Below are 113,666 nucleotides of genomic sequence, written 5' to 3'. Positions count from 1 at the left end.
TCGCGAGCAGGCTCGTTCCCACATGGGTTCTGTGGTGTACATAAATCCCCTGTGGGAGCGAGCCTGCTCGCGATGGGGCCAATCGCTACACCGCCAATAAAAGGTAAAACACGATGTTGCAACTAATCCTCGGCGGTGCCCGCTCCGGCAAGAGTCGCCTGGCTGAAAGGCTAGCGGCAGACAGCCAATTGCCGGTGACTTACATCGCCACCAGCCAACCTCTGGACGGCGAGATGGACGAGCGGGTCGCCCAACACCGCGCTCGGCGTCCGGCCGAATGGGCGCTGGTGGAAGAGCCGTTGGCCTTGGCGCGGGTGCTCCAGGAAAACGCAGGTTTAGGGCAATGCCTGTTGGTGGATTGCCTGACCCTTTGGCTGACCAATCTGCTGATGCTTGACGACCCCGATCAACTGACCGAGGAGCGCGACGCACTGCTGGGCTGCCTTGCCTCGCTGCCCGGTGAAATTATTTTTGTCAGCAACGAGACCGGAATGGGTGTCGTGCCGCTGGGCGAGTTGACTCGCCGTTACGTCGATGAAGCCGGTTGGCTGCATCAAGCCCTGGCCGAACGTTGTCAGCGCGTCGTGCTGACCGTTGCCGGCCTGCCCCTGATCCTCAAAGGTACTGCGTTATGACTCACCGCTGGTGGCTGGACCCGTGCAAGCCCCTCGACACCCAGGTTCTGGAACAGGCCGAGGCCCGTCAGCAACAGCTGACCAAACCGGCCGGCTCCCTGGGCCGGCTCGAATCGGTGGCGGTGCAGTTGGCGGGCCTGCAAGGGCAGGTCAAGCCGAACCTGGATCAGCTGTGGATCGCGATTTTTGCTGGTGATCATGGCGTGGTGGCTGAAGGCGTATCGGCCTATCCCCAGGAAGTGACCGGGCAGATGCTGCTCAACTTCGTCAGCGGCGGCGCGGCCATCAGCGTCTTGGCGCGGCAACTGGGCGCTTCGCTGGAAGTGGTGGATCTGGGCACCGTGACGCCTTCGCTGGACCTGCCGGGTGTGCGGCACTTGAACGTCGGGCCTGGCACCGCGAATTTCGTCCAGGGCCCGGCAATGACCGTGACTCAGGGCGAGCAGGCCTTGCAAGCGGGGCGCGACAGCGTCGTACGTGCCGTCGCCGCCGGGGCTCAGCTGTTCATCGGCGGCGAGATGGGCATCGGCAACACCACGGCGGCCAGCGCCCTGGCCTGTGCCTTGCTCGATTGCCCGGTGGCGCATCTGGTCGGGCCGGGCACCGGGTTGGACGCGGCGGGTGTCAGCCGCAAGGCCCAGGTCATCGAGCGCGCGCTGGCGCTGCACGGTGCCCAGAGCAACGACCCGTTGCAAACACTGTTCAACCTGGGCGGCTTTGAAGTCGCCGCGCTGGCCGGCGCTTATCTGGCCTGTGCCCAGCAGGGCGTCGCCGTGCTGGTGGATGGTTTTATCTGCAGCGTCGCGGCGCTGGTGGCGGTGCGCCTCAATCCAGCCTGTAGGCCGTGGTTGCTGTTCGGTCATCGCGGCGCCGAGCCGGGGCATCGCCACGTTCTGGAAGCCCTCGGTGCCGAACCGCTGCTCGACCTGGGTTTGCGCCTGGGTGAGGGCAGTGGCGCGGCGCTGGCGGTGCCGCTGTTGCGCCTGGCTTGTGACCTCCACGGGCAAATGGCGACGTTTGCCGAAGCGGCCGTGGCGGATCGTCCGGCATGACCTTGCGCCTGGACCTGCTGCGTCACGGCGAAACCGAGCTGGGTGGCGGGCTGCGCGGTAGCCTCGACGATGCCTTGACGGCCAGGGGCTGGGAACAGATGCACGCGGCTGTCGCGGCGGGTGGGCCCTGGGATCGTCTGGTGAGTTCGCCGTTGCAACGTTGTGCTCGTTTCGCTGAACAACTCGGTGCCCGACTCGATCTGCCGGTGCACCTGGACAAGGATCTGCAAGAACTGCATTTCGGCGCCTGGGAAGGCCGCAGCGCGGCGGCGTTGATGGACACCGACGCCCAGGCCCTGGGCCAGTTCTGGGCCGACCCCTACGCCTTCACGCCACCCGACGGCGAGCCGGTGCTTGAGTTTTCGAGGCGAGTCCTGGCAGCGGTCGAGCGCTTGCACGTTGCCTATGCAGGTCAACGCGTTTTGCTGGTCAGCCATGGCGGCGTGATGCGCTTGCTGCTGGCCCGGGCCCGAGGCCTGCCTCGGGAGCAGTTGCTCAATGTCGAAGTGGGCCATGGCGCGTTGTTTTCTCTTTGGGTGTCGTCCGGTTCAGTCCTGAAAGAGGAGGGCTGAAGATGTTGTCGTTCTGGATCGCCCTGCAATTTCTGAGCAGCCTGCCGGTTCGTTTGCCGGGCATGCCTGAGCCCGCGCAGCTTGGTCGTTCGCTGCTGTTCTATCCGCTGGTGGGGCTGTTGTTCGGTGGGTTGCTGTGGGGGCTCGATGCCGTGTTGCTCGGCGCGCCGCTGTTGCTTCATGCCGCGCTGTTGCTGACGGCGTGGGTGCTGCTCAGCGGCGGCCTGCATCTGGACGGCCTGGCCGACAGCGCCGATGCCTGGCTCGGCGGCTTTGGTGATCGGGAGCGCACGCTGCTGATCATGAAAGACCCCCGCAGCGGACCGATCGCCGTCATTACGTTGGTGTTGGTGTTGCTGCTCAAGTTCGCCGCGCTGCTGGCGCTGATCGAGCAGCGCCAGACCCTGGCGTTGCTCATCGTGCCGATGCTGGGGCGTGGCGCATTGCTGGGGTTGTTCCTGACCACGCCTTATGTGCGTGCTGGCGGGTTGGGACAGGCGCTTGCCGACCACTTGCCGCGCCGCGCGGGCTGGCAGGTGTTGCTGGTCAGTGCGCTGGGGTGCGTGCTGGTGGCGGGTTGGGCGGGCGTATGGGCGCTGGCGATTGCCGCGACGGTATTTGTCGGGTTGCGACAGATGATGTTGCGCAGGCTCGCCGGATGCACCGGAGATACGGCCGGAGCTTTGCTGGAACTGCTTGAGATGGCGGTGTTGGTGGGGTTGGTGTTGGTTTTAAGATGACCCCCGCTACAGTCAGGTCGGAAGGAAACATCAACGCAGCATTAATCAATCACTAACGGCAGCGTCACCACGAATTCGCTCCCCTTACCATCCCCCGCACTCTTGCCGGTCACTGTGCCGCCGTGGGCTTCGGTCAACTCGCGCACTACCGTCAAACCAATGCCCAGGCCTGCCCCATTGAAACCGACTGCGTTAACGTCCTGCATAAAGGGTTCAAAGATGAACGGCAGTGCCTTTGCGGTAATACCGATGCCGGTATCGCGGATGCTTACGTGCAGCAGATCGGCTTCGGCGGTGGCTGTAAATATGACCGTGCCGCCCGACGGCGTGTATTTGGCCGCGTTGTCCAGCAGGTTGCCGAGAATTTGCGTGAGCCGTACCGGATCGCCGTTTACCGTCAACGCACACTCGGGCAGTTGTGCGCTGAAATGCAAGTTGTGGGCGATCATGACCGGGGTACAGTTTTCTATCACCCGATGGATGATCTGAACCATGTCGACAATACGGCAATCAAGGCGAAACTTGCCTGTGCTGGCGCGGGCGACGTCGAGCAAGTCTTCCACCAATCGAGACATGTGGCGCACCTGACCCTCGATCAACTGCTGCATGCGTGGCAATTCCTCACTGGGCACCCGTACCAGTCGGCCGGCAATCATGCTGATGGGCGTCAGCGGATTGCGCAGTTCGTGGGCCACTAAGGCGAGGACGTTACGCTGACGCTCCAGCGCGTGTTCGGCCGAGACTTGCAGGTCTTGCGCGCTGAGGGCAGCAATGACCAATTGCTCATTGGCTTCACGCATTTCCAGATACAGCTGTTGTTCTGTCTGCGTGGATTTTGGTTTTTCAGCCTCGGATTGGGCCGACAGGATCGCCAGGACCAACTGCTGATTGGCCTCAATCAATTGTTCGACATGTTGCTTATCGGCAAGTTGGCTGTTGGCGCTGTTCAACTCCTTGTGCAGGGCCGTCAGCACTGCGCGCGCCTCGACGGTTTTTTGGCCGAGCAGGAACAGTTCGCGAGCGGCGGAGGCCATCGCTTGCTCATTCTTTCCGTTGGCCTCATCCATGATTGCTACTCATCCGGCCCTTTGCCAGAAAGTTGCAGGGTAGGCCGGCCTCCGAGCAAACCTTCCCGATCCGGCAACATTTCACCGATCTGCAAACCACCTTCGTCGATGCGGTAAAGGCGTAACTCATCGGAGTGGGTGCTGGCCCGCACCTTGACCACGGCCATGATGCGCAACAAACGACTCTGCACTTCAATGTAGCGCTGAACGATAATAGCGTCGGTGAGAAAAGCCGTGCCGTAAGGGCTGAAACGCAGGTCGGTGTAGCGGTCTTCCAGCTCCGAAGTCAGCAACACACTGACACCTGCGCTGGTCAACGCGGTGACCATGCGTGACAGCGACTCGCGGAAGTCTGCGCGAAAAGTCGGCGCCAGAGCCAGTTCGAAACCCGACAGCGAGTCAATGACTACCCGGGTAGCGTTCAGGCGGGCGATCTCGCTCAACAGCAGATGCACGATTTCGTCGATGGACAGGTCCGGAGCGCGGCTATCCACCAGCCCGACCTTTCCGCTTTGAATCAAGTCGGTGAGGGTGGCGTTCTGGGAATGATTGGGGCGTTGTTCGAACACCGCGATCACGCCGGTTTCACCGTTTCGCGCGCCTTCGGCGAGAAAGGATGCCGCCAGAATGCTTTTGCCCGAACCGGACGGGCCAGCCACTAACAGGGAATAACCGCGAGGCAGGCCACCACCGAGCATTTCGTCGAGCTGCGGTACGCCCATTGCCAGGCGCTTGATGGGGAATTGCAGCGGTGCTTCGGTCGGGTTGTAGGGCGCCGGGGCAAATACCTTGATGCCTGACGAGGCGATACGGAAGGTGTGCAGCCCCGGCAGCGTTGGCTGGCCGCGCATCTTCATGATTTCCATCTTGCGCACCATTGAGTTGCGCTGAACGCTCTGGCGCAGCCAGATCAGTCCATCGGCCACGGTGAAAATCGGGTTGGTATCGGTTTCGGTGAAATACTCGCCAATCAGGAATGTCGTGGCCTGCCAGGTGGTCATCAGCATGCCCAGTTGCTGGACGAACTGCGGCAGGTTGTTATTGGGGTTGTCTTGGGTCTGGCTGGCCAGTACCACTGAACGGAACGAGTCAACGAACACCAGCGCCGGGGAGTGAGCCTCCACCGCGCTGACAATACGCCGCAGCACTTCGTCCAGATTCCCGGCCAGGGTATCGTCAGCCAGGTTGATGTAGCGGATCGACTGATTAATGGCTTCGCTGTCGAAGAAATCGAACTGCTGCTGATAACGCAGCATCTTCAGCGGTGGCTCGCCCAGCACGGTAAAAAACAGTGCGGGACGTTCGGGGGTTGCCAGGGCAAACATCATCTGGTGCGCGAGGGTGGTCTTGCCGCAACCGGGCGGACCGGCGATCAGGTTGAACGAAAACTCTGGCAATCCCCCGCCCAAGACCTCGTCCAGTCCTGGCACGCCGGTGGCCAGGCGGTTGATAGTCACTTTGGTGCTCATGGCGAATTTTCCTGCGAAGGGGTGTCGCTCAAAGAAGGTTCCCACATGCCACGTAGCAAACGTGCGGTGAGCGAAGGCCCGATCAGCGTGATCAGTAGCTCGTAGAGGGTGGTCAGCATAATTTCACCGAAAAACAACGCATCGGCTTCACTTTGTTCAACGAGTACGGACTTGAGAACAGTCAGATCCAGCAAGGCCTGCACACGGTCATAGGTACCGGCCAGACGCGGATGTTGAGAGCCGCACAGATGCAGGCTGCGGCGATAAAGCGCGACAACCCCTTGCTGACCAATGATGGGCGTGAGGGCTGCGTCCATACCCTGCAAGGTGGAGACAATCGCTTGCGCGATCCTTGCAATGTCAGCGTTGGGGCCGACCCGGTGCGCCAGAGACGCTACGATCTGGCGGCTCTCTTCGCTTAGCGCGGACATGGCTGACTGATTTCTGATGGGCAGACACTGATAGTACACCCTCTGACGAATCACGTAGGCTCGATTGGGCAGCGCATTACAACTGATGCCATTTACGCAGGCGTAACTAACCGGTTCTGGGGCATTTGACGGGCATTTGCTTTTTTGTATTGGCAGCCACGTCTGTTGTGAAAGCACCGGCTCGGTGCGCGCAGATCCTGGATTTAAATTTGCATTCATGCAATCGCGGGTATATACACGCACCATGCTTCCTTCTCAATGTTTGTGCATCAACCTGCGTCGTGCCGCTCGGGGCGTCAGCCGGTATTACGATGGGGCCCTCGACGGCTTCGGGATCAACGTTGCCCAGTATTCTTTGCTGAGTAACCTGGCGCGCCTGGACCAGCCGAGTATTTCTTCCCTGGCCGAGGCCATGGGCCTGGATCGCAGCACCCTGGGCCGCAATCTGCGGGTGCTGGAAGGTGAGGGGTTGGTGGCGCTGGCCGAGGGTGAAGACCTGCGCAACCGCATCGTCGAACTCACCGAGGCCGGGCATGCCCGGCTGGCGGCGGCGTTGCCGGCCTGGGAAGCGGCGCAACAGCGATTGATCGAGAAGCTGGGCGCCGAGAAGCGTGCGGCGTTGCTGGCCTTGCTGGATGAGCTGGCGTGAAGCTGGTTCGTTCGATGACAAGCGGGTATATACCCGCGAGCGGAGAATAAAAATGACATCGATGTGGCGTACCTGTGGATGGGTCCTGGTGGGCAGCGCGCTGATTCTGGCGTTGTCGCTGGGCGTGCGGCATGGCTTCGGGCTGTTTCTGGCGCCCATGAGTGCCGAATTCGGCTGGGGCCGTGAGGTGTTCGCCTTCGCCATTGCCTTGCAGAACCTGATCTGGGGCCTGGCGCAGCCCTTCACCGGCGCGCTGGCTGACCGCTTCGGTGCGGCGAAAGTGGTACTGATCGGCGGTGTTCTCTATGCCCTTGGCCTGGTGTGCATGGGCCTGTCGGATTCTGCCTGGTCGCTGTCGTTGAGTGCCGGACTGTTGATCGGGATCGGCCTGTCCGGCACGTCGTTCTCGGTGATCCTGGGTGTGGTCGGGCGGGCCGTGCCGCCGGAAAAACGCAGCATGGGCATGGGCATCGCCAGTGCCGCCGGTTCTTTCGGTCAGTTCGCCATGTTGCCTGGCACGCTGGGGCTGATTGGCTGGCTCGGCTGGTCTGCCGCATTGTTGGCGTTGGGGCTGCTGGTGGCGTTGATCGTGCCGTTGGTGAGCATGCTCAAGGACACGCCGCTGCCGCTGGCCGGCCATGAGCAAACCTTGTCCGAAGCGTTGCGCGAGGCGTGCAGCCATTCCGGCTTCTGGCTGCTGGCGATCGCGTTTTTTGTCTGTGGTTTCCAGGTGGTGTTCATCGGTGTGCATTTACCGGCTTATCTGGTGGACCAACACCTCCCGGCCAGTGTCGGGACCACCGTGCTGGCCTTGGTCGGGCTGTTCAATATCTTTGGCACTTACACTGCTGGCTGGCTGGGCGGGCGCATGTCCAAGCCGCGACTGCTCACGGGGTTGTACCTGTTGCGGGCGGTGGTGATCGGCTTGTTCCTGTGGCTGCCGGTGACCACTACCACGGCCTACCTGTTTGGGATGGCGATGGGCTTCCTGTGGCTGTCGACGGTGCCATTGACCAACGGCACGGTGGCGACCTTGTTCGGTGTACGAAATCTTTCGATGCTCGGCGGGATTGTGTTCCTGTTCCACCAGTTGGGGTCGTTCCTGGGTGGCTGGCTGGGTGGGGTGGTGTACGACCGCACCGGCAGTTATGACTTGATCTGGCAGGTGTCGATCCTGCTCAGCCTGCTGGCGGCGGCGTTGAACTGGCCAGTGCGCGAGCGTCCGGTGGCACGCCTGCAAGCTCAGGCCGGCGCAGCATGAGCCGCGTCGGCCCGTGGTTGATTGTCGTCGGTGCCGGCCTGCTGCTGGCGTTCGCCTGGTGGGGCTGGCATCAGGGCGGGTTGGCCTTGATGCAATTGGGCATGGGCACCTGTTGAGCGATGGACGGCGTCGGTCGCGGCGGAGTACCGTTGTGCTCTGACGTGCTTTCCAGGAATTTCCGACATGTTGATGCGCTGGTTTGCTGTTCCCGCTCTGTTGCTGGTTGTGACCGGGCAAGTATGGGCGACCGATTGCCCGCCATTGCTGGAGGGCTCGTTGCCCAAGCTGCGGGCCAAGGAGACCATCGATCTATGCCAGCGCTTCGCCGGCAAGCCGCTGGTGGTGGTCAACACCGCCAGTTTCTGCGGGTTCGCCCCGCAATTCAAAGGTCTTGAGGCGCTTAACCAGCGCTACAAAGGCGAAGGGCTGCAAGTGCTGGGCGTACCGTCCAACGATTTCAAGCAGGAATCCAAGAACGGTGAAGAGACGGCCAAGGTCTGTTACGTCAATTACGGCGTGACCTTCACCATGACCGAACCACAAGCGGTGCGCGGCGCTGACGCCATACCGTTGTTCAAGCATCTGGCCGAACAGTCCGGCGCGCCGAAATGGAATTTCTACAAGTACGTGGTGGATCGCCAGGGCAAGGTCGTTGCCAGTTTTTCCAGCAGAATCAAACCCGACGATCCCGAGTTCATCAAGGCGGTTGAAGCGGCCATCGCCTCCAAGCCCTGACCGCCAGCCACGAAAAAGCCCCGCCTCTTTGCAGAGTGCGGGGCTTTTTTGCTTCGGATGGCGAGGGGGTCAGGTTCGCCGTGCATCATCAGAAGCGGTAGGTTGCACCGACACCGAAACCGTTTGCGCTGTTGTCGTATTCGGCGGTGTAGGACTGGCCCAGGGCATTGCTGCCGTTGACGCGGACTTTTTCTTCCTTGAGGTAGGAATACGCCACGTCGATGGTGAGGTCATCGGTCGGGCTCCAACCAGCGCCCAGGCTGAAGATGGTCCGGTCGCCGGTAGGAATGCGCGGTGAACGATCTTCGTTGTTGGTAGGCGATTGGTCGAAGGACAGGCCGGTACGCAGCACCCATTGCTTATTCAACTGGTAGGACGTGCCGATGGCGTAAGCCCAGGTGTCATGCCAGTTCTGTTCTTCGGTGATAGAACTGAAAAACGAAGGAGCAAACGCGCCGCCATTTGTTGCTGTCACACCTTCGTTGTTCACCGTGATGTCTTTCATGCGGCTCCAACGAGTCCAGGTGCTGCCGGCATAAAGGGTCCACGCATCGTTGAGTTCCTGAGTGACCGAAAAGTCGACCATCTCAGGCGTCGTGATCTTCAGCGAAGCATCGTAGCGTGCGCTACTCAGGAGTGAGGAGGGAGTACCTGCTCCGGCGGTTACTTCGGTGTGGCCTTCAAGCTTGTAATCGACCTTGGAGTGGTAGGTCAGACCCAAACGAGTGGTGTCGGTCGCCTGCACCAGCACACCAATGTTGTAGCCGTAACCAATGTCGTTGCCCTTGATCGAGACGTCGCCGCTGTTGGACGACAGAGGGGTGGTCAGCGTCGATTCCAGGACACCGGAAATACGGTTGATGGTCGGGCCGAAACCGATGGACACTTTGTCGTTGAAGGCATAGCTGATGGTCGGCTGGAAAGTGATGACCTTAACTTCGCTTTTGCTGCCGAAGCTGCCGCCCTGGAAGCCGTTTTCGTAGTCGGTGACCAAGCCGAAGGGGACGTACACGCCCATACCAAAGGTCCATTGATCGTTGATAGGTTTGACGTAATAGGCCATCGGAACGGCTGTGAACGGAACCATATCGCCCTTGTTGGTACCGGACTGGCTGCCGCTGGCGTCGCTGATATCAGTGGAGGCGTCGATGGCTGCCACACCGCCAGTCACTTGCTCGCGTTTGATGCGCGACATGCCGGCAGGGTTACCAAACACGGTACTTGCATCATCGGCAGAGGAAGAACGCCCCGCAAAACCAGTACCCATGCCACTGATACTTTGTTCGTTCAAGGCAAAGCCGCTGGCGAAGAGCTGAGTGGAGGCCAAGGTAACGGCAAGCCCAAGGGTGGTTTTGAGCATTATTTTTTTCATTGTTAGAACTCCTGATGATCACCGAGGCGGAAATTACCAACATTTTCGCTCCAGCGCTATAGCCTGTATCGCTTGATTTAGAGCGGTTTTGTAGGACAATCCGACCAAATTCGTCGCCATTGTAGGAACTTTCCAAATTCCCCATCAGCAAGCGACCTGATTCAGCGATGAAACACAGCTTTGCCACGCGCAGGTAAAGTCCCGTAGGCGCCCTTGAGGATGAAACGTCTGACGCCAGATACGGGCCATGCCCAGCAGGTCATCGGCTTCGGGAAGCGGGGTGTTTTGTTCCTCTACCAGCAGCCACGCGATGGCGGTGGCGTAGCGCAGGTTGACGGTCAATTCCAGGTGCGGGCCGCTGAGGAAGGCATGTTGGCTGGCCAAACCGCGCACCAGGCTGGCACGTTCCGGATCCAACGCCAGGTAATGGTCCCAAAGCGCTCGGTGACGAGGTTCGGTAATGCGATACAGGCCATGCCCGCGACGGTCATGCAGGGCTGAACCCAGGGCGGACTGGCTGGCGGCAATACCCAGCAATAAGGATTCCGCCGTTGCGCTATGGCGCTCCAGATAGAGGAGCGTCGGGCGGATCACATATCGACACAGTTCGCTGGCAGCGATACCCATAAAACCCTCGAAGTGTGAAATGAGCGGGGCCTGAAGGTGTGGGCTTGGCAGCGGTGGATCGGTTCAGGCCCCGCCGGAAGCGGATCATGCCGCTTGACTTGAAGTGTAGTGTCATATTCCCGCTGTAACGGCCTGTTTTTAAATCATTTTCAGCGAACAGCTATAACCGTTATATCGCCTGGTGCTTAAGCCGTTGCGCTTTATCGAGAAATACCAGGCAATAAAAAGCCCCGCTTTTTGGGCGGGGCCTTTGGGTCTTCAGTCTTTCTGTCGTCTCAGGCAACCAGTGCCTGGCGGGTACGCTCGATCACGGCCTGCAGCGGTTCTGCGCTGGAGTACTGATCGGGGTACAGGCGTTCGCTGTGACGAGCGATGCCGTGTTCATTGACCAGTGTGAAGCTGAAGCAGCCTTTGCGAGCGGCCATGATCAGGCAGTTCATTGGGGCAAAAGCGTTGGTTAGGGTGCGGATGGCATCCTGTGTATGGATTTGAGCAGACATGTAATGGGTGTTCCTACAAATGACACGGTTAAGAACCGTGCAACGTTAAAACGTTCCAGTAACGTCGACCACCATTGGTCGAACGAAGAGCCTGACTGGAACAAAGCAGCCAGTTTGAGCGCTATATAGAGTGCGCGCTTGGGCTGGCAGGTAGGTACTTAGGAGGGCAGGCAACACATCAAGGGCAAAGGTTCTGGGCCCGGGGTGAAGATCCTGATCAATTTGCAGGTTGGTTCGGTCAGAGTAATGAACCTGGGCAACACTCTTTGGATTCGTTCAAAGGTCGTGTTGGCGCAAGATTTACCTGGAAACCATCGAGGGGGTCGGTCTCTTTTTATCGGTGTAGCGTCCCTTGAGGGATGGCTGACCGTGGAGAAGTGTTCGACCCGGAATTGACTTTCAGCTTGGTACTAACGCCGGGGATACTAACGGATCTAATCGCTGAAGGGAAGGGCATTGGTTAAAAAAGATCCAAACCGGCTGCGATGCCCTCAAGGGCGCCACAGGATCCGACCTTGGGCCTGCGCATCTGCCCGACCGCTTTGACGTGCAAGGCATGGGTTTGCCAAGTTTATCCCCAAGCTTTACTGCCGAAAATGTGCCAAAAAAGCGCAGTGACATAACCAGTCGGGTGTTACTTGTGCACACTCGTTGTGATGGCTGTCATCGTACTGTCATGTCGAAACAATCTGAGGTGGGTGCCTGTATCCAAAATTTAAGTCAATGAAAAACATCGCTTTTTTTTACTGGTGAAAAAATCGTCAGTTTGAGCACAGGCCCCATTCCACAGGGCTTACGGCGAGTTCAGGGTGGGTTGTCCACTGAGTTATCCACAGCTTCTGTGGATTGTCCCAAGCACTTGCTCTAGGACGGGCGTGCTGGTTTTTTTCGACTTTACCCGTGCGAAAAAAAGAGTAGAGTGGCGCGCCTTCCGATCTATCCCACAGTGCTTTATGAAGTTTCGCTCAGTATCAAATCCTGTTACTTCCACACCCTCCGGTGTTACCCCACCTAAGCGCATTTCTATGCGAGTGGCCGAGTGGCTGCTCGACAGCCCACGCCTGGGAGAAAACCCCAGTGTCAAACACCTGGCCGGTCGTCTGCTCAAGCAACCGGCCCGTGAAGGGGTGGTGGCTGCACAAAGTCGCCTCGGGCAGTTGATGTGCCGTGAATGCGGGAACGCGCGCGATCGGCGCATCGGCCACGACCTGCTGCGCCAGGCCGCCCGTGCCGGGGATCATCGGGCTCGCCAGGCGCTTGGTGAAATCGAAGACTAAGCTGGGCAACCCCTGGCTGCTTGGTTAACCTTCGGGCTTTATTTCACCGACAGGAATTGTCATGGCTATGGATTTGACCAGCCTGTTGTTTGGCCTGGCGGGCGCTGCGGTGCCGTTGCTCGCGCTGGCCTGGCACCTGCAACGCCAAGCCAGCGCGGCGCAGACCGAACTGGCACTGCTGGAAGAACGCCTGGCCACCGCCCACATGGCCCACGACGGTTTGAACGCCCAGCTGGATGCCTGCCGTGATGAAATCAGCGACCTGAGCCAGGCCAACGCTGCCAAACAAGCCGAGCTCGCTGCTGCCTGTCGCGAAGTCGAGTTGTTGCAGATTGAGCGCGACAACGCCCGGGATGCGGCCCACGCCTGGAATCTGGAGCGTGCCGGCAAAGAAGCGGAGCTGCGGCGGCTCGACGCCCAGGCGGCTTCATTGCAGGCCGAATTGCGTGAACAGCAGGAGAGCCATCAGCAACGGCTGGAGGATCTGCAAGGTTCGCGAGACGAGCTGCGGGCACAGTTCGCCGAGCTCGCAGGAAAAATCTTCGACGAACGTGAGCAGCGCTTCGCCGAAACCAGCCAGCAGCGCCTGGGTCAGTTGCTCGACCCGTTGAAGGAGCGCATCCAGTCCTTCGAAAAACGTGTCGAAGAAAGTTATCAGGCCGAGGCACGGGAGCGTTTCTCCCTGGGCAAGGAGCTGGAGCGGCTGCAACAGCTGAACCTGCGCCTGAGCGATGAAGCCACCAACCTCACCCGCGCGCTCAAAGGCCAGAAGACCCAGGGTAACTGGGGTGAGCTGATTCTGGAGCGGGTGCTCGAACATGCCGGCTTGGAGAAGGGCCGTGAATATCAGACTCAGGTCAGCCTCAAGGGGCCGGACGGCGAGCGCTTCCAGCCTGACGTGTTGATTTATCTGCCCGGCGACAAGCAAGTGGTGGTCGACTCCAAAGTCAGTCTCACGGCCTACCAGCAGTACGTGGCCGCCGAGGATGACGCCATTGGTCAACTCGCCCTCAAACAGCACGTCGTGTCATTGCGCGCCCACGTCAAAGGGTTGGCCGGCAAGGATTACAAACGCCTGGACGGCTTGCACAGCCTGGATTTCGTGTTGCTCTTCGTACCGATTGAGGCCGCGTTTTCTGCCGCTCTGCAAGCCGAGCCGAACCTGTTCCAGGAAGCTTTCGACCGCAACATTGTGATCGTCAGCCCAACCACGCTGCTGGCGACATTGCGGGTGATCGACAGTTTGTGGAAACAGGAGCGCCAGAGCCAGAACGCCCGGGAAATCGCCGAGCGGGCGGGGTGGCTGTATGACAAATTCGTACTGTTCATTCAGGACCTGGACGAAATCGGCAGTCGCTTGCAGCAGTTGGACAAGGCCTATAGCGCAGCGCGCAATAAGCTGACAGAAGGGCGCGGCAATCTGGTCAGCCGCAGCGAACAACTCAAGTTGCTCGGCGCTCGGGCCAGCAAGAGTTTGCCAACGGAGTTGCTTGAACGCGCGATGACGGATGCGGATGGGCTACCTGAGTTGCCTGAAGAAACCGAAAAAACCCAGGGTTGCTAACGCCCCTCGCCGCAGGTTCGATGTCTGGCTGTAGGACATTAGTCTCCCTACAACGGCAAATGCCGACTCAACAACGCCCTCAGCGCAGCGGGTTTCACCGGCTTGGCCAGGTAGTCCAGGCCTGCCGCGTGCACCTGGGCCACTGTCTCAGGGCGACCGTCGGCGCTGATCACCACGCCCGGGATCGGTTCACCCATGCGCGTTCGCAACCAGGCCATCAGCTCGGTTCCGGTCTCGCCGCCGTCGAGATGAAAATCCACCAGGGCCAGTTGAGGTCGGCCCCCCTGAGCGAGCCAGCGTTCGCATTCTTCACGGTTGCGCGCGGTCCACACCTGGCAACCCCAACGTGTCAGCAGGCTGTTCATGCCGATCAAAATGTTGTCTTCGTTATCGACACACAGCACCTGTGCACCGCTCGGCAAATGGCCGTTGGGTTCGGCCACCGTGCTGGGTACGGCTACCTGTGTTCGGGCAAGCGGTACGCTGACGCTGAACACGCTGCCGCGTCCCGGCCAGGAGCGCACCTGCAAGGTGTGGCCCAGCACGCGGCACAGCCCGTCAGCGATCGCCAGGCCCAGGCCCAGGCCTTTTTCGGCCCGGGTCTGATGGCTGTCGAGGCGTTTGAATTCTTCGAAAATGACCTGTTGTTTATCTTCGGCGATGCCCGGCCCGCGATCCCAGACCTCCAGGCACAACTCGCCGTTGCGCCGACGTGCGCCCAGCAGCACCGGTCCTTTGGCGTAGCGGAAGGCATTGGTGAGGAAGTTCTGCAAAATGCGTCGCAGCAACTTGATGTCGCTGTCGACCCGCAGCCGCGAGCCTCGAACCCGGAATTTCAGGCCTTGTTCCTGGGCCAGCGCCGTGAACTCGGCACCTAGGGTATCGAACAGTTCGCTTAGGGCGAACGGCTTGCGGTCCGGGTTGATCTTGCCGTTTTCCAGGCGGGAAATGTCCAGCAGGTCGGTGATCAGGTCTTCGGCCGAGCGCAGCGAACTGTCCAGGTGTTGCACCAGTTGCCGGGCTTCGCTCGGCAAACTGTCGTGCTGGTGGGACAGTGCCGCGGAGAACAGTCGCGCGGCGTTGAGCGGTTGCATCAAGTCATGGCTGACGGCTGCCAGGAAGCGCGTCTTGGATTGATAGGCCGCCTCGGCGGTGCTTTTGGCTTCAGTCAGGGCCACGTTCAGTTGCGACAATTCCCGGGTGCGCTCGGCTACCCGTTGCTCCAGCCCTTCGTTGGCTTCGGTCAAGGCCTGCGCGGCTTCGCGAAAAGCGGTGATGTCGGTGAAACTCATGACGAAGCCGCCACCGGGCATAGGGTTGCCGATCAGCTCGATCACCCGGCCGTTGGGGAACAGTCGTTCAGAGGTATGGGCGCGGCCCTGACGCATCCAGTGCAGGCGTCGGGCGACGTGGACTTCCGCCTCGCCAGTGCCGCAGAGGCCGCGTTCGGCGTTGTAGCGGATGATGTCGGCGATGGGCCGGCCGACACTGATCAAACCGTCCGGATACTTGAACAGTTCCAGGTATCGACGGTTCCACGCCACCAGCCTGAGGGACTGATCGACCACGCTGATGCCTTGGGTGATGTTTTCGATGGCGCCTTGCAGCAGTGCTCGGTTGAATTGCAGCACTTCCGAGGCTTCGTCGGCGATCCGAACGACGTCTTCCAGCTGCATCTCGCGACCTTCGATGGCGGCCTTCACCACCGCCCGCGTCGAAGAGGCCCCCAGTACACCGGCCAGCAGGCGTTCGGTGTGGGCGATCCATTCGCTGTCGGCATTCTGGCTCGGGTTGAAACCTTTGCCCTGGCGGTAGGCAAAGCGGATGAAGCTCTGGCGCGCCCGTTCCTCGCCGACGAAGCGGGCGGCCAATTGCAACAGGTCATCGATATGTACCGCCAACATCGATCGGGCGCTGGGGCGGGCACTGATTTCCTGGCCGATGAAACGTCCGGCTTGCCAGTGTTCCGACACGCGGGTGCGCGACAGCACGGAGACCCAGGCAAACAGGGTGAAGTTACCGGCCAGGGACAGGACGACCCCTTGGGTCAGCGGGGTAATCGGCAGGTCAAAAGGATTACCATGCAACCAGGCCAGGCCTGGAAAACTGCTCAGCGACCAGCCCAGGCTGTGGGCCGTGATCGGCAGCACCAGGGTGTAGAACCACAGGAAGATCCCCGTGGCGAGGCCGGCGAACACACCGCGGCGGTTGGCCTGTTTCCAGTACAGCGCGCCCAGCATGGCGGGGGCCAGTTGGGTCACGGCGGCGAAGGCGATCTGGCCGATGGTCGCCAGGCTCGCTGTCGAACCCAGCAACCGGTAGCTGACATAGGCCAGCAACAGGATCACCACGATGCTCACCCGACGAACCGAAAGCATCCACTGACGGAACACTTCGAAGGGCCGCTCGGCGTTGTTGCGACGCAACAACCAGGGCAGCAGCATGTCGTTGGAGACCATGGTAGAGAGCGCCACACTCGCCACGATCACCATGCCGGTAGCCGCCGAGGCGCCGCCAATGAACGCCAGCACCGCCAGGGCCGGGTGGGCTTGGGCGAGGGGCAGGCTGATGACGAACGAATCCGGCAGCACCGAACTGGGCAGCAACATTTGCCCGGCGAGGGCGATGGGCACGACGAACAGCGCGGCCAGGGCCAGGTAGGCCGGGAACACCCACTTGGCCAGGCGCAGGTCCTGGGGTTCGATGTTCTCGACCACGGTCACGTGGAACTGCCGTGGCAGGCAGATGATCGCCATCATCGCCACCCCGGTCTGCACCACCATGGACGGCCAATTGATGGTTTCTTTCCAGTATTGCTCCAGGCGCGGGGCAAGCATCGCCTGGTCGAAGAGATCGTCGAAGCCGTCGTAGAGGCCATACGTCACGAAGGCACCGACCGCAAGGAAGGCGAACAGCTTGACCAGGGACTCGAAGGCGATGGCCAGTACCATGCCGCGGTGGTGCTCGGTGGCGTCGAGGTTGCGGGTACCGAAAACGATGGTAAACAGCGCCAGGATCAGCGAGACAATCAGCGCGGTGTCCTGGGCGCGGGTGCCCATGGCGTCGGCGCCGGCACCGATCAGCAGGTTCACCCCGAGCACGATGCCCTTGAGCTGCAAGGCAATGTACGGCAGCACGCCCACCAGGCAGATCAGCGCGACCACTATCGCCAGGGACTGGGACTTGCCATAGCGGGCGGCGATGAAGTCGGCGATGGAGGTGATGTTCTCCTGTTTGCTGATCATCACCATTTTCTGCAGGACCCACGGCGCCAGCACCAGCAACAGGATCGGCCCGAGATAGATCGGCAGGAATGACCAGAGCTGTTCGGCGGCCTGGCCCACCGCGCCAAAGAATGTCCAGCTGGTGCAATACACCGCCAGCGACAGGCTGTAGACCCAAGCCCGCACCCGCGGCGGCAGCGGCGTGCTGCGCCGGTCGCCGTAGAAGGCGATGGCGAACATGATGGCCATATAGGCCAGGGCAACAACGGCGATCAGCCCGCTGGACAGCGACATGGAAGCTCCCTAACAAGACACCGGGGCTTGGGCCCGGCAGAACAGTCTCGCATGCCCGCTCGGGTTCGTCAGTGTCGACCAAGGTCGAGGCGTGGTGGGGTGTCGCAGATGGCCTCATCGCGAACAGGCTCGCGATGACGGTGTTACTGACCCAGCGCGATATCCACCAACCGATACAGCTCCTCAACCTCCAGCGGCGCGGTGGCAAAGAGAATGCGAAACACCGTCGGTGCCACCACCACATTGATCAGCCGCTCGATGCCAGGGTTTGGCTCATCGGGGTAGCGATCCAGAATGATCTGCAGCTGACCGCTGATGATGCCCACGCAATACCCCGGCGTGGCACAGGCCTGGATGTCGCGCATCATGTTGCGGCCGGGCTCGGAACTCATTTCGTCCAGGTACTGTTCGGCCCAGGCGCGCAAGTCACCGCGCAGGCTGCCGGTATCGGCCGGTTCATTGTCCGGGCGCATGCGGGCGATGGCAACGTCGGCCAGCAGCGCCGGCAGATCGCCCCAGCGCCGGTAAATGGTGGACGGCGTTACACCGGCGCGCGCGGCGATTTGCGGCACGGTGAGGGTGGCGCGATCCTGCTCTTGCAGCAGGTCGCGGACCGCCGAATGAATCGACTCTTGTACCCGAGCGCTTCTGCCGCCGGGGCGTAAACCTTCTTTAATAGCCATGCATCGGACCTTAACACAAAGAATTTGCTTTAAGCGCTTCTCGGTAGCACACTCTGCAAAAGCAAAAAATTAGCTTTTGTGGATGGCTTTTGTGGAGTGTGCCCATGTCTCGTCCAGCTTCGACCCGTGTCAGCCTGATATTTCTGGCAATAACCTTGCTCGGTTTTCTCGCCGCCTCCAGCGCGCCGACGCCGTTGTATCACCTCTACCAGGAACAATTGCAATTTTCCCCTGCGATCCTGACGCTGATTTTCGGCGTGTACGCATTCAGTCTGTTGGCCGCTTTGCTGACCGTGGGCTCGCTGTCGGATTACCTGGGCCGCAAGCCGGTGATCTTCGTCGCGCTGTTACTCAACATGCTGGCGATGCTGCTGTTTATCAATGCCGACAGTGTCGCCTGGCTGATTGGTGCCCGGTTGATCCAGGGCTTCGCCACAGGCATGGCCACCAGCGTGCTTGGTGCTGCGTTGCTGGACTTTGACCGCAGGCAGGGCCCGTTGATTACCAGCGTCGCGCCGTTGTTGGGCATGGCTTGTGGGGCGCTGGGCTGTGGCCTGCTGGCGCAATTCGCGCCGTTGCCCTTGCAACTGACGTACTGGATTCTGTTGGGGTTGTTCCTGGCCCAGGCCGTTTACCTCTGGCGCCTGGCGGAGAGCGTCAGCCCGCAACCCGGTGCCTGGCGTTCTCTGCGACCGACCTTGCATGTGCCGGCCCAGGCGCGGCGAGCCTTGTGGTTGGTGCTGCCACTGGATCTGGCGGCCTGGGCGGTGGGCGGCTTCTACCTTTCACTGGCACCGTCCCTGGTGCGGGCCGCAACGGGTTCGACCTCCAACCTGGTTGGCGGTGCGCTGGTGGCGGTGCTGACCCTCAGCGGTGCGTTGTCCATCTACACGCTGCGCAACCAGGGGGCAGACAAGATGCTGCGCCTGTCCGCCAGCCTGTTGGTGGTGGGTCTAGCGCTGGTGCTGGTCGCGGTGCACGGTGGCAGCTTGCCGTTGTTCTTCGTCGGCACGCTGGTCACCGGCAGCGGTTTTGGTGCAGGTTTTCTGGGCGCACTGCGCAGCATCATGCCACTGGCCTTACCCCACGAACGGGCCGGTTTGATGTCGGCGTTTTATGTCCTCAGTTACTTGGCTTTCAGCCTGCCATCGTTGCTGGCCGGGAACCTGACCCGGGTGTTCGGGTTGATCCCGACCACCGATGGCTATGGTGCGGTGCTGATCGTGTTGTCGGCCGCGGCGTTGCTAGGCCTGGTGCGCCAATCCGCAAAACCGGTAGGCGATGGCCTTCGCCCTTGAAAACTTTGCATGCGAGCGCCGCCGTCGGCTGATTTGGGCTAGCCTTGGCGCCTCAACATCTCTTTCGGTCGATGTCTTTTGAAAATTATTCGCAGCAAATCCTTTATCGGCGACCGTGCCTGGGCGGCGCTGGATATCGCCAACATGAACGGCATCACCACGCGCCTGCACTGGACTGATCAGCCTTACAAATGGCACATCAATGACGGTCAGGAAGTCTTCGTGGTGCTCGATGGGCAAGTGCAGATGTGCTATCGGGAAGAGGGTGTCGAAAAAGAGGCTTTGCTGGGCGCCGGGGATATTTTCTACGCATCGGTGGGCACCGAACACGTGGCCAAGCCGTTGGGAGAAGCGAGAATCCTGGTGGTCGAGACTGAAGGCAGCGTCTGAGGGTTATCTGCAAAGTAGATAACACATAGAGAAATTACCCGTTATATCGATATTCGATTCGGATCTAGCATGGGCTCCACCTCATTCGAGGACAGGAGTTCGCCATGACATGCTGCGCCACCAAAACCCGTTTTCGGCCACTGAGCCACTTGCCCAGGCCGCTGGAAGCCATTCGCCAATTCACACCCAACTGGTTCGCTGTCGTCATGGGCACTGGCGTGTTGGCCCTGGCCTTGGCGCAATGGCCTGGGAATGTGTCGGGCCTGCGCGTCCTGGCTGAAGGGTTGTGGTTGTTCAACACTTTGCTATTCGTGTTGTTCGCCGGGCTGTACACCGCGCGTTGGGTGTTGTTCTTCGACGAGGCGCGGCGGATCTTCGGCCATTCAACGGTTTCGATGTTTTTCGGCACCATTCCCATGGGGCTGGCGACCATCATCAACGGTTTTCTGGTGTTCGGTTTGCCGCGTTGGGGCGAGAACGTGGTGCCGTTGGCTGAAGCGTTATGGTGGATCGACGTGGCGATGTCGCTGGCCTGCGGCGTGCTGATTCCTTTCCTGATGTTCACCCGTCAGGAGCACCGAATCGACCAGATGACCGCGGTGTGGTTGCTGCCGGTGGTGGCCGCCGAAGTCGCGGCCGCCAGCGGCGGGCTGTTGGCCCCGCATCTCGCCGACGCTCATTGGCAACTGATCATGCTGGTCACCAGCTACATCCTCTGGGCATTTTCCCTACCGGTGGCGTTCAGCATTCTGACGATTTTGCTGTTGCGCATGGCCCTGCACAAACTGCCCCACGAAAACATGGCCGCCTCGAGCTGGTTGGCCCTCGGCCCGATTGGCACTGGTGGCCTGGGCATGTTGCTGCTGGGGAGCGATGCGCCGATGATTTTTGCCGCCAATGGCTTGCCAGGCGTTGGTGAAATCGCCGCCGGGTTGGGGCTGGTGGCGGGTATCACTCTATGGGGGTTCGGGTTCTGGTGGATGCTGATGGCGCTGCTGATCACCGCACGCTATTTACGCGCCGGCATCCCATTCAACCTCGGCTGGTGGGGTTTTACCTTTCCTTTGGGCGTGTATGCGCTGACGACGCTGAAGCTGGCGGACCTGCTGAGCCTGGATTTCTTCACGGTGTTCGGTTGTGTGCTGGTGGCGATGCTGGTGGTGATGTGGCTGATCGTGGGCCGGCGTACGGTGCTGGGCGCCTGGCACGGTGAGTTGTTCGTGTCGCCGTGCATTGCCGGGTTGGCGAAATAATCGCTGAACACCTCCAAAGCTAGGCACGTCGTGGGGTAATGTGTGGCCTGGATCGAAAACCGTTATTCCAATAAGCGTCCACGCCACTCAGGAACATGGAAGATGAGTCACCCTTCGCAGTTCACCTTGCTTCGCACCCGGCGTTTCCTGCCGTTTTTCATCACGCAATCGCTCGGCGCGTTCAATGACAACATTTTCAAGCAGTCGCTGATTCTCGCCATTCTCTACAAGCTGGCCATCGACGGTGATCGCTCGATCTGGGTCAACCTCTGCGCATTGCTGTTTATCCTGCCGTTCTTTTTGTTCTCGGCGCTGGCGGGGCAGTTCGGGGAAAAATTCGCCAAGGATGCGTTGATTCGTCTGATCAAGCTCGGCGAAATCGCCATCATGGCGGTTGGCGCGGTGGGTTTTCTGTTCGATCACTTGTCGTTGATGCTGGTGGCGCTGTTCGCCATGGGCACTCATTCGGCGCTGTTCGGGCCGGTGAAATATTCGATCCTGCCGCAAGCGTTGCGCGAGGATGAATTGGTCGGCGGCAACGGCCTGGTGGAGATGGGCACGTTTCTGGCGATCCTCGCCGGTACCATCGGTGCCGGCATCATGATGTCCTCGGCACATTACGCGCCGGTGGTGTCGACCGCGATTATCGGCATCGCCGTGCTCGGTTACCTGGCCAGCCGCAGCATTCCGCGAGCGGCGGCGGCCTCGCCGCAAATGCGTCTGAACTGGAACATCTTCAGCCAGTCCTGGGCCACCCTGAAACTGGGTTTGGGGCAAACCCCGGCGGTGTCCCGGTCCATTGTTGGCAACTCCTGGTTCTGGTTCGTGGGGGCGATTTATCTGACGCAGATCCCAGCCTACGCCAAGGAGTGGATGCACGGCGACGAAACCGTGGTGACCTTGATCCTGACGGTGTTCTCGGTGGGGATCGCACTGGGCTCGATGCTGTGCGAAAAACTCTCCGGGCGCAAAGTCGAGATCGGCCTGGTGCCGTTCGGTTCGTTCGGGCTGACCGTGTTCGGCCTGCTGCTGTGGTGGCATTCCGGTGGAATCCCCGACAGCGTCGATGGCCACGGTTGGCTCCAAGTACTCGGTTTCGGCCACGCCTGGCTGGTGTTGTTCGATATTCTCGGCCTGGGTGTATTTGGCGGTTTCTACATCGTGCCGCTGTATGCGCTGATCCAGTCACGTACCGTCGAGAACGAACGGGCGCGGGTAATAGCCGCCAACAACATCCTCAACGCATTGTTCATGGTGGTCTCGGCCATTGTCTCTATCGTCTTGCTGAGCTTGGTCAAGCTGTCGATCCCGCAGTTGTTTCTGGTGGTGTCGCTGCTGAATATCGGCGTCAACGCTTACATCTTCAAAATCGTCCCCGAGTTCAGCATGCGCTTCATGATCTGGCTGCTGAGCCATTCAATGTACCGCGTGGAGCATCGCAACCTGGATGCCATTCCCGATGAGGGCGCGGCGCTGTTGGTCTGCAATCACGTGTCCTTCGTCGATGCCTTGCTGATTGGCGGCGCGGTGCGTCGGCCGATTCGCTTCGTGATGTACTACAAGATCTACAACCTGCCGGTGCTGAATTTCATCTTCCGCACCGCCGGGACGATTCCAATTGCCGGGCGCCAGGAAGACATTCATATCTACGAAAAGGCCTTTACGCGAATCGCTCAATACCTGAAGGACGGCGAATTGGTGTGCATCTTCCCTGAAGGAAAGTTGACTGCCAATGGTGAGATCAATGAGTTCAAGGGCGGGTTGACGCGCATTCTTCAGGAAACGCCGGTGCCGGTGATTCCCCTGGCGTTGCAGGGGTTGTGGGGCAGTTTCTTCAGTCGCGATCCGGGCAAGGGGCTGTTTCGTCGGTTGTGGTCGAGGGTGACGTTGGTGGCGGGTTCGGCAGTCACCGTTGAAGTGGCGGAGCCGGCGAAATTGCAGGCGTTGGTGGGGGAGTTGCGCGGGGCTGTCAGATAATTGATGACCTTGCGGGCCTCTTCGCGAGCAAGCCCGCTCCCACAATAGACTGCAGTCCATTGTGGGAGCGGGCTTGCTCGCGAATGCGGTAGTGGCCTAGGCGCTGACCTTAAGCCCGATTAACCCTGCAACGATCAACGCCACACTGGCCAATCGAACCAACGCCATCGACTCACCGAACAAAATGATCCCGGCAATCACCGTGCCCACGGCACCGACCCCGGTCCAGATCGCATAGGCCGTACCCAGCGGCAATTCCTTCATCGCAAGGCCCAGCAGGCCGAGGCTGATCGCCATGGCCGCAACGGTCAATGCAGTGGGGAGAGGGCGGCTGAAACCGTCGGTGTACTTCAAGCCGACAGCCCAGCCGACTTCGAACAGGCCGGCAAAAAACAGAATGATCCAGGGCATCACACGCCTCCATCAATGGATGGGGTCGTCCCCGGATTAGAACTTGATCGAGTGGCGGGGTCGTCCCCGCAATGAGCATAGAGTGCCTATTGCTGACCGCTCGATCAAGTCTGCGTTACTCGGCGGCTTGCTGGGCGGCGAGTGTTTCGCGGTCCAGTTTTTCGCTCATGCGCCGGAAGTACGTCGAGAGCAGTGCCCCGGAAATATTGTGCCAGACGCTGAACAGCGCGCTGGGCACCGCCGCCAGCGGCGAGAAATGCGCACTGGCCAGGGCTGCCCCCAGACCTGAGTTCTGCATGCCTACTTCCAGCGCCAGGGATTTACGCTGGGCCAGTGGCAAGTTGAACAGGCGACCGGTGAAGTAGCCCAGCAAATAGCCGAAGCTGTTGTGCAACATCACCACGGCCATGATCAGCAGGCCGGATTCAGCGATCTTCGCCTGGCTGGCGGCGACTACGGCGGTGACGATGATGACGATGCTCACCACCGACACCAGCGGCAACACATCCACCGCATGACGTACCTTGTCACCGAGCAGCCGTTGCGCCACCACGCCCAGTACGATCGGCAACAGCACCACTTGCAGGATCGACCAGAACAGCTCCATGAACGACACCGGCAGCCAGGCCGAGGCCAGTAGCCAGATCAGTGCCGGGGTCAGCAGCGGAGCGAGGAGGGTCGTGACGGCGGCGATGGCCACGGACAAGGCCAGGTCGCCGCGGGCCAGCCAAGTCATGACATTCGACGATGTGCCGCTCGGGCAGCAACCGACCAGAATCACGCCGACGGCAATTTCCGGTGGCAGGTGGAAAACCTGGCAAAGCAACCACGCCACGCCGGGCATGATCACGAAGTGCGCGACCACGCCCAAGGCCACGCGCCACGGATGGCGAGCGACTTCGGCGAAGTCTTCAAGCTTGAGGGTTAGGCCCATGCCGAACATCACCAGCCCCAGCAGCGGCACAATGGCGCCCTTGAGGCCGATGAACCAGGCCGGCTGCAAAAACGCCACGACGGCGAAAATCAGTACCCAGTAAGCGAAGGTATTGCCGACAAAGCGGCTCAATGCAGCCAATGCGCGCATGACCTGATCCTTATTATTTAAGTAGCACCACAAGAACCAATGTGGGAGCGAACCTGCTCGCTCCCACAGGGTAACCATCAGCAGCCTTTAGATCCCCTGCGGAATCTCTTCACCACCCAACGCTTCGACCAGCGCCGGCAGGAACTCGCCGAACGTCAACATCATCAGGGTGAAGCTGGCGTCCAGTTGGCCGAGGGCTTCGTCGCCACCGTCCTGCTCCGCCTGGTCCTGCAACAAATCCTCGAACTTGAGGCGCTTGACCACCATCTTGTCGTCGAGCATGAAAGACAGCTTGTCCTGCCAGGCCAGTGACAATTGCGTCACAACCTTGCCGGTGTTCAGGTGCAGCTGGATTTCGTCACTGGTCAGGTCCTGACGCTTGCAACGCACGATACCGCCGTCCTCGTGGGTGTCGCGCAGTTCGCATTCGTCCAGTACGAAGAAATCGTCCGCGGCTTTCTGGGTCTTGACCCAGTCGGTCATGGTGGCGGTCGGGGCCATTTTTACCGTCAGCGGACGCACCGGCAGCGAGCCGATGACTTCACGCAGGGTAGAGAGCAGGTCTTCGGCGCGTTTCGGGCTGGCGGAGTTGACCAGGATCAGGCCCTGTTTCGGCGCGATGGCGGCGAAGGTGGACGAGCGGCGGATAAAGGCCCGAGGCAGGAACGCCTGGATGATTTCATCCTTGATCTGGTCCCGTTCCTTTTTATAGACCTTGCGCATTTGTTCGGCTTCGATCTCTTCGACCTTTTCCTTCAGGGCATCGCGTACGACGCTGCCTGGCAAGATGCGTTCTTCCTTGCGAGCGGCGATCAGCAGGAAATCCTGGCTGACATGCACCAGTGGCGCGTCTTCGCCTTTGCCAAACGGCGCGACGAAACCGTAAGTGGTCAACTCCTGGCTTGCACATGGACGCGCCAGTTTGGTGGCCAGTGCAGTTTCCAACGCCTCGGCATCAAAAGGCAGATCTTGGGTCAGGCGATAGATAAGCAGGTTTTTGAACCACATGGGGTGAGTCTCTCCTTTATACAAAGGGGGGCATTATTCTCTTCGCAGCGCCATAGGCCAACCCTTCGCTAAGCCTTTGGAAGACCTGAAAAAATTAATTTAAAAAGTGCTTGCCAGCTTTGAGGACGCTCCGTAGAATGCGCGCCACACCGAAAGCGAAGGGTGATTAGCTCAGCTGGGAGAGCGTCTGCCTTACAAGCAGAATGTCGGCGGTTCGATCCCGTCATCACCCACCATTCGTTCAAAGTGTTACGCGCAGCGGTAGTTCAGTCGGTTAGAATACCGGCCTGTCACGCCGGGGGTCGCGGGTTCGAGTCCCGTCCGCTGCGCCATATTCGGCAACCTGGAACACTGAACGCCAGGTCGCCACAAAAAGCCCGCTCATTGAGCGGGCTTTTTGCTGTCTGGGGTTTGCCAAGCCCAGGCACCAAAAACGCCCCCGATCATGTTCGATGGATAATTTTAAATAAATTGGATTTAAATCAACATGTTGCGATTTTTTCGTATATGATGCCGCCCACACCGAAAGTGAAGGGTGATTAGCTCAGCTGGGAGAGCGTCTGCCTTACAAGCAGAATGTCGGCGGTTCGATCCCGTCATCACCCACCATTCGCTTCAAGTGTTACGCGCAGCGGTAGTTCAGTCGGTTAGAATACCGGCCTGTCACGCCGGGGGTCGCGGGTTCGAGTCCCGTCCGCTGCGCCATCTTCGGTTACCTGGAGCGCTGAACGCCAGGTCACCACCAGAAAGCCCGCTTTATGCGGGCTTTTTGCTGTCTGGCGTTTGGTGTTGCCTTGCTATCTATTGCTCGGCATTACGGCTGTGACGGTAATCGCTGACCGCCTCATACACCGCTTTGCGCAAACGGTTGATGCCACCGATGGGCCGATGCGCCTCAACGCCGAACCAAGGGTTGAAGGACTGGTTGTCACAGGCCAGGTTCAGCTTGGGCGTATCGAAATCCTGGGCCGGCACCTTGATTCGCGCCACCGTCTCGAACGGTGCGTCACTTTCTTGCCATTCAATACTGGTGTCTTCGATCGGCATGTACTTGCTCGGATCCTGGCGCTGGATCTGCAGGACAAAACATGCCGGCATCCGGTCTGTGGATAACTGCTGGTTCAGCGCGCTACGCAAAAAATTCGGCAGTGCCTGGTTTTGCGGGGGCAGGGTGTAGTTCGGGCAGCTCTGCGGGTCCGGCACTACGCGAAACTTGGCGTTGGCCTCGCCGAACTTGTAGGGCGATACCGAGAAATACGTTGTCTGGGTCGGGCTGGCAGGTGGCGATGAGAGTGTTGCCAGGGCAATGAACAGATGACGGATCTGCCAACTGCGCGGGTCCAGGCTCGGAAAGAAAGCCATCACTTTTTTTCCATCGGCCTGGGCGGCCACATTCTGACGGTACTCGGCGACATCACTGACGAAGAAGTTCGCATGATTGAACATCACGAAGTCTTGTTCGCCTTGCGACTGCCGGTCACTGAGCAGTTGCTTGCCCGGCACATTCAGCAGCTTGATCGCCATCCCACGTGCATCGCCCAGGCTGTCGAACTGGGGATAGGCGTTGCCGTTGGACAGGCGAATCGTCGCCTGCCAGACCTTCCCCGGCTCGGCAAATACACCCTGGCGCAACGGTGTCGGCAGGTCGCTCGGCACCTGGACTTCGGCCATGACGCAGCCGTGAGCCTTGGCATGCGCGTCGCGCAGGTAGCGCGTGCCTTCGCGATGCTGGTCGACGATGCGAATCGCGGTCTGGATGATGTCCTGGGTCATGGCGGTTTCGCCAGGGGCAACCTGCTCTTTGTCCGAGACCGGCCCGCTGTGTTGCCAGGCGAACCAGGCGGTGCTCAGCGCCCAGCCGAGCAGCCCGATGCCGAGCAGCCATAGGAGCGTCTTGCCCAAAAAGGCGCCGAGGCGCAGCCAGAGCGTGATCAGCATGGGGAAATCCTTTCGCTTGAGGGGGTCATCATTACAGTTGCGACTCCAGTGGCCCGCCGAGCACCTTGAGGTACTCCAGCAACGCCCAACGTTCCTGCGGTTGCAGCAAACGACCAATCACGCCATTGCCCCGCTCACCTGCGCGGAATTCGTGGCCGCTGTTGTGGTTGCCGGTAATCCGGGTGTCGAAGAGAAAGCCGTTGGTAAAGGCTTCGGTGCGATAGCCCAAGTGCCGCGGATCGTATTCGAAGCTGCCTTTATAGAAGGTGGTTGCCCGCTCGTCCTGGGGGGACAGCAGCTGATAGATCGTCGGCACTGAGCCGTTATGCAGGAACGGTGGCGTGGCCCAGACGCCCGCCAGCGGCCGGGCTTTGTAGGCGCGCAATTCGCGCACGCCAATGGGCAGGTTAAAACCATTCAGGACCGGTTGCTCGGCCGCAGTCACACCGGCATCACGGTAAGCCCGCTCCTCGACAAACGCCGTCACGTAGGCCAGGCCCTTGGCGGCCGAAATCTGACTCAGGTCCAGCGGCGCCGTCGGCGTAGGGTGCAGTTGCACGCCCAGATTCGCCAGCTCGGCCGGGTCCCATTGCAGGCTGGTCAGGTCGAAGCGGTGGTCGGCAATGTTATTGGCGGTGCCCGGGTCGGTGCCGATCACTTTTACCGGCAGCATGTTCAGGTACTGAACGGGCCGGGTCAGTTCCTGGACCATTTTAGGCACATGGCAGCCTGCGCAATTTTCGGTGAATAGGGCCTGGCCTTTGGCGGCTAGAGGCTTATCGATCGCCCCAAGCAGCGCTTCTGGCCATACCGGAGCCTTGAGCAACTGAAGGGCTTCTTCGATCTTGTGCAGATCGCGCACGCGCACGCTGGAGGGATATCGGGCCTCGCCTTGTAACGGCTTGCCCTGAGCGTCGAAGAAATTCAACGTAGCGCCAACACCCAGCGCTTCGCCGACGTTGCGGGCCATCGGTTGCTGGGCCGAACCGTTCCATTGCACCCAGTCGAACGTCCATATGTCCCACAATTGCGGGTAATCCACTGGCGCGTTGGCGACCCGGTAGTTCTTCTCCGAAATGGCGTCGCCGAAGCTGGCATTGGCGATACGGCCAAAGGCGTCGGTACGGCCCGGGCCTTCCTCGGTGGGGTAGAGGCCGCGATGGGTGTCGTTCCAGGCCACGCGCAGGAATGTGTACAAGGAGGTCTTGAACGCCTCGCGCAACTCTTCATGGCGAGCGTCGTAGTCCTGGCCCAGAACTTGGCGGGCGAAGCGTTCGAATTTCCAGGGGTTGTAGTAGGTCGAGGCCAGACTGGCGACCAGCGCCTGTCCGAAACTGCCACCGCGCAATGTCGGAACACTGGAAGGCAGAACGTGCTGGGCCGGGCCGCCATCGATCCGTATCGCCTGGCCCTTGAAGCGCAATTCACCGGTGTGACAGGCCGCGCAGGTGATGTCCAAGAATTGCTCGGTGCTGCCCGGGTTCTGATGGCGTGTGAAACCCACCGGCAAGTTGCCAGGATTGCCCGGCGAAGCTTTCTGCGCCGGGTCGACCAGGAAGCCGAAGCGCGCCAGGTATTCGGGCGAAGCGAAGCGTTGCTGCGAGAACGGCAATTCGAGGGCCGTGAACCAGTCGTAGCGCAGGCCTTTGACCTGGGTGCCTTGGGGAGTGAAGTAATACGTCTGGCGCTCGGCGGCGCTCCATTGATCCAGGTAATGCACCTGCTCGGCAGGTGTATAGAACGGCAGGCGCGGATTGGCGACGTAATAAAGCACTACGGCCACGGCGACGAGCAGCAGCGCAAGGAGTAGCAAGAGAATGCGAGAGAGGAGGCGCACGGTAACGTCCTTGTTTTTTGATATGCCCTTATGCCTCAGTGCCGCGCGCCCGGCAAGTGGCCATTACCCGGGGGCTGTGGGAAGCGGCAATTTGTCCCTGTACATAATGGATGACAGATGCTTCATCTGCCCGGGATTAAAAAGCGTTTGCGGACGTGAACTTATCATCGCTTTACTGCTCACATGCCGGTAGCCATTGGTCGTGGCCGCCTGATAAGCTCGCGGCTTTACTCGATTGCCCTTTAGGCGCATGAACAAGGAAATAGCATGAAACAGCATCGGTTGGCGGCGGCGGTGGCCCTGGTTGGCCTGGTACTCGCGGGTTGCGACTCGCAGACCAGCGTAGAGCTGAAAACCCCGGCGCAGAAAGCTTCCTACGGTATTGGCCTGAACATGGGCAAAAGCCTGGCTCAGGAAGGTATGGATGACCTGGATTCCAAAGCAGTTGCCCAGGGCATCGAAGATGCCGTCGGCAAGAAAGAACAGAAGCTGAAAGACGAAGAACTGGTCGACGCCTTTGCCGCACTGCAAAAACGTGCCGAAGAGCGCATGGCCAAGATGAGCGAAGAGTCGGCAGCCGCCGGCAAGAAATTCCTCGAAGAAAACGGCAAGAAAGCAGGTGTAACCACCACCGCTTCCGGCCTGCAGTACGAAGTGGTCAAGAAAGCCGATGGCCCTCAGCCTAAGCCGACCGACGTTGTGACTGTTCACTACACCGGTAAGCTGACTAACGGCACGGTGTTCGACAGCTCTGTTGAGCGTGGCAGCCCGATTGACCTGCCGGTCAGCGGCGTGATCCCGGGCTGGGTCGAAGGCCTGCAACTGATGCATGTCGGCGAGAAGTACAAGCTGTACATCCCAAGTGACCTGGCCTACGGCGCCCAGAGCCCGAGCCCGGCCATCCCCGCCAACTCGGTTCTGGTGTTCGACCTGGAGCTGCTGGCGATCAAGGATCCGGCAAAAGAAGACGCAGCCAAGTAATCGCGTCTGCTATAACGACAACGCCTCGCTTATGCGGGGCGTTGTCGCGTCTGGGCTGCGGTAAATACCAAAAAAACCGAACGCACAACACAGGCGGCAGTCATAGGCAATACAGGTGCTGTGCTAGCCGCAATCAGCTAGTCAAGTCAATGAAATATTGGGTTTTTTTATGTGAGTAAAAAACGCCCGATCTGAGCCTAGGCCTTATGAAACGGGGGCTTCAGCGCTGAAATGCAGCTCTGTTCACAAGGTTATCCACAATTTGTGTGGATAACATTTCAGAGGGGGAAAAAATGAAGGCACCGTGGAATTTTGCGCGATTTCTGCCCTTGGCAGGGCGCCTGCTGGCCCGCGGTAGATTGCCAACGCTGCTGTTTGCCGTGGCCAGCAAAGGGACCCGTGAGGGCGGCCGGTTGGGCAAACTCAAGGAGGACCTGCGCTTGCTGCAGGCCTTGTGCCTGGCCTATTGGCGTGGTGAGTATCGTGCCATCAGCGCCAAGTCGTTGCTTTCAATAGTGGCGGGGCTGATGTATTTCCTCAGTCCCCTGGATGCGATTCCAGACTTCTTACCGATGTTCGGCATGTTCGACGATATCGCCGTGCTGGCATGGATCATGAAAACCCTCGACGGTGAACTTGAAGCCTTCCGCGCTTGGCGTTACCGGCAATCACCCGAGCAGCTTGCACGGGTCGAAAGACTTCCCGACACCCCTGAACAACTCCAGATCGAAGGTCAGAAAAAGCACTGATCCTGTTACGTTTGCCCAGAGAATTCATCGCCCCGCGACCTTAGCTGCTATTAGGATTACACTTCCAAGGAAAAAAGCTGACTAGCTAAGTGTTGTTGTCCTACGGGGTAGACATGGATATTCAAATCATTACACGCGACGGAGAGCCCGAGTACGCGGTTTTACCGTGGGATCAGTACCAGTCGTTGTTGAAGGCAGCAGGCATCAATCAAGCACCGCCACGTGAGGCCACAGCTCGTCACGCAGCGGCACCCGACCAGGTTCTCCCAGGTCTGGATCAATTACGTAGTTTGCGCGAAGGGAAGGGCATCGCCATCGAGGCGCTGGCCCGCACGGTAGGTATCAGCCCGTCTTATCTGGCCTTGATCGAAAGCGGCGAGCGTCAGCCCGATGCCGCCATTCGGCGCAGTCTGGCCTGGGAGTTGACGGTGCCGGGTTGGAGGGATGAATCGTGAGTGTACGCATCAGTCGGCAGCATTGGGACGGGTTGTTGGGTGAATTGGACCAGGCGCGCCGCCAGCGCCATTTGTTGACATACCGCGCCTTGCTGGAGCGTTTGCAGCTTCCCAGCCCGGCCATGCAGACCTTGACTGCAGCCCTTGAACACTTGGCTGCGCTGGATGCCCGGGCTGAACAGCCGCTGCGCAGTTCGTTGGTCATCAGCCAGGGCGCCAGTCGCTTGCCGCGCACCGGCTTCTTCGAATGCGTTGAACGCCTGGGGCGCTTTTCCGGGCCTTCCGATGGCGTGGCCGCCGCTTCCTGGCATGCCTCGGAAGTGGTTCGGGTGTTCGAATACGAGTACCCCGAGTCGGCGGAGGCCTGAGTGCTCTGGCGTATCAAGGCGCGGGCCGGCTATTGGTTGGCGCGACGCTTGTTTCATTGGCCATGGTTCGTCCGACAGCCGCGTGGCTGGGCGTGGCTCGAGGGCCAGTTCTCACGCATGGCAAACCTGGGTGATGTGGGTGCTCAAAGTTTTTACGGGCATATCCTGACGTTTCGCGGCCAGGGCTTGGGCGCTCGGGAAGAAGGGGTTCGCCTGCTGCGGCTGGCGGCACTGGCAGGTGATGGGAAGGCCGCCTATCAGGTCGGCGTGATCAGCCTGGCCGGTACGGCCAGCAAGGCGCCGGATCCGGTCGAAGCGGCACGCTGGTGGGGCTTGGCGGCGAAGGCTGGGCATCCGTTGGCCGAGATCAAACTCAAGGCGCTCGAAGGTCGCGATCTGTAGCGTTATCCACAGGCTGTTTGGAAACATCTTCCTTGTTCACTTGGCATGCTGGGCGAATTTAGCGAATCGCCCTACATTCACCGCCTCTTTCCCTGACTTATTTCCTCAGTCATCCCCGGCAAAGTCTCGCGCTTCCTGAGCGCTGCGAGACGTCTGCCCATGTTCGACCGTTTTTTGCTGTTGGCCCTTGATCGAGCCGTGTCCTGATGGATCAGGTACGGCGTATCGAGCAGGAACTCGACAGCTTCAAAGGCACCCTGACGCTCTACCGCGAGCATCTCGACCGCTGGTACAGCCAGACGGCGGACCGGGCCAGCCATGCGGCCGACCTGCCTTCTCTGATGGGCATGGAGCGGCTGATTCGCTTCGGCGACAGCACCACCGCTGTCAGCATGGGCGACGATGACTTCCTTTCCACCGTCGTCCAGTGCCCCCGGGGCGGGGTGATGACGATTGAGAGCAAGTTCGAGTCGGTGTACGACATCCCGCTGGGCGACATCGTGGTCGATGTGGTGGCGGTAGACAGCGGCAAGGTGACGCCCGTCACCCTGGATGCCCAAGGTTTGGGGACCTTCAAGGGGGAGGAGGGCAAGTCCTATCGGGTTCATGTGCAGAGCGCAGTGACCCCCAAGCAAATCGCCAACCTGTTTTCTTCCTACGATGGCTTGAGTAAGGATCTAACGGACTGGCTGCGCGGTGAGTGGCAAGGCTTCAAACCGCAGTGGGCGCAGCAGTCGTTGACGACTTCGGCGGCTGCGGTGGGCAATGGTCTGCTCGCCGGCAGTTGGGCGGCGATCGAGGGGGTGTGGGACAGCATCAGCCTGCTTTCGGACATTCTCAAAAGTCCCGGCGAGTTCGTAGACCGACTGGGCGAAAGTGCTAATCAGCTAAAAGAACTGGCGGTAAAAACGCCGTTGGTCATGGCCAAGCTGCAACTGCTGGCCAGCGACGAAGCAGCCTTGTGCCTGTTGGTGCGCACCGCCAGTCTCTGGCTGGAAATGCTGCCACCCAGCGAAATCGCTGGCAAAACCGCCGAAGGTCTTGCAACGGTGGTGGTGCAACTGCTGATCGACCTGCTGATCGGCGTGGTGCTGACTTTCGCCGGGGCGGGGGCCGGGACTGCTTACCTGTCGCTGCGTCTGGGCAAGGTGGGCGCGGGTTTGCTGAGCGCTGCGAAGCGTTTCATCAACGCGATCTTCGCGGTGGTCAATGGCTTCATGACCTACGTGGACCGCTACAAAACCGTGGCGGCGCGGGGTATCGCGGCCGGGGTGAAGAAAGGCCGGATGCAGCTGCGCTGGGACGCGCAGCGCAATACCACACTGAAAAAAGACGAACCCCACGACGACGTCCCGGCCCAATCGAAAAACCCCAACGGCGACAGTGCCGATACCGCAGTCCTGACCCAAACCAGCGGCTGCCCGGTGTCGATGGTCACCGGCGAAGAACTGCTGACCCTGGAGGACGGCACCCTCGATGGCCGGCTGCCGTTTGTCTTCACCCGCCTGTACCGCACCAGCGCGGCGGACCTGGACGTGGGGCTCGGGCGCGGCTGGAGCCATGCCCTGGCGCACCGCTTGCAGATCGAGGGCGAGCAGGTCATCTGGCTCGACTAGGAAAACCGCCGTACGACCTTTGCGCTGCCCAACGCCCAGCGCCCGGCGATCCACAACAGCCTGGCCCGCGCGGCCATTTACCTGGGCGCCGAGGCGGACGAACTGATCATCGCCCAGCCCGGCGAAAACGCGCCTTTCCTACACTTTCGCGACGGCCATCTGACCGCCCTCAGCGACCGGTACGACAACCGCCTGACGCTCCAGCGCAACATCCATGGCGACATCTGCCGCCTGGACAACGGCGCCGGGCGCTGCCTGCGCTTGCGCTACCAGCAGCGCCACCTGGTGGCCGTCGACTACCAGAGCTTTCACCCGGCCCTCACCCTGGACGAAGCCTGGCGCACCGAGCAGACGCTGGTGTCCTACCGCTACGACGGCCGTTTCCGACTGATCGAAGCGACCAACGCCGCCGGTGAAAGCGAACGCTACGACTACGACGACCAGCACGTCATCCTCCAGCGGCAATTGGCCGGCGGGGCGAGTTTCTTCTGGGAGTGGCAATTGGCCGGGCCGGCGGCCCGCTGCGTACGGCATTGGGCCTCGTTTGCGCAGATGGACAGCCGTTACACCTGGGGCGAGGACGGCAGCGTCACGGTTCAACACCTCGATGGCAGCCAAGAGGTGTATGTCCACGACGAGCGGGCGCGGCTGGTGCGCCAGGTCGAGCCCGATGGCGGCGAGCACCTCAAGGCTTACGACGAACAGGGCCGGCTGATCGCCGAACAGGACCCGCTGGGCGCCGTCACGCAATACCGCTACGACGAAGTCGGACGGCTGGTGGCGCTGATTCCGCCCGAAGACGAGCCCACGTCCTACGAATACCGCAACGGTTTCCTGCACGCCCGTTCGCGCGGCAAAGCCGTGTGGACCTACCGGCGCAACGTCCAGGGCGACGTGATCGAGCTCATCGATCCGGAGCAACAACGCACCGGCTATGCCTACGACGCCCAAGGGCAACTGCTGTCGATCCGTTATCCGGACAGCAGCGAACATCGGTTTACCTGGAATCGCCTGGGCCAACTGAGCGAAGAAATCCTGCCCGATGCGGGGCGGCGGTGTTTTGCCTACGACGCCCAGGGGCGTTTGCTGACCCGCGAGGACGAACACGGCGCCCTCACGCACTACCAGTGGGACGCCGTGGGCCGTTTGCTGCAGACGACCTTGCCCAGCGGCGCCACCCGTGCCTGGAGCTACAACGCCTACGGCAAGGTCACCGCCGAGCGCGATGAGCAGGGGCGCATCACCCGCTACGAATACGCCGACGACCTGCACCTGATCAGCCGCCGCCTCAACCCCGACGGCAGCGAGCTGAAGTACCGCTACGACTCGGCGCGGCTGTTGCTGACCGAGATCGAAAACGAATCCGGCGAAAAATATCAACTGGACTACACGCCCAACGGCTTGATCCGACAGCAAGTCGGCTTCGACGGCCAACGCAGCGCCTATGCCTACGACCTCAACGGGCACCTGCTGGAGAAAACCGAGCACGGCGAGGATGGCAGCCAACGCGTCACCCGCTACCAGCGCGACGCGGCCGGGCGGCTGCTGGTCAAGACCTTGCCCGACGGCCAGGCGGTCCAGTACCGCTACGACGGGCTGGGCCGGCTGGTCCACGTCAACGACGGCACGGACCATCCGCTGGCTTTTGAATACGACGCCCAGGACCGGCTGGTCACCGAGCACCAGGGGTGGGGCACCCTGCGTTATCGCTACGACGCCTGCGGGCGCCTCAACCACCTGCGCCTGCCGGACGACAGCAAACTCGACTTCCACCACGCCCCGGGCGGGGCGCTAAGCGCCATCGACCTGAACGGCGCGCGCCTCACCGAGCACCAAGTGCACGGCGGTCGCGAACGGCAGCGCCAGCAGGGCCTGCTGCGCAGCCAGTACGATTACGACGAGCAGGGCCGCCTCAAGGCCCAGACCGTGTGGCAGAGCCAGCAGCAACTGATCTGGCGCGATTATGCCTACAGCGCCAAGGGCAATCTCGAGGTCCTGTCCGACAACCGAAACCGACGCCGCTACCAATACGACGCGCTGGATCGCCTGGTCCGCATCGACTATTCCCACACCGAGCCCGCGGAACACTTCGCCCACGACCCGGCCGGCAACCTGCTGATGCAGGACCGTCCCGGCCCGACCACCCTCAAGGGCAACCGCCTGCTGATGGAGGGCGACCGCCACTACGACTACGACGCCTTCGGCAACCTGATCCGCGAACGGCGTGGCAAGGCCCACAGCCTCGTCACCGAATACCGCTACGACAGCCAGCACCGCCTGATTGGCGTCACCCCGCCGGACGGCCGTGAAACGTCCTACCGCTACGACGCCTTCGGCCGACGCATCAGCAAGACGGTGGACGGCCTGACCACCGAATTTTTTTGGCAGGGCGACCAGGTCGTCGCCGAAAGCAGCCCGCGCCACCACCGCAGCTACGTCTACGAACCGGGCACCTTCCGCCCGCTGGTCATGCTTGATGGCCAAGGCCTCAACGCCTGCCCGTTCTACTACCACCTCGACCACCTGGGCACGCCCCAGGAACTGACCAGCTACAGCGGCGAAATCGTCTGGTCCGCGCGCTACAGCGGCTACGGCACACTCGCCGAGCTTGCGCACGGTGGCGGCGAACAGCTTGACCAACCGCTGCGCTTCCAGGGCCAATACTTCGACCCCGAAAGCGGCCTGCACTACAACCGGCATCGCTACTACAATCCCGAGACCGGCCGCTATTTGACGCCCGACCCGAGCAAGTTGGCGGGAGGGCTCAATGGGTATCGGTACACCTTGAACCCGACGGGGTGGGTAGATCCGTTGGGGTTGGTGGATTGTCCGGGGAAGGGTGGGTGTAGTCCGGCGGTTGGGGATCAGGATCCGGCGGCGAAGGTTGGAGTGGATGAGGGTGAGCCGGCGCTGCCGATGACGGCAGAGCAGCGGCGGGCGCGGATGGATGCGTTGGCGGAAGCGAATATCTATCGGCGTTTGGATGAGATGGAACGATCAATTGATGGCGCGCATTTCTTACAGAAACATGGTGCTCAGACTACGGCGGATGCTCAGCTAGAGCGCGTCACGACAGGCCGAAATCCGGGGACCGGGGAGATTGAAGTTTATACCAGGGGCCGTAGAGAAGGTCAGCCGAAAATTCCTTCGGCGGCGACACGCTTCCTAAGTCATAGAGATCAATGGAACGCTATATCTAGGGCGAAACTAATTTTTAGGCAAAGTGGCCTTAGGCAATCCCGCGAGCCGATTGAGTTTGGGAGAACGATAGGAGAGGGTTATAAAAAAGAAGGGTTGCAATATGGGCGGCAAACGAAAGCAGTAGTGGTATTGAATGATGCGGGTCTTCCAATAACTAGCTATACGGAATTTGAGTGATGACGAAGTCGTCTGATATGGTTGTGCTCAGAAGTCTACTATTCGTATTTGATATAGAGAATACGATAGATGAGGCTAGAGAGGAGGTTATCGTCTCGAAGGATGTTAACTCGGATTCTGGGTTGCTGGAGTTATTTGATTGTTTGCTTAAGCCAGATTTTTTGACGTTTCAATCTCATGAGCGAGAATGGTTCATCGAAAAAATTTCGTTTTATTTGGAGGGTGGTTCGAGTTTTGATGAAATCTTTTCTAAGATAACGACGTATTTTGATGATGACGTTAAGGATCAGCGTCGCTTTATGGAAATATTGCTGAGCTGCCTCAAGCGCTATCAGTCAGAGAATGCTCCAAAATCGTAAGCTCATAGAGAAGTTGCATTTGAGAAAGTCCAGAAGATACGGCTCGTATACACCTAATGAAAGTTCATCAGAAAGCCAAGCCGGAAATGTAAAGTCCCCCAAGTCGAGGCAGTGGAACGCTAACTGCAGTACAAAGTTCAATAGTTTTCGAATACAGCATCAAGCTATAAATGAAGCGTTGACCCGAGAAGCAAGAGGTCTTCCACGTTTTACCGGCGAAGACAAGAGAGGGAATCCAGTCGTGCGTATGTATATGCCCAAGGTTGGGCAGGGATACATACCCAACGTAAATGACAGAGAGAATCCAATATTTCAAAGCGAAATTAATGTATTCGAAGTCAGGTTCGATTACGAAACACTACGTCCGATCGCTGCTTATCCTGTAGGAGGTTTTAATGTTGATGCATCCGTTTCTTGATCGGCTCTATGAACCTCAGATCAGTCATTTTCTTGGCGGTTTCGAGATATATGATTGTGAGGAGACTCTGGGTGAGGAGCTGTCGCAGTATGATCTCGATTGTGCCAAAGATCGGAAAGAGCTGATTTATAAATACGTGGTCCATCGTTTTAGAAATCTAAGCTATCGCCATAAATTTTTATTTTTTTGTGTGCTCGCAATTGCACTCGACGATCCAGAGTACGATTTTGGTGAGGTGTTCGAACACGAAGTGGTTTCACATTCATCCCTTCCACCGGGATGGGACGAAATGAGGGGTTTCAGAGTTTTTTTTGAGGATATCTATAAGTATCTAGCTGAAGAATGGGGCGAAGATCTAGATAAAGCCAACCAAGAAGACCCAGCAACCTGGTAGTTCAGATAAGGCAAATATGGTGAAATGACCTCGCAGGCATGGTGCCCGAGAAACCTCTTTGATCGCCGGGCCGCTTTTCGTGGCGAGGGAGCTTGCTCCCGCTGGACTGCGAAGCAGTCCCAAAGCAGCCTGCTCGATCAGCCAGACACACCGAGGCGCTGTTCAGGGGGGCTGCTACGCAGCCCAGCGGGAGCAAGCTCCCTCGCCACAGGGTAATCATGTCCTAAACAGGTTATCGCCAGGCGCTCGGTCGTTTGGTTTTTGGCCCAACGGGTAACCCTTCAAACCGACAACTCCACCACCGGCCCCTGCTGCTCCACCCCATCAATCAAATACAAACTCCCCCCCAAAATCTCCTTAGCATGATGCTTAGCCTGCGACGCCAGCTCAGCCAATTGGCTGGCATCCAGCTCCCCACAAGCCTCCGACCGCAAATGCACCACCCCAATCGAAAGCGACAACAACGCAAACTCCTGTCGAACCCCCTGTCGATTCAGCGCGGTGAAGCACCCAGCTTCCAAATGTTCGGGGCGGTAGAAGCGGCGGCAGTGGGTCTGAAAGTCGCTGAGTAGCTGCTCCAGGCGCTTGCGCCAGTCTTCCGGGCCGAGGACCAGCAGGAAGTCGTCGCCGCCGATGTGGCCGACGAAGTCGCGGCTGGGGTCGATGCGTTCGTTCAGGCATTGGGCCAGGCACAGCAGGACTTCATCGCCGCGCCCGTAGCCGTATATGTCGTTGAAGGGTTTGAAGCTGTCGATGTCCACGTAACAGATCACCGACTCCTGCCGTTGCTGCAGCAGGCGCGTGAGGCATTGTTGGATCGGTACGTTGCCCGGCAGCAGGGTCAGTGGGTTGGCGTAGCGGGCCTGTTGGATCTTCAGTTCGGTGATGAGTTTGAGCACGTCGATCACTCGGCCCAACCCCAGGTAACCCCCGTTGAGGGTGATGATGAAGTCTTCTTCGATACGTTGGCGGGCGCGGCTGGTGATGAGGCGGCTGACTTGTTGCAACGACTGGCTCAATTCCACCGCGAGGAAGTCATCGCTCATCAGCCGGCTGATGGGTTTGCGGGCGAACAGGTCGGTGGCGAAGGGCTTGAGCAGAGCGTCCGAGAGCGAATGGCGATGGACGATGCCGCAGGGCTGGTCCTGATCGTCCAGCACTGCCAGGGAGTTGAGGTTGGCCTGGCGCCGAAACGCCTCCAGCACGGTGGCCGTGGGTGTGTCGTGGGCCACTGCCGGCTGCTCGTTGAGCAGCGCCCCGAGGTCGTTGATCTCATCGGTCAGCGATACGGCGCAGTTGTCCTGCCTGGGCATCAGCGCTCTGGCGTCCCGCGATGGCTGCTCCTGGGGCCGTGCGAGCAGATAACCCTGGACCAGATCGACCCCCATTTCTATCAGCACCGCCAGTTCTTCCGGCAGTTCTATGCCTTCGGCAATCACCTGGGCCCGGGACGCCCGGGCGATTTTCAGGATCGAGCCGACGAACTCGCGCTTGAGGGCGTCCTGGTGAATGCCATCGATGAAGTGCCGGTCGATCTTCACATAATCGGGCCGTAATTCGGACCACAGCCGCAAGCTCGAGTAACCGGCGCCAAGGTCGTCCAGGGCAATGGAGAAACCCATGGCCCGGTAGTGATGCAGGGCGGTTTGCAGGAGCTGGAAGTCATCGATCGGGGTTTGTTCGGTCAGCTCGATCACCACCTGGCTGGGCGGGATGCCGAAATCTTGCAGCAGTTGCAGCGTGCGCCCAGGCTGGTGCGCCGATTCCAGCAGGGATTCGGGCGAGACGTTGAGAAAGAGTTTGCCCGGCAGTTTTTGCTCGTTGAAGCGTTGGCAGGCGCTGCGGCGGCAGGCCAGCTCCAGCTCACTGAGGCGCCCGGCCTGACGGGCCACGGAGAGCAAGGCGATGGGGGAATGCAGCGGGCTGTTGGACGGGCCGCGGGTCAAGGCTTCGTAGCCCACGATGCGTCGTTCAGAGAGGCAGATGATCGGTTGGAACAGGCTGTGCAAACCGCTTTGAGCCAGGATTGAACTCAAGGCACTCAGCTGTTCTGTAGTGGTCATGGCAATCTCTGGCGATAAAAAAAGGACTGGGCGCGACCCGTTCAAGAGTGCGCCTAGTCCTGTATTTCACGACAGAATGATGTCAGTTTGATGACGCTCCGGGGAGCGTCAGCATTAAATTGCCATCATCTTAGTGCTTGGCGATCGCCGTGTTGAGCTTCAGGTAATCCAGCAGAATCCGCCCGGTCTCGCTCAGGTAGGCATCGTCTTCGGGCTTGGTTTTTTCCGGCTCGGTGATCAGGTCTTCGTCTTCTTTCTTCAGCTCTTTGAGCGGTTCTTCGCCCTTGGCCTTGCGACGCAGGTTTTCCATGACCAGTTGCTTGGCTTCGATATCGGCGTGCTGCGCGCGACGGTCGGCTTCGTTGAGGGAGACGGTTTTCTCCAGCATCAGCTTCTGTGCCAAAGCCAGCTTGTCGCGGATGAACACAAACTCCGCATCCTGGGAGGAGCGGGCGTCGTGATCGGACTTGAGTTGGGCCAGGAACGGCTTGAACGGGTCCACGGCCGGTTTGATCGCAGGCCGGATGGTGTCCCACGGCATGGCTTCGGGCAGGGCACTTTCACCGATTTCCTTGGTGTCGATGATCGACGGGTAATCGATGTCAGGCAGTACGCCCTGATGCTGGGTGCTCTGGCCGGAAACCCGGTAGAACTTGGCCAGGGTCAGTTTCAGTTCGCCATGGTTGAGCGGCTGGATGGTCTGCACGGTGCCTTTGCCGAAGGTCTGGCCGCCGATGATCAGTGCGCGGTGGTAGTCCTGCATGGCACCGGCGAAAATCTCCGACGCCGACGCCGACAGGCGATTGACCAACAAGGCCATCGGCCCTTTGTAGAACGCGCCGGGGTTTTCGTCTTCCAGCACATCCACGCGGCCATCGGCGTTACGCACGAGCACAGTCGGGCCTTTGTCGATGAACAGGCTGGTCAACTCGGTGGCTTCCTGCAAGGAGCCGCCGCCGTTGTTGCGCAAGTCGATGACCACGCCGTCGACCTTTTCCTTCTGCAGCTCGGTCAGCAGTTTCTTGACGTCGCGAGTGGTGCTCTTGTAATCCGGATCCCCGGCGCGGAACGCCTTGAAGTCTAGGTAGAAGGCCGGAATCTCGATGATGCCGAGTTTGTAGTCGTTGCCATCCTGTTTCAGGTTCAGGATCGATTTCTTCGCAGCCTGTTCTTCCAGTTTCACCGCTTCACGGGTGATGGACACGATCTTGCTGGTCTGGTCGTTCGGTGCATTGCTGGCCGGGATGACTTCCAGACGTACCACCGAGCCTTTCGGGCCACGGATCAGCTTGACCACTTCGTCCAGGCGCCAGCCGACCACGTCGACCATTTCCTTGTTGCCTTGGGCGACGCCGATGATCTTGTCCGCCGGGCTGACCTGTTTGGTCTTGTCGGCGGGCCCCGCCGGTACCAGGCGCACGATCTTCACTTGGTCGTTGTCGCTCTGCAGCACCGCGCCAATGCCTTCCAGGGACAGGCTCATGTTGATGTCGAAGTTTTCCGCGTTATCGGGCGACAGATAATTGGTGTGCGGGTCGTAGGACATGGCGAAGGTGTTGATGTACGCCTGGAAGATATCTTCGGCGCGGGTCTGGTCCAGGCGGGCCAATTGGTTCTTGTAACGCTTGGTCAGCGTTTCCTGGATCTGTTTGGGTTCCTTGCCGGCGATCTTCATGCGCAGCACTTCGTCCTTGACGCGTTTGCGCCACAGGTCATCGAGTTCGGCTGTGCTTTTGAGCCAAGGTGCGTCCTTGCGTTCTACCAGCAAGGTTTCCTTGGTGTTGAAATCGATTTTGTCGACGCCTTTGTTCAGCTCGGCAAGAGCGTAATCCAGACGCGCTTTTACGCGGTCCAGGTAGCGCTTGTAGATGGTGAACCCTGCGTTCAGGTCGCCGCTCTTGAGGAAGTCGTCGAACTGGGTCTTCCACTTGTCGAATTCGGCGATGTCGCTGGCCAGGAAATAACTGCGCGACGGATCAAGTAGCTTCAAGTAGCTGTCGTAGATGATGACAGAGCGCGCGTCATCGAGCGGCGGCTTGCTGTAATGATGACGCTTGAGTAACTCAACGACGTTAAGGCTGGCAATCACCTCGTCACGGTCGGGCTGAAGCTTGTCCCAACTGTTGGCTGCGAACGTATCGCTCGACAGCGGCAACAGACTGAGGCCAATGACAAGCGCGAGGGTGGTGCTGGGGAACAGATGCTTCATGCTGATTCGACGCAGGGACAATTGATAACGCATATTAGGCCGTCTTTGAAGTCGCCGGTTCCATGTGGCCCGGGCGCATAATGCAAGAAAGCCCGGCGTTACAGCAGCGGGCCCAGTCGAGACTCACTATGGAGGCACCGTGAAAGCATTGCAAGGCGTTGAAGGCCAAGTGGTATGGGCTCATGAGCCGAATCTGGTGTGTGATGTAGGGCAAGTTCGCATCCGCGTTGCCGCCGCCGGCCTGAATCGGGCCGATTTGTTGCAAAAGGCCGGACATTATCCGCCGCCGCCCGGGGCCAGTCAGGTGCTGGGGCTGGAGTGTTCCGGGGTGATCAGCGAGGTCGGGCCGGGCTCGTCCTGGCAGATCGGCGACCGCGTTTGCGCCTTGCTGGCCGGCGGTGGGATGGCCGAAGAAGTGGTGGTCGATGGCCGGCATGTGTTGCCGGTACCGGAGGGCTTGTCGTTGGCCGAAGCGGCCGCGCTGCCTGAGGTCTACGGCACTGCTTGGCTGAACCTGTTTCAGCTTGCCGAGATCAAGCCGGGTGAAAAAGTGCTGCTACACGCCGGGGCCAGTGGCGTTGGGTCGGCCGCGATCCAGCTGTGCAAGGCGTTCGGCAACCCGTGCTGGGTCAGTGTCGGTTCGGCTGAGCGCCTGGCCTATTGCGAGGCGCTGGGCGCCCAGGGCGGGGTCGTGCGCACCGATGACATAAACAGCCTGAACGACTTCGGCCCCTTCGATGTAATCCTCGATCCGGTGGGCGCCAGCTACGCCAAACTCAACGTGAAACTTTTGTCAGTTGACGGTCGCTGGGTGTTGATCGGTCTGATGGGCGGGCGTTCGACCGAGCTTGATCTGGCCCAAATCCTGGGCAAGCGTATCCAATTGCTCGGTTCGACCTTGCGCAGTCGTGACGATCAGTTCAAGGCAGACCTGATCAGTGAGCTGAGGCACCAGGTGTGGCCGTTGTTTGCCGATAAGCGCCTTAGTCCGCAGTTGGCCAGGACCTTCGCAATCAAGGACGCCGAAGCGGCGTTTGCCGAGCTTGCGAGCAATAAGGTGTCAGGGAAGCTGGTGTTGGTGATTGACGGGCAGTTGCACTGACGCAGATCCCGAACATGGCATTTCACGTCCTCCAGCGAAAAAACGCCACCAGAGCGACTCTGTACCCATAAAACTGCACGTCCCGCCAGTTCCTGACAGAAGTGGCGGACATTATATCCAATCATCCCAAGTCAACCGCTCATCGGAAACCAATGCTCACCTGTAAGTTCTGACAGTAGTCGTTATTCCCTGTTGGGTGTGTGATGACCCCGTACCGGGAGTCTCGTTACACATCACCTACCAGGAGAACATGAGATGGTCGTCCAATCCTCTACATCCAATAGTCCGTTTGAATTGTTCCCCGTGCACATCCCAGGCTGGGTGTCTCCCGTGAGTCCGGAGAACACTGCGGACGGGGGCATCACGAAACGCATTTATGACAACGAGCCTGACGGTTGTGAGTGTTGGATTGACCCTTTGACCGAGTTCCAGGAGCGTTCCGGGACTATGGCGGCAGGTGATCGTGTTGACTTGTACGTCAATGATGACCCCACTCCTGTGGATGGCGCGACCGTCAAGGCAGGCGAGGAAGCAAATCGCATTGTCTTGCACATTCCCCATGGGCGGTTGCGTAATGGGGTCAACCGATTGCACTACAAAGTGCGCCGTATAAGTGGAAACAGCGAAGACTCCAGGGATCTTTTGGTGCTGTATCACCTGCTGTCGCCGGGGGCGAATGACCCAGATGATACGGTCATAGACATGGATCTGGTGATCCCCAGCGATGTTGAGCAAGATGGGATCAGTGTCGCGCGGGCCGCCGAAGGCGTGAGGTTCGGTTTCAACTACGCGAACCAGCGGGCCCATGACACCGTTCGCTTCCAACTGGGCACCGAGACGATTCCACTGGATGTGACCAGTCCGTCCGAACCAATGGCGACGACTCTTTATACCGAAACCTTTCGACGAGTGGGTGACAACCCCAGAACCTTCGCCAGGTTTTCGGCGACCGACCAACTGGGCAACTTCAACCAGTCCGCACCCAAGTACTTGGATATCCATCTTGACCAACTGACTGCGCCTGTTATCACCTCAGTGCAAGACCGTCAAGGCAATGACATTCCAGAGGGTGGGCTCACCCTTGATACCAGCCTCACAGTCACCGGTACGGCCAGTAATGGTGACGTGATTCAGCTATACGGAAATGGCAGTCCAATCGGTAGTCAATTTAACGTAACGGGCACGTCATGGAGCCATCAGCTGAGCAATCTGACGGTCAACGTTTACAGTGTGACCGCCAGGCTTGTGGGTGCCGCGCTGGAGTCGGATCCCAAGGCATTTACAATCACTCAATTGATTAAACCAACGCTTCCCAAAGCCTATAACACGGCCGGCAATCGCTTGATGATGGGGTTTCGTGGGGAAAAGGATCTCTACTACGACGACTATCTAACGGTTGTAGTGCCTTCTTACGTTGGCGCGCATTTCAGTCATATTCTCAACGTCATCTGGAAGGGGCGAGTAGTCACCTATACCGAACCCAATCCGGTCTCGGGACAACGGGAATTACGGGTGCCACGAGAGCACTTCGTCGACTGTATTGGTGTTAGTGCCGACCTGACTTATACCGTTCAGACGAGTGCCTCGAGCGATGCGCTGGTGTCCGAGTCCCTCCGCGTGATTGTGGATGAGCAGGATTTACCCTTGCCTGAAAGTCAATACGACAGTTCGTCGCGAAGGGTGACGGTAAGAGACACCAGCTTAATGCAAAATTACAAAATCAGGGTGCGCTGGGACGGTGTCGTGACACGTGACGGTCCGGAGGTCGCCGTGGATATCAGCAGTCCTTATATATTTACTGTCGATCCGACGTGGGTAGCGGAAAATGCGGGGCGTACAGTGTTATTGAATTACACCCTGCGACTGGATGCTAATAATCCGATACTGTTCTCGCATTACCTGAGGCTGCCTCTTTAGTCCGCGTATCAGGGCTTTTTTGCGAACAACAAGGCTTAGTGAATAAAAGACGTTATTTGTAGGTGGGCCTGTCGAAGAACTTGTTTCTACGACAGGCTTGCCTGAGGGTTTGTCATGAAAAAACTATGGCTGACGAGTCTTGGGTTTGTCCTGTTATTAGGTTGTGCCACGCCGCAACAACAGCAACAGTCGATCGGTATTGCTGCCCTCACATTACAAACGGGTGAGCAAACGGTACAGAACATGACGCAGCGCTACAACGATACCCGATCCCATTGTAATGACGTTGAGGAAATGGCATTTAAATGCACGGGGGTTCTTTTTCGCGGTACTGTGAATTCTCCTAATTATCATGCCTGGAACCCGGCGCCCGGTTCTTATGACAGAAACGGTGTTTCATTTTCCTACCTGCGAACGGATGCAAAATTCAATACGCTGGCCTATGACTACAATCATGGTTTTGTTTTTTTCCCAGAAAATAATCGGCCCAGCGGCAAAGATACCATTGAGGTGCGCTGTGCTTTTCCTGTAGACGGTTGGACGGGGCTAAGGGGCTCTGATGCTTGCGGTCAGTATCCGGGCTACCCTGAAAGCAGGCCTTGCCAAGTGCAAGGTGTGCGCACCGCGGCACAATGGTTTACTCACTTCCAGCAGTATGGACCAGAAGGCAGGTATCTATGCGGTTTCAAAGTTAATGAAGCGGGCGGGATTGCGTCCGCCGAAGCCTTCTATGAAACCCTCAAGGCGATGAAATTGTTGGGAGTGCAGTCTTTCAATGGGCAAAACGAATTGATATTGACCCCTTGGGAACAGAACATCGGTGACAGGCTGCCGATCGAAGCGTTTTTCTACACCACCGAGGGAGCCGGAGGACTGGCAGGCGCCCAAACGGATCAACAGGATTTTTATAAGGTTACCGGAATTCTGCTACCGATCATCCGTATGACGCTGCCTGCGGTGGCGACCGCTGATGTGACCTTTGAGCATTTTGCAAATGAACAATGGGGGCCGGGCAACTAACGGTGTACCCGTATTGAGCAATGAAATTGTTTTTACTTTGATAGGCAAGTGCTTGAATTTGACGGTTGAAAGACCGTGCCTGGGAGTTGGCTATGAAAAAATTTGGCTTGATGTCTCTTGGGTTTATCCTGTTGTTGGGCTGTGCCGCGCAACAGCAACAGCAACACCAGACGGTCGGTATTGCTGCTTTTACAGTGCAGACGGGGGAACAAACGGCGCAGAACATCACACGACGCTACAACGATACCCGCCCCTACTGTAATGATGTCGAGGAAATGGCGTTCAAATGTACGGGTGTTATTTTTCGCGGTACCGTCGCCTCTTCTGCTTTTCATGCCTGGAACCCCGCCCCCGGTTCCTATGACAGAAACGGTATTTCATTTTCCTACCTGCGAACGGATGCAAAGTTCAATACGCTGGCCTTTGCTTACAATCACGGTTTTATATTCCACCCGGAAAATGATCTGCCACCGGGCAAAGACACGATCGAGGTGCGCTGTGCTTTGCCTATGGATGCTGGGACGGGGCTAAGAGTCCCTGATGCTTGCGGTCAACGTCCGGACCTTCCTGAAAGCAGGCCTTGCCAAGTGCAAGGTGTGCGTACCGCTGCCCAATGGCTTACTCACTTTACTCAGCAGGCTGGATCACAACACGGGCGTCAATGTGCGTTCAAAGTTAATGAAGCGGGTGGGGCTGCGTCCGCTGAAGCGTTCGATGAGACCCTCAAGGCGATGGGCTTGTTGGGCGCGCAGTCTTTCAATATCAACAACGAATTGATACTGACCCCTTGGGAACAGGATATCGGTGACAGGCTGCCGATCGAGGCGTTCTTCTATACCCCCCAGGGAACCGGCGGGCTGGCAGGCGCCCAAGCGGATCAAGAGGATTTTTATAAAGTTACCAGGATCCTGCTGCCGATCATCCGTATAACGCTGCCCGCGGCGCCGACCGCTGATGCGACCTTTGAATTTTTTGCAAATGAACAATGGGTGCCGGGCAACTAACGGTGTACCCGTATTGAGCAATGAAGTTTTTTTATTTTGATAGGCAAGTGCTTGAATCTGTCGGTTGAAAGACCGTGCCTGGGAGGTTGGTTATGAAAAAATTTGGCTTGATGTCTCTTGGATTTATCCTGTTATTGGGCTGTGCCGCGCAACAGCAACAGCAACACCAGACGGTCGATATTACTGCTTTTACAGTACAGACGGGGGAGCAGACGGCTCAGAATATGACGCGACGCTACAACGATACCCGTCCCTATTGTAATGATGTCGAGGAAATGGCGTTTAAATGCACGGGTATTCTTTTTCGCGGTACCGTCGCCTCTTCTGCTTTTCATGCCTGGAACCCCGCCCCCGGTTCTTATGACAGAAACGGTGTTTCATTTTCCTACCTGCGAACGGATGCAAAGTTCAAGACACTGGTCTATCACTACAATCATGGTTTTATATTCTACCCGGAGAATGATCGGACAGCGGGCAAAGACACTATCGAGGTGCGCTGTGCTTTTCCTGTAGATGGTGGGACGGAGCATAGGGTCGCTGATGCTTGCGGTCAACGTCCGAACTACCCTGAAAGCAGGCCTTGCCAAGTGCAAGGTGTGCGCACCGCTGCACAATGGCTTACTCACTTTACCCAGCAGGCTGGATCACTTCCCTGGCGTCAATGCGGCTTCAAAGTTAATGAAGCCGGCGGGGTTGCGTCCGCTGAAGCGTTCGATGAGACCCTCAAGGCGATGGGCTTGTTGGGGACGCAGTCTTTTGATGTGCAAAACGAATTGATACTGACCCCTTGGGAACAGGATATCGGTGACAGGCTGCCGATCGAAGCGTTTTTCTACACCCCCGAGGGAACCGGCGGGCTGGCAGGCGCCCAAGCGGATCAACAGGATTTTTATCAGGTCACCGAAACCCTGCTGCCGATCATCCGCATGACGCTACCCGCAGTGGCGACCGCCAGTGCGACCTTTGAGTACCGCGCGTCGGATCAGTGGAGCCCTGGCGTACAGCCGTGAGTTGACGAGCCGGTGACGTTGGGAGCGCTTACATCCAGTGCCTGTCCCGACTCCAATCAGGTACGTCGATCCATCACGGGCCCGTTGTTAACTGGAGACCCCATCATGTCTACTCAGCTTTCCGGAAATACTCCACTCGCTCTTGAGCAAATACAGATTCCGGGGAGCGTGCCCGCGTACCCTCCGGCCGCTGAAAACACGCTGGGTATCAACATCGTTGCCGCTCGGCTCGACTTTCCCCATAAAGGCCTGAAGCTGATCATTGCGCCTTGGCTCACCATGAGCGTAGGCGATAGTTATAGAGTCAAGGTCAATGATTTTCCCGTGCTGACGGGCAGCATTACCGAGCCTGATCAGGTGGGTAACGAACTGATACTTTACATCCCGTCGCTAGGCCTGGTCGATGGAGCCTATGACCTGAATTACGATGTGATCAGGCACGATGGCGGGGCGCCGGAACCTTCGGTGGTTACGAAAATCCACATCAAAATTGACGCTGCTCCTCCTGGCGGGAAGGACGAGAACCCCGACCTCGGTCATTCCGAGCTGGCGATGATCATCGCGCCCGAGTTTCTGCCGCCCGCCGTGATAGACAGCGAGGCTGCCGTGCTCGGTGTGCCGATTACCATCAAGCCTTACCCGTTCATGGCCATCGGTGACCGGATCACGCTGTCCTGGGGCGGCCAGCTCGTCTCGCCGCTCGAGCCTGTGACCGAGGAGCAAGTCCAGGACCCCGAGAACCATCCTATTGTGATCACCGTTGAGCAAGCCACTGTTCTGGCGACCGGGGATACCGACAGTTATGGTCTCGTCGTGGCCTTCAAGATTCACGATATGGTTGATAACCGCTCCGAGGACTGGAGCGCCGCCGAGCGGCTGGTGATCAATACCGGTCGTGCGCGTCTCGATGCTCCCTTGATCAAGCAAGTATTCAGGCTGATTCTGGATATGGATGAGGTGCGCAGGGCCGATTTGATCTTCCAGATCTATGCGGTGGGGAGCGATTTCGCGGTGGGCGATGAGGTTGAAGTGCGGTTGTCGGGGGCGACCGTGGGCGGTGAGACGGTGGAAGTGATCTACGAGAAAGAAGTGATCACCAATGTTCCTGGCGTGCTTGAGTTCGCGCGTCCCAGTGCGGATGTCCGGGCCCTGATTGGCAGTGTTCATGTGAGTTTTTCCTACCGCCTGATCAAGGCCGACAGTAGCCCGGATCTGCTCTCCAGGATTTTTTCACCGCAGTTGATTGGACGTCCTTCGCTGCTGGCCGCCCCGGTCGCCCCTGACGAGTTTGCCGGTACCCTTGACCCGCAATTGCCCACTGTCCGGATCGAGGTTCCCTGGGACGACGCGATGGAGGCGGGCGACATTGTAAAACTGGTCTGGGAGGGGACTAGGGAAAGCGGTGAGGTCTACATGCCTGAGCTGGAGCTACGCTCAATCAGCGAGGCTGAAGCCGCGGGGCCGGATCCAATTGTTATCAACGTCGGCGGCGAACACCTGAGGGCCATCGATAACGGCACGTTGCAATTGTTCTATTGGTTGCAGAGTGCTGGGGTGGACGGGTCGCTCATCGAGCATGAGTCCCTGCACGCCGCCCCACTGAGCATTGGGTGGCCAGAGGCCCAATTGCCTGAGCCTGATGTGGCGGGAGAGAGTGATGGGCTGCTGGACCCGGCCGATGTCACGGCGGGCACTGAGTTGACTGTGCGCAAGTATGAGGGGCAAATCGAAGGGGATGTGGTGCATATCCTCTGGTGGGGCTCGATCACCGGGCGCTACCGGGATCGGACCACGCTCGACTCGGTAACCGATAAAACGGATGTGTCGTTCGATATCTCGGCCGCGCTGATCGACGACAATCGCGGCGGTACCGTCAAGGCGATGTATTGGATCGAGCGGACCACTGGGCGGAGTGCGTCTGCAGTGCTGGAAATGAGTATTTGGGTAAAAGGCGCGCCGACCGTGGATGACATCCAGGACGCCGATGGTTCTGTTATCGACGGCCTGACATTCCAGACCCGTGTGACGGTGACCGGCACCGCCACTGCGACAAGCGCGCAACAGATTCAACTCTACGATGGCGACACGCCGGTCGGCGAGCCTGTCCCGGTCATCGACACGAAGTGGACCATTACCCTGACTGAACTGAGCATCAAGGTTTACCGTCTCGAGGCCAGGGATGTGGACTCGGGGCTGGGGTCGATGCCCCTGGGCTTTGCTGTCATCCTGCCGGTCAAACCAACGGTCCCTAACGCTTATAACAACAAGGGCGATCGAGTGCAGATCGGGTTCAATGGTGAAAAGGATCTATATCGGGCTGAGTCTCTGGAAATCGTCGTGCCCCGCTATCACGGCATGGCCTACACCCATATCCTCAATATCATCTGGGTGGGGCGTGAGCATACTTACACCGAGGACAATCCTGTTGCGGGGCAGCGCACATTGTGGATTCCACGAAGGGTGTTCGTCGACGATATCGGTTCGACTGTTGAGGTCAGGTATACGATTAAATCGCCTGCTGCAAGTACACCATGGCAATCCGAGCCTCTGTTCCTGACCATTGACCAACAGGATTTTGAGACGTTGGAGGCACCGGTTTACAACAGCACGACGCGACAGGTAACGGTGAGTAATACGAGCTCGTTGGCTGGGTACGATATCGGGGTTCGATGGACTGGCCCACAAGTGCGTGAGGGCGCACGAACAGCCGTCAATGCGAACCAACCCTATACCTTCACCGTGCCGTTGGAGTGGGTGGAGGAAAGTGCTGGAACCCTCGTGTGGGTGAATTATTCGGTGCGATTAAATGGCAGCAGCCCGCTGAACTTCTCGCAGTATTTGAGAGTAAATGTGGAATAGCCCCAGGCGTGACGGCTGATGTTTGGACGCTGAACTTGCTCGCGCTAAAAGTGATGCTTTTACAGTGCAGACGGGGGCGTAAACGGCGCAGAACATCACACGGCGCTACAACGATACCCGCCCCTACTGTAATGATGTCGAGGAAATGGCGTTTAAATGTACGGGTGTTATTTTTCGCGGTACCGCCGCCTCTTCTGATTTTCATGCCTGGAACCCCGCCCCCGGTTCCTATGACTGAAACGTGTGCTGAGATTGACCTTTTGATGAGCTGAGCAGCAGCGCGGTGGAGGTGACGCGGTGGGCCAGGAATGGTTCACCGCTACCCTTGGATCAGTTATACCGTTGTCGGCCTTGGTGTCCTGATAGCATAGGCTCAGTTAAGTGGCGGGGTTGCAAACCTGCACGGGCAACATTAACTCTGAGCACGTGCGAGAACATCCATTTCTCACCGCTGTTCTTGCGGACAATTGAGTAATTGATCAACACCGTTTTCCCGCTGTTTTCGGTTATCCAGGCACTGGGAATATCAAATACATTGGCCTGGCCAGTGGTCACATCCTGTGTCTCAGTGTCGTGGTTTGTAAGACCTGCCCAACGAACCCTGACGGAGTAGCCAGTTTGACCGCCATCGTTCACGGTCACTTTGGAGGCCGAGTAACTGGGTGCCGGTAAAGGATGGACCGCTTGCGGGTCGATATGCAGTGTCAGTCTTTCCGACTCTTTCGTCTCGCCGACGCCTTTTTCCTTGACGGAATAGCCGACCTCGACAGGGAGACCGATATTGTCGATGACTTCCAAGCGAGGAATCGGGATCAGTCTTTTTCCGGGGGGATTACCCACTTCTATAATCGGACTGTTGTAGTTGACCCGACCTTGCCAGCGCGCCCTGATGGTATCGTTTTCATGCATGTCGGGATATTGAGGTATTTCAACATATACAACAGCGTCGGTATAAACATCGTCCACTTTCAGGCGGTCACCCTCCGCGTTATAAGCTTTGGGGATTTTGGGTTTGGGTTTTTCCGGTGTTTCGGGAGAAACGGCTTGATCGGCCTCTCGGTACTCAAATGTGGCTTGTTCCTGAAAAGTGCTGGGTAAGGTGATTCTGATGATGGGTAAAGCACGGCCTGTTAGATCATGAAAGCGTCTCTGGTCATGTTGCACCGAGCTTATGCCTGTATCACGGGTATACATGAAAGCCTCGATCGGTAACTGACCAGGGATCCCAGTGGGCCAGGTTTCCAATTTCATATCATTGGGTGCATTGAAAGCGATAGGGAAGACCAAAGGGCCCGTCAATAAAGCTTGATGAAAAATAGCGGCTGTAGGGTTACTAGCGGTTTTACTGACATCAAAGCCGCAGCGGTACATCCCTAGGGGATATGTCACGTAATGATCGCGCCACTGCTCGGCGGTATTAATATTCTGTAAACCACATGGTTCACTGACTGAGGGGGCATCCTTATGTACACCACAGCCTTTGTTGGAGCGATGGTCCGACGCCCCGTCCACGGGGAAGAAACACAGGATTTCTATCTTTAATTTATTGGCGGGCGTGTCCATGTAGGGAGCGAAGATATAACCCTTGTCAAAGGTGAATGCCAAGCGCTTTATATTGAAGTCCGAGCGTATGTAAGAAAACGAAGTGCCCCCTACACGTATCGCCGTGTCGCTGGGGTCCCAGGCATCATAAGGCTTGTTCTCTGAATGGCTCGTGCCCCGCAATATAATCCCCGAACACAAAAAAGCCGGTCTATTGGCCGAACCGCAGTCGACTCTGGTGTCTTCATAGCGGCGACGCAGTTCAACCACTACTTCTGGGCCTTGAAGCGGCTGAACAGGGGCCGGGGCAGCGCGTGCCGATAGGTGGTTGATAGGATAAGTTTCTGGCTCATGAGGGCGATATTCTGCACAACCCAGGAATAAAAGTGACCCCATGAGCGTAATGAATAGTTTTTTCATCTTATCGTCCCCGGTGATGCCGGATTAATGGTTAAACCTATAATTTAACTCTGAGTACGTGCGAGAACATCCATTTCTCACCGCTGTTCTTGCGGACAATCGAGTAATTGATCAACACCGTTTTCCCACTGTTTTCGGTTATCCAGGCATTGGGAATATCAAATACATTGGCCTGGCCAGTGGTCACATCCTGTGTCGCCGTGTCTCGGTTTGTAAGTCCTGCCCAACGAACCCTTACGGAGTAGCCAGTTTGACCGCCATAGTTCACGGTCACTTTGGAGGCCGAGTAACTGGGCGCCGGTAATGGATGGACCGCTTGCGGGTCGATATGCAGTGTCAGTCTTTCCGACTCTTTCGTCTCGCCGACGCCTTTTTCCTTGACGGAATAGCCGACCTCGACAGGGAGACCGATATTGTCGATGACTTCCAAGCGAGGAATCGGGATCAGTCTTTTTCCGGGAGGGTCACCCACTTCGATAACTGGACTGTTGTAGTTGACCTGACCATGCCAGCGCGCCCTGATGGTATCGTTTTCATGCATGTTGGAATATTGAGGTATTTCAACATATACAACCGCGTCGGTATAAAAATCGTCCACTTTCAGGTGGTCACCCTCCGCGTTATAAGCTTTGGGTATTGTGGGTTTGGGTTTTGCCGGCGTGACGGGGAGTACAGCTTGATCTTCTGCCCGGTAGAAAAAAGTGGCGTCTTCCGTCTGAGCAGATGGCAGTGTGAGTAAAATAATGGGAACTGCAATACCTGTCTCGTTATAAAAATCCTGTTGGTCATGCTGTGCAGTCGCCAAACCGCTGCCAAAATAGAAAAAGGCCTCGAGTGGAAGTGTATTTCCGATGCCTTCAGGCCATGTCGCCAGTCTCAGTTCATTCTGTACAGTGAATGATTCTTCGGCATTCAATGCCATGGCTTGCAAACTGGCATTGAACGCACTGACCGCTCCTGCGCCCAATCCTGCTCTGACATCAAAGCCACATTGGTGGCGTCGACGGGGCTCTGCGGGGACGCTTATGTAATGGGCATACCACTGCGCCGCGGTCGTGATGCCTTGGTCTTGACATTCTCGACTGGCAATGGGGTCGGGGGCATCGGTGTTGTAATCGCAGCCTTGTTTCGTCGGGCGAGCGTCGGTGTTGGCATCAAGAGGAAATGTACAGAGCACATGCACGTTCACTTTCCCCTCGGGGCGTCGAAGGGACGGGTAGAAAATAAATCCATTATTGTAGGCGTAGGCTAATTTTCGATATTTTGAATCGGCACGTAGATAGGAGAAGGAAACACCGCCGCTTACTTGCGAGGCTGGGCTTGGATCCCAGGCGTGGTATCTACCCGATTTGGTTGCTCTGAAGACGATGCCCGAGCATAGAAAGGCTGCCAGACTCGCGGAGCCGCAATTTTCGGCTCGGTTGTTATAACGCTCAGTTAAGCTTCGGGCGGTTTCCTCACCGGCACGCTCAGTTAAGTTTTGGGTGGTGTCCTCACCGGCACGCTTATAAACATTAGAAGTCTGAATGTCGGGTGGTGGCGACGGCAGCTGAGTTGCACAGCCAAATACTACAGCGAGTGCGAGGGCCGTGAGCGATGCCTTTATGCCGGTGTTCATAAAAGTCCACTGTTCGAGGTGCTTATTCATGGGAGCTCCCATCGAAGCAGAACGTAGAGTGATTAACATGCGAGTTCGCCATTGCGTCTACTGTCAGAGTTAACAGGTCAAAGGCAGGGTGCATACCATCTGTCGGATAAGCTGTCAGTGTCCAGTTGCAGACCACAACACCGACGGTATTCAAGTTGGGGTAATCCACCCGCAGCAACAGCGGCAGGTCATTGCGCGAATCGGAATAGAAACTCGCGCCTTCAAGAATCTCTTCTTCAGCGTCCAGCCAGTCCAGCAGCCGCGCGATTTTGCTGAACCGAGGCGCTGGGTGCCCAGGGCGGGGTCGTGCGCACCGATGACATAAACAGCCTGAACGACTTCGGCCCCTTCGATGTGATCCTCGATCCGGTGGGCGCCAGCTACGCCCAACTCAACGTGAAACTTGTGTCAGTTGACGGGCGTTGGGTGCTGATCGGTCTGATGGGCGGACGCTCGAGCGAACTCGATCTTGCGCAGATGCTGGGCAAGCGTATCCAATTGCTGGGCTCGACCTTGCGCAGTCGTGACGATCAGTTCAAGGCTGATCTGATCAGTGAGATGGGGCATCAGGTGTGGCCGTTGTTTGCCGACAAACGCCTGAGCCCGCAACTGGCCAGGACATTCGCGCTCAAGGACGCCGAAGCGGCATTTGCGGAACTGGCGACCAACAAGGTGTCTGGGAAGCTGGTGTTGGTGATTGATGAGAGCCTGAGCTAGTCCAGGGAGTCGCGTAAGGACCTGTGGGAGCCTGCTTGGGTCAGCAGGCATTGATTCAGCTGACACACCGCTATCGCGAGCAAGCTCGCTCCCACAGAGGTTTCCTGATTTCCAAGTATGAATCAGCCACCCGGCCGATTCGGCCTGGGCCTTCATTCAGGTCAAAAAAAGAGGGCGCCTGGCTTATGTCGATCAATTAAGAGAGATGAAGCCGGAGGCAGCTTTTGGGGCGAGGGAGCTTGCTCCCGCTGGGTGGCGCAGCCGCCCCAATCGGGACGACGCCGCTGTCCAGGCAGAGCGCGTCAGCCGGTTTTACGACTGCTTCGCAGCCGAGCGGGAGCAAGCTCCCTCGCCACAGGAGTCTGCGTGTTAATCCAGGGAGTGTTCACATCCAGCTATGAATCGGCCACCCGGCCGATTCGGCATGGGCCTTCAACACCGGATCCGGGTTCACCGCGTGGGGGTAATCCACCCGCAGCAACAGCGGCAGATCGTTGCGGGAGTCGGAATAGAAACTCGCGCCTTCCAGGTTTTCTTCTTCGGCATCCAGCCAGTCCAGCAGCCGCGTGATTTTGCCTTCACGGTAGGTCAGGGTGCCTACGGTCTTGCCGCTGTACACCCCATGGGACACCTCAAGGTTGATCGCCAGAATCTCATCGATGCCCAGGCGTTCGGCAATCGGCTTGACCAGGTGGGTGCCCGAGGCGGAAATCACCAGGATCCGGTCACCGGCCTTGCGGTGTTCGGCGATGGTTTTGGTGGCATCGCTGAAGATGATCGGTTCGATGAAGTCTTCCACCCACGGCGTCACCAGGTGCTCGATTTCTTCCGGCGTGCGGCCGATCATCGGTTCCAGGCTGAAGTCCATGTACTCTTCCATGCTCAGCTTGCCGTGGCTGTAGGCGTCCATCAGCTCGTTGTTGCGACGCATGAACGACTCGGGGTCGACCCAGCCCAGGCGCCCCATTTGCTCGCTCCAGAGGGTGGCGCAATCGCCGTGGATCAGGGTTTCGTCCAGATCAAAAATTGCCAGGGCCATCAGTGCGCTTCTCTCTTCAAAATCAACAAAGCCATCAGGCTACCTCACACAACGCCGACGGATCGATGGAAAGTGATAGGCGTGCGCCATCGGGGTGCAGGTCGGCGGCCGAGCGATTGAGCACATCGACCACCAGTTCAACGCCGCGAGCCTCGATCCGGTAACGGATCACGTTGCCCAGCAGGCTGTGGCTGCGGATCAGCGCATCGGGTTCACCGCTGCGACCCAGCTCAATGGCTTCCGGGCGAATCGCGATACGACCGTTCACCGGTCGCTGCAGCAGCCGCGTGGCGCTGTCGGCGTCCAGCAGGTTGTAATTGCCGATGAAACCGGCCGCAAATACGTCGACCGGCGCAGTGTAGAGGGTCTCGGCATCGCCGCTCTGTACGATCTTTCCCTGGTTCATCAGGAAAATCCGGTCAGACATGGTCAGGGCTTCTTCCTGATCGTGTGTGACGAAGATCGTCGTCAGGCCCAGTTCACGCTGGATCTGACGGATCTGTTCGCGCAAGTGCTTGCGAATTCGTGCATCCAGTGCCGACAGTGGCTCGTCCAGCAGCAACAGGCGCGGCCGGGTCACCAGGGAACGGGCCAGGGCCACGCGCTGGCATTGTCCACCGGAGAGTTGATGGGGATAGCGAGCGGCAAAATCGTGCAGCTCCACCAACCGCAAAATCTCCAGTACGCGCTGGCGGCTGTCCTCGGCCTGGACCTTTTGCATGCGCAGGCCGAAGGCGACGTTCTGCTCCACGGTCATGTTGGGGAACAAGGCGTAACTCTGAAACACCATGCCGATCCCACGCTTTTGCGGGCTCAGCGGGACGATGTCTTGGCCGTCCAGCATGATCTGGCCGTCATCCACCGCGGTCAGGCCGGCAATGCAGCGCAGCAGTGTGGACTTGCCGCAGCCGGAAGGGCCGAGGAGGGTGACGAATTCGCCCTTGCGAATCTCGCAATTGATGTCGCTGAACACCGGCGTGCCCGCATAGCTTTTTTGCAGGTGTTGGACGCTGACGTAGCTCATTGGCTTTTGTCCTTGTTCAAAATGTTGGCCACCCAGGTCAGGACCAGTACGAAAAAGAAGTAGGAAATCACCAGCGCACTGGTGAAGTGGCCGCTGCTATTACGCATGTTGTTCAGGTACACCTGCAGGGTTTCATAGCGGGTGCCGACGAGGATGTTGGCAAACACGAATTCGCCGAATAGAAACGAGAAGGACAGCAGCAGCGCCACCATCAAGCCTTTGCGCAGGTTCGGCAGCACCACCAGGAACGCAGCCTGGAAAGTGCTGGCGCCGAGCAGTTGGGCGGCGTCCATCAGGTCGCGCAGGTTGATGGCCTGCAGGTTGTTGGTGATCGCCCGGTACATGAACGGCAGGGCGACGGTGAAATAGCAGCCGATCAGGATCCACGGCGTGCCCACCATCGCCAGCGGCCCGGACCCGTATAGTTGCAACAGCCCCACCGAAGACACCACCGGCGGCACTGCGAAGGGCAGCAGGATGAGGATGTTCATCAGCGCGTCGAGTTTCGGGAAGTGGTAATGCACCACGAACAGCAGTGGCAGGATCAACACCACCGAGAGCACCAGCGCCCCGACGCAGACCAGCAGCGATTGAGCGAAGGCGTTGAGAAAGCGTGGATCGCTCCATAACTGCACATACCATTTGAAGGTGAAGCCGCTGGGCAGCACGGTGGCCGACCAACTGCTGGCGATGGAGTAGATCAGCGTGCCAGCCAGGGGCAGCAGCAGGATCGCGAACAGCAGGTACACCACCACCCGATGATAGAGCCCGACAGAGCCCGATTCAGCGCGAGACATGGTAGCTCCTCTTGAGCAGCAACTGATGGACGATGGTCACCACGGTCATCAACGCCACCAGCACTATGGCCAGGGCACTGGCCATGTTCGGGTCAAGGGAAATGTCTCCGGAGACCATGGCGGCGATGCGAATCGGCAAGACGTTGAAGTTGCCGGTGGTCAACGCATAGACCGTGGCATAGGCGCCAAGGGCGTTGGCCAGCAGAATCACGAAGGTGCCCAGCAGTGCCGGGGTCAGCACCGGCAAACCGATGTGCCGCCAGAACTGCCAGCCGCTGGCGCCCAGCAGTGCGGCGGATTCGCGCCAGTCTTCGCGCAGGGCATCGAAGGCCGGATAGAGCAGCAGCACGCCCAGGGGAATCTGGAAGTAGGTGTAGAGAATGATCAGCCCGGTTTTCGAGTACAGGTTGAAATCCTCAATGATCCCCGCCTGTTTGAGCATGATCGTGATGCTGCCGTTGAACCCCAGCAAAATGATGAAGGCGAAGGCCAGGGGCACGCCGGCGAAGTTGCTGGTCATGTTGGCGAAGGCATTGACGAAGTTGCGCAGTCGCGAATCGACCCGGCGCAGGGAATAGCTGCCGAGCACGGCGATGATGATCCCGAAGACGCTGGACCAGAAGCTGATCTCAAGGCTGTACTGGATGGCTTGCAGGTAGAATTTGGAACTGAAGATCTTGCTGAAGTTGGCCAGGCCCCAGCCGAATTCTTCCGAGTCCAGGCTGTTGACCAGCACCCAGAGCAGCGGGGCGATCTGGAACACGATGAAGAAAATCGCGAAGGGCACCAGGCACAACGCTGCCAGCCATTTGCCGCGTGTCATGGCGTTCACTTGAGCAACTCCTGGCAATACGGTTTGTCGTGGTCAACGCCCAGCAACTGGCAAATGGTGCCGCACAGTTCGGTCTGTCTGGGCGCGGCAGCGGGATCGAGGCTGAAACCGTCACCGAGCACAAACAACGGCACTTCCCGTTCTTCGGGCAGCAAGCCGTTGTGGGAGCGGTCGTTAGTCATGCCATGGTCGGCGGTCACCAGCATTTGATAACCGGCGTCGAGCCAGGCTTGCAGATACACCGCCAGGTTGATGTCAGCCATGCGGGCGCTGTTGCGGTATTGCGCGGTGTCGAGGCCGTGCTGGTGGCCGGCATCGTCGATGTTCATCGGATGTGCCAGCAAAAAGTTTGGCATGTAGCGCTGGCGCAGGTGTTCGGCGTCGGCGAACAGATGAGAGTCGGGGTAGTGGTCATTCCAGTAGAAATGGCCGTATTGAATCGGCAGTTCGGTGTTGTTGGTATGACGATCCCGGCCGGCGATAAACGGTGAAGCGTTGTAGAGCTCGCTGACCCAGTGATACGCAGCCGCAGCCGTGCTCAAGCCGGCTTGGGTGGCGTAATGGAAAATACTGCGCTGGTTCGACAGGCGCGTGACGTTGTTGTGCACGATCCCGCTGTCGATGGGCGAGACGCCAGTGAGGATGCATTCATAGAGCGGGCGGGACAGGGCGGGCAATTCACATTCCAGTTTGTAGAGGGCTGCGCGTCCTGCGCCAACGTAAGCCTGCAAATGTCCCATGGCATGCCGGGCGACCTCATAGTTGAGGCCGTCGAGCATCACCAGGATGACGTTATGCTTCATGGGTGCCAGGACTCCGGACAGATACCAGGAAGCTCGGATTCACCACAGGTCCAATGTGGGAGCAGGCCTGTGGGAGCAAAGCTTGCTCGCGATGCTGGCGACACGGTGCAACTGCGAGACCCTGTCATCGTTTATCGCGAGCAAGCTTTGCTCCCACAGTGCTTGCTCCCACAATTTGGATCCTTATCGGATATCCGAGCGGGAGCTACCGCCTCACTGCATATTGATGATCACGTCTTCCTGCCATTTCTGCGGCAGTGCCTTGGAGGTTTTTTCCCAGGCGTCTGCATCCTTGATCGGGGTCACGCCTTTGTACTGCTCGTTCGGCAGCAGCTTGGCCTTGACCTCTTCGGGCAGTGTCAGGTGCTCGGCGCGGATCGGACGGGCGTTGCCCTTGGCCAGGTTGATCTGGCCGGCGTCGCTGAAGATGTACTCGCGAGCCAGTTTGGCGGCGTTCGGGTGCTTGGCGTATTTGTTGATGATGGTGGTGTAGCCAGAGATGACCGAGCCGTCGGATGGAATCAGCACGACGTAATCATCCGGGTTGGCCATCTTGGCCTTGTAGCTCAGGCCGTTGAAATCCCAGACCACGCCGACTTCGATTTCACCTTTTTCCATGGTGGCGATGGTTGGGTTGGCCATGGACAGACGCCCTTGCTTGGCGATCTCGGCGAACATCAACAGGGCCGGTTGAACGTTCTTCTCGTCGCCACCGTTTGCCAGGGCCGCTGCCAGCACACCGTTGGCGGCTTGGGCTGCGGTGCTCACGTCACCAATGGAGACTTTGTATTTGCCGGTTTTCAGGTCAGCCCATTTGGTCGGCACTTCGGAGCCGTGCAACAGCTTCTTGTTGACGATGAACGCGATGGTCCCGGTGTAGGCCAAAGCCCAGTTGCCATCCTTGTCCTTGGCCCAGGCGGGCACTTGTTCCCAGGTGCTTGGCTTGTAGGGTTGAACCACGCCCTGCTTGACCGCGATCGGGCCGAAAGCCGCGCCGACGTCACCGATGTCGGCGCTGGCGTTGTCTTTTTCGGCGGCGAACTTGGCGATTTCCTGGGCCGAGCTCATGTCGGTGTCGATGTGTTTCAAGCCGTAGACTTTGGCCAGGTCTTCCCAAGTGCCTTTCCAGTTCGCCCAGTCATCGGGCATGCCGACGCTGTTCACGGCGCCTTCCGCTTTCGCAGCGGCTTCCAACGTTTTCAGATCGGTATCAGCGGCCATGGCGCAAGTGCACATGGCAATGGTCGAGCCTAACAGTGATGCCAGGAAAAGCTGTTTCATCCGAAGCTCCTTATGGGCGTTTTCAACGCTGCGATTGCGGTTGTGTTGGTCTAGGTCAGCAATACCTGAGCCAATGTAGGCGAGCCCTGTGACATTTTGATGTCGGCGCGGGATGGGCCGGGAATCATCAGGCTCGTGCGCAGTGGCTGCGAATTAAGCGTAGACCATGGTTAAATGGCTGATCTGAAAGGACTTGGCCGTTAATTTGCAGGTTTGCAAATCAACCGCTCGGCGGCTCTGTCATCTGCCAGTCATGTGCAGTGCCTAGGCTTGCTGGAACGCGAAGCGGATCGATGTGCCATCGATCTCGCCCCGAAACAGTGCTGGTCTAGTCCAGATAGGTAACGTTGATGCGTATCGATGCAACCAAGACGGTGACAGCCATCGGACAAGTCCTGCAAGAGCAGCTCGACCACGGGTTGCTGGCGCCCGGCAGTAAGTTGCCGGCCGAGCGCAAGCTCAGTGAATTGTTTGGGACCACGCGCATTACCGTGCGTGAAGCGCTGTTGCAGCTCGAAGCCCAGGGGCAGATTTATCGTGAGGAACGCCGGGGCTGGTTCGTCTCGCCGCCGCGCCTGGCCTATAACCTGATGCAGCGCAGCCATTTCCACGCCATGGTGGCGGCCCAGGGGCGGGTGCCTTCTACTCAGGTGATCTCGGCCCGCTTGCAACCGGCTTCAGCGGCAGTGTGTGCCTGGTTGCAGTTGCCGGCGCTGTCCAGTGTGATCCAGATCTGCCGGGTGCGGCGTATCGATGAGCGGCTGGTGCTGTACGTCGAGCACTACCTGAACCCGCAGTACTTCGCGGACATCCTCGAATTCGACCTCAACCAGTCCATGACCGAGCTGTACGCCAGCCATTACGACCTGCATTACGGTCGGGTGAAATTCGAGATCGTGCCCACATCTTTACAGCCGGAAGCAGCGGCGGCGTTGAAGGTCTCGGTCGGCAGCCCCGGGTTGCGGATTGCACGGGTCAACTATGACCAGCATCAACGGCTGATCGACTGCGACCTGGAGTTTTGGCGGCACGATGCGATTCATGTTGGGGTAGACGTGCCAGAGCAACCGCCGACAGCCTGAGGTGATGTCAGGCTGACTCGTAGAGCTTGGTCAGAATCTTGAACAACACGGTGATGAGGATCAACAGCATGCCGATCCACATGGCAAAGACCCCGACGTTCTTGTCACGGAAGTTAAAGCCGATGGCCAGCAGGAGCATGCCGGCGACGATGGGCACCAGCATGGCGAAGAGCGAAGGCGTTGAAATCATGGCGACAGCCTTATCGGGGAGGATAAGGTCAGTCTAGTTGGGTTTTTGTCGGGAGGTGATGATGTGGGTCATATCCCTCAATCCCAATCCCAAGGCAAACACTGTTGTGGCGAGGGGATAAATCCCCTCGCCACAGGGTAAGCCATGTCCCAGCCCCATCAGGTTCAGCTGCGGTTACGGCAACTCGCGACAGGCATAAAACGCGCTCAGTACTTTCACCAGGTGTGCCAGGTCATGGCTGCCGCACAGTTCGCGAATCGAATGCATGGCGAAGGTCGGCAGGCCGATGTCCACGGTGCGTACACCCAAATGACTGGCGGTGATCGGGCCGATGGTCGAGCCGCAGCCCATGTCGCTGCGTACCACGAAGCTTTGCACCGGCACCTCTTCGGCCATGCACAGATGACGGAAGAAGCCGGCGGTTTCGCTGTTGGTGGCGTAGCGTTGGTTGGAATTGACCTTGATTACCGGTCCGGCGTTGAGTTTAGGACCGTGGTTGGCGTCGTGTTTGTCGGCGTAGTTGGGGTGCACGCCGTGGGCGTTGTCCGCAGAAACCAGCAGGGATTTCTGAATGGTACGTACGAACTCTTCACCTTTTGGCAGCAAACGACGCAGGGTCTGTTCAAGCATCGGCCCGTCGGCGCCGCAGGCTGAGCAAGAGCCGACTTCCTCGTGATCGTTGCACACCAGCACGCAGGTTTCTTCGGTGTCGGTGGTCAGCAAGGCTTGCAGGCCGGCGTAGCACGACAGCAGGTTGTCCAGGCGCGCGCCGGCAATGAACTCGCCGTTCAAACCAATGACCGCGGCGCTTTGAGTGTCGTAGAAGCTCAGCTCGTAATCGAGCACCACGTCGGCGTTCAGGCCGTGTTCGCGGGCCAGTTGATCGGTGAGCACGGCCCGGAAATCGACCCGCTCGTCACCGGCAAACTGGGCGAGGATCGGCGGCAGCTCATTTTGTGGATTGATCGCCCAGCCCTGGTTGGCTTCGCGATTGAGATGGATGGCCAGGTTCGGAATCGTGGCGATCGGCGCCTTGAAATCGATCAACTGGCTTTCGACCTTGCCATCACGACGGAAGGTTACGCGCCCGGCCAGGGACAGATCGCGGTCGAACCACGGCGCCAGCAACGCGCCGCCGTAGACTTCCACACCGAGTTGCCAGAACCCGTGGCGTTGCAGTTCCGGCTGGGGCTTGACCCGCAGGCAGGGGCTGTCCGTGTGGGCACCAACCAGGCGAATGCCGTCGTGCAGCGGTGAGTTGCGGCCCAGCTTGAAGGCGATGATCGAGGAGTCGTTGCGCGTGACGTAATAGCAACCGTTGGCTTCGGTGGTCCAGGTCTCGCGTTCGTCAAGACGCTGATAACCCGCCGCCTCCAGGCGCTGGGCAAGGCTGGCGGTAGCATGGAACGGGGTGGGGGAGGCCCTGAGAAAGTCGATCAGGCCCTGGTTCAACTCTGCGCGCATAAATAGCTCCAGACAGCAATGGGCGGGAGTTTACCCCATTGGCGACAGGCGTTGCAGGCCCAATCCCCGAGGGTGGTTGGGCTGTCTGCTTCGGCGTTGATCAGCCCGAGGCGCTGATTCGCTCACGCAGGTACGCCAGGATCACGGACTTGTCTTGCGCCTTGGACGGTTCTGGTAAGTGCTCTGGCCAGCGTTCCAACTGACCGAACAGCTGTTTCTGGCGTTCCGGGTCCAGGCGGAGAATCTCCCGCGACGCCGATTCCCACCAGTGGTGCCTGCAAACGCTGTAATACGGATGCTCCGGCGCGGCGCTGCCGTACAGCAGATCGCGACCGATCTTGCGCAGGGTGCCGCGCTGGTTGCGCAGTCTCCATTTGATTTTCAGGCGGTGCCAGGCGGTCGGGAAGGGTTTGGCACGCGGCACCTCGTGACACCGCTCCACCAGTTGTGCGCTGAACACTTCTGTGTGCTGCGCGAAGAAATGCGCTTGCATGGCGTGGAAGAAGTGTTTCTCGGCGAAGTAGTGATAAACGTATTGATTGGCTTCGCCCACATGCTTGTTTCGCATCATGAAAGAAAGCGCGATCTGCTCGATGGTATGAATGTCAAAGCCACCCTCGGTCCACTCATCAATCAGCTCGATGGCCTGGGCCAGCAACGACGTATCGCTGTCAGTCACGCCGCATAGCCCGCTGTTGTAGAGCTTGAAACTGTTATCACGGGTCACGCCGTGGGTGCGCAGGCAAGCGCCCAACTTGAGGTAGTCCTCGCGCTCACACACGTAATCCCAGTTGTATTCGAAGCTGTCCATCAGGTACTGCCCGGGCTGGATTTGCTTGAACAACAGCTCAGGGTCGTCGAGGAACAGCGTGTCGGTGTCTACGAACAGGGTTTTTTCGGCCAGTTTCAGACCCGCCGCGATGGCGCAGGCCTTGCGTCGGTGAATGTAACCATTGTCGCCCTTCCATTGCGCCAGCAGTTGCGGGCTCAACGTGATGGTCTCGACCGGCCAGCCGAGGTAATCCTCGGGTCGATCGGTCAGGACCCTGATGCTCGGCAGGGTAGAAGATTTGCCGTGGGCGAGGGCGGTCAAAATGCTGAACTTGGCTTCCTGCCTGTAGACAGTCTTGTCGCCATAAATCAGGTACAGCAATTGATGGCGGACTTTTTTTACGGGGGCTTCGTGGGAATCAATAACCTGCATTGCCGAGCTGTTCTCCGGTGAAGTCATTTGTCGGGCGGCGATGGACGGATCAGAACGGCGCCGGGCACTCGAAGCGCAGACGCTCGCCACTTTGCGGGTGGGTGAAGCTGAGCATGCTGGCGTGCAGGCACAGGCGTGGCCAGGCGGCGAGGGCCTGCGGGTGGGCGTAAAGCCCGTCGCCCAGCAGCGGGTGACCGATGGACAGCATGTGCACGCGCAACTGGTGCGAGCGGCCGGTGATCGGCGTCAGTTCGACCCGGCACCAGTCGGCGCAACGTTCCAGCACGCGCCAGAAGGTCAGGGCGTGTTTGCCGTGTTCATGGTCCACCACGTGGCGAGGTTTGGTCGGCGGGTCGTAGCGCAAGGGCAAGTCGATACTGCCGCTGTCCAGTTCCGGTTGGCCCCAGCACAACGCCGTGTAGGCTTTTTCGGTTTCTCGGTCATGAAACTGCCGGGACAATTCACGATGGGTGTCCGCGTCACGGGCCAGCAAAATGATGCCTGAGGTCTCCCAGTCCAATCGGTGCACGATTCGTGCTTCCGGATAGCCGTTTTCCTGCAGGCGGGTAATCAGGCAGTCTTTGTTGTCGTCGGCCCGGCCAGGCACGGACAGCAGCAGGGTCGGCTTGTCGACCACCAGAACGGCGGCGTCCTGATGGATGATGCGGATGTTGGAGAGGGGCATTGAAACAGTCTCGTAACAAACGCCAACGGCGGTTCTGGCTCTTTTTCCTGCCCCTGTGAGAGGTGGGAAAAGAGCCAGAGCCGCCGTGGCTGCCGCAGGATCTGTCAGCGATCCGGCAGGGTGATATTGAGTTCCAGAATCGAGCAACTGCCCTGGCTTTCCAGTGCGACATGCACGTCATCGCTACCGATGTTGACGTACTTGCGGATCACTTCCACCAGTTCCTTCTGCAAGGCTGGCAGGTAGTCAGGGGTACTGCGTTGGCCGCGTTCGTGCGCCACGATGATCTGTAGACGCTCTTTCGCGACCGAGGCGGTACTTGGCTTTTTGTTGGCACGAAAGAAGTCAAAAAGGTTCATTACCTACCTCCAAACAGGCGCTCGAAGAAACCTTTCTTCGTTACATCGAGGAAACGATGCTCTACGGTTTTGCCCAGCAGACGATCGACCGCATCGCTGTATGCCTGGCCGGCGTCGCTTTGGTCATCGAGAATCACCGGCACGCCGGAGTTAGAGGCCTTGAGTACCGCTTGGGATTCTGGAATCACACCCAGCAGGGTAACCGCGAGGATTTCCTTGACGTCTTCGACGCCCAGCATTTCACCGTCGCTGACCCGTTGTGGGTTATAGCGAGTCAGCAGCAGGTGTTCCTTGATCGGCTCTTCGCCGTTCTCGGCACGACGGGATTTGCTCGCCAGCAGGCCCAGCATGCGGTCGGAGTCACGCACCGACGACACTTCCGGGTTGGTCACGACAATCGCTTCGTCAGCGAAGTACATGGCCAGGTGAGCACCTTTTTCGATACCGGCCGGGGAGTCGCACACCACGAACTCAAAATCTTCCTTGAGCTGCATCAGTACCTTTTCCACGCCTTCCTGGGTCAGCGCGTCTTTGTCGCGGGTCTGACTGGCGGCCAGCACGTAGAGGTTTTCAAGGCGCTTGTCCTTGATCAGGGCCTGTTGCAGGTTTGCTTCGCCGTTGACCACGTTGACGAAGTCATAGACCACGCGACGCTCGCAACCCATGATCAGGTCCAGGTTACGCAAGCCGACGTCGAAGTCGACGATGACTGTTTTGTGGCCGCGCAGAGCGAGGCCGGTACCGATAGCGGCGCTGGTGGTGGTCTTACCCACACCACCCTTGCCGGATGTAACCACGAGAATCTTGGCCAAGGTGTTTCACCCCTAAGGAAAAAGGACTTTGTCAGCCCCTGAAAAACATCTCTTGAAAACTGCTGCAATTGGACAGGCTTGGCTGGAATCGGATGCTGGGCGGGGTCTACCTCCGGTAAACACTGCCTGATCCTTTTTCCTACGTCGTTTCAGCCGTTTTCGCTACGTTTTAGAGATGCTTGGAAAATGCGGCAGTATCCGTTAAAGCCGAATGATGTTCAACACGTCGCCCGACAGGCTGACCTGAACGCTGGCCCCCCATAGCGGGTCGCGGCGCAAATCCTCGGAAACCTTGTACTGCCCGGCGATGGAGACCAATTCAGCGCTCAACTGCTGACAGAAGATCCTGGCCTTGGTGTCACCCTTGACGCCGGCCAGCGCACGGCCACGCATCGGACCGTATACATGGATGTTGCCATCGGCCAGAAGTTCCGCCCCCGGGCTGACCGAGGACACTACGACCAAATCGCCACCCTGGGCATAAATCTGCTGCCCACCACGCACTGGCGAGGTGATGATCCGGGTGGGCTTGATGGTGGGCTCTGGCGGTTTTTCCGGGGTTTTCTTCGCTTCGGCCGGGTTCAGTTCCAACAGACGCTCGCGGGCGCCGGACGGCGGCAGCACGGGAATGTCCACGGCGATGGCGGCGGCGATGTCTTCGATGCGGCTGGCACGGATCGCCAGGGTGCGCAGACCGTGCTGGCGGCAAACACGCATCAGGCCCGGCAGATCCACCGCGCCTTCGCCGGCCGGCAGCTTGTCCAGCGCCAGCACCAGCGGGGCATTGCTGAAGAAGTTTGGGGCCTGGGCGACTTTTGCCGCCAACTGCCGGTCAAGGCTCTCCAGGTCGTTGCGGGCCAGCTCCAGCACCGTAATGGCGAGCATGCTGCCCTTCAGCTGGAACACGGGATCTTGGTCTAGCGGTTCGGTTTGGCTCATGGTCGGCGTACAACGGCTTGTCACTAAAAGTGCCGAGACTTATAACGAGATCGTCCGCGAGCCGCAAGCCGGGTCGAACAATGTAGAATGCGCGGCCCATGTCTTTGTGGAAGCTGTAATGGATCGCCCGCGTTTTCGAGCTGCTTTTTTTCATCCGCGTTTCTGGCTGCTGTGGTGCGGCCTGGGGCTGTTGTGGCTGATCGTTCAGTTGCCTTATCCGCTGCTGCTGCGGGTGGGTCGTGCATTGGGTGCGCTGATGTACCGGGTGGCCGGCGACCGACGGCGCATCGCCCGTCGCAACCTGGAACTGTGTTTTCCTGAAAAGTCCGCTGCCGAGCGCAAGCGTTTGCTCAAGGAAAACTTTGCTTCCACCGGCATCGCCTTTTTCGAAATGGCCATGAGTTGGTGGTGGTCTCGTTCACGTTTGGCGAAGCTGGCCCATGTCCAAGGGCTGGAGCATCTCAAGCAGGCCCAGCGCGACGGTAAGGGCGTGATCCTGATGGCGCTGCATTTCACCACGCTGGAAATCGGCGCGGCATTGCTTGGCCAGCAGCACACCATCGACGGCATGTACCGCGAGCACAAGAACCCGCTGTTCGACTACATCCAGCGCCGGGGCCGCGAGCGGCACAACCTCGATTCCCTGGCGGTGGAGCGTGACGATGTGCGTGGCATGCTCAAGCTGCTGCGGGCCGGCCGGGCGATCTGGTATGCGCCGGATCAGGATTACGGCGCCAAGCAAAGTGTTTTTGTGCCACTGTTCGGCATCCAGGCCGCGACGGTCACCGCCACCAGCAAGTTTGCTCGCCTGGGTAAAGCGATGGTCGTGCCATTTATTCAGGAGCGCCTGGCCGATGGCAGCGGCTATCGTCTAGTGATCCAGGCGCCACTGGACGATTTTCCGGGCGAGACCGAGGAAGCCGATTGCATCCGCATCAATCGGTGGGTAGAGCAGTCGGTGGCCGATTGCCCCGAGCAATACCTCTGGGCCCACCGGCGCTTCAAGAGTCGTCCGCCGGGAGAGCCTAAGCTGTACGACAAGCGCGGTTGACTCTGTAGTCTGCCTTTTTTGAGCATTACCTTGAGCACGGAGCATTGCGATGATCCCAGCTGAACCGGTTACAGGTTTGATTCTTTCCGGCGGTGGGGCTCGGGCGGCGTATCAAGTGGGGGTATTGGCAGCGATTGCCGAATTGCTGCCCGACGGGGCGAAGAACCCGTTTCCGGTGATTGTCGGCACCTCGGCCGGAGCGATCAACGCGGTCAGCCTGGCGAGCGGGGCGATGGACTTCAAGACGGCCATCGAACGTCTGACGGCGTTCTGGCAAACGGTGCGCAGCCACCAGGTCATGCGCAGCGACTGGCGCGGAGTGATGGGCCAGGCGACGCGCTTCATCAGCCACAGCCTGCTGGGCCTGGGGGCCAAGTTACCGGTGGCGCTGATCGACAGTTCGCCGTTGCGAGAGCTGCTTGAGGCGCAATTCCATGCCTCGGGTATCGAGCAGGCGATCGCTGAGCACCAACTGCGGGCGGTGGCGGTGACTGCGTTCGGCTATGAGTCAGGCCAGGCAGTGACCTTCTATCAGGGGCGCGGCACAATCGCAGCTTGGCTGCGGCACCGGCGTATCGGCGTACCTGCGCTGCTGTCGGTGGAGCACCTGCTGGCCAGCTCGGCGATTCCCTTGTTGTTCGCGCCGGTCAAGATTGGCCCGCAATACTTTGGCGATGGCGCGGTACGCCAGTCGGCGCCCATCAGCCCGGCCTTGCACCTGGGCGCCAATCGCGTGCTGGTCATCGGCGTCAGCGGCAACCCGCGTACCTTTGCTGCGCAAGATCCGTTGGATCGCGTTTACACCGGTCTGCAACCAACCTTGGCGCAGATCGGCGGCCACATGCTCAACAGCACGTTCATTGACAGCCTGGAAAGCGACATTGAGTTGTTGCAGCGTCTGAACGGGTTCAGTCACATGCTGCCCGATGACGTACCAGCCCATGCCTTGGGCGCCGCGCCGGTGGAGGTACTGGTGATTTCGCCGAGCCAGCCGATCGACGAAGTTGCGGCCCGCCATCGCCAGGAGCTGCCGGCTGCGTTGCGAGTGTTTCTGCGCGGGCCGGGCGCGACCAAGACCAGCGGCGCCAGTGTGCTGAGTTATCTGCTGTTCGAGTCGGGGTATTGCAGCGAGCTGATTGAACTGGGACGCCAGGATGCGTTGGCGCAGCGCGATGAGCTGATCCGGTTCCTGGGGTTGGCGGGTGACGGCGGCACATCGAGTATTGATGCAAACTGAGCACGCCCGATCCTACAGGGCTCTGTGGTGAGCACGAAACCAATGTGGGAGCGAGCCTGCTCGCGATGACGCTGGCACATCCAGCATCCATGCAAACAGACCCACTGCTATCGCGAGCAGGCTCCCACAGTGGATTTGCTGCGGATACATTCCGGGATCAGAAGTGGTACTTCAGCAAGAAGCTGGTGTTGCTCTGGTTGGTCTTGAACCCTTCGCTGTCTTCGATCCCGTACTTGTTCTTCCAGTAGTCGTATTCCACACCCACATACAGCTGCTTGGCGCCCAGCTTCAAGGCCTTGCCCAGGTCATATTTGATCTGCGGATTGATGTGCAGGTTGGCGTGGTAGGTGCCCTTGGCGTTGGTGTCGTTGTCCACCACCCAGTCGATGTAACCGTCGATCAGGATGTCGGATGAACCCACCGGGAGGGTGTAGGCCCAGACCGGAGTGATTTGCCAGATATTGTCGCCGGCGCGCGGGCCTTCGGTCTGGCGGTTATAGAAGTTCAGCTGGAAGTAATCGAAGCCGGGGATCGCCAGGTCGAAGCCCGGGCCGATCAGGTAGGACTCGTTGTCACCTTCGCCGAACTCATAGGTCATGGCCAGCAGCACATCCTTGATCGGGCCCAGTTCCAGTTTCTGGTCGAAGATCTTGCCGAACGACAGGCGGGGGCTGAATTCACCGTAGTAGGTGTTTGGCCCGGAGCTGCTGTCGTCTTTGCCGTTGTAGAAGATCCGATCGAGGAAGAAAAAGTTGTCCCCGTATTTCCAGGCGTCGGCGTGTTCGAAGGTCACGGTCTGCTGGATGCGCGGGTTGACCTGGAAATCCTTGCCGTACAGGTAGGTCAGGCTGTTGTTCTGCCATTGGAACAGATCGTCAGCCATCGCCTGGCTTGCGGCCAGCAAGGATCCTGCGAGTATCACGCTGGTGCACGTATGCTTCATTCGGTTTGCTCCCAAAGGTAAGTGGTGCTGCATTTTTTTGAGATCAGCGCTCTGGTGTGGCGCCTTTTTCTACGGATAAAAAACATCCGTTCGGTCAGCTTTTTATTTGTGGCAAGTGCTGATAGCAAAAGCTGAGCCAAGGCCGAAAAAATCGGAAAAGGTTCGTTCGGCCACTTCAAAAAAAGAGTGCTTGGGGGGGCTATCCTATCCGCCAACCCTGGGAGAAGTTGGCGGACCGGTCAGGATCGGCTGGTTTGTGTGTGTCGGCCGATTTCGAGCGGCCGTGCAGGGCATGGGCTTGTGCCGTTGGCCCCAAGTGCCCCGCAACGGCGCATCCGTGGCGAGTTTGGGGCGTGACGGCGGCCTGACTCAGTTGGTTCGCGCGCCCTGGGTGATCCACGCACCGATCAGGTCGCGTTCCTGCTGGGTCATCTGCGTGATGTTGCCCAGCGGCATGATCTGGCTGGTCACGGCCTGAGCCTGGATGCGCGCGGCCTGCTGCTGGATCTGTTGCGGCGTATCGAACATCACCCCGCCCGGCGCCGCACTGAACAGCGGGCTGGTGGGCTTGGCCGAGTGGCAGACAGAGCAGCGCTCCTGGATCACGCTGTGAACCCTTTCGAACGACGGGCCCTGAGCGTTGGAAGCCTGAGCGGGTTCTGCGGCGGGCGCTGCTGGCGCTGTTTCAGGTTTGGCGCCACCACCCACGGCGGTTTCCGGCAGCGGTTGGTACTCGATGGCTGCGCGAGCCTTGGCCACATCCGGTGCAGTGGATATGGGTTTTGGCCCCGTGACATAAGCCAGGCTGATCATGGCCAGGGCGCCGACCGGCAACGTCCAGGCAAACTTGTTGCTGTTGTGGCGAGTGTTGAAGTAGTGACGCACCAACACCGCCGCCACGGCGATCCCGGCCAGGATCAGCCAGTTGTACGGGCTGCCATAAGTGCTTGGGAAATGGTTGCTGATCATGATGAACAGCACTGGCAGGGTGAAGTAGTTGTTGTGGCGCGAGCGCAGCAAACCTTTGGCCGGTAGCGCCGGATCAGGCGTGCGGTTCTCGGCGATGGCCGCCACCAGCGCTCGCTGTGCCGGCATGATGATGCGGAACACGTTGCCGACCATGATCGTACCGATGATCGCACCGACATGCAGGTAGGCACCTCGCCCGCTGAACACCTTGCTGAACCCGTAAGCCGCGGCGATCAACAGCACGAACAGGATCACGCCGAGCAGGGCAGGTCGCTTGCCCAGGGCCGAGTCGCAGAGAAAGGAATAAACGAACCAGCCGACAAACAACGAGCCGATGCCCAGGGCGACGCCCTCGAGCCCGCTCAGGCTGCTGCCGGGAGCCAGCAGGTAAACGGTTGGGTTCCAATAGAACACCACGCACATCAGCGCGATGCCTGACATCCAGGTGAAGTAGGCTTCCCATTTGAACCAGTGCAGGTTGTCCGGCATGGACGGCGGCGCGAGTTTGTATTTTTCCAGGTGATAGATACCGCCACCGTGGATGGCCCACAGGTCACCGGCCAGACCGTTTTTGGGGTTGACGCGATTGAGGTTGTTTTCCAGCCAGACGAAGTAGAACGACGCGCCGATCCAGGCCACGCCAGTGATCATATGAACCCAGCGTACGCTCAGGTTCAGCCATTCCAGCATATGTGCTTGCACAGTCTTTACCTCTCGCCCGTCACGCTTGTTTTCGCGTGATCGGACTCTCCTCTTATTGGTGGGGGGCGAGGATCAGCAGCTCATCCTCTTTGAAAAAATGCTCATCGCAGTTATTGCCTATGCCACTGCGATCAACCACCAGGAAGTCATCCCGCTTTTCGATCGTCAGCACCGGGTGGTGCCAGACGCCGCGATGGTAATTAATGCCCTGCCTGCCGTTGGTGACGAAGGCGCGGACCAAGCCTGATACAGGTGCATCGCCAAGTGGCGCGACCACGATCAGAAAGGGGTTGCCGAGCAGCGGAATGAAAGCCTGGCTGCCCAGCGGATGGCGCTCCAGCATGCGAACGGTCAACGGCATGTCCAGCGCGTCGGCGCGGAAAATGCTGATGATCGCCTTGTCGTCCGGTGTGGCGGTTTCAACCGTGGCCAGACGATGGAAGCGCATGGTCGAACCGTTGTTGATCATGAAGTGATCGCTGCCGTCGGTTTCGATCACGTCACCGAACGGGGCGAAGGCTTCTTTGGTCAGCGGTTCAATCTTGAGTGTGCGCATGCGGGTCTTCTTACCTTGGATTCTGTGTTGTTTGTTCTATTGCTATCGCGAGCAGGCTCGCGATTGGCCTCACCGCTTATTTTGAAACCTTGCCCAAAACCCGCAGGCGACTCACGCCACCATCCGGGAAGACGTTCAGGCGGATGTGGGTGATCGGCCCCAGGGCCTTGATCTGCTCGGCGAAGGTGTGTTCGGCGTGCATTTCCAGTTTCTGGCTGGGCAGTAGCTCACGCCAGAACAGCGACTGGGTTTCGATCTGGCTGTCGGTGCCGCCCTTGACGAACGCGCCCTGGATCGAACAGCTATCCGGGTAGTTGCCCTTGAAGTGCAGGGTGTCGACGATGACTTTCTCGACCTCGCCGGCATGGCCCAGGGCGACGATTACCCAGTCATTGCCTGGGGTGCGACGACGGGCGGTTTCCCAGCCGTCGCCCATGTTGACGCCACGACCCGGGTTGAGGATGTTGCTCATGCGGCCGAAGTGTTCGTCGGAGCAAGCCAGGGCGCGGCCACCGTTGAGGGCGGCTGCCAGGTCGATCTGTTCGTTGTCGCCCACGGCCGACCAGTCGCGGTATGGAATGCCATAGACCCGCAGCCGTGCCACGCCGCCATCGGGGTAGATGTTGAAACGCAGATGGCTGAAAGCCTGGTCGTTGCTGATTTCATGGTAGTGGTGGCTGTTGCCTTGCAGCTCGACGGCCGACAGCACTTCAGTCCACTGGGTGTTTTCGTCCGGCTCGCCCGAGGCCAGGAAGCAGGCTTCCAGGGAAGCCGACGGTGGGTAGTTGCCGGTGAAGAATGAGGTGTCGATGTCCACGCCTTTGATCGACCCCGCCACGCCCAGGCGGATCACCGCGCTGTCGTAGCCTTCGAAGCGCTTGCGCCGCGACTCCCAGCCGTCCATCCACTTGCCGTTGTCATCGAACACGCCCTCCTTCCATACGGCCGGGGTCGGTTGGAACAGGCGGTTGGCGTCGGCGAACCAGTCATCGGTGACCGAGATGATCTTGGTGCCCAGGCGGGCGTCGGCCAGGTTGACGAACTTCTCGAAAGGTACGGCGTAAGCTTTCATTCTTCTTGTCTGCCTTAAATAAGTTGGCTGGGGATGTTTGCAAGGCCCTGGGTCAGCAGGGCTGCGCGCTAAAGGGTCAGTAGTCGGAACAACGCGATTTTGTTGATCTCTGCCAGCGCGCATTTGAATTCGGTATCCGCCGAGTGGTGGATGCGCGTTTCGAACGCTGCAAGGATCTGATGCCGGTTGCTGCCTTTTACCGCCATGATGAAGGGAAACTTGAACTTGGCCTTGTAGGCATCGTTCAGCTCGGTGAAGCGCGCAAACTCGTCGATCGAGCATTGGTGAATACCGGCGCCGGCCTGTTCGTTCGTGCTGGCTTCGGTCAGTTGGCCCTGGACGGCAGCTTTGCCTGCCAGGTCCGGGTGAGCGTTGATCAGGGCCAGTTGGCGGGTTTGATCGGCACGGAGCAGGATGTCGCTCATGCGCTGGTGCAGGGTTTCGATCTGGTCGATCGACGGGTCCTGGCCCAGGTCGAACGCCTTTTCGGCCACCCATGGCGAATGTTCGTAGATATCGGCGAAGGCTTTGACGAAGGCTTCGCGGCTCAAGGTGGAAGGCTTGAGGGTCTGGAACGCAGTCATTTCGAAGCCCCCGGGTACGGATGGGTCTGTTGCCAGTGGCGGGCGATGTCGACGCGACGGCTGAACCAGACCTGTTCATGACTCTTGGCGTATTCGAGGAAGCGCTTGAGGGAGGCAAGGCGGGCAGGGCGACCGATCAGGCGGCAGTGCAGGCCAATGGAAAGCATCTTCGGCGCTTCGGCACCTTCGGCGTATAGCACATCGAAGGCATCCTTGAGGTATTGGAAGAAATCGTCGCCCTTGTTGAAACCCTGCACCTGGGTGAAGCGCATGTCGTTGGTGTCCAGGGTGTACGGAATCACCAGATGCGGCTTGCCGGTAGGATTGTTCGGTTCCCAGTAGGGCAGGTCGTCGTCGTAGGTGTCGCTGTCATAGAGAAAGCCGCCTTCTTCCATCACCAGCCGGCGGGTGTTGGGGCCGGTGCGGCCGGTGTACCAGCCCAGTGGGCGTTCACCGCTGATTTCGGTCAGGATGCGGATCGCTTCGAGCATGTGCTCGCGTTCCTGGGCTTCATCCATGTATTGATAGTCGATCCAGCGATAGCCGTGGCTGCAGATTTCGTGACCGGCGGCGACCATGGCGCGGATCACGTCCGGATGGCGTTGGGCGGCCATGGCCACGGCAAAGATGGTGAGCGGAATGTCGAATGCCTTGAACAGCTTGAGAATCCGCCAGACACCGGCGCGGCTGCCATACTCGTACAACGATTCCATGCTCATGTTGCGCTCGCCCTGCAGCGGTTGCGCCGAGACCATCTCCGAGAGGAACGCTTCGGATTCCTTGTCGCCATGCAGAATGTTGCGCTCACCGCCTTCCTCGTAATTGAGCACGAAGGACAGGGCGATGCGGGCATTGCCCGGCCAGTGGGGATGCGGTGGGTTAGTGCTGTAACCGATCAGGTCGCGTGGGTAGTCAGCGCTCACTGCAGTCTTCCTTCTTGTTCGAACCATGTAGGTGGCGCCCTGGCGATGAGTGACAGGCTGGCGTCACGACGATGGAGTGATTGTATACAACTTTATGCTCGATTTGTAAGCCTGATTTTTTGCATTTTTCACCACTATCCCCGGTTCGTCTACACTGCAAGAAACCTGCCCACTTGGTCAATTATTTGATGGCAAGCGAGCGTATCCATTGGTTTGGCTTCAGATTGAGTCGCAACCATTGTCAGAGGGGGTATAGGGGAAATATGTGTTTTTTATTGTGTACAATTTTCTTTTAAAATGTCTTAATTCGCTCATCGCTGCGGCGTTTCGTGCTCCGAAACGGTGCGGCCTGTCTTTCAACTGATTCAGGAGGCGTCGGGCCGGACTGTTCTGCAGCGAGGCACGCACAATCAATGGGACGTTTGACTACTCACGTTTTGGATGCCGCACATGGCTGCCCGGGCAGCTCGATCAAGGTCGAGCTCTACCGCGTCGAAGGTTCGCACCTGCACTTGGTCGCCAGCGCACTGACCAACAGCGATGGCCGTTGCGATGCACCGCTGCTGCAAGGGGATGACTACCGTTCGGGTGTCTATCAATTGCAATTTCATGCCGGCGATTACTACCGCGCCCGCGGTGTCCAACTGCCCGACCCGGCGTTCCTGGATGTGGTGGTGCTGCGCTTCGGCATTTCGGCCGAGCAGGATCATTACCATGTGCCTTTGTTGATTTCGCCCTACGCCTATTCCACGTATCGAGGCAGCTGATCCCCCACGCAGATGCCTCGCCCTGGAAGCGACTGCGCCTAGCGTTTCTTTGGTTTTTCGCCCGCTCACACTGCGGGCTTTTTTTCGTCCATGGATATGTGGCGCCTGGGAGGGCCTCATCGCGAGCAGGCTCGCTCCCACAGTTGTCCTTGGTGAACACAAAATGTGTACTCGACGAAGATCCCCTGTGGGAGCGAGCCTGTTCGCGATGCTTTTGATACTCAGCGGCTCAACAACGAAGCCGCCCCCGCCCCACCGAACAGCCCGGCACTGATCCGGTTGAACCAGCTCTGGCCCTTGCCCGTACGCAAATACCGCGCGGCACCGTGGGCGCCGAGGCCGTAGGCCAGCTTGCACAGCAGGTCGAGCACGGTCCAGGTGGCGATCATGATCAGCAGTTGTGGCAGGAACGGTTGCCCGGCGCTCAAAAACTGCGGCAGGAAAGCGGCAAAGAACAGAATGTCTTTCGGGTTGCTTGCACCCAGTACGAACGCCCGGCCGAACAGGGCGCGAAAGCGGGGAATGGCGGCGGCCTGGGGCACTTCGGCCCCTTGGGAGGGCTGGCGCGATTGCTGCCAGCTCTGCCAGGCCAGGTAAAACAGGTAGAGCGCACCGACGATCTTCAAGGCGCTGAACAGCTGTTCGGACGCCATCAGCAATGCACCGAGCCCCAACGCTGAAGCGCTCAACAGGCAGATCGAGGCGATCACCCCGCCCAGGAACGCTGGATACGAGCGGCGCAGGCCGTAGTTCAGGCTGTTGCCGATCATCAACAACGACAGTGGGCCGGGGATGAGGATCACCACCAAGGCGGCGCCACTGAACAACAGCCAGGTTTCCAGATTCATTGCTTTGCTCCTGATGTACAAAAGCCTCACCCAATGGGTGAGGCGGGTGGATACGGTATCGCTTACAAGAAGATGAACTTGGCGATGAAGATCGCGCAGAGCACCCACAGGCTGACGGAGATTTCCTTGCGTTTACCGGTGCCGGCCTTGAGCACCACATACGTGATGAAACCCAGTGCAATGCCATCGGCCACCGAAAAGGTCAGGGGCATCATGATGGCCGTGACAATGGCCGGAATGCTCTCGGTCGCCTCGTCCCATTCGATGTGGGCCATGCCGCCCATCATCAGCATGGCGACGTAGATCAAGGCACCGGCCGTGGCATAGGCAGGGATCATCCCGGCCAGCGGTGCGAAGAACATCGCGGCAATAAATAGCACACCGACGGTCACGGCGGTAAGCCCCGTCCGGCCACCCGCGGCCACACCGGCGGCGCTTTCCACGTAGCTGGTCACCGGCGGCACACCGACCATGGCGCCGAATACGCTGGAGGCGCTGTCGGCCTTCAAGGCGCGGGACAGGTTCTCGATCTTGCCATCGGGCTTCACCAGGCCAGCGCGCTGGGCGACGCCCATCAGGGTGCCAGCGGTGTCGAACATGTGCACGAACAGGAAGGCCAGCACCACGCTGATCATGCTGACGTTGAATACGCCGGCCACGTCCATCGCCATCCAGGTCGGTGCCAGGCTCGGTGGTGTCGACATGACGCCGTTATATTGCACCAATCCCAGGCCCCAGCCGGCCAGGGTCACGGCGATGATACTGATCAGGATCGCGCCGAACACGCGGTGATAACTGAGCACGGCGATCATCAGAAAGCACACGGCGGCCAACAGCGGGCCCGGTTCACGCAAGGAGCCGAGCCTGATCAGCGTCGCGGGGCTGTCCACGATGATCCCGGCGGTCTTCAGGCCGATCAGTCCGAGAAACAACCCGACCCCTGCGCCCATGGCGAACCGCAGGCTCACCGGAATGCTGTTGAGCAGCCACTCACGGACCCGCGACAGGGTCAGGAACATGAACAAAACGCCGGAAACAAACACCGCGCCCAACGCGGTTTCCCAGTTGTAACCCATGGTGCCCACCACGGTGTAGGTGAAAAATGCGTTCAGGCCCATGCCCGGTGCCAGGCCCACCGGCCAGTTGGCGTACAGGCCCATCAACAGGCAACCCAGGGCGGCGGCGATGCAGGTGGCGACGAATGCGGCGCCGTGATCGATGCCGGCGTCGGCCATGATGTTGGGGTTGACGAAAATGATGTAGGCCATGGTGATGAAGGTCGTCAGACCGGCGATCAGCTCGGTCTTCACCGTGGTGCCATGCAAGCTGAGTTTGAAGATGCGCTCCAGCCAGCCTCTGCGTAACGGCGGCGAGAGGTCCAGCGTCTGGGCTTCGGGTTTGCGGCTTTCCACAGCGAGTACTCCTCAAGAGTTTTATTGTTATTTCCAGCACCGCACGCCCCCTGAGGGTGGTTGCGAAGCTTTGAGGCAGGTAAGGCTGGCGAAGTTTGTTGACCTATTGGTCAGGAACTCGCACGTGGCGAATTATGCTTTTGTATACAAATAAAGCAAATAATGTTTTACGTGTTGTCGACGAAATGTCTGGCGATAGGGATATATCGCCTATGAGGACGCTATCGCGAGCAGGCTCGCTCCCACAGTGGATTGTGGTGAGTGCAAGATGTGTGTTTGGCGACGTCCCTCTGTGGGAGCGAGCCTGCTCGCGATAGCGCCAGTTCAGGCAATACCAAGCTAGGCCTTCCCCAGCTCCAGATTCACCGCCAGCCACCCATTCACCGCCTCTTCCCCAGCCTCGGCAAACACCCGCTCCAGCAATTTCACCTGCTCACGCCGCAGCGCCTGCTCGAAACGCTCGCCCTCGGCGGTCAGTTCCAGCAGCCGCTTACGTTTATCGGTCTCGGACGCAATGCTGTTCACCAGGTGCATTTCCATCAACTGTCGCAACGGCATGTTCAGCGCCTGTTTGCTGACTCCCAGCAATGCCAGCAATTCCTTCACGCTCAGTGACGGGTAGCGAGCGATGAAAAAAACGATGCGCTGGTGCACCCGGCTCAACCCGCGACGCTCGAGCATTTCATCGGCCTTGGCGGTGAACGCCTGATAGCCGAAGAAGAACGCTTCCATGGCCATTTGTTGGGAAGTCGGGTTTTTAAGGTCAAGCATATTGACGTATCCAGAGGTGTCGGAGTAATTTCAGTCAACCAGTTTGACTCATTATTCCAGCGACCTGCTACAGGTGATCCCATGGCTTTTTCCGAACGTGTCTCGCGCCTCAAAAGTTCTTTGATTCGAGAAATCCTCGCGGCGGCGCAGCGCCCGGAAGTGATGTCGTTCGCCGGCGGCCTGCCGGCTGAAGCCATGCTGCCGAACGTGCAATGGGAGGCCATGCCGGTGTCCATGGGCCAATACGGTATGAGCGAAGGTGAACCGGCCCTGCGCGAAGCCTTGGCGGCGCAGGCGCGGTCGCTGGGCCTGGCTTGCGAGGCCAGTCAGGTGCTGGTGGTCAGCGGCTCCCAGCAAACCCTCGATCTGGCGGCCAAGCTGCACATCGACGTCGGCACCGAGGTCATGTTGGAAGCGCCGACTTACTTGGCGGCATTGCAGATTTTCCAGCTGTTCGGCGCCGATTGCATCACGGTGCCCCTGGAGGCCGACGGTCCGGACCTGAAACAGTTACGGGCCAGGCTGGAGCGGCATCGGCCAGCGTTCATCTACCTGATTCCCACCTTCCAGAACCCTTCGGCGGTGCGCTACAGCGAGGCCAAGCGTGATGCAGTGGCGGCGCTGTTGGATGAGTTCGGCGTGACCCTGATTGAAGACGAACCCTACCGCGAACTGACCTTCGACGGCGGCAGCGCCACGCCGATCGTCAGTCGCTTGACCAAGGCCAGCTGGATCTACACTGGCACCGTCTCGAAAACCCTGCTGCCAGGGCTGCGAGTGGGTTACCTGATTGCCAGCCCGGATTTGTTCCCACACCTGCTGCGGCTCAAGCAGTCGGCGGACCTGCACACCAATCGCGTTGGCCAATGGCAGGCGCTGCAATGGATCGGCACCGAGAAGTACCGCAGCCATTTGAGTGAGTTGAGGGATTTTTACCGGGATCGTCGCGACCGGTTCCAGGCGGCGCTGCAAAGGCATTTTACCGACATCGCGGACTGGAACGTGCCCCAGGGCGGGCTGTTTTTCTGGCTGACCCTCAAGCAACCGCTGGACACCCGCACCTTGCTCGACGCCGCGTTGGCTGTCGATGTTGCGTTCATGCCAGGAGAGCCGTTCTTCCCTGAACCGGACAAACACCCGGGGCACTTGCGTTTGAACTTCAGCCACATCGACCCGGCGCGGCTGGATGAAGGGCTGAAACGGTTGGCGGGTGTGGTGCGTGAGGCTTTGGCTGCAAAAGCAGCCTGATATTAGGGGGCCTTGTGGTGGCTGTGCGGGCCTCATCGCGAGCAAGCTCGGCTCCCACAGGTGGACCTCGACGCCGCCCCCGTGGGAGCCGAGCTTGCTCGCGATGAGGCCAGTAGTCACACTAAAAAATTATCAGACCGCCGAAAACCGCTTATCCAGATAGTCAATGATCACCTTGGATTCATACATCCAGGTGGTCTCGCCATTCTCTTCGATACGCAGGCACGGCACTTTGATCTTGCCGCCTTGTTCCAGCAGCGTCTGGCGATCCTGCTCGTTGTTTTTGGCATCGCGCAGGGCCACTGGTACGTTGAGACGGCGCAGGGTACGGCGGGTTTTCACACAGAACGGGCAGGCGTGGAACTGATAGAGCGTCAGGCTGCGGGCGGCCTGCTCAACCTGCGTCTGGGCCTCGGCCGGGCGCTGCTTCTTGCCGGGGCGGGTGATGAAATCGATGAAGATGATGAGCTGGCCCAGGCCAACTCGAAGCGCTTTGACGATCACGGTATAAGCCTCGCGGCAGGGAAGAAGAGGGCGCGCAGCTTACCTGATTTTTCACAGGCGAAAAAAAACCGGCGATCAATGCCGGTTTTCTTCAAGTGACGGGTTACTTGATGAGGCTGAGGAATTCGCTGCGGGTCGCGGCATTTTCCCGGAACTCGCCAAGCATCACCGAGGTGATCATCGACGAATTCTGCTTTTCGACACCGCGCATCATCATGCACATGTGCTTGGCCTCGATCACCACCGCCACGCCCAGGGCGCCGGTCACTTGCTGGACCGCATCGGCGATCTGGCGGCTGAGGTTTTCCTGGATCTGCAGGCGACGTGCGTACATGTCGACGATACGGGCGACCTTCGACAGCCCCAGCACCTTGCCACTCGGGATGTAGGCCACATGAGCCTTGCCGATGAAAGGCAGCAGATGGTGCTCGCACAGCGAGTACAACTCGATGTCCTTGACCAGCACCATTTCGCTGTTGTCGGAGCTGAACAAGGCACCGTTGGTGACTTCTTCCAGGGTCTGTTCATAACCGCGGCAGAGGTACTGCATGGCCTTGGCAGCGCGCTTGGGCGTGTCGAGCAGGCCCTCGCGGGAAACGTCCTCGCCCAATTGGCCGAGAATCGCGGTGTAATTCTGTTCCAGAGACATGAAACTACCTGTGGGATTTTACGCAAAGAGCAAGGGTACGGTGGCGGACACGGCGCTGCAAGCTCGGCAATCGAGGCTACTCGTCACGACCTTCCATCATGGTGCGCTTGAGCATCACGTACACCGCTCCGGCTCCGCCGTGTTTCGCCTGGCAGGAGGTGAAGCCGAGCACTTGCGGGTGCTGGCGTAGCCAAGTGTTGACGTGGCTCTTGATCATGGGTCGCTTGCCGTCCAGTCGCACGGCTTTGCCGTGGGTGACGCGCACACAGCGGATTTCGAATTTGGTGGCTTCGGCCAGGAAGGCCCAGAGGGTTTCCCGGGCTTTTTCGACGGTCATGCCATGCAGGTCGAGGCTGCCTTCAAAGGGGATCTGGCCGACCTTGAGCTTGCGCATCTGGCTTTCCTGGACGCCGTCGCGCGCCCACATCAACTCGTCTTCAGGGCCTACGTCGATCACGAACTGATCGGACAGACCGTCCACGGTCGTGGCATCGGTGCGCACGGTGGCAGCTTGGCGCAGCTTGGCGATCTGTGCGCGATCGGCCTTGGGTTTACCGGTCTCGGCGCGATCGTGTTTGATCGGTTTTACGCCCTGGATCGCACTTTTGAACAGGGAAAAGTCGTCGTCTTGCATGTCAGCCTCCGCGAAGGCCGGCCAGTTTACCCAACTCGGGCGGGATCAGGCGCGGCAAAACGTTGGAGAGCGGGTCAGTCGTGCTTTTTCATCAGGTGAGGAGCCATGGCCAGCTCCAGAGATTGGCGGGCGCGGCGGCGGCATCGGCGCCATAGCCAGACGCCCAGCAGCAATACGAGAAGCCCAATCGCCAGAATGCCCCCTGAACCGAGCGGGGTGGCATTCAACTCGCCCAGCGCAGGCGGGCGGCCCAGCAGGCTCGCGGCACCGGCCATGGCCAGCAGGACACCGAGCGTTGCCAGGAGCGCAGCGATCGCCGCACCAAAACGAAACCGCCAGTTGCTGGGGCCTTTGGGCCGCAAGCGACGTGCGTCAAAACCATCGGATAGCTTCATTCCGACCTTCCTTAATGGGTATCGGCCCTTCGACCGGAAGATGTACGGGTTGTTCCTGAGGCTAAGACAATTGCGGTGAACGAGAGACTTTTGTGGATGAGCGGCGGAAACGGCCGCCCATCACGGGCATCAGATGAAGTCGCGAGTCAGGGCAAGGGTGGCGAAGTTGTCCGCCATGATCGCCATTTCGGTCTGGTGCACGTGTTCGGCGCTGAGCACGCCGCCCTTGTGCGGCAGATCACGGGTGGCGCAGGCGTCTTCGACCAGCGTGCAGCGAAAGCCCAGGTTCTTGGCCGCGCGCACGGTGGTGCTGACGCTGGAATGGCTCATGAAACCGCAGACAATCAGGTCCAGGGGGCCGAGGTCTTCCAGGCGCTTTTTCAGCTCGGTGCCGTGGAACGCGCTAGGCAACAGTTTTTCGATCACGGTTTCGTCGCCCTGGGGCTCGAGGCCTGGAATGAATTCCCCGCGTTCGCCTTGTGGATCGAACAGCCCGCCATGGGTACCCAGGTGGCGCACATGCACGATCGGCCGACCGGCGGCACGGGCCGCGCCGAGCAACTGCTTGATGTTCGCAACCGCTGCATCCATGCCACTCAAGGCCAGGGGACCGGCGAGGTATTCTTTCTGGGCATCGATGATGATCAGCGTCGCTTGACTCAGATTAGCCGCCGCATAACCACGGCCGCTAAGTTGAAACATCGTTTTTGGAACGGACATTCTGGGGCTCCTTCGAGTGGGGCTTTTGCGACATTCTCCTCTGGCTGAGCGGTTCTGTGAATCGCTTCCATCACAAGGGCCGTCGTTGCTGGCCTACAGCCTTGTCAAGATGTCCGTCTTGTTCAATGGGCAGCGCAAAAAATGGATAAATCCTACATCTGATCCGGTGTTTTTCGTTCGCCTTTGAGGCACGTTTTGGTGGGGCCGCGTTTGGCTGGTAGACTCGCCAGTCGCTTTTTTTCTGGAGTTTGCCACCGTGATCACTTCCCGCCTTCGTACCCTGCGCGACCATATTCGTTGGGCCGTCAGCCGTTTCCATGGGGAGGATCTGTTTTTCGGTCATGGCACCGACAATGCGTGGGATGAAGCCCGTCAATTGGTGTTGGGCGCGCTGCACCTGCCGTGGGAAATTGCCGATAGCTATCTGGACTGCCGTCTCGAAGACGAAGAGCTGGTCCATGTGCAGCGTCTGCTGCGCCGGCGTATCGAAGAACGCGTCCCGACGGCTTACTTGCTGGGTGAAGCCTGGTTCTGCGGGATGTCTTTCATTGTTGACGAGCGCGTGCTCATTCCGCGTTCGCCCATCGGTGAACTGATCGAAAAGCGTTTCGAGCCCTGGCTGGGCCAGGAACCTGCACGGATTCTCGACCTCTGCACCGGTTCTGGCTGCATCGGTATCGCCTGTGCTTTTGAATTCCCGGATGCCGAAGTGGTGTTGGCCGACCTGTCGTTCGAAGCGCTGGAGGTGGCCAACCAGAACATCGAGCGTCACGGCGTCGACGAGCGCGTGTTCACCGTTCAGGGCGATGGCTTCGAAGGTTTGCCGGGCCAACGTTTCGACCTCATCGTGTCGAACCCGCCCTACGTCGATGCGGAAGATTTCGCCGACATGCCGCAGGAATACCAGCACGAGCCGGAGCTGGGCCTGGCCTGTGGCGATGACGGCTTGAACCTGGTTCGCCGGATGCTGGCCGAAGCGGCAGATCATCTGACCGAGAAGGGTTTGTTGATTGTCGAGGTGGGCAACAGCCAGGTTCACGTCGAGGCGCTGTACCCGGAAGTCGATTTCGCCTGGCTGGACTTCGAGCGCGGCGGACATGGTGTGTTCATGCTCAGTGCCGAGCAGTGCCGCCAGCATCAGGCGTTGTTTGCTTCGCGGGTTTGACCCGATTGTCCTGATGGAACCGTCCCTGTGGCGAGGGGATAAATCCCCTCGCCACAGGGTTATTGTGTCAGGACCTTCCTGCAGCAATCAGCTACGCGTCGCAATCCAGATCAACAACCCCGCCTGGAACATGGCAAAGGCCACCAGGCAGGTGATGGTGAAGCGCAGGCCGGTGTCTTCGCGTTTGAACTTGGTGACTCTTTCTTCCTGCTTCTTGAGCTTGATGTCCTGTTCCGCCAGGTTCTGCTCGGCTTGTTGCAGCATCTGCGCAGCTTCGAGGATTTCCACAATCTGCAGCTTCTCCGTGTGCCAGTCCCCCAGCAGATTGCCAACCTGGGTCGGCTTGACGCTGCCTTTGAGGTGCTGGGCGTCGGCGTAGACCACGTCGAAGCCGTGGGCCCGCATGAAGTGATCGCGGCGCAGGCGGGTATCTTCGTTCAGCGCGTCCTTGTTGTTCAGATCGGCGCCGTCCACCCGGTAGCTCGACCAGCGTTTCTTGGCCCAGGTGATGCCCTGGGCGGCAAGGAAGCGGCCGATGCCACGGTTCATTGGCTCGACTTGCAGGCTGTCCGGGGAAAAATACAGGCGCTTTTCGACGTGATCGGCCCAGACGTCCAGATGATTCTGTTCCTTGCGCACTCGCTGGCCCGGCAGTTGAATGCTCATGCGCAGCAAGCTGCGCTCTTTGCTGTGGCGCTCGGCATAGTTGAATTCGACAAAACGCAGCGGCCGCACACCCGTGGCGCGGTCGGTCTTGAGCGGTGCCAGCCGGAGCATTTTATGGTGCTCGGCCTGTACGTCCGCCCAAGGCTGCTCCACCTCCGGAGGGGCGGGCGTTTCGGCGGTGGTGTCGGGTGAAGTTTCGGGTTCAGTCATAACGGCAAAATCCTATCAGGCCGGCCTCGGCAGCCATTGCGCTGTCCGACACCGGTTTATCGGCCGTTTTTACCAGGACTGGAGGGCTAGTGGCCTGAGTGGCCACTAGAAGCGTTTAACGGGTAGCTATTGAGTCAATAAAATGCAGGATTTGCGCACCCAGTTCTGCCGCCAGGGGCAGGTTGGGATCCTTGTAGGAGGCCAATTGCCGTTTCACGTCGTTGGGCACGATGCGCATCACATGGTTCATGCCCTCGATCAGCGCCAGCTCTGCATCGGGCTTGGCGGCTTTCAACTGCCTGGCGTCATCGACGCTGACCTGAATGTCATTGCTCCCCTGGATGATCAAGGCTGGCATCTTCAGCGCCGCGAAGGCTTGGGCCGGGTCCTGATGAAACAGCGAGATCAGGTACGGCTGCACGCTGGGGCGGAAAATGACTTGCAGTTGCGCAGGCACGTTCTCGTCGAGCCGACCGGCCTTGAGGCTGTCGAGCAGCTCATTGCTGCGCAACATCAGCGGCGGTGGCAGGCGGCTACTGAGCTGTTGACGCAGCACCTGGTCGATAGGCCGGGCGCTGCCAGACACCGAAATCACCGCTGCCGCGTTGGCCTGGGGCGCGGCGAGGCTGGCGATCAACGCGCCCTCGCTGTGGCCCAACACAATCAACGGGCCCAGCCGCGGGTCGGTGGCGAGTTTGCGACTCCAGGCCACGGCGTCGGCCACGTAGGCCTCGACACTCAGGTTACGTTCGTCCGGTGTGGCCGCCAGGCTGGCGGCCACACCGCGTTTGTCATAGCGCACGCTGGCGATGTTGTGTTTGGCCAGCACCCAGGCCAGGCGCTTGAGGCTGTCGTTGCGCCCGCCGTCGGGGTTGTTACCGTCGCGATCGGTAGGACCGGACCCGGAAATGATCAGGACAACCGGCACCGGTGTGTCGGACTTGGGCAGCAACAGCGAGCCGAAAAGCTCACCGTTGCCCGTGTCGAGGCTGATGGGACGTTGCAGGACCGTGGCCTGGACCAGGCCGGTAAACAGGGTAAGGCTCAAGGCAAGCACTCTTAACATCATCACGCCATTAGTTGCGAAGGTGCCGGTTGGACTGGCGGGCACCGATAAGGTTCGAGGATGAACTACTCGGGGAGCCTGCGTATACTGGCGTCCATTACGAATCCAAGGTTGAGTCTCTCAGCGATTTACGGAGCACCCTGCATGTCCGGCAATACCTACGGCAAGCTGTTCACCGTCACCACCGCGGGCGAAAGCCATGGCCCGGCGTTGGTCGCCATTGTCGACGGCTGCCCGCCAGGCCTGGAAATTTCCCTGGACGATCTGCAGCGTGACCTGGACCGCCGCAAGCCTGGCACCAGCCGCCACACCACCCAGCGCCAGGAAGCCGATGAAGTCGAAATCCTGTCTGGCGTGTTCGAAGGGCGCACCACTGGCTGCGCCATTGGCCTGCTGATCCGCAACACCGACCAGAAGTCCAAGGACTACTCGGCCATCAAGGACCTGTTCCGCCCGGCCCACGCCGACTACACCTACCACCACAAATACGGTGAGCGCGACTACCGCGGCGGCGGTCGCAGTTCGGCCCGGGAAACCGCCATGCGCGTGGCGGCCGGGGCGATTGCCAAAAAATACCTGGCCAGCCAGGGCATCATGATTCGTGGCTACATGAGCCAGTTGGGGCCCATTGAAATCCCGTTCAAGACCTGGGATTCGGTGGAGCAAAACGCCTTCTTCTGCCCCGATCCGGACAAGGTGCCGCAGCTTGAGGCCTACATGGACCAACTGCGCCGGGACCAGGATTCGGTCGGCGCGAAGATCACCGTGGTGGCCGAAGGTGTGATGCCGGGCCTCGGCGAGCCGATCTTCGACCGCCTCGACGCCGAGCTAGCCCACGCGCTGATGAGCATCAACGCCGTGAAAGGCGTGGAAATCGGTGCCGGTTTTGCCTGCATTGCCCAGCGTGGCACCGAACACCGCGACGAACTGACCCCAGAAGGTTTCCTGAGCAACAATGCCGGCGGCATCCTCGGTGGCATTTCCTCGGGCCAGCCGATTGTGGCGCACCTGGCATTGAAGCCCACGTCCAGCATCACCACGCCGGGCCGCTCCATCGACATTCATGGCAACCCGGTGGACGTCATCACCAAGGGCCGCCACGACCCGTGCGTCGGCATTCGCGCGACGCCCATCGCCGAGGCGATGATGGCGATCGTGCTGATGGATCACCTGCTGCGTCATCGCGGCCAAAACGGCGACGTTCGGGTCAGCACCCCGGTGCTGGGTCAGCTTTGATGGCTGGCCTGCCGACCGCCGTGGCCTGACGACCATGGCGGCACTGCCGTACTGGCGGCTCTCCAGTTTTTATCTGTTCTATTTCGCATTGCTCGGTTCGACGGCGCCGTTCCTGGCGCTGTATTTCGATCACCTGGGGTTCAACGCAGCGCGCATCGGCGAGCTGGTGGCGATCCCCATGTTGATGCGCTGCGTTGCGCCGAACATCTGGGGCTGGCTGGGGGATCGCACCGGCCGGCGCCTGGCGATCGTGCGTTTTGGCGCGATCTGTACGCTGCTGACCTTCTCGCTGATATTCATCGATAAAAGCTACGCCTGGCTGGCGATGGTCATGGCGCTGCACGCGTTCTTCTGGCACGCGGTGCTGCCGCAGTTCGAAGTCATTACCCTGGCCCACTTGAGCGGGCAGACCTCGCGCTACAGCCAGGTCCGGCTGTGGGGCTCGATTGGCTTCATTATCACCGTGGTCCTGCTTGGCCGACTGTTCGAATGGCTGAGCCTGGACATCTATCCGGTGGCGCTGGTGCTGATCATGGGCGGCATCGTGCTCGCCAGTTTCTGGGTGCCCAACGCCCAGCCGGTGCAGGGGCCGCGAGTGGCGGGGGACGGCTTTTTGCGGCAGCTGCGCAATCCTGGCGTGCTGGCGTTCTACGTATGTGTGGGCCTGATGCAGGTGAGCCATGGGCCGTATTACACTTTTCTGACGTTGCACCTGGAGCGCCTGGGCTACAGTCGCGGGTTGATCGGCATGCTCTGGGCCGTTGGCGTGGTGGCAGAAGTTCTGATCTTCCTGCTGATGAGCCGGATCCTGGCGCGGTTTTCCGTGCGCCGGGTACTGTTGGTCAGTTTCCTGCTGGCGGCGTTGCGCTGGCTGCTGCTGGGTTCTCTGGCGGAGTTTCTCTGGGTGCTGTTGTTTGCCCAGGTGCTGCATGCGGCGACGTTCGGTAGCTTTCACGCCGCTGCCATTCATTTCGTGCAACGTAGCTTCGGCCCGCGCCAGCAAGGCCAGGGCCAGGCGCTGTATGCGGCGCTGGCCGGCACGGGCGGAGCATTGGGCGCGTTGTATTCCGGTTACAGCTGGAATGCCCTGGGCGCCACCTGGACTTTCAGCATCGCCAGCCTCGCAGCCTTCGCTGCAGCCGTTATCATTGCCACACGTATGCAAGAGGACAGGCCATGAGCCTTACCCGTGAACAGCTCGCCCAGGAAATCATCGATGCCGGGCGCTTTTTGTATGGCCGCGGCTGGTCCCCGGCCACCAGCAGTAACTATTCGACCCGGCTTTGCCCTGACCAGGCCTTGCTCACCGTGTCGGGTAAGCACAAGGGGCAACTGGGCCCGGGCGATGTGCTCGCCACCGACCTGGACGGCAACAGCCTGGAACCGGGCAAGAAGCCGTCCGCCGAAACCCTGTTGCACACCCAGCTGTATCGCTGGGGCCCGCAGATCGGTGCGGTGTTGCACACCCATTCGGTGAATGCCACGGTGTTGTCGCGCTTGACCGACGAAGCCTTCATCGACTTTGAAGACTACGAACTCCAGAAGGCCTTCAGCGGCGTTACCACCCACGAATCTCGGGTCCGTGTGCCGATTTTCGACAACGACCAGGACATCGCCCGCCTGGCCGCCAAGGTGCAGCCCTGGCTCGAGGCGCATCCCGATTGCGTCGGCTACCTTATTCGCGGCCACGGCCTGTATACCTGGGGAGCGAGCATGAACGATGCACTGCGCCAGATCGAAGCGTTCGAGTTCCTGTTCGAGTGCGAGCTCAAAACCCGCGCACTCCTGAACCGTTAATTTGCTGGAGCCATTGCCATGAGCAGCCTATCCGTTTATCACGTCTCAAACCCCGACATTCCGAACAAGGTGTTGACCCACCTTGAAGACATCGCCGCGACCCTGGCTGAAAAAGGTGTTCGCTTCGACCGTTGGGAAGCCGCGACGAAGATCCAGCCTGGCGCCAGCCAGGACGAAGTCATCGCCGCCTACCAGACCCAGATCGACCGCTTGATGACCGAGCGTGGCTACGTCACCGTCGACGTCATCAGCCTCAACAGCGATCACCCGCAAAAAGCCGAATTTCGCGCCAAGTTCCTTGATGAGCACCGCCATGGGGAAGACGAAGTACGGTTTTTCGTCGCCGGTCGTGGCCTGTTTACCCTGCACATCGATGATTACGTCTATGCCGTGCTATGCGAAAAGAACGACCTGATCTCGGTGCCTGCTGGCACGCCGCACTGGTTTGACATGGGCGAGCATCCGCATTTCGTTGCCATTCGCCTGTTCAATAACCCGGAGGGCTGGGTCGCGAAGTTCACCGGCGATGACATCGCCAGCCGTTTCCCACGCCTGGAGGACTGAGTCCGTGTCGATTAAAGCCATCCTCACCGACATCGAGGGCACCACCAGCGCGGTAAGTTTCGTGTTCGACGTGCTGTTTCCCTATGCCGCCAAACATTTGCCGGATTTCGTCCGGCAGAATGCCGGGCGTGCCGACGTGGCCGGACAACTGGCAGCGGTGCGCCAAGACAGCGCAGAACCAGACGCTGACGTCGAGCGGGTCATCGCGATTCTGCTGGGCTGGATTGCCGAAGACCGCAAGGCCACGCCGCTAAAAGCGTTGCAGGGGATGGTCTGGGAGCAGGGCTATCAGGCGGGGCAGTTGAAAGGTCACGTTTACCCGGATGCAGTGCAGGCGCTCCAGCGTTGGCACCAGGAAGGTTTCCAGCTGTTTGTTTATTCCTCGGGTTCGATCCAGGCGCAGAAGCTGATTTTCGGTTGTTCCGAAGCCGGCGACCTGTCGCCGTTGTTCAGTGGATATTTCGACACCACTTCAGGGCCCAAGCGGGAAGTGCAGTCTTACCAGCGCATCAGCGCGGCGATGGGTTTGGCGGCGGGGGATATTTTGTTTCTGTCGGACATCGTCCAGGAACTGGACGCGGCCCGCGACGCCGGCATGGCCACTTGCGCATTGGCCCGGGAGGGCGGTGAACTGGCGGGTCATGTCACGGTAGACAGCTTTGCGCGGATTGATCCGTCACGGTTTTGAAACCAGTAGACAAAACGAAATGTGGGAGCGGGCTTGCTCGCGAAGGCGGCTTAACATTCAACAGAGGTGTCGACTGTTATGCCCTCTTCGCGAGCAAGCCCGCTCCCATAGGATCAGACGCTGTGATAGGTCGGCAGAGCGAAGCGATGCTGGCTTTGCAACAGGGTAATCTGTGGCAACTCGCTGGCCTGTTCAGCCAGGTCGCGACGGATTGCACTGATCGCCCAAGACAATTGATCCCCGGCGTGCAACTGGGCGTAGGAAATCGTGCGTTTAAACAGTTTGCCTTCGCTGTTGCGCAACGTCAGAAGGATGCCACCATCCGGACGGGGCTGTGTTGTCACGTCGTAGTTGGAAAACAGGGACGAAAATTTTTCTTGAATCATGTTCATATTTGACTGCTCCATGGTATGGCAAACCGTGGAGGGGTAGTTGCAGCGTCTGTGCCAGTGACGGAATCTAAAGTAATTCCTTTAAAAACATATAGTTAACAATCTACTGTGTTTTCGCTTTCGTGCATCTTGCATGAATGACCATCGTGCATCCTGCATTTTGCGAGGTCTGGCAGTCTTTTTTGGAACCAATTCGGTTTATGGCGCTCACGCCACGCCTTTTCTGGGCAGCAGATACAAAACATTGCAAAAACCGCATGTACAGCGCCGGAATCGCTGGCGTACTTTCGATCGAAATCTCCTCCAGCGCGATAACAAGAACCGAGACCCACGAGGTCGAACGGGGATCACCATGAGTCGTACATCCAGCGACGCCATTACCTGGGGCATGATGCTGCGCAAGCTGCCAACCATTGCCAGAGCCGTTCCCCGGATCGTCAAAGGCATGAAGCTTGCCAACGTCCAGGACCCCACCCAGCCCTGCGGCCTGGGCTGGTGTTTCGAACAGGCCACGCAACGCAATCCCCATGGCCCGGCGTTGCTGTTCGGCGACGCGGTGTGGAGTTATGCACAGGTCAATGAACAGGCCAATTGCATCGCCCATTACTTGTTGGCGCAGGGCATTGGCAAAGGCGACTGCGTCGCGATTTTCATCGAGAACCGGCCACAACTGTTGATTACGGTGCTGGCGGTGGCGAAGGTCGGCGCGGTCAGCGCCATGGTCAATACTTCGCAAACGGGCGATGCCTTGGTGCACAGCCTGGCGCTGGTCGCACCGGTCGCTGTGATGGTCGGAGACGAACGGGTCGATGCCTTCAACGATGTGCGAGGCCGAATCGCACTGCCGAGTGCTCGGACCTGGTGGGTCGCCGATCAGGACAGTGCCGCCGTCCCGTCCGGTTTCGTCGATCTGATGAGCCACCGCGCCGGCTATCCGGGTGACAATCCGGCCAGCAGCCGGCAGGTCTTCTTCAACGACCCGTGTTTTTACCTCTATACCTCGGGCACCACCGGGCTGCCCAAGGCCGGGGTGTTCCGCCACGGTCGGTGGATGCGCACGTCCACCAGTTTCGGCCTGATCGCCCTGGACATGCAGCCCGATGATGTTGTGTATTGCACCTTGCCGCTGTATCACGCCACGGGCCTGTGCGTGTGCTGGGGCGCGGCGATTTGTGGCGCATCGGGGTTTGTGATTCGGCGAAAATTCAGCGCCAGTCAGTTCTGGAGTGACGTACGTCGTTATCGGGCGACCACGCTGGGTTACGTCGGTGAATTGTGCCGATATCTGGTCGACCAGCCCATCGGCGCCGAAGACCGTCACCACGGTGTGAAAAAAATGATCGGCAACGGCCTGCGCCCAGGGGCCTGGTCAGCGTTCAGGACGCGCTTTGGCATCGAGCACATTTGCGAGCTGTACGCGGCCAGCGACGGCAATATCGGGTTCACCAACGTCCTGAATTTTGACAACACCGTCGGGTTTTCCCTGATGGGGTGGGCACTGGTGCAGTACGACCATGCCAGCGCCGCGCCGTTGCGCAACCTGCAGGGACGAATGCAGAAAGTGCCCAAGGGGCAACCGGGCCTGCTGTTGGCACGGATCGACGACAAGGCGCCGCTGGACGGCTACACCGATTCGGCCAAGACTGAAAAAGCCATCTACCAGGATGTGTTCGCCCCTGGCGACCGTTACTTCAACACCGGCGACCTGTTGCGCAACATCGGCTTTGGTCATGGGCAGTTCGTTGATCGTCTCGGTGATACCTATCGCTGGAAAGGCGAAAACGTCTCCACCACGGAAGTCGAGAACGTGCTGCTGCAACACCCGCAGGTGGCCGAGGCGGTGGTCTATGGGGTGCAGATCAATGGCACCAATGGCCGCGCCGGCATGGCGGCGATCACCCCGTCCGAATCCCTGGCGACCCTGGATTTCAGTGAGCTGTTGCTGTTTCTGCAACGCAAATTGCCTGGCTATGCGGTGCCGCTGTTCCTGCGCATCAAGGTGAAAATGGACACCACTGGCACCTTCAAATACCAGAAGACCCGTCTTAAAACCGAAGCTTTTGACCCGTGCGTCGCGGGCGATGAGCCGGTCTACGCCTGGCTGCCCGGCACCGGGACCTACGTGCGGGTGGACCGACAATTGGCAACGCAGATCCAGGGCGGGCAGTACCGCTATTGATTCTGGCTATGAACGGTGCAGAGAAAAAAGGGATGACAGGTCTTGAGTCCCTCGGGAAACTAGCCGCTTTGCGAAGACTTAAGTGGAGTTTCCCATGTCCGATACAAGCCGCCAGATGACCCCGGAAGAGGCTGCGGAGTTTGCCGAGCAGGTGTTCAACGTTGCACGCCAGGGCGACGCCGCCATGATGGCCGCGTTGCTGAGCAAAGGCCTGCCGCCCAACCTGCGCAATCACAAGGGCGACACCTTGTTGATGCTGGCCGCTTACCACGGGCATGTGGAGACGGTGAAAGTGCTGCTGGAACACAAGGCTGATCCGGAAGTTCGCAACGACAATGGCCAGAGCCCGATTGCCGGCGCGGCGTTCAAAGGCGACCTGGCAGTGGTTACGGCGCTGGTGGAGGGCGGCGCGCAAGTGGAAGGCTCCTCCTTCGATGGCCGTACGGCGCTGATGATGGCGGCGATGTTCAACCGGGTGGCGATCGTCGATTACCTGATCAGCAAAGGCGCAGACCCGAAAGCCAAGGATGCCAACGGCGTCTCGGCCCTGGATGCGGCCAAGACCATGGGCGCGGTGGATACTACGGCGCAGTTGGAGACGTTGTTGGGCTAAGAGGCCGAGCGCAGATCCGGCGACTGACGGCTTTTGATTGTGTGGCGAGGGAGCTTGCTCCCTCGCCACAGGTGCCTGACTCGGGCAATGTGATGCGCTATCCTGCGCGCCCTCGAAAACCCACTCTCCACAGGATTCGCCCCATGAAAGCCGCACTCGTCGAACTCATCAGCAAAATCAGCTCCGGGTGCCTCGGTGAGGCTGATATTGCGAAAATCGCTGACGAAGCGGCCCAGGCCTACGCTGATCCGGCGGCTTTTCTTGCGGCCAACCCGGATATCAATTACGACGACACCTTCCCGATTCCTCTGGGCGAGTGGGTGGTGGTGGGGAGCCTGCCGGACACCGTGGTGTTCCAGGCCGATACCTACATGGACTTGTTCGAACAGATCGTCGCCTCGTTCGGCCCTGGCGTGGCATTCAATCTCAAGCCCAAGCAACTGGCGAAAACCGAAGCCCTGACCGCGCTCAACCGTATCCAGGTCCAGATGAGCAGCCTGAACAAGGAAAACGGCGGGTACGTGCTGATGAACTTCAGCCAACTGCTCGACGACGAATTGCAAATGGTGCTGGTGTACGGCAACGACATGCCGCGGGTGCTGGAGTTGTGTGCTGAAGTCGGCATCGCCGCCGCACCGTCCCTGGAAGCCCTCAAGGTCGCGGTTCACGTCTGAAGCAATAAAACGGAACCCTTGCCGGAGCCCCGCTATCCTAAGTGGGCATATCACCATTTGGGAGCGACACCATGGGTTCCACCTTCAACGGCCTGATTGGCCTGATCATCCTGGCGCTCGATATCTGGGCGATTATCAATGTGCTCAAGAGTGGCGCGCAAACGGGGGCGAAAGTCCTGTGGGTGCTGCTGATCATTCTTTTGCCGGTGTTGGGCCTGATCATTTGGGCGATTGCCGGGCCGCGTGGCAACGTGCGAATTTGACCGCTTCATGACATTGCCCGGCAGGCCTTGGCCGCCGGGCATTCAACTCTGCCGCGACGGTATCAGGCTGTCGCCAGTGCGCGCTTTTGCGAGGCGCTCAGGAATCGCAGCAAGGCCAGTAGCGGGAAGGCACTGCCGATGATCACCACCCACAACCAACCGCCGTGTTCGTACACCGCGCTGGCAATCGATGAACCAAAGGCGCCGCCGACGAAAATGCTGGTCATGTACAGCGCATTGAGGCGGCTGCGACTTTTGGCATCGAGGGCATAGATGGTGCGTTGACCCAGGACCATGTTCATCTGCACGCAGAAATCCAGTACCACGCCAGTCACGGCCAGGCCGATAACGCTGTAGAGCGGATGGATGAAGGCCGGTAGAAAGCTCAGGCTGGCGAACAACATCGCCAATAGCGAGGCGATGCGGGTATGGCCGGCGTCCGCCAGGCGACCGGCAATGGGCGCGGCGATGGCGCCGATGGCACCGACCAGGGCGAACAGGGCGATTTCAGTCTGGGACAGGCCATGGTTGCGCGACAGCTCCAGCGGCACGGCGGTCCAGAACAGGCTGAACGTGGCGAACATGCAGGCCTGGTAAAACGCCCGTTGACGCAACTGTGGTTGCTGGCGCAGCAGGGTGCCGAGCGAACCCAACAGTTGGCCATAGGAGGCGCTGTGGTCAGGCTGGCGCTTAGGTACGGTCAATGCCAGGACGACGCTGATCGCGGCCATCAATGCCGCGGCGATCATAAACATCGCCCGCCAGCCGAAGTGGTCGGCCACCAGGCTGGAAATCGGCCGCGCCAGCAGGATCCCCAGCAGCAGGCCGCCCATGATCCCTCCCACGACCCGACCCCGAGATTCTTCCGGCGCCAAGTGCGCAGCCAGCGGAATCAGGACTTGCACCGACACGGAGCTGAACCCCACCAGCAGCGAAATCAGCAGGAACACGTTCGGTTGGTCGGTGAACGCCGCCCCCAATAGACTGGCAATCGCCACCACGGTGGTGAGGATCATCAGGCGACGGTTTTCCAGCAGGTCTCCCAGCGGCACCAAAAAAAACAGGCCCAGGGCATAGCCGATCTGAGTCAGCGAGACGATCAGGCTGGCCATGGTGCTGGACAGGCCGACGTCGGGTGCGATCAGTTCGATGATGGGCTGGGCGTAGTAGATGTTGGCGACGATGGCACCGCAGCAGAAGGCGAACAGCAGGACCATGCCTCGGGTCAGGCGCGTGCTGGCGGGCAGGGCGGATGGGTGGGCGCTCATGGCAATCTCATCAGTGAATGGAAGGATGGCGTGAGGCTAAAGCGTTGCGAGGCCCTGGAACAGGCTTTGTGGTTGATACCGGACATGCCTGCCGTTGATGATGGTTGCTGCAATGAGGGCTCTTATGTGGCAAGGGAGCTTGCTCCCGCTCGGTTGCGTAGCAACCGCCAGAATGGGGCCGCTACGCAGCCCAGCGGGAGCAAGCCCCCTCGCCACAAAAGCTTCCTGCAACCCTATGCGATCAGTGCCTTACTGCCCGCTATAAATCTGGTCGAAAATCCCACCATCATTGAAGTGCGTCTTCTGCACCGTGCGCCAGTCGCCGAAGGTTTTTTCCACCGACAGGAAATCCACTTTCGGGAAGCGGTCGGTGTATTTGGCGAGGACGGCCGGGTCCCGTGGGCGCAGGTAGTTGGCCGCGGCGATTTCCTGGCCTTCTGGCGACCACAGGTAGTTGAGGTACGCCTCGGCGGCGACGCGCGAGCCTTTCTTCTCGACGACTTTATCCACCACGCTCACCGGTGGCTCGGCTTCGGCGGAAACACTCGGGTAAACCACTTCGAATTGGTCGCGGCCAAATTCGCGGGCGATCATTTCGGCTTCGTTTTCAAAGGTCACCAGCACGTCGCCGATCTGGTTGGTCATGAAGGTGGTGGTCGCTGCGCGACCGCCGGTGTCCAGCACCGGAGCCTGCTTGAACAGCTTGCCGACGAAGTCCTTGGCTTTGGTCTCGTCACCGCCGTTCTTGAGCACATAGCCCCAGGCCGACAGGTAGGTGTAGCGGCCGTTGCCGGAGGTTTTCGGGTTGGGCACGATCACTTGCACGCCGTCCTTGAGCAGGTCGGGCCAGTCTTTCAGCGCCTTCGGGTTGCCTTTGCGCACGATGAACACCGTGGCCGAGGTGAACGGGGCGCTGTTGTTCGGCAAGCGGGTGACCCAGTTCTCGGGCACCAGTTTGCCGTTATCCGCCAGGGCGTTGATGTCGGTGGCCATGTTCATGGTAATGACATCCGCCGGCAACCCGTCGATCACCGAGCGCGCCTGCTTGCTGGAGCCGCCGAAAGACATCTGGACGGTGATGTTTTCGTTGTGCTCGGCCTGCCAGTGTTTCTGGAAAGCGGCGTTGTAGTCCTTGTAGAAATCGCGCATCACGTCGTAGGAAACGTTGAGCAGGGTCGGGGCGGCGTGGGCCAGGCTGCCGAAGGTCAGGCCGGCGGCGAGAAGTGAGGCGCCAAAGAAGTTCTTCACTGCGAATTCCTTTTTATTTGAAAGGGGTTCCGGGCAATAAGCCCGCACACTAGCGGCAAGCTTATAGGCCTTCAAGCATTAAAAAGTGCTTTGCTTATTCCAATTTCTTAAACAACGCATTGCCACAACGGGAGCAGAAAGCGGCGCCATGTTCATGGTTGTTTTTGCTGCACACCGGGCAATCGTGCTTGAGCTGATCACCGCGCATGGCCGTGGCCAGTTCGGCGGTAAAAATGCCCGTCGGCACGGCGATGATCGAGTAGCCGGTGATCATCACCAGGGACGACACCACCTGGCCCAGTGGCGTCTTGGGCACGATGTCACCAAAGCCCACGGTGGTCAGTGTCACGATAGCCCAATAGATGCCCTTGGGAATGCTGGTGAAGCCATGCTCGGGGCCTTCGATGACGTACATCAACGTGCCGAACACAGTCACCAGGGTCGAGACGCCGACCAGGAACACGATGATTTTCTGCTTGCTCCCCCGCAGCGCCGCCATCAGGTAGTTGGCTTGCTTGAGGTAAGGGCTGAGCTTGAGTACCCGGAAAATCCGCAGCATGCGGATGATTCGAATGATCAGCAGGTACTGGGCATCGCTGTAATACAGCGCCAGGATCCCCGGCACGATCGCCAGCAGGTCCACCAGGCCGTAGAAGCTGAAGGCGTAGCGCAAGGGCTTGGGCGAGCAGTACAGGCGCAGGCCGTATTCCACGATGAAGATGAAGGTGAAGCCCCACTCGATACCGGCCAGCAGGGCCGCGTAGTTTTTGTGCACGCTGTCGATGCTGTCGAGCATCACGATCACCAGGCTGGCGAAGATGATCAACAGCAGTGTGCTGTCGAAGCGCCGACCGCCAACGGTGTCGGTCTGGAAAATCATTACATAAAGACGTTCACGCCAATTGTTGCTGCTGTCCATAACCTTCGCCTGAATCTGGAATCAGCGAAGCCTAGGGTGATTGGCCCGCAGAGCGCAAGGCGCGGTGTCGAGGCTGGCCTGGTGCCACACCCGGCCAGTGGCGTGGACCAGCCAGCAGGCCAGGATGAACGGTGCGGTGAGCGGTGCCAGACCAAGGGTCGCGAGGATTTTGACTTTTTTGTCAGGCGTCATGTTTGGGGTTCTCGAGAATCAGGATGGCGCGAAAGTCGTTGACGTTGGTGCGGGTCGGTTCGGTGACGATCAACGCATCCAGCGCGGCGAAGTAGCCATAGCCGTTGTTGTTGTCCAGCTCGTCGCGGGTGCTCAGGCCCAGCGCGGTGGCGCGGCGATAGCTGTCCGGGGTCATGAGGGCGCCGGCGTTGTCTTCGGAACCGTCGATGCCGTCCGTGTCGCCGGCCAGTGCGTAGATGCCGGGGTGGCCCTTGAGGCTGTCGGTCAGGCTCAGCAGGAATTCTGCATTGCGCCCGCCACGCCCGTTGCCGCGCACGGTGACCGTGGTTTCGCCGCCGGAAATGATCACGCACGGCGCCGCCAAGGGCTGGCCGTGGAGGGCGATTTGTCGGGCGATGCCGGCGTGGACTTTCGCCACTTCCCGGGATTCACCTTCCAGATCGCCGAGGATCAACGGGCTGAAGCCGGCCTGGCGAGCCTTCACGGCCGCGGCTTCCAGTGATTGCTGGGGGCGGGCGATCAATTGGAAGTGGCTGCGGGCCAGGCTCGGGTCGCCGGGTTTGACGGTTTCCGATTCCACGTTTTGCAGCCAGTCACGCACCGAAACCGGCACCTCAATGTTGTAGCGCTTGAGGATCGCCAGGGCTTCGGCCGAGGTGCTGGGGTCGGCCACTGTGGGGCCGGACGCGATGACTGTGGCGAGGTCGCCCGGCACGTCGGAAATCGCGTAGGTGTAGACCGTCGCCGGCCAGCAAGCCTTGCCCAGGCGCCCGCCCTTGATCGCCGAGAGGTGCTTGCGCACGCAGTTCATCTCGCCGATGGTGGCGCCGGACTTGAGCAAGGCTTTGTTGATCGATTGCTTGTCGGCCAGGGTGATGCCTTTGGCTGGCAAGGCGAGCAGGGCAGAGCCGCCGCCGGACAACAGGAAGATGACGCGGTCGTCTTCGCTGAGGTTGCTCACCATTTCCAGCACCCGCTGGGCCACGGCCAGGCCAGCGGCGTCAGGCACCGGGTGGGCGGCTTCCACCACTTCGATTTTCTGACAGGGTGCGCCATGGCCGTAACGGGTCACCACCAGGCCAGTGACTTCGCCCTGCCAGCAGCGCTCGACCACTTGCGCCATCGCGGCGGCAGCCTTGCCGGCACCGATGACGATCACCCGGCCGCTGCGGTCGGTTGGCAGATGTTGTTCAAGGACTTGCTGCGGATGCGCTGCGTCGATGGCTGTGGCAAACAGCTCGCGGAGCAATTGTTGCGGATCGACCGACATGGCGGGCTCCTGGAGTTCTTGTTATTTGGAAGTTAGTGCAAACCCTTGTGGGGATGAGTGTGTCAGTTGTCACGGATCGAGAAATTGGCCATGTGCTCCAGGCCCTTGATCAGCGCCGAGTGGTCCCAGTGGCTGCCGCCGATGGCCGCGCAGGTGCTGAATACTTGCTGGGCGTTGGCGGTGTTGGGCAGGTTGATGTTCAGCTCCTTGGCACCTTGCAGGGCCAGGTTCAGGTCCTTCTGATGCAGGCTGATGCGAAAGCCTGGGTCGAAGGTGCCTTTGATCATGCGTTCGCCATGCACTTGCAGAATCTTCGACGAGGCAAAGCCGCCCATCAGCGCTTCGCGGACCTTGGCTGGGTCGGCGCCATTTTTCGCGGCGAACAGCAGGGCTTCGGCCACGGCCTGGATGTTCAGCGCCACGATGATTTGGTTCGCCACTTTCGCGGTCTGGCCGTCGCCGTTGCCGCCCACCAGGGTGATGTTCTTGCCCATGGCCTGGAACAGCGGCAAGGCACGCTCGAAGGTGGCGCTGTCGCCACCGACCATGATGCTCAGGGTCGCGGCCTTGGCGCCGACTTCACCGCCGGACACCGGGGCATCGAGGTACTGCGCACCTTTTTCGTTGATTTTCGCCGCGAACGCCTTGGTGGCGGTGGGGGAGATCGAGCTCATGTCGATCACCACTTTGCCCGCACCCACGCCGGCTGCCACGCCGTCGGCGCGCAACAGCACGTCTTCTACCTGCGGGGTGTCGGGGACCATGACGATGATGAATTCGGCTTCCTGGGCCACTTCCTTCGGGTTGGCCAACGCCACCGCACCGCCAGCCACGAGGTCGGCCGGCGCCGAGTCATGGTGCTGGGATAGGAACAAGCTGTGACCGGCCTTTTGCAGGTTCAACCCCATTGGGTGGCCCATGATGCCGGTGCCGATGAATCCGATTTTAGCCATGAGAAAATCCTCTTGTTTTTATCGCTGTTTCAAGCAAGTGGGGAACTGCTTTTCTGTGGGAGCGAGCCTGCTCGCGATGGCGGTTTCACATTCAACAAAAATGTTGGCTGGACTACAGCTATCGCGAGCAGGCTCGCTCCCACAGGGGATTTGTTGCATCAGATCGCGTTATGGGTTTTCAGCCAGCCCAATCCCGCTTCGGTGGTGGTCAGTGGCTTGTATTCGCAGCCGATCCAACCCTGGTAACCGATGCGGTCCAGGTGCTCGAACAAGAAGCGATAGTTGATCTCGCCAGTGCCTGGCTCGTTGCGGCCCGGGTTGTCCGCCAGTTGCACGTGGTTGATCTCGCCCAGGTGCGCCGACAGGGTTCGGGCCAGGTCGCCTTCCATGATCTGCATGTGATAGATGTCGTATTGCAGGAACAGGTTGGCGCTGCCCACCTGCTCGCGGATCGACAGGGCCTGGGCGGTGTTGTTCAGGTAGAAACCGGGGATGTCGCGGGTGTTGATGGCTTCCATCACCAGCTTGATGCCTTTGGTTTGCAGCTTCTGGGCGGCGTATTTCAGGTTGGCGACAAAGGTTTTCTCCACCAGGGCTTCGTCACCGTTCTGCGGCCCAATCCCGGCCAGGCAGTTGACCTGGGTGTTGCCCAGCACTTGCGCGTAGGTGATCGCCAGGTCGACCCCGGCGCGGAACTCTTCGACCCGGTCAGGCAAGCAGGCGATGCCGCGCTCGCCCTTGGCCCAGTCACCGGCCGGCAGATTGAACAGCACCTGGGTCAGGTTATTGGCGTTGAGCAAGGCCTTGAGCTCGGCGCTGCTGTAGTCATAAGGGAACAGGTATTCGACACCACTGAAGCCGGCCTTGGCGGCCGCTTCGAAACGGGCGAGGAAATCCAGCTCGGTGAACAGCATGGACAGGTTGGCTGCAAAACGCGGCATGGTGGTCTCCTATCGGTATAGGTGTTAGGTCTAATCGTTCCACGCTCTGCGTGGGAACGATCATCATCAGCTCAATCAAGCAGCGAAATCGCCGTTGGTGCATCGTTGCCCACCAGCGCCAGATCTTCAAATTCGTTGACGGCGTTGATCTCGGTGCCCATGGAGATGTTTGTCACCCGCTCCAGAATGATCTCGACGATCACCGGTACCTTGAACTCTTCGATCATCTGCTGGGCCTTGCGCAGCGCCGGCTGGATGCCGGACGGCTCGAACACCCTCAACGCCTTGCAGCCCAGGCCCTCGGCCACGGCGATGTGGTCCACGCCATAGCCATTGAGCTGCGGTGCATTGAGGTTATCGAAGGACAACTGCACGCAGTAGTCCATGTCGAACCCGCGCTGGGCCTGGCGGATCAAGCCCAGGTAAGAGTTGTTCACGACAACGTGGATGTACGGCAGCTTGAATTGCGCACCCACCGCCAGCTCTTCGATCATGAACTGGAAATCATAGTCGCCCGACAGCGCCACGACCTTGCGGCTCGGGTCGGCCTTGACCACCCCCAGCGCGGCCGGAATGGTCCAGCCCAAGGGGCCTGCCTGGCCACAATTGATCCAGTGGCGCGGTTTATAGACGTGCAGGAACTGAGCCCCGGCGATCTGCGACAGACCGATGGTGCTGACGTAGCAAGTGTCCTTGCCAAACACCTGGTTCATTTCTTCGTACACGCGTTGTGGCTTGACCGGAACATTGTCGAAGTGAGTCTTGCGTTGCAGGCTGGCCTTGCGCTGCTGGCAGTCTTGCAACCAGGCGCTGCGGTTCTTCAGCTTGCCGGCGGCTTGCCATTCACGGGCCACTTCGATGAACACTGTCAGCGCCGAGGCTGCGTCGGAAACGATGCCCAGGTCCGGAGTGAACACACGGCCGATCTGGGTCGGCTCGATGTCTACATGAATGAACGTGCGGCCTTCGGTGTAGACATCCACCGAACCGGTGTGGCGGTTGGCCCAACGGTTGCCGATACCCAGCACCACGTCCGACTTGAGCAGCGTTGCGTTGCCATAGCGGTGGGAGGTTTGCAGGCCGACCATGCCAACCATCAGCGGGTGATCGTCCGGAAGGGTGCCCCAGCCCATCAGTGTGGGGATGACTGGGATCCCGGTCAGCTCAGCGAACTCCACCAGCAGTTCGCTCGCATCGGCGTTGATGATTCCGCCACCGGCCACCAGCAATGGGCGCTCAGCCTGATCGAGCATGGCCAGGGCTTTCTCGATCTGCACGCGGTTGGCCGCGGGTTTGGCCAGGGGCAAGGGTTGGTAGGCATCGATGTCGAATTCAATCTCGGCCATCTGCACATCAAATGGCAGGTCGATCAGTACCGGGCCCGGACGGCCGGAGCGCATTTCATAAAAGGCTTTCTGGAAAGCGTATGGCACCTGGCCCGGTTCCAGGACGGTGGTCGCCCACTTGGTCACCGGTTTGACGATGCTGGTGATATCCACCGCCTGGAAGTCTTCTTTGTGCAGGCGGGCGCGGGGCGCTTGCCCGGTGATGCACAGGATCGGGATCGAGTCGGCCGACGCGCTGTAGAGCCCGGTGACCATGTCGGTACCGGCCGGACCCGAAGTGCCGATGCACACGCCGATGTTGCCGGCCTGGGTGCGGGTGTAGCCCTCGGCCATGTGCGAGGCGCCTTCAACGTGGCGAGCGAGGACGTGATCGATGCCGCCAACCTTTTGCAGGGCGCTGTACAGCGGGTTGATCGCAGCACCTGGGATGCCGAAGGCAGTGTCCACGCCTTCACGGCGCATCACCAGAACGGCGGCTTCGATTGCTCTCATTTTGCTCATTATTTTGTGCCTCTTACGTTTTATAATTGTATACAAGTGGCTTTGCGCAAAGTGTATTCACGGCGGGCGGTGCAGGTCAATCCATTTAATCAAGCGGCTGTTTCATTCGTCTGAACGCCCTGCGTGCTGCGTATTTTCGTCGATAATGGCTCGATGGTAATATTATTGTATACAATAATATTAATTATTGTGTTCTATTTGTTGTTTTGGTTTCGTTTAAAACGAAGCCCAGAAGGCTCTCCCATAACAAAAGAAGGACAGCACCCATGAGCGCTTTAACCTTGAACGTCGCCCTCAACCTGGCGGGGCAAGCCCTGACTGCAGGCCGTGAAATCAGCGCCGCACCGCTGACCGTTGCGGTCCTCGACAGTGGCGGCCACTTGATTGCCTTGCAGCGTGAAGACGGCGCGAGCCTGCTTCGCCCACAGATCGCCATCGGCAAGGCCTGGGGCGCCATCGCCTTGGGCAAGGGTTCGCGACTGCTGGCGCTGGATGCCCAGCAACGCCCGGCCTTCATCGCCGCGTTGAACGGCCTCGGACAGGGCAGCGTCATACCGGCACCGGGTGGGGTGTTGATCAGGGATCAGGAGGGGACCGTGTTGGGGGCTATTGGGATTAGTGGGGATACTTCGGATATTGATGAGCAGGTGGCGATCAAGGCGGTGGAAGCGGTGGGGTTGCGGGCGGATGCGGGGCTTGATGTTGCGGTGAATTGACTGGCGTCTTCGCGAGCAAGCCCGCTCCCACAGGGTCCAGTGATGGACACGAAATGTGTGAACACCGCAAATCTCCTGTGGGAGCGGGCTTGCTCGCGAAGGCAATCGACTAGACACATCCAGCTAAAAAATCTAACCATGATTTTGCATTCACAACGCTAGCCTTTCAGGACTTCACTACGAAAGGAGGCATGGAATGCCTGCACGCTCAGCTTCACACCGTCTGCGTATCGGTCGCTATGCAGAGCAAAATCACATCTATTTACTGACAGCCAATACGCTGGAACGCGAGCCTGTCTTCCAAGACTATGGCTTGGGCAGGATAGTCATCCATCAATTAAGAGCGGTACAAGAGCAGGGCATTGCTGACTCCCTCGCTTTTGTCGTCATGCCTGATCATTTTCATTGGTTGATTCAACTACATCGAGGGTCCTTAGGGCAGTTGATGTGTCAGGTGAAATCCATCAGTGCAAAGGGAATCAATGAGGTAGGGGGGAGGGCAGGCAGCCTATGGCAGCAGGGATACCATGACCGAGCACTGCGCCGGGAGGATGATCTGGTAAAACTGGCTCGCTATGTTGTCGCCAACCCGCTGCGAGCCGGTTTGGTTGAGCGGTTTGGCGACTATCCGCTGTGGGATGCGATTTGGGTTTGACTTGGAATCGAGTCGTTGCCATTCGCGAGCAAGCCCGCTCCCACAGGGTCCGGTGATGGACATAAAATTTGTAAACACCGCAAATCCTGTGTGGGAGCGGGCTTGCTCGCGAATGGGCGCACCTCGGTCTTTCAGTCCGCCTCACACCCCTTCAACACCAACCGAATAATCGTCTGCGCCGCCGCCTCATAGTCCGCTTCGTCCAGCTTCGCCTTGCCGGTAACCGCAGAGATCTGCCAGTCGAAGTCGGCGTAGGTCTGGGTGGCGGCCCAGATGCTGAACATCAGGTGGTTGGGGTCGATGGGGGCGATCTGGCCGCGGTCGATCCAGGTCTGGATGCAGTCGATGTTGTGCCGGGCCTGGGCGTTGAGTTGTTCCACCAGGTCGGCGCTCAGGTGCGGGGCGCCGTGCATGATTTCACTGGCGAAGACTTTTGAGGCGAAGGGCAGGTCGCGGGAGATGCGGATCTTGGAGCGAATGTAGTGGCTCAGCACTTCTGCGGGCACGCCGTCGGCGTTGAAAGGCGTCGAGGCCTGGAGGATCGGTTCGATGATGCTTTCCAAGACCTCTCGGTAGAGGTTTTCCTTGGACTTGAAGTAGTAATAGACGTTGGGTTTGGGCAGGCCCGCCTTGGCCGCGATGTCGCTGGTTTTGGTCGCTGCGAAGCCCTTGTCTGCAAACTCTTCGCTGGCGGCACGCAGGATCAGTTCTTTGTTGCGCTCGCGGATAGTGCTCATAAACCCAGGGGTTCCTTGCCTGTTCTGGCGGTTGCGCATGGTAGCACCGGCCTCGCGGGGCGCTCAAGAATGCCCAATGGCAGCGTCGGTCGCGTTATGCTGCGCAGCATTATTATTCAAGGAGCCCCCCATGGCCGGAAGCAGTTTGCTGGTACTGATCGATGACATTGCCACGGTGCTCGACGATGTTGCGTTGATGACCAAGATGGCCGCCAAGAAAACTGCCGGCGTGCTCGGCGACGACCTGGCGCTCAATGCCCAGCAAGTCTCTGGCGTGCGTGCCGAGCGGGAGCTGCCGGTGGTCTGGGCGGTGGCCAAGGGTTCGTTTATCAACAAGTTGATCCTGGTGCCGTCGGCGCTGGCCATCAGCGCCTTCGTGCCCTGGCTGGTGACACCGCTGTTGATGGTGGGGGGCGCCTACCTGTGTTTCGAAGGGTTCGAAAAACTTGCCCACAAGTTCCTGCACAGCCCGGCCGAAGATCAGGCCGAGCATGCGCAACTGGTCGAGGCCGTGGCCGATCCGGCGGTCGATCTGGTGGCCTTCGAAAAGGACAAGATCAAGGGCGCGGTGCGCACAGACTTCATCCTGTCGGCCGAAATCATCGCCATCACCCTCGGCACCGTCGCCGATGCGCCGCTGACCCAGCAGGTGGTCGTGCTGTCGGGCATTGCCATCGTCATGACCATCGGCGTCTATGGCCTGGTGGCCGGGATCGTCAAGCTCGATGACCTGGGGCTGTGGCTGACGCAGAAGCCGGGGCAACTCGCCAAAAGCATTGGTGGCGCCATCCTGCGCGCGGCGCCCTACATGATGAAAAGCCTGTCGGTGATCGGCACTGCGGCGATGTTCCTGGTGGGCGGCGGCATCCTGACCCATGGCGTGCCGGTGGTGCATCACTGGATTGAAAGCGTGGCGAGCCATGCTGGCGGCGCCGGGTTTATCGTGCCGACGTTGCTTAATGCGGTGGCGGGGATCGTGGCGGGGGCTGTGGTGCTGGCGGGGGTAATGATTGTTGGCAAGGTCTGGAAAGCGCTGAAAGGCTGAAGCTGGCAATACATAACAATTTTGGGAGCGAGCAAGCCCGCTCCCAAACTCATTTGCCAGTTGGATTACTCCGCTATCTGCAACTTACGCGCCTCGGTGTACACGTAACGCACCTTCTCATACTCGAACGGCGTGTTCAGCTGGCCATAGCGGAAGCTGGTCTGGTAGCGAGCATTCACGGCTTTCAGGACCCACACTTCCGGGTGGTTCGAGCTGACTTCCGACACGTTCAGGAAGTTGATCGCCGATTCGGCGGTGTAGTCCACCAACAATCCGGAAGTATCGCGCAGGTTCGAAGGGCCTAGGATCGGTAGCACGAAGTACGCGCCACTGGGCACGCCATAGAAGCCCAGCGTCTGGCCGAAATCTTCGCTCTGGCGCGGCAGGCCCATGGCGGTGGCCGGGTCCCAGAGGCCGGCGATGCCGATGGTGGTGTTGAGCAACAGTCGCGCCGTGGTTTCCATCGAACGCTTGCCCTTGAATTGCAGCAGGCTGTTTATCAGGTTCGGTACGTCGCCCAGGTTACTGAAGAAGTTGCCGACCCCGGTGCGCACGAAACTCGGGGTGATGTAGCGGTAGCCATCGACAACGGGCAGGAACACCCATTGGTCGAAGCGGTAGTTGAAGTGGTAGACGCGACGGTTCCAGGACTCCAGCGGGTCATAGACATTCAAGGCGTTGAGGGTCGAGCGCTCGAATTCGCGCTGGTCCAGCCCCGGGTTGAACTTGAGCTTGGTCAGCGGTTCCTTGAAGCCGTCCGCATCCACCACCACAGGCGCATTGGCCTTGCTGTTATCGGCGTGGACCATGCCCGTACTCATTAACGCGGCGATAAGCAGGAGGTATTTACCCACGGAAGAACTCCAGCATGGCGTCGCTGTTGACGCGGTAGTTAAGGTTGCCGCAATGGCCGCCCAGTGGATAAACCGTCAGGCGGTCGCCAAAAGTCTTGCGCAGAAAGCCCAGGTCGCCAGGGCCGAGAATGACGTCATCGGCGTTGTGCATGACGGCAATTTTCGGGCTGTCGTGCAGGTAATCCTTCAACGCGTAAAGGCTGACCTGATCGACCAGTTGCAACAGGCTGCCGCCGTCGGTGCGCGCGCGCCACATCGGGATCACCTGCTCGGTGAGGTAGCAGTCGAAATCACATTGCAGCGCACGCTTGAGAAACGGCGTCAGGCTGGTGCTTTCAGATATCGGGTATTTGGGCGGGATGATCAGGCCGCGGCGGTTGATCAGGTCCGAGGTGAACGCAATGTCGGCTGCCGAGAAGCGGAACGACGTGCCGATCAGCATCGCCATCTGCTCGTTGGTCAGGTGTTGCTTGGACTGCTGGAAGTCATAGAGCAGGGCATCGTTGAGGTCGATGTAGCCTTTTTGCTGGAAGTAGCGGGTCAGCTTGTTCAGCACCAGTTCATAGAAGGTGGTGGTGCTGTTGATGCCCTTGACCTCGGTCTGGACCAGTTTGTCCAGGTTGGTGATCGAGGTGTAGAGGTTCACCGGCGGGTTCAGCAACAGCACTTTCTTGAAGTTGAAGCTGCGACGGGTTTCGTCCAGGTGCGCGACGAAGGCCGCGTCCAGGGCGCCTAGGCTGTAGCCGCTGAGGTAGTACTCGGTTACCGGTAACTTCGGGTTCTGCGCGCGCACGGCCTGCATCACCCGGTACATGTCTTCGGCGTCTTCCTTGCTGATGCCCGGCGTGGCGAAGCGCGAGGCGGCGCTCATGAAGTCGAAGCTGGTGGGCGACGACAGTTGCACCACGTGGTAGCCAGCCTTGTAGTAGAGCCGCTTGAGGTATTCGTTGATGCTGCTGTCGAATCGCGCACCGGTACCGGCGATCAGGAAGATCAGCGGGGCAGGCTTGTCCTGGGTGGCCATGCGGTAGGTGAGGCTTTTCACCGGCCAGAAGTTATCTGGCAGGATGAACGCACGTTCCGGGCGTAGGGTCAGGCTGTGGTCCGACTGGTTGATGTCCTCATCCAGCGGCAACTCCGGGCGCAAGTCCGGCGGGGTGGTCGCAATAGTCGCCTCGAACGGGTTGGTCAAGGGGTAGCCATAGCTGGCGGCGTCAATATCTACCGCCAGCGCGGACGCACTCAGGATAAGGCCGCCGATGAGGGCAGCGAAGCGCAATGAAAGGAGCATGACTAGATCCCTAGGAGGAAAGGTGCCGAATGAGGTTCGCAGCCTATGACCACCGAAGCGAAGCCAAGTGCCATGACTGGCACAAAACAGGCGCGGACGGGGCGCAATAGTAGCGGGACGATACACGTTCGCGCGGGGTAGAGGCTAGTTATCTGGCGACTTGCTCGATTCTGGCATGCAAGGTTCGGGCGAATTTTTGCGACGGCGACCCCTGAAATCGGTTGCTGGCTTTCTGATGTCGTTTCTCGTTGCCTCAACGTCGCAGGCAGAGCAGGTTCCAGATCGGCGCAGGTTGATGATCGACGCGTCAGTACTCCGCTGTCGTTCGAAGCGCTTTGGCAGGCGAGCGTGATGGGGGGCGCTGTGCACCATAACAATACGTTGACGTCGCTCGGCATCCGTCGAGCGCAGCACTTTCGGGGAAGTAACGATGAAGATGCGACGATTCTTGGGCGCAGGTGCCGCACTGGTACTGGCGATCAGCTCCACACTGGCCAGCGCCGAAACTAAAACCCTGAGCATTGGTTACGTCGATGGCTGGTCCGACAGCGTCGCTACCACGCACGTGGCGGCTGAAGTCATCCAACAGAAACTCGGCTATGACGTGAAGCTGCAAGCGGTCGCGACCGGGATCATGTGGCAAGGCGTGGCCACCGGCAAGCTCGACGCGATGCTGTCGGCCTGGCTGCCGGTGACCCATGGCGATTACTGGGCGAAGAACAAGGATCAGGTGGTCGATTACGGCCCTAACTTCAAAGACGCAAAAATCGGCCTGATCGTACCGGAGTACGTCAAGGCCAAGTCGCTCGAGGATCTGAAAACCGACGACTCCTTCAAAAAACGCATTGTCGGCATCGACGCCGGTTCAGGCGTGATGCTCAAGACCGAGCAGGCCATCAAGGATTACGACCTGACCGGGTATCAACTCAAGGCCAGTTCCGGGGCCGGCATGATTGCCGAGCTGACCCGTGCCGAGAAGAAAAACGAATCCATCGCCGTCACCGGTTGGGTGCCGCACTGGATGTTCGCCAAGTGGAAACTGCGCTTCCTGGAAGACCCGAAAGGCGTTTATGGCGCGGCTGAAACCGTAAACAGCATCGGCAGCAAGGGCTTGGAAGCCAAGGCGCCGGAAGTGGTCGCCTTCCTGAAGAAATTCCAGTGGGCCTCGAAAGACGAAATCGGCGAAGTCATGCTGGCGATCCAGGACGGTGCCAAGCCTGAAGCCGCCGCCAAGGACTGGGTGGCCAAGCACCCGGAACGCGTAGCGGAGTGGGTCGGCAAGTAATCAACCTGGTTTAGCGACCTCGAAAAGCCGCATGACTTCGTGTCATGCGGCTTTTTTGTGTCCGCAGGCCTTCAATATTGTCGCGCATGTCCCACAAGGGGATTTGCGAATATTGACGGGACATTGGCGAGACCATCATGTCGTTCTAATACTAAGGTCGTCTGGAACCTGGCCTTGAGCCGCATAGAGTAGGGTCGTTCCAACTTAAATCTGTGCTGCGAGGATAAAAACAATGAACGACAGCATTTACCTCTCGATTCAAAACAGCCCGCGCTTCAAGGAGCTGGTGAGAAAAAGAGAAAAGTTCGCCTGGATTCTCTCGGCGATCATGCTTGGGCTCTATTCCGGCTTCATTCTGCTGATCGCCTACGGGCCACACATTCTCGGGGCGAGGATCACGCCCGAAAGCACGATCACCTGGGGCATCCCCATCGGTGTCGGCCTGATTCTCTCGGCTTTCATCCTGACCGCTATCTATGTGCGACGTGCCAATGGCGAGTTCGACGACCTGAACAATGCGATTCTCAAGGAGGCTCAGCAATGATCCGGCGTCTAATGGCTCTATTGAGCATCGCAGTGTTTGCCCCGGGCGCCTGGGCGGCTGAAGCCCTGACCGGTGCCGTGCAGAAGCAACCCCTCAACGTTTCCGCCATCGTGATGTTCGTGGCCTTCGTCGGCGCGACCCTGTGCATCACTTACTGGGCGTCCAAGCGTAACAAGTCGGCCGCTGACTACTATGCGGCAGGTGGCCGGATTACTGGCTTTCAGAACGGCTTGGCCATTGCCGGTGACTACATGTCGGCGGCGTCCTTCCTGGGGATTTCCGCGCTGGTGTTCACCTCTGGCTACGATGGCCTGATCTATTCGATCGGCTTCCTGGTGGGCTGGCCGATCATTCTGTTCCTGATCGCCGAGCGCCTGCGTAACCTGGGTAAATACACTTTTGCCGACGTGGCGTCCTATCGCCTGGGCCAAACTCAGATCCGCACCTTGTCTGCCAGCGGTTCGCTGGTGGTTGTGGCGTTCTACCTGATTGCGCAGATGGTCGGTGCCGGCAAGCTGATCCAGTTGCTGTTCGGTCTGGACTATCACGTTGCGGTGGTTCTGGTCGGTATCCTGATGTGCCTCTACGTGCTGTTTGGCGGCATGCTGGCCACCACCTGGGTACAGATCATCAAGGCTGTGCTGTTGCTGTCGGGTGCTTCGTTCATGGCCTTGATGGTCATGAAACACGTCAACTTCGACTTCAACATGCTGTTTGCCGAAGCGGTCAAGGTTCACCCTAAAGGTGAGGCGATCATGAGCCCCGGTGGCCTGGTGAAGGATCCGATCTCAGCCTTCTCCCTGGGTCTGGCGCTGATGTTCGGCACCGCTGGCCTGCCACACATTCTGATGCGCTTCTTCACCGTGAGTGACGCCAAGGAAGCTCGCAAGAGCGTGCTGTATGCCACTGGCTTCATCGGTTACTTCTACATCCTGACCTTCATCATCGGCTTCGGCGCGATCCTGCTGGTCAGCACCAACCCGGCCTTCAAGGACGCGGCAGGTGCCTTGCTGGGTGGCAACAACATGGCGGCGGTGCATCTGGCCAACGCGGTGGGCGGCAGCATCTTCCTGGGCTTCATCTCGGCCGTAGCCTTTGCCACCATCCTGGCGGTAGTGGCGGGCCTGACCCTGGCCGGTGCCTCGGCGGTGTCCCATGACCTGTATGCCAGCGTGATCAAAAAAGGCAAGGCCAACGAGAAGGATGAGATTCGCGTGTCGAAAATCACCACCATCGCCCTGGCAGTGCTGGCGATTGGCTTGGGTATCCTGTTCGAGAAGCAGAACATCGCGTTCATGGTGGGCCTGGCGTTCTCCATCGCGGCGAGCTGCAACTTCCCGGTGCTGCTGCTTTCGATGTACTGGAAGAAGCTGACCACCCGTGGCGCCATGATCGGCGGCTGGCTGGGCCTGGTCAGTGCCGTGGGCCTGATGGTGCTCGGTCCAACCATCTGGGTGCAGATCATGGGTCACGAGAAGGCGATCTTCCCGTATGAATACCCTGCGCTGTTCTCGATGGCCATTGCCTTCGTTGGCATCTGGTTCTTCTCCATCACCGACAAGTCGACTGAAGGCGCAAACGAGCGGGCGCTGTTCTTCCCGCAATTCGTGCGTTCGCAGACTGGCCTGGGGGCGAGTGGGGCGGTGAATCACTGAGTCGGCGATAAGCTGCAAGCTTAAGCGTTGTGTTTGACGAAATACCCCGGTCCAGAGGCCGGGGTATTTTTGTTTGTGCGGGTTTTAGGGTTGGCAGCTCTACCGCCATCGCGAGCAGGTTGGCTCCCGCATGGGAATGCATACCCCTGTGGGAGCGAGCCTGTTCGCGATGGCGTCGGGTCTGTATCAGATAAAAGAGGGCGCAAACAAAACGGCCCCTGCTCTTTATATAAGAAGCAGGGGCCGTTTCGGTGCAGC

104 protein-coding genes, 4 tRNA genes and 4 pseudogenes are annotated in these 113,666 nt (G+C 59.4%); 53 read left to right on the top strand and 59 right to left on the bottom strand.

The genetic code is table 11. The features are described from left to right. Window positions 1-113: 113 nt before the first annotated feature. From cobU to ACA047_RS22180, 4 genes are read left to right on the top strand one after another with little or no spacing between them, the layout of a single operon-like run. Entirely contained in the window at window positions 114-635 is a 522-nt protein-coding gene (cobU, locus tag ACA047_RS22195; protein ID WP_497352976.1) for a bifunctional adenosylcobinamide kinase/adenosylcobinamide-phosphate guanylyltransferase, read from the top strand. Continuing rightward, a complete protein-coding gene (gene cobT / locus ACA047_RS22190; protein ID WP_497352974.1) occupies window positions 632-1,687 on the top strand; it encodes a nicotinate-nucleotide--dimethylbenzimidazole phosphoribosyltransferase in 1,056 nt (351 codons plus the stop codon). The genes cobU and cobT overlap by 4 nt, the downstream gene beginning before the upstream one ends. Further along, window positions 1,684-2,259 (top strand): alpha-ribazole phosphatase family protein, encoded by a 576-nt coding sequence (gene cobC / locus ACA047_RS22185; RefSeq protein WP_497352972.1) that lies wholly within the window; start codon window positions 1,684-1,686, stop codon window positions 2,257-2,259. Before cobT ends, cobC begins: the two co-directional genes overlap by 4 nt. Before the next feature lie 2 nt (window positions 2,260-2,261). Beyond that, the gene (locus tag ACA047_RS22180; protein WP_497352970.1) at window positions 2,262-2,999 is read left to right on the top strand and encodes an adenosylcobinamide-GDP ribazoletransferase; all 738 of its coding nucleotides are present in this window, start codon (window positions 2,262-2,264) and stop codon (window positions 2,997-2,999) included. Window positions 3,000-3,040: 41 nt separating this feature from the next. On the opposite strand, the gene ACA047_RS22175 is transcribed toward ACA047_RS22180, so the two are convergent. The 3 genes from ACA047_RS22175 to ACA047_RS22165 are packed head-to-tail and all read right to left on the bottom strand — an operon-like array spanning window position 3,041 to window position 6,212. Next, window positions 3,041-4,066 carry a sensor histidine kinase gene (locus ACA047_RS22175; protein ID WP_497352968.1) on the bottom strand — a complete coding sequence of 342 codons (1,026 nt, stop codon included), beginning with the start codon at window positions 4,064-4,066 and terminating at the stop codon, window positions 3,041-3,043. A 5-nt stretch (window positions 4,067-4,071) separates the two neighbouring features. Further along, window positions 4,072-5,535, bottom strand: a complete 1,464-nt coding sequence (locus ACA047_RS22170; RefSeq protein ID WP_497352966.1) for an ATPase domain-containing protein — start codon at window positions 5,533-5,535, stop codon at window positions 4,072-4,074. Beyond that, entirely contained in the window at window positions 5,532-6,212 is a 681-nt protein-coding gene (locus ACA047_RS22165; protein ID WP_497352964.1) for a hypothetical protein, read from the bottom strand. The genes ACA047_RS22170 and ACA047_RS22165 overlap by 4 nt, the downstream gene beginning before the upstream one ends. Here ACA047_RS22165 and ACA047_RS22160 point away from each other — a divergent pair. The 3 genes from ACA047_RS22160 to ACA047_RS22150 all read left to right on the top strand — a co-directional run bounded on the left by ACA047_RS22160 (window position 6,211) and on the right by ACA047_RS22150 (window position 8,611). Beyond that, window positions 6,211-6,615: a MarR family winged helix-turn-helix transcriptional regulator gene (locus tag ACA047_RS22160; protein ID WP_497352962.1), complete on the top strand. Its 405-nt coding sequence runs from the start codon at window positions 6,211-6,213 to the stop codon at window positions 6,613-6,615. The two genes, ACA047_RS22165 and ACA047_RS22160, sit on opposite strands and share 2 nt — an antisense overlap. A 61-nt stretch (window positions 6,616-6,676) precedes the next feature. Then, a complete protein-coding gene (locus ACA047_RS22155) occupies window positions 6,677-7,876 on the top strand; it encodes an MFS transporter (RefSeq protein ID WP_497360486.1) in 1,200 nt (399 codons plus the stop codon). Window positions 7,877-8,059: 183 nt separating this feature from the next. After that, window positions 8,060-8,611, top strand: coding sequence for a glutathione peroxidase (locus ACA047_RS22150; RefSeq protein ID WP_497352960.1), 552 nt, complete (start codon window positions 8,060-8,062; stop codon window positions 8,609-8,611). Between the two features lie 88 nt (window positions 8,612-8,699). On the opposite strand, the gene ACA047_RS22145 is transcribed toward ACA047_RS22150, so the two are convergent. The 3 genes from ACA047_RS22145 to ACA047_RS22135 form a co-directional block, all read right to left on the bottom strand. Further along, window positions 8,700-9,983, bottom strand: coding sequence for an OmpP1/FadL family transporter (locus tag ACA047_RS22145; protein WP_497352958.1), 1,284 nt, complete (start codon window positions 9,981-9,983; stop codon window positions 8,700-8,702). Window positions 9,984-10,127: 144 nt separating this feature from the next. Further along, complete coding sequence (locus tag ACA047_RS22140; RefSeq protein WP_497352956.1) at window positions 10,128-10,610, bottom strand: hypothetical protein; 483 nt, start codon at window positions 10,608-10,610, stop codon at window positions 10,128-10,130. Window positions 10,611-10,885: 275 nt separating this feature from the next. Next, window positions 10,886-11,110: a hypothetical protein gene (locus tag ACA047_RS22135; RefSeq protein WP_154851410.1), complete on the bottom strand. Its 225-nt coding sequence runs from the start codon at window positions 11,108-11,110 to the stop codon at window positions 10,886-10,888. A 953-nt stretch (window positions 11,111-12,063) separates the two neighbouring features. Between ACA047_RS22135 and ACA047_RS22130 the strand changes: the two genes are divergently transcribed. Both ACA047_RS22130 and ACA047_RS22125 read left to right on the top strand, forming a co-directional pair. Continuing rightward, window positions 12,064-12,387, top strand: a complete 324-nt coding sequence (locus ACA047_RS22130; protein WP_497352954.1) for a sel1 repeat family protein — start codon at window positions 12,064-12,066, stop codon at window positions 12,385-12,387. Window positions 12,388-12,562: 175 nt separating this feature from the next. Next, window positions 12,563-13,951, top strand: a complete 1,389-nt coding sequence (locus ACA047_RS22125; protein WP_497360484.1) for a DNA recombination protein RmuC — start codon at window positions 12,563-12,565, stop codon at window positions 13,949-13,951. 47 nt (window positions 13,952-13,998) lie between these two features. Here ACA047_RS22125 and ACA047_RS22120 read toward each other — a convergent pair whose 3' ends face one another. Next, window positions 13,999-17,469, bottom strand: coding sequence for a hybrid sensor histidine kinase/response regulator (locus ACA047_RS22120; RefSeq protein ID WP_497352952.1), 3,471 nt, complete (start codon window positions 17,467-17,469; stop codon window positions 13,999-14,001). A gap of 143 nt (window positions 17,470-17,612) precedes the next feature. Continuing rightward, on the bottom strand, window positions 17,613-18,152 hold the full coding sequence (locus ACA047_RS22115; protein ID WP_497352950.1) for a TetR/AcrR family transcriptional regulator: 540 nt from the start codon (window positions 18,150-18,152) through the stop codon (window positions 17,613-17,615). Between the two features lie 104 nt (window positions 18,153-18,256). Between ACA047_RS22115 and ACA047_RS22110 the strand changes: the two genes are divergently transcribed. The 4 genes from ACA047_RS22110 to ACA047_RS22095 all read left to right on the top strand — a co-directional run bounded on the left by ACA047_RS22110 (window position 18,257) and on the right by ACA047_RS22095 (window position 23,070). Beyond that, on the top strand, window positions 18,257-19,450 hold the full coding sequence (locus ACA047_RS22110) for an MFS transporter (RefSeq protein ID WP_497352948.1): 1,194 nt from the start codon (window positions 18,257-18,259) through the stop codon (window positions 19,448-19,450). A gap of 78 nt (window positions 19,451-19,528) precedes the next feature. Further along, a complete protein-coding gene (locus tag ACA047_RS22105; protein ID WP_497352946.1) occupies window positions 19,529-19,840 on the top strand; it encodes a cupin domain-containing protein in 312 nt (103 codons plus the stop codon). Between the two features lie 104 nt (window positions 19,841-19,944). Then, a complete protein-coding gene (locus tag ACA047_RS22100) occupies window positions 19,945-21,093 on the top strand; it encodes a TDT family transporter (protein ID WP_497352944.1) in 1,149 nt (382 codons plus the stop codon). A gap of 102 nt (window positions 21,094-21,195) precedes the next feature. Continuing rightward, entirely contained in the window at window positions 21,196-23,070 is a 1,875-nt protein-coding gene (locus ACA047_RS22095) for an MFS transporter (RefSeq protein ID WP_497352942.1), read from the top strand. A gap of 96 nt (window positions 23,071-23,166) precedes the next feature. Here the strand turns inward: ACA047_RS22095 and sugE are convergent, their stop codons facing one another. The 3 genes from sugE to rdgC all read right to left on the bottom strand — a co-directional run bounded on the left by sugE (window position 23,167) and on the right by rdgC (window position 25,573). Then, window positions 23,167-23,481 carry a quaternary ammonium compound efflux SMR transporter SugE gene (gene sugE / locus ACA047_RS22090; protein ID WP_497352940.1) on the bottom strand — a complete coding sequence of 105 codons (315 nt, stop codon included), beginning with the start codon at window positions 23,479-23,481 and terminating at the stop codon, window positions 23,167-23,169. Between the two features lie 115 nt (window positions 23,482-23,596). Then, a complete protein-coding gene (locus ACA047_RS22085) occupies window positions 23,597-24,565 on the bottom strand; it encodes a bile acid:sodium symporter family protein (protein ID WP_497352938.1) in 969 nt (322 codons plus the stop codon). Window positions 24,566-24,652: 87 nt separating this feature from the next. After that, window positions 24,653-25,573 carry a recombination-associated protein RdgC gene (gene rdgC / locus ACA047_RS22080; RefSeq protein ID WP_497352936.1) on the bottom strand — a complete coding sequence of 307 codons (921 nt, stop codon included), beginning with the start codon at window positions 25,571-25,573 and terminating at the stop codon, window positions 24,653-24,655. Between the two features lie 160 nt (window positions 25,574-25,733). Between rdgC and ACA047_RS22075 the strand changes: the two genes are divergently transcribed. The 4 genes from ACA047_RS22075 to ACA047_RS22060 all read left to right on the top strand — a co-directional run bounded on the left by ACA047_RS22075 (window position 25,734) and on the right by ACA047_RS22060 (window position 26,278). Then, window positions 25,734-25,809, top strand: a tRNA-Val gene (locus ACA047_RS22075). Between the two features lie 19 nt (window positions 25,810-25,828). After that, window positions 25,829-25,905 (top strand) — tRNA-Asp (locus ACA047_RS22070). A gap of 201 nt (window positions 25,906-26,106) precedes the next feature. Further along, window positions 26,107-26,182, top strand: a tRNA-Val gene (locus ACA047_RS22065). A gap of 19 nt (window positions 26,183-26,201) precedes the next feature. Next, window positions 26,202-26,278, top strand: a tRNA-Asp gene (locus ACA047_RS22060). A 96-nt stretch (window positions 26,279-26,374) separates the two neighbouring features. Here the strand turns inward: ACA047_RS22060 and ACA047_RS22055 are convergent. Next, window positions 26,375-27,511 carry a catalase family protein gene (locus ACA047_RS22055; protein ID WP_497352934.1) on the bottom strand — a complete coding sequence of 379 codons (1,137 nt, stop codon included), beginning with the start codon at window positions 27,509-27,511 and terminating at the stop codon, window positions 26,375-26,377. A 31-nt stretch (window positions 27,512-27,542) separates the two neighbouring features. After that, window positions 27,543-29,348 carry a di-heme-cytochrome C peroxidase gene (locus ACA047_RS22050; protein WP_497352932.1) on the bottom strand — a complete coding sequence of 602 codons (1,806 nt, stop codon included), beginning with the start codon at window positions 29,346-29,348 and terminating at the stop codon, window positions 27,543-27,545. Between the two features lie 267 nt (window positions 29,349-29,615). On the opposite strand from ACA047_RS22050, the gene bamJ reads away from it, so the two are divergent. The 8 genes and pseudogenes from bamJ to ACA047_RS22010 all read left to right on the top strand — a co-directional run bounded on the left by bamJ (window position 29,616) and on the right by ACA047_RS22010 (window position 38,468). Continuing rightward, window positions 29,616-30,329 (top strand): BamJ family beta-barrel-assembly machinery protein, encoded by a 714-nt coding sequence (bamJ, locus tag ACA047_RS22045; protein ID WP_497352930.1) that lies wholly within the window; start codon window positions 29,616-29,618, stop codon window positions 30,327-30,329. A 293-nt stretch (window positions 30,330-30,622) separates the two neighbouring features. Continuing rightward, window positions 30,623-31,078 (top strand): YkvA family protein, encoded by a 456-nt coding sequence (locus ACA047_RS22040; protein ID WP_497352928.1) that lies wholly within the window; start codon window positions 30,623-30,625, stop codon window positions 31,076-31,078. A 113-nt stretch (window positions 31,079-31,191) separates the two neighbouring features. Then, the gene (locus tag ACA047_RS22035) at window positions 31,192-31,533 is read left to right on the top strand and encodes a helix-turn-helix domain-containing protein (RefSeq protein ID WP_497352926.1); all 342 of its coding nucleotides are present in this window, start codon (window positions 31,192-31,194) and stop codon (window positions 31,531-31,533) included. After that, window positions 31,530-31,901, top strand: a complete 372-nt coding sequence (locus ACA047_RS22030; RefSeq protein ID WP_003179080.1) for a hypothetical protein — start codon at window positions 31,530-31,532, stop codon at window positions 31,899-31,901. The genes ACA047_RS22035 and ACA047_RS22030 overlap by 4 nt, the downstream gene beginning before the upstream one ends. Further along, complete coding sequence (locus tag ACA047_RS22025; protein WP_497352924.1) at window positions 31,902-32,303, top strand: SEL1-like repeat protein; 402 nt, start codon at window positions 31,902-31,904, stop codon at window positions 32,301-32,303. Window positions 32,304-32,509: 206 nt separating this feature from the next. Next, window positions 32,510-37,297: pseudogene (locus ACA047_RS22020) on the top strand (RHS repeat-associated core domain-containing protein). Then, a complete protein-coding gene (locus ACA047_RS22015) occupies window positions 37,297-37,656 on the top strand; it encodes a hypothetical protein (RefSeq protein ID WP_497352922.1) in 360 nt (119 codons plus the stop codon). The pseudogene ACA047_RS22020 and the gene ACA047_RS22015 overlap by 1 nt, the downstream one beginning before the upstream one ends. A gap of 395 nt (window positions 37,657-38,051) precedes the next feature. Next, on the top strand, window positions 38,052-38,468 hold the full coding sequence (locus ACA047_RS22010; RefSeq protein ID WP_497352920.1) for a hypothetical protein: 417 nt from the start codon (window positions 38,052-38,054) through the stop codon (window positions 38,466-38,468). A gap of 281 nt (window positions 38,469-38,749) precedes the next feature. Here ACA047_RS22010 and ACA047_RS22005 read toward each other — a convergent pair whose 3' ends face one another. Both ACA047_RS22005 and ACA047_RS22000 read right to left on the bottom strand, forming a co-directional pair. Continuing rightward, window positions 38,750-40,531 carry a bifunctional diguanylate cyclase/phosphodiesterase gene (locus tag ACA047_RS22005; RefSeq protein WP_497352918.1) on the bottom strand — a complete coding sequence of 594 codons (1,782 nt, stop codon included), beginning with the start codon at window positions 40,529-40,531 and terminating at the stop codon, window positions 38,750-38,752. 130 nt (window positions 40,532-40,661) lie between these two features. Continuing rightward, window positions 40,662-42,740, bottom strand: a complete 2,079-nt coding sequence (locus tag ACA047_RS22000) for a carboxy terminal-processing peptidase (protein ID WP_497360482.1) — start codon at window positions 42,738-42,740, stop codon at window positions 40,662-40,664. Between the two features lie 139 nt (window positions 42,741-42,879). Between ACA047_RS22000 and ACA047_RS21995 the strand changes: the two genes are divergently transcribed. From ACA047_RS21995 to ACA047_RS21970, 6 genes are all read left to right on the top strand, one after another. After that, window positions 42,880-43,842 (top strand): NAD(P)H-quinone oxidoreductase, encoded by a 963-nt coding sequence (locus tag ACA047_RS21995; RefSeq protein ID WP_497352916.1) that lies wholly within the window; start codon window positions 42,880-42,882, stop codon window positions 43,840-43,842. Between the two features lie 417 nt (window positions 43,843-44,259). Further along, window positions 44,260-45,759, top strand: a complete 1,500-nt coding sequence (locus tag ACA047_RS21990; protein ID WP_497352914.1) for a hypothetical protein — start codon at window positions 44,260-44,262, stop codon at window positions 45,757-45,759. Window positions 45,760-45,873: 114 nt separating this feature from the next. Further along, complete coding sequence (locus ACA047_RS21985) at window positions 45,874-46,779, top strand: halovibrin HvnA (protein ID WP_497352912.1); 906 nt, start codon at window positions 45,874-45,876, stop codon at window positions 46,777-46,779. Between the two features lie 92 nt (window positions 46,780-46,871). Beyond that, window positions 46,872-47,783, top strand: coding sequence for a hypothetical protein (locus ACA047_RS21980; protein ID WP_497352910.1), 912 nt, complete (start codon window positions 46,872-46,874; stop codon window positions 47,781-47,783). A 92-nt stretch (window positions 47,784-47,875) separates the two neighbouring features. Next, the gene (locus tag ACA047_RS21975) at window positions 47,876-48,793 is read left to right on the top strand and encodes a halovibrin HvnA (protein ID WP_497352908.1); all 918 of its coding nucleotides are present in this window, start codon (window positions 47,876-47,878) and stop codon (window positions 48,791-48,793) included. A 105-nt stretch (window positions 48,794-48,898) separates the two neighbouring features. Continuing rightward, the gene (locus ACA047_RS21970) at window positions 48,899-51,652 is read left to right on the top strand and encodes a hypothetical protein (RefSeq protein ID WP_497352906.1); all 2,754 of its coding nucleotides are present in this window, start codon (window positions 48,899-48,901) and stop codon (window positions 51,650-51,652) included. A 330-nt stretch (window positions 51,653-51,982) separates the two neighbouring features. On the opposite strand, the gene ACA047_RS21965 is transcribed toward ACA047_RS21970, so the two are convergent. From ACA047_RS21965 to ACA047_RS21955, 3 genes and pseudogenes are all read right to left on the bottom strand, one after another. Beyond that, window positions 51,983-53,614, bottom strand: a complete 1,632-nt coding sequence (locus ACA047_RS21965; protein ID WP_497352904.1) for a hypothetical protein — start codon at window positions 53,612-53,614, stop codon at window positions 51,983-51,985. A gap of 37 nt (window positions 53,615-53,651) precedes the next feature. Further along, window positions 53,652-55,262: a hypothetical protein gene (locus ACA047_RS21960; RefSeq protein ID WP_497352902.1), complete on the bottom strand. Its 1,611-nt coding sequence runs from the start codon at window positions 55,260-55,262 to the stop codon at window positions 53,652-53,654. Between the two features lie 151 nt (window positions 55,263-55,413). Further along, window positions 55,414-55,542, bottom strand: a pseudogene (locus tag ACA047_RS21955) (HAD family hydrolase); the annotation flags it as partial. Here ACA047_RS21955 and ACA047_RS21950 point away from each other — a divergent pair. Further along, window positions 55,542-55,979, top strand: a pseudogene (locus ACA047_RS21950) (zinc-binding dehydrogenase); the annotation flags it as partial. The pseudogenes ACA047_RS21955 and ACA047_RS21950 sit on opposite strands and share 1 nt — an antisense overlap. Before the next feature lie 385 nt (window positions 55,980-56,364). Here ACA047_RS21950 and ACA047_RS21945 read toward each other — a convergent pair. The 6 genes from ACA047_RS21945 to ACA047_RS21920 form a co-directional block, all read right to left on the bottom strand. Beyond that, window positions 56,365-57,018, bottom strand: coding sequence for an HAD family hydrolase (locus ACA047_RS21945; protein WP_497352900.1), 654 nt, complete (start codon window positions 57,016-57,018; stop codon window positions 56,365-56,367). A 34-nt stretch (window positions 57,019-57,052) separates the two neighbouring features. Next, on the bottom strand, window positions 57,053-58,042 hold the full coding sequence (locus tag ACA047_RS21940; protein ID WP_497352898.1) for an ABC transporter ATP-binding protein: 990 nt from the start codon (window positions 58,040-58,042) through the stop codon (window positions 57,053-57,055). Then, window positions 58,039-58,839 carry an ABC transporter permease gene (locus tag ACA047_RS21935; RefSeq protein WP_497352896.1) on the bottom strand — a complete coding sequence of 267 codons (801 nt, stop codon included), beginning with the start codon at window positions 58,837-58,839 and terminating at the stop codon, window positions 58,039-58,041. Before ACA047_RS21935 ends, ACA047_RS21940 begins: the two co-directional genes overlap by 4 nt. Beyond that, entirely contained in the window at window positions 58,826-59,662 is an 837-nt protein-coding gene (locus ACA047_RS21930) for an ABC transporter permease (protein WP_497360480.1), read from the bottom strand. Before ACA047_RS21930 ends, ACA047_RS21935 begins: the two co-directional genes overlap by 14 nt. 5 nt (window positions 59,663-59,667) lie before the next feature. Then, window positions 59,668-60,474, bottom strand: coding sequence for an alkaline phosphatase family protein (locus ACA047_RS21925; RefSeq protein WP_497352894.1), 807 nt, complete (start codon window positions 60,472-60,474; stop codon window positions 59,668-59,670). Between the two features lie 213 nt (window positions 60,475-60,687). Then, the gene (locus ACA047_RS21920; protein ID WP_497352892.1) at window positions 60,688-61,755 is read right to left on the bottom strand and encodes an ABC transporter substrate-binding protein; all 1,068 of its coding nucleotides are present in this window, start codon (window positions 61,753-61,755) and stop codon (window positions 60,688-60,690) included. A 350-nt stretch (window positions 61,756-62,105) separates the two neighbouring features. On the opposite strand from ACA047_RS21920, the gene ACA047_RS21915 reads away from it, so the two are divergent. After that, the gene (locus ACA047_RS21915) at window positions 62,106-62,837 is read left to right on the top strand and encodes a UTRA domain-containing protein (RefSeq protein WP_497352890.1); all 732 of its coding nucleotides are present in this window, start codon (window positions 62,106-62,108) and stop codon (window positions 62,835-62,837) included. 7 nt (window positions 62,838-62,844) lie between these two features. On the opposite strand, the gene ACA047_RS21910 is transcribed toward ACA047_RS21915, so the two are convergent. From ACA047_RS21910 to minC, 7 genes are all read right to left on the bottom strand, one after another. Then, window positions 62,845-63,027: a hypothetical protein gene (locus ACA047_RS21910; RefSeq protein ID WP_497352888.1), complete on the bottom strand. Its 183-nt coding sequence runs from the start codon at window positions 63,025-63,027 to the stop codon at window positions 62,845-62,847. Window positions 63,028-63,201: 174 nt separating this feature from the next. Continuing rightward, the gene (locus ACA047_RS21905; RefSeq protein ID WP_497352886.1) at window positions 63,202-64,491 is read right to left on the bottom strand and encodes a M18 family aminopeptidase; all 1,290 of its coding nucleotides are present in this window, start codon (window positions 64,489-64,491) and stop codon (window positions 63,202-63,204) included. A 100-nt stretch (window positions 64,492-64,591) separates the two neighbouring features. After that, window positions 64,592-65,695, bottom strand: coding sequence for a hypothetical protein (locus ACA047_RS21900; RefSeq protein ID WP_497352884.1), 1,104 nt, complete (start codon window positions 65,693-65,695; stop codon window positions 64,592-64,594). A gap of 49 nt (window positions 65,696-65,744) precedes the next feature. Next, complete coding sequence (locus ACA047_RS21895) at window positions 65,745-66,380, bottom strand: RluA family pseudouridine synthase (RefSeq protein ID WP_497352882.1); 636 nt, start codon at window positions 66,378-66,380, stop codon at window positions 65,745-65,747. Between the two features lie 104 nt (window positions 66,381-66,484). Then, window positions 66,485-66,739 carry a cell division topological specificity factor MinE gene (gene minE / locus ACA047_RS21890; protein WP_003179111.1) on the bottom strand — a complete coding sequence of 85 codons (255 nt, stop codon included), beginning with the start codon at window positions 66,737-66,739 and terminating at the stop codon, window positions 66,485-66,487. After that, on the bottom strand, window positions 66,739-67,551 hold the full coding sequence (gene minD / locus ACA047_RS21885; RefSeq protein ID WP_042728954.1) for a septum site-determining protein MinD: 813 nt from the start codon (window positions 67,549-67,551) through the stop codon (window positions 66,739-66,741). The genes minE and minD overlap by 1 nt, the downstream gene beginning before the upstream one ends. Before the next feature lie 201 nt (window positions 67,552-67,752). After that, entirely contained in the window at window positions 67,753-68,490 is a 738-nt protein-coding gene (minC, locus tag ACA047_RS21880) for a septum site-determining protein MinC (protein ID WP_497352879.1), read from the bottom strand. Between the two features lie 118 nt (window positions 68,491-68,608). On the opposite strand from minC, the gene ACA047_RS21875 reads away from it, so the two are divergent. Continuing rightward, a complete protein-coding gene (locus tag ACA047_RS21875) occupies window positions 68,609-69,541 on the top strand; it encodes a lipid A biosynthesis lauroyl acyltransferase (RefSeq protein WP_497352877.1) in 933 nt (310 codons plus the stop codon). A 49-nt stretch (window positions 69,542-69,590) separates the two neighbouring features. After that, entirely contained in the window at window positions 69,591-70,778 is a 1,188-nt protein-coding gene (locus tag ACA047_RS21870) for a patatin-like phospholipase family protein (protein WP_497352875.1), read from the top strand. A 157-nt stretch (window positions 70,779-70,935) separates the two neighbouring features. On the opposite strand, the gene ACA047_RS21865 is transcribed toward ACA047_RS21870, so the two are convergent. The 6 genes from ACA047_RS21865 to puuE form a co-directional block, all read right to left on the bottom strand. Next, entirely contained in the window at window positions 70,936-71,721 is a 786-nt protein-coding gene (locus ACA047_RS21865) for an outer membrane protein OmpK (protein ID WP_497352873.1), read from the bottom strand. A gap of 369 nt (window positions 71,722-72,090) precedes the next feature. Then, window positions 72,091-73,392: a urate hydroxylase PuuD gene (locus ACA047_RS21860; protein WP_497352871.1), complete on the bottom strand. Its 1,302-nt coding sequence runs from the start codon at window positions 73,390-73,392 to the stop codon at window positions 72,091-72,093. A gap of 52 nt (window positions 73,393-73,444) precedes the next feature. Next, complete coding sequence (locus ACA047_RS21855; protein WP_497352869.1) at window positions 73,445-73,948, bottom strand: ureidoglycolate lyase; 504 nt, start codon at window positions 73,946-73,948, stop codon at window positions 73,445-73,447. Window positions 73,949-74,024: 76 nt separating this feature from the next. Beyond that, window positions 74,025-75,020, bottom strand: coding sequence for an allantoicase (alc, locus tag ACA047_RS21850; RefSeq protein ID WP_497352867.1), 996 nt, complete (start codon window positions 75,018-75,020; stop codon window positions 74,025-74,027). A 68-nt stretch (window positions 75,021-75,088) separates the two neighbouring features. Further along, a complete protein-coding gene (uraD, locus tag ACA047_RS21845) occupies window positions 75,089-75,604 on the bottom strand; it encodes a 2-oxo-4-hydroxy-4-carboxy-5-ureidoimidazoline decarboxylase (protein ID WP_497352865.1) in 516 nt (171 codons plus the stop codon). Continuing rightward, window positions 75,601-76,527 carry an allantoinase PuuE gene (puuE, locus tag ACA047_RS21840; RefSeq protein ID WP_497352863.1) on the bottom strand — a complete coding sequence of 309 codons (927 nt, stop codon included), beginning with the start codon at window positions 76,525-76,527 and terminating at the stop codon, window positions 75,601-75,603. Before puuE ends, uraD begins: the two co-directional genes overlap by 4 nt. Before the next feature lie 413 nt (window positions 76,528-76,940). Here puuE and uraH point away from each other — a divergent pair, with 413 nt between their 5' ends. Further along, window positions 76,941-77,294 carry a hydroxyisourate hydrolase gene (gene uraH, locus ACA047_RS21835; protein WP_497352861.1) on the top strand — a complete coding sequence of 118 codons (354 nt, stop codon included), beginning with the start codon at window positions 76,941-76,943 and terminating at the stop codon, window positions 77,292-77,294. Between the two features lie 221 nt (window positions 77,295-77,515). Here uraH and ACA047_RS21830 read toward each other — a convergent pair whose 3' ends face one another. The 3 genes from ACA047_RS21830 to ACA047_RS21820 all read right to left on the bottom strand — a co-directional run bounded on the left by ACA047_RS21830 (window position 77,516) and on the right by ACA047_RS21820 (window position 80,325). Next, window positions 77,516-78,142 carry a LysE family translocator gene (locus ACA047_RS21830; RefSeq protein WP_497352859.1) on the bottom strand — a complete coding sequence of 209 codons (627 nt, stop codon included), beginning with the start codon at window positions 78,140-78,142 and terminating at the stop codon, window positions 77,516-77,518. A 62-nt stretch (window positions 78,143-78,204) separates the two neighbouring features. Next, complete coding sequence (locus tag ACA047_RS21825; RefSeq protein ID WP_497352857.1) at window positions 78,205-79,554, bottom strand: NCS2 family permease; 1,350 nt, start codon at window positions 79,552-79,554, stop codon at window positions 78,205-78,207. Window positions 79,555-79,893: 339 nt separating this feature from the next. Next, window positions 79,894-80,325: a MarR family winged helix-turn-helix transcriptional regulator gene (locus ACA047_RS21820; protein WP_497352855.1), complete on the bottom strand. Its 432-nt coding sequence runs from the start codon at window positions 80,323-80,325 to the stop codon at window positions 79,894-79,896. A gap of 81 nt (window positions 80,326-80,406) precedes the next feature. Here ACA047_RS21820 and ACA047_RS21815 point away from each other — a divergent pair, with 81 nt between their 5' ends. After that, window positions 80,407-81,573, top strand: coding sequence for an aminotransferase-like domain-containing protein (locus ACA047_RS21815; RefSeq protein ID WP_497352853.1), 1,167 nt, complete (start codon window positions 80,407-80,409; stop codon window positions 81,571-81,573). 132 nt (window positions 81,574-81,705) lie between these two features. On the opposite strand, the gene ACA047_RS21810 is transcribed toward ACA047_RS21815, so the two are convergent. The 5 genes from ACA047_RS21810 to ACA047_RS21790 form a co-directional block, all read right to left on the bottom strand. Continuing rightward, complete coding sequence (locus ACA047_RS21810; protein WP_497352851.1) at window positions 81,706-82,077, bottom strand: glutathione S-transferase N-terminal domain-containing protein; 372 nt, start codon at window positions 82,075-82,077, stop codon at window positions 81,706-81,708. Window positions 82,078-82,180: 103 nt separating this feature from the next. Further along, window positions 82,181-82,726, bottom strand: coding sequence for a GTP cyclohydrolase I FolE (gene folE / locus ACA047_RS21805; protein ID WP_003204506.1), 546 nt, complete (start codon window positions 82,724-82,726; stop codon window positions 82,181-82,183). 76 nt (window positions 82,727-82,802) lie between these two features. Beyond that, window positions 82,803-83,360: a Smr/MutS family protein gene (locus tag ACA047_RS21800; RefSeq protein WP_025214971.1), complete on the bottom strand. Its 558-nt coding sequence runs from the start codon at window positions 83,358-83,360 to the stop codon at window positions 82,803-82,805. Window positions 83,361-83,434: 74 nt separating this feature from the next. Continuing rightward, window positions 83,435-83,755 carry a hypothetical protein gene (locus ACA047_RS21795; RefSeq protein WP_497352849.1) on the bottom strand — a complete coding sequence of 107 codons (321 nt, stop codon included), beginning with the start codon at window positions 83,753-83,755 and terminating at the stop codon, window positions 83,435-83,437. 129 nt (window positions 83,756-83,884) lie between these two features. Continuing rightward, complete coding sequence (locus ACA047_RS21790) at window positions 83,885-84,475, bottom strand: cysteine hydrolase family protein (protein ID WP_497352847.1); 591 nt, start codon at window positions 84,473-84,475, stop codon at window positions 83,885-83,887. A gap of 256 nt (window positions 84,476-84,731) precedes the next feature. Here ACA047_RS21790 and prmB point away from each other — a divergent pair, with 256 nt between their 5' ends. Further along, window positions 84,732-85,640: a 50S ribosomal protein L3 N(5)-glutamine methyltransferase gene (gene prmB, locus ACA047_RS21785; RefSeq protein ID WP_497352845.1), complete on the top strand. Its 909-nt coding sequence runs from the start codon at window positions 84,732-84,734 to the stop codon at window positions 85,638-85,640. Window positions 85,641-85,727: 87 nt separating this feature from the next. Here prmB and ACA047_RS21780 read toward each other — a convergent pair whose 3' ends face one another. Both ACA047_RS21780 and ACA047_RS21775 read right to left on the bottom strand, forming a co-directional pair. Further along, window positions 85,728-86,516: a hypothetical protein gene (locus ACA047_RS21780; protein WP_497352843.1), complete on the bottom strand. Its 789-nt coding sequence runs from the start codon at window positions 86,514-86,516 to the stop codon at window positions 85,728-85,730. A 115-nt stretch (window positions 86,517-86,631) separates the two neighbouring features. Continuing rightward, a complete protein-coding gene (locus ACA047_RS21775) occupies window positions 86,632-87,585 on the bottom strand; it encodes an alpha/beta hydrolase (protein WP_497360478.1) in 954 nt (317 codons plus the stop codon). Between the two features lie 141 nt (window positions 87,586-87,726). On the opposite strand from ACA047_RS21775, the gene aroC reads away from it, so the two are divergent. Genes aroC through mtnC form a run of 5 tightly spaced genes read left to right on the top strand, consistent with a single transcriptional unit; the run spans window position 87,727 to window position 91,867 of the window. Then, window positions 87,727-88,818 (top strand): chorismate synthase, encoded by a 1,092-nt coding sequence (aroC, locus tag ACA047_RS21770; protein ID WP_497352841.1) that lies wholly within the window; start codon window positions 87,727-87,729, stop codon window positions 88,816-88,818. Window positions 88,819-88,852: 34 nt separating this feature from the next. Next, window positions 88,853-89,998, top strand: coding sequence for an MFS transporter (locus ACA047_RS21765; protein ID WP_497352839.1), 1,146 nt, complete (start codon window positions 88,853-88,855; stop codon window positions 89,996-89,998). Then, window positions 89,995-90,615 (top strand): methylthioribulose 1-phosphate dehydratase, encoded by a 621-nt coding sequence (locus tag ACA047_RS21760; protein ID WP_497352837.1) that lies wholly within the window; start codon window positions 89,995-89,997, stop codon window positions 90,613-90,615. The genes ACA047_RS21765 and ACA047_RS21760 overlap by 4 nt, the downstream gene beginning before the upstream one ends. A gap of 18 nt (window positions 90,616-90,633) precedes the next feature. Further along, a complete protein-coding gene (locus tag ACA047_RS21755) occupies window positions 90,634-91,179 on the top strand; it encodes a 1,2-dihydroxy-3-keto-5-methylthiopentene dioxygenase (protein ID WP_497352835.1) in 546 nt (181 codons plus the stop codon). Window positions 91,180-91,183: 4 nt separating this feature from the next. Next, entirely contained in the window at window positions 91,184-91,867 is a 684-nt protein-coding gene (gene mtnC / locus ACA047_RS21750; protein WP_497352833.1) for an acireductone synthase, read from the top strand. A 113-nt stretch (window positions 91,868-91,980) separates the two neighbouring features. Here the strand turns inward: mtnC and ACA047_RS21745 are convergent, their stop codons facing one another. Continuing rightward, window positions 91,981-92,259 (bottom strand): DUF3509 domain-containing protein, encoded by a 279-nt coding sequence (locus ACA047_RS21745; RefSeq protein ID WP_497352831.1) that lies wholly within the window; start codon window positions 92,257-92,259, stop codon window positions 91,981-91,983. A 352-nt stretch (window positions 92,260-92,611) separates the two neighbouring features. Between ACA047_RS21745 and ACA047_RS21740 the strand changes: the two genes are divergently transcribed. The 4 genes from ACA047_RS21740 (at window position 92,612) to ACA047_RS21725 (ending at window position 95,988) form a co-directional block, all read left to right on the top strand. Then, window positions 92,612-94,438, top strand: a complete 1,827-nt coding sequence (locus tag ACA047_RS21740) for a long-chain-acyl-CoA synthetase (RefSeq protein WP_497352829.1) — start codon at window positions 92,612-92,614, stop codon at window positions 94,436-94,438. Between the two features lie 94 nt (window positions 94,439-94,532). Further along, the gene (locus ACA047_RS21735) at window positions 94,533-95,051 is read left to right on the top strand and encodes an ankyrin repeat domain-containing protein (RefSeq protein WP_497352827.1); all 519 of its coding nucleotides are present in this window, start codon (window positions 94,533-94,535) and stop codon (window positions 95,049-95,051) included. 143 nt (window positions 95,052-95,194) lie between these two features. Next, window positions 95,195-95,725 carry a hypothetical protein gene (locus ACA047_RS21730; RefSeq protein WP_497352825.1) on the top strand — a complete coding sequence of 177 codons (531 nt, stop codon included), beginning with the start codon at window positions 95,195-95,197 and terminating at the stop codon, window positions 95,723-95,725. 71 nt (window positions 95,726-95,796) lie between these two features. Further along, window positions 95,797-95,988, top strand: a complete 192-nt coding sequence (locus ACA047_RS21725; RefSeq protein WP_497352823.1) for a PLDc N-terminal domain-containing protein — start codon at window positions 95,797-95,799, stop codon at window positions 95,986-95,988. A gap of 62 nt (window positions 95,989-96,050) precedes the next feature. On the opposite strand, the gene ACA047_RS21720 is transcribed toward ACA047_RS21725, so the two are convergent. From ACA047_RS21720 to gcl, 8 genes and pseudogenes are all read right to left on the bottom strand, one after another. Further along, window positions 96,051-97,256 carry an MFS transporter gene (locus ACA047_RS21720; protein WP_497352821.1) on the bottom strand — a complete coding sequence of 402 codons (1,206 nt, stop codon included), beginning with the start codon at window positions 97,254-97,256 and terminating at the stop codon, window positions 96,051-96,053. Between the two features lie 249 nt (window positions 97,257-97,505). After that, on the bottom strand, window positions 97,506-98,504 hold the full coding sequence (locus ACA047_RS21715; protein WP_497352819.1) for a sulfate ABC transporter substrate-binding protein: 999 nt from the start codon (window positions 98,502-98,504) through the stop codon (window positions 97,506-97,508). Between the two features lie 94 nt (window positions 98,505-98,598). Further along, a complete protein-coding gene (locus tag ACA047_RS21710; RefSeq protein ID WP_497352817.1) occupies window positions 98,599-99,423 on the bottom strand; it encodes an ion transporter in 825 nt (274 codons plus the stop codon). Between the two features lie 21 nt (window positions 99,424-99,444). Beyond that, a pseudogene (locus ACA047_RS21705) lies at window positions 99,445-99,585 on the bottom strand (urea transporter); the annotation flags it as partial. A 19-nt stretch (window positions 99,586-99,604) separates the two neighbouring features. After that, complete coding sequence (locus tag ACA047_RS21700; protein ID WP_497352815.1) at window positions 99,605-100,885, bottom strand: glycerate kinase type-2 family protein; 1,281 nt, start codon at window positions 100,883-100,885, stop codon at window positions 99,605-99,607. Between the two features lie 62 nt (window positions 100,886-100,947). Further along, entirely contained in the window at window positions 100,948-101,838 is an 891-nt protein-coding gene (locus ACA047_RS21695) for a 2-hydroxy-3-oxopropionate reductase (RefSeq protein ID WP_497352813.1), read from the bottom strand. A 158-nt stretch (window positions 101,839-101,996) separates the two neighbouring features. After that, window positions 101,997-102,779 (bottom strand): hydroxypyruvate isomerase, encoded by a 783-nt coding sequence (gene hyi, locus ACA047_RS21690; protein WP_497352811.1) that lies wholly within the window; start codon window positions 102,777-102,779, stop codon window positions 101,997-101,999. A 71-nt stretch (window positions 102,780-102,850) separates the two neighbouring features. Further along, window positions 102,851-104,626 carry a glyoxylate carboligase gene (gcl, locus tag ACA047_RS21685; RefSeq protein WP_497352809.1) on the bottom strand — a complete coding sequence of 592 codons (1,776 nt, stop codon included), beginning with the start codon at window positions 104,624-104,626 and terminating at the stop codon, window positions 102,851-102,853. 266 nt (window positions 104,627-104,892) lie between these two features. On the opposite strand from gcl, the gene ACA047_RS21680 reads away from it, so the two are divergent. After that, on the top strand, window positions 104,893-105,342 hold the full coding sequence (locus ACA047_RS21680; RefSeq protein ID WP_497352807.1) for a GlcG/HbpS family heme-binding protein: 450 nt from the start codon (window positions 104,893-104,895) through the stop codon (window positions 105,340-105,342). A gap of 196 nt (window positions 105,343-105,538) precedes the next feature. Further along, window positions 105,539-105,997: an REP-associated tyrosine transposase gene (locus ACA047_RS21675; RefSeq protein WP_497352805.1), complete on the top strand. Its 459-nt coding sequence runs from the start codon at window positions 105,539-105,541 to the stop codon at window positions 105,995-105,997. A gap of 131 nt (window positions 105,998-106,128) precedes the next feature. On the opposite strand, the gene ACA047_RS21670 is transcribed toward ACA047_RS21675, so the two are convergent. Then, on the bottom strand, window positions 106,129-106,734 hold the full coding sequence (locus tag ACA047_RS21670) for a TetR/AcrR family transcriptional regulator (RefSeq protein WP_497352803.1): 606 nt from the start codon (window positions 106,732-106,734) through the stop codon (window positions 106,129-106,131). A gap of 130 nt (window positions 106,735-106,864) precedes the next feature. Between ACA047_RS21670 and ACA047_RS21665 the strand changes: the two genes are divergently transcribed. After that, window positions 106,865-107,779: a DUF808 domain-containing protein gene (locus ACA047_RS21665; RefSeq protein ID WP_497352801.1), complete on the top strand. Its 915-nt coding sequence runs from the start codon at window positions 106,865-106,867 to the stop codon at window positions 107,777-107,779. A 65-nt stretch (window positions 107,780-107,844) separates the two neighbouring features. Here ACA047_RS21665 and ACA047_RS21660 read toward each other — a convergent pair whose 3' ends face one another. Next, window positions 107,845-108,633, bottom strand: a complete 789-nt coding sequence (locus ACA047_RS21660) for an MlaA family lipoprotein (protein ID WP_497352799.1) — start codon at window positions 108,631-108,633, stop codon at window positions 107,845-107,847. Beyond that, window positions 108,626-109,924 carry an alpha/beta fold hydrolase gene (locus tag ACA047_RS21655; RefSeq protein WP_497352797.1) on the bottom strand — a complete coding sequence of 433 codons (1,299 nt, stop codon included), beginning with the start codon at window positions 109,922-109,924 and terminating at the stop codon, window positions 108,626-108,628. The genes ACA047_RS21660 and ACA047_RS21655 overlap by 8 nt, the downstream gene beginning before the upstream one ends. A gap of 430 nt (window positions 109,925-110,354) precedes the next feature. Here ACA047_RS21655 and ACA047_RS21650 point away from each other — a divergent pair, with 430 nt between their 5' ends. From ACA047_RS21650 to ACA047_RS21640, 3 genes are all read left to right on the top strand, one after another. Next, a complete protein-coding gene (locus tag ACA047_RS21650; protein WP_497352795.1) occupies window positions 110,355-111,209 on the top strand; it encodes a glycine betaine ABC transporter substrate-binding protein in 855 nt (284 codons plus the stop codon). A 232-nt stretch (window positions 111,210-111,441) separates the two neighbouring features. Continuing rightward, the gene (locus ACA047_RS21645; RefSeq protein ID WP_497352793.1) at window positions 111,442-111,753 is read left to right on the top strand and encodes a DUF485 domain-containing protein; all 312 of its coding nucleotides are present in this window, start codon (window positions 111,442-111,444) and stop codon (window positions 111,751-111,753) included. Beyond that, on the top strand, window positions 111,750-113,408 hold the full coding sequence (locus tag ACA047_RS21640) for a cation acetate symporter (protein ID WP_497352791.1): 1,659 nt from the start codon (window positions 111,750-111,752) through the stop codon (window positions 113,406-113,408). The genes ACA047_RS21645 and ACA047_RS21640 overlap by 4 nt, the downstream gene beginning before the upstream one ends. Window positions 113,409-113,666: the final 258 nt, after the last annotated feature.

This window comes from Pseudomonas sp. LBUM1664 (genome assembly GCF_059695895.1).
This window is presented reverse-complemented; position numbering and strand designations above follow the sequence as displayed.

Excerpts from the sequence above, each read along its gene's own strand:
- cobU (WP_497352976.1), top strand. The coding sequence starts at position 114 with ATGTTGCAACTAATCCTCGGCGGTGCCCGCTCCGGCAAGAGTCGCCTG.
- cobT (WP_497352974.1), top strand. The coding sequence starts at position 632 with ATGACTCACCGCTGGTGGCTGGACCCGTGCAAGCCCCTCGACACCCAG.
- cobC (WP_497352972.1), top strand. The coding sequence starts at position 1,684 with ATGACCTTGCGCCTGGACCTGCTGCGTCACGGCGAAACCGAGCTGGGT.
- ACA047_RS22180 (WP_497352970.1), top strand. The coding sequence starts at position 2,262 with ATGTTGTCGTTCTGGATCGCCCTGCAATTTCTGAGCAGCCTGCCGGTT.
- ACA047_RS22175 (WP_497352968.1), bottom strand. The coding sequence starts at position 4,066 with ATGGATGAGGCCAACGGAAAGAATGAGCAAGCGATGGCCTCCGCCGCT.
- ACA047_RS22170 (WP_497352966.1), bottom strand. The coding sequence starts at position 5,535 with ATGAGCACCAAAGTGACTATCAACCGCCTGGCCACCGGCGTGCCAGGA.
- ACA047_RS22160 (WP_497352962.1), top strand. The coding sequence starts at position 6,211 with ATGCTTCCTTCTCAATGTTTGTGCATCAACCTGCGTCGTGCCGCTCGG.
- ACA047_RS22165 (WP_497352964.1), bottom strand. The coding sequence starts at position 6,212 with ATGGTGCGTGTATATACCCGCGATTGCATGAATGCAAATTTAAATCCA.
- ACA047_RS22155 (WP_497360486.1), top strand. The coding sequence starts at position 6,677 with ATGTGGCGTACCTGTGGATGGGTCCTGGTGGGCAGCGCGCTGATTCTG.
- ACA047_RS22150 (WP_497352960.1), top strand. The coding sequence starts at position 8,060 with ATGTTGATGCGCTGGTTTGCTGTTCCCGCTCTGTTGCTGGTTGTGACC.
- ACA047_RS22145 (WP_497352958.1), bottom strand. The coding sequence starts at position 9,983 with ATGAAAAAAATAATGCTCAAAACCACCCTTGGGCTTGCCGTTACCTTG.
- ACA047_RS22140 (WP_497352956.1), bottom strand. The coding sequence starts at position 10,610 with ATGGGTATCGCTGCCAGCGAACTGTGTCGATATGTGATCCGCCCGACG.
- ACA047_RS22135 (WP_154851410.1), bottom strand. The coding sequence starts at position 11,110 with ATGTCTGCTCAAATCCATACACAGGATGCCATCCGCACCCTAACCAAC.
- ACA047_RS22130 (WP_497352954.1), top strand. The coding sequence starts at position 12,064 with ATGAAGTTTCGCTCAGTATCAAATCCTGTTACTTCCACACCCTCCGGT.
- ACA047_RS22120 (WP_497352952.1), bottom strand. The coding sequence starts at position 17,469 with ATGTCGCTGTCCAGCGGGCTGATCGCCGTTGTTGCCCTGGCCTATATG.
- ACA047_RS22115 (WP_497352950.1), bottom strand. The coding sequence starts at position 18,152 with ATGGCTATTAAAGAAGGTTTACGCCCCGGCGGCAGAAGCGCTCGGGTA.
- ACA047_RS22110 (WP_497352948.1), top strand. The coding sequence starts at position 18,257 with ATGTCTCGTCCAGCTTCGACCCGTGTCAGCCTGATATTTCTGGCAATA.
- ACA047_RS22100 (WP_497352944.1), top strand. The coding sequence starts at position 19,945 with ATGACATGCTGCGCCACCAAAACCCGTTTTCGGCCACTGAGCCACTTG.
- ACA047_RS22095 (WP_497352942.1), top strand. The coding sequence starts at position 21,196 with ATGAGTCACCCTTCGCAGTTCACCTTGCTTCGCACCCGGCGTTTCCTG.
- sugE (WP_497352940.1), bottom strand. The coding sequence starts at position 23,481 with ATGCCCTGGATCATTCTGTTTTTTGCCGGCCTGTTCGAAGTCGGCTGG.
- ACA047_RS22085 (WP_497352938.1), bottom strand. The coding sequence starts at position 24,565 with ATGCGCGCATTGGCTGCATTGAGCCGCTTTGTCGGCAATACCTTCGCT.
- rdgC (WP_497352936.1), bottom strand. The coding sequence starts at position 25,573 with ATGTGGTTCAAAAACCTGCTTATCTATCGCCTGACCCAAGATCTGCCT.
- ACA047_RS22055 (WP_497352934.1), bottom strand. The coding sequence starts at position 27,511 with ATGCTGATCACGCTCTGGCTGCGCCTCGGCGCCTTTTTGGGCAAGACG.
- bamJ (WP_497352930.1), top strand. The coding sequence starts at position 29,616 with ATGAAACAGCATCGGTTGGCGGCGGCGGTGGCCCTGGTTGGCCTGGTA.
- ACA047_RS22040 (WP_497352928.1), top strand. The coding sequence starts at position 30,623 with ATGAAGGCACCGTGGAATTTTGCGCGATTTCTGCCCTTGGCAGGGCGC.
- ACA047_RS22035 (WP_497352926.1), top strand. The coding sequence starts at position 31,192 with ATGGATATTCAAATCATTACACGCGACGGAGAGCCCGAGTACGCGGTT.
- ACA047_RS22015 (WP_497352922.1), top strand. The coding sequence starts at position 37,297 with ATGACGAAGTCGTCTGATATGGTTGTGCTCAGAAGTCTACTATTCGTA.
- ACA047_RS22010 (WP_497352920.1), top strand. The coding sequence starts at position 38,052 with ATGTTGATGCATCCGTTTCTTGATCGGCTCTATGAACCTCAGATCAGT.
- ACA047_RS22005 (WP_497352918.1), bottom strand. The coding sequence starts at position 40,531 with ATGACCACTACAGAACAGCTGAGTGCCTTGAGTTCAATCCTGGCTCAA.
- ACA047_RS22000 (WP_497360482.1), bottom strand. The coding sequence starts at position 42,740 with ATGAAGCATCTGTTCCCCAGCACCACCCTCGCGCTTGTCATTGGCCTC.
- ACA047_RS21985 (WP_497352912.1), top strand. The coding sequence starts at position 45,874 with ATGAAAAAACTATGGCTGACGAGTCTTGGGTTTGTCCTGTTATTAGGT.
- ACA047_RS21980 (WP_497352910.1), top strand. The coding sequence starts at position 46,872 with ATGAAAAAATTTGGCTTGATGTCTCTTGGGTTTATCCTGTTGTTGGGC.
- ACA047_RS21975 (WP_497352908.1), top strand. The coding sequence starts at position 47,876 with ATGAAAAAATTTGGCTTGATGTCTCTTGGATTTATCCTGTTATTGGGC.
- ACA047_RS21970 (WP_497352906.1), top strand. The coding sequence starts at position 48,899 with ATGTCTACTCAGCTTTCCGGAAATACTCCACTCGCTCTTGAGCAAATA.
- ACA047_RS21965 (WP_497352904.1), bottom strand. The coding sequence starts at position 53,614 with ATGAAAAAACTATTCATTACGCTCATGGGGTCACTTTTATTCCTGGGT.
- ACA047_RS21960 (WP_497352902.1), bottom strand. The coding sequence starts at position 55,262 with ATGAATAAGCACCTCGAACAGTGGACTTTTATGAACACCGGCATAAAG.
- ACA047_RS21945 (WP_497352900.1), bottom strand. The coding sequence starts at position 57,018 with ATGGCCCTGGCAATTTTTGATCTGGACGAAACCCTGATCCACGGCGAT.
- ACA047_RS21940 (WP_497352898.1), bottom strand. The coding sequence starts at position 58,042 with ATGAGCTACGTCAGCGTCCAACACCTGCAAAAAAGCTATGCGGGCACG.
- ACA047_RS21935 (WP_497352896.1), bottom strand. The coding sequence starts at position 58,839 with ATGTCTCGCGCTGAATCGGGCTCTGTCGGGCTCTATCATCGGGTGGTG.
- ACA047_RS21930 (WP_497360480.1), bottom strand. The coding sequence starts at position 59,662 with ATGACACGCGGCAAATGGCTGGCAGCGTTGTGCCTGGTGCCCTTCGCG.
- ACA047_RS21925 (WP_497352894.1), bottom strand. The coding sequence starts at position 60,474 with ATGAAGCATAACGTCATCCTGGTGATGCTCGACGGCCTCAACTATGAG.
- ACA047_RS21920 (WP_497352892.1), bottom strand. The coding sequence starts at position 61,755 with ATGAAACAGCTTTTCCTGGCATCACTGTTAGGCTCGACCATTGCCATG.
- ACA047_RS21915 (WP_497352890.1), top strand. The coding sequence starts at position 62,106 with ATGCGTATCGATGCAACCAAGACGGTGACAGCCATCGGACAAGTCCTG.
- ACA047_RS21910 (WP_497352888.1), bottom strand. The coding sequence starts at position 63,027 with ATGATTTCAACGCCTTCGCTCTTCGCCATGCTGGTGCCCATCGTCGCC.
- ACA047_RS21905 (WP_497352886.1), bottom strand. The coding sequence starts at position 64,491 with ATGCGCGCAGAGTTGAACCAGGGCCTGATCGACTTTCTCAGGGCCTCC.
- ACA047_RS21900 (WP_497352884.1), bottom strand. The coding sequence starts at position 65,695 with ATGCAGGTTATTGATTCCCACGAAGCCCCCGTAAAAAAAGTCCGCCAT.
- ACA047_RS21895 (WP_497352882.1), bottom strand. The coding sequence starts at position 66,380 with ATGCCCCTCTCCAACATCCGCATCATCCATCAGGACGCCGCCGTTCTG.
- minE (WP_003179111.1), bottom strand. The coding sequence starts at position 66,739 with ATGAACCTTTTTGACTTCTTTCGTGCCAACAAAAAGCCAAGTACCGCC.
- minC (WP_497352879.1), bottom strand. The coding sequence starts at position 68,490 with ATGAGCCAAACCGAACCGCTAGACCAAGATCCCGTGTTCCAGCTGAAG.
- ACA047_RS21875 (WP_497352877.1), top strand. The coding sequence starts at position 68,609 with ATGGATCGCCCGCGTTTTCGAGCTGCTTTTTTTCATCCGCGTTTCTGG.
- ACA047_RS21870 (WP_497352875.1), top strand. The coding sequence starts at position 69,591 with ATGATCCCAGCTGAACCGGTTACAGGTTTGATTCTTTCCGGCGGTGGG.
- ACA047_RS21865 (WP_497352873.1), bottom strand. The coding sequence starts at position 71,721 with ATGAAGCATACGTGCACCAGCGTGATACTCGCAGGATCCTTGCTGGCC.
- ACA047_RS21855 (WP_497352869.1), bottom strand. The coding sequence starts at position 73,948 with ATGCGCACACTCAAGATTGAACCGCTGACCAAAGAAGCCTTCGCCCCG.
- alc (WP_497352867.1), bottom strand. The coding sequence starts at position 75,020 with ATGAAAGCTTACGCCGTACCTTTCGAGAAGTTCGTCAACCTGGCCGAC.
- uraD (WP_497352865.1), bottom strand. The coding sequence starts at position 75,604 with ATGACTGCGTTCCAGACCCTCAAGCCTTCCACCTTGAGCCGCGAAGCC.
- uraH (WP_497352861.1), top strand. The coding sequence starts at position 76,941 with ATGGGACGTTTGACTACTCACGTTTTGGATGCCGCACATGGCTGCCCG.
- ACA047_RS21830 (WP_497352859.1), bottom strand. The coding sequence starts at position 78,142 with ATGAATCTGGAAACCTGGCTGTTGTTCAGTGGCGCCGCCTTGGTGGTG.
- ACA047_RS21820 (WP_497352855.1), bottom strand. The coding sequence starts at position 80,325 with ATGCTTGACCTTAAAAACCCGACTTCCCAACAAATGGCCATGGAAGCG.
- ACA047_RS21815 (WP_497352853.1), top strand. The coding sequence starts at position 80,407 with ATGGCTTTTTCCGAACGTGTCTCGCGCCTCAAAAGTTCTTTGATTCGA.
- folE (WP_003204506.1), bottom strand. The coding sequence starts at position 82,726 with ATGTCTCTGGAACAGAATTACACCGCGATTCTCGGCCAATTGGGCGAG.
- ACA047_RS21800 (WP_025214971.1), bottom strand. The coding sequence starts at position 83,360 with ATGCAAGACGACGACTTTTCCCTGTTCAAAAGTGCGATCCAGGGCGTA.
- ACA047_RS21795 (WP_497352849.1), bottom strand. The coding sequence starts at position 83,755 with ATGAAGCTATCCGATGGTTTTGACGCACGTCGCTTGCGGCCCAAAGGC.
- ACA047_RS21790 (WP_497352847.1), bottom strand. The coding sequence starts at position 84,475 with ATGTCCGTTCCAAAAACGATGTTTCAACTTAGCGGCCGTGGTTATGCG.
- ACA047_RS21780 (WP_497352843.1), bottom strand. The coding sequence starts at position 86,516 with ATGACTGAACCCGAAACTTCACCCGACACCACCGCCGAAACGCCCGCC.
- ACA047_RS21775 (WP_497360478.1), bottom strand. The coding sequence starts at position 87,585 with ATGATGTTAAGAGTGCTTGCCTTGAGCCTTACCCTGTTTACCGGCCTG.
- aroC (WP_497352841.1), top strand. The coding sequence starts at position 87,727 with ATGTCCGGCAATACCTACGGCAAGCTGTTCACCGTCACCACCGCGGGC.
- ACA047_RS21765 (WP_497352839.1), top strand. The coding sequence starts at position 88,853 with ATGGCGGCACTGCCGTACTGGCGGCTCTCCAGTTTTTATCTGTTCTAT.
- ACA047_RS21760 (WP_497352837.1), top strand. The coding sequence starts at position 89,995 with ATGAGCCTTACCCGTGAACAGCTCGCCCAGGAAATCATCGATGCCGGG.
- ACA047_RS21755 (WP_497352835.1), top strand. The coding sequence starts at position 90,634 with ATGAGCAGCCTATCCGTTTATCACGTCTCAAACCCCGACATTCCGAAC.
- ACA047_RS21745 (WP_497352831.1), bottom strand. The coding sequence starts at position 92,259 with ATGAACATGATTCAAGAAAAATTTTCGTCCCTGTTTTCCAACTACGAC.
- ACA047_RS21740 (WP_497352829.1), top strand. The coding sequence starts at position 92,612 with ATGAGTCGTACATCCAGCGACGCCATTACCTGGGGCATGATGCTGCGC.
- ACA047_RS21735 (WP_497352827.1), top strand. The coding sequence starts at position 94,533 with ATGTCCGATACAAGCCGCCAGATGACCCCGGAAGAGGCTGCGGAGTTT.
- ACA047_RS21730 (WP_497352825.1), top strand. The coding sequence starts at position 95,195 with ATGAAAGCCGCACTCGTCGAACTCATCAGCAAAATCAGCTCCGGGTGC.
- ACA047_RS21725 (WP_497352823.1), top strand. The coding sequence starts at position 95,797 with ATGGGTTCCACCTTCAACGGCCTGATTGGCCTGATCATCCTGGCGCTC.
- ACA047_RS21720 (WP_497352821.1), bottom strand. The coding sequence starts at position 97,256 with ATGAGCGCCCACCCATCCGCCCTGCCCGCCAGCACGCGCCTGACCCGA.
- ACA047_RS21710 (WP_497352817.1), bottom strand. The coding sequence starts at position 99,423 with ATGGACAGCAGCAACAATTGGCGTGAACGTCTTTATGTAATGATTTTC.
- ACA047_RS21700 (WP_497352815.1), bottom strand. The coding sequence starts at position 100,885 with ATGTCGGTCGATCCGCAACAATTGCTCCGCGAGCTGTTTGCCACAGCC.
- ACA047_RS21695 (WP_497352813.1), bottom strand. The coding sequence starts at position 101,838 with ATGGCTAAAATCGGATTCATCGGCACCGGCATCATGGGCCACCCAATG.
- hyi (WP_497352811.1), bottom strand. The coding sequence starts at position 102,779 with ATGCCGCGTTTTGCAGCCAACCTGTCCATGCTGTTCACCGAGCTGGAT.
- gcl (WP_497352809.1), bottom strand. The coding sequence starts at position 104,626 with ATGAGCAAAATGAGAGCAATCGAAGCCGCCGTTCTGGTGATGCGCCGT.
- ACA047_RS21680 (WP_497352807.1), top strand. The coding sequence starts at position 104,893 with ATGAGCGCTTTAACCTTGAACGTCGCCCTCAACCTGGCGGGGCAAGCC.
- ACA047_RS21675 (WP_497352805.1), top strand. The coding sequence starts at position 105,539 with ATGCCTGCACGCTCAGCTTCACACCGTCTGCGTATCGGTCGCTATGCA.
- ACA047_RS21670 (WP_497352803.1), bottom strand. The coding sequence starts at position 106,734 with ATGAGCACTATCCGCGAGCGCAACAAAGAACTGATCCTGCGTGCCGCC.
- ACA047_RS21665 (WP_497352801.1), top strand. The coding sequence starts at position 106,865 with ATGGCCGGAAGCAGTTTGCTGGTACTGATCGATGACATTGCCACGGTG.
- ACA047_RS21655 (WP_497352797.1), bottom strand. The coding sequence starts at position 109,924 with ATGCTCCTTTCATTGCGCTTCGCTGCCCTCATCGGCGGCCTTATCCTG.
- ACA047_RS21650 (WP_497352795.1), top strand. The coding sequence starts at position 110,355 with ATGAAGATGCGACGATTCTTGGGCGCAGGTGCCGCACTGGTACTGGCG.
- ACA047_RS21645 (WP_497352793.1), top strand. The coding sequence starts at position 111,442 with ATGAACGACAGCATTTACCTCTCGATTCAAAACAGCCCGCGCTTCAAG.
- ACA047_RS21640 (WP_497352791.1), top strand. The coding sequence starts at position 111,750 with ATGATCCGGCGTCTAATGGCTCTATTGAGCATCGCAGTGTTTGCCCCG.